At 35.9% G+C, this 112,895-nt stretch carries 138 protein-coding genes, 6 tRNA genes, 1 pseudogene and 1 riboswitch (2 of these 146 cut by a window edge); of the genes and pseudogenes, 28 read left to right on the forward strand and 117 right to left on the reverse strand.

Going from position 1 to position 112,895, the window contains the following annotated elements; all coding sequences use genetic code 11:
• Together NYE61_RS02325 and NYE61_RS02330 are read left to right on the forward strand one after the other, a co-directional pair.
• Positions 1–1,233: the 3' portion of a DNA ligase D gene (locus NYE61_RS02325; protein ID WP_118889627.1), read on the forward strand. 567 nt of this gene lie to the left of the window's left edge; only the last 1,233 of its 1,800 coding nucleotides appear in the window; its start codon lies off the left edge, out of view; its stop codon occupies positions 1,231–1,233.
• 103 nt (positions 1,234–1,336) lie between these two features.
• Complete coding sequence (locus NYE61_RS02330) at positions 1,337–1,771, forward strand: DUF2383 domain-containing protein (RefSeq protein ID WP_118889628.1); 435 nt, start codon at positions 1,337–1,339, stop codon at positions 1,769–1,771.
• Positions 1,772–1,822: 51 nt separating this feature from the next.
• Here NYE61_RS02330 and NYE61_RS02335 read toward each other — a convergent pair whose 3' ends face one another.
• The 11 genes from NYE61_RS02335 to NYE61_RS02385 all read right to left on the reverse strand — a co-directional run bounded on the left by NYE61_RS02335 (position 1,823) and on the right by NYE61_RS02385 (position 13,806).
• Positions 1,823–2,248: a YugN family protein gene (locus tag NYE61_RS02335; protein WP_095306930.1), complete on the reverse strand. Its 426-nt coding sequence runs from the start codon at positions 2,246–2,248 to the stop codon at positions 1,823–1,825.
• A 131-nt stretch (positions 2,249–2,379) separates the two neighbouring features.
• The gene (locus tag NYE61_RS02340; protein WP_095306931.1) at positions 2,380–2,535 is read right to left on the reverse strand and encodes a DUF1540 domain-containing protein; all 156 of its coding nucleotides are present in this window, start codon (positions 2,533–2,535) and stop codon (positions 2,380–2,382) included.
• 177 nt (positions 2,536–2,712) lie between these two features.
• Complete coding sequence (locus NYE61_RS02345; protein WP_095306932.1) at positions 2,713–3,705, reverse strand: aromatic acid exporter family protein; 993 nt, start codon at positions 3,703–3,705, stop codon at positions 2,713–2,715.
• 98 nt (positions 3,706–3,803) lie between these two features.
• Positions 3,804–4,235 carry a BrxA/BrxB family bacilliredoxin gene (locus NYE61_RS02350; protein WP_095306933.1) on the reverse strand — a complete coding sequence of 144 codons (432 nt, stop codon included), beginning with the start codon at positions 4,233–4,235 and terminating at the stop codon, positions 3,804–3,806.
• 264 nt (positions 4,236–4,499) lie between these two features.
• Positions 4,500–5,756, reverse strand: a complete 1,257-nt coding sequence (locus tag NYE61_RS02355) for a dihydrolipoamide acetyltransferase family protein (RefSeq protein WP_095306934.1) — start codon at positions 5,754–5,756, stop codon at positions 4,500–4,502.
• Positions 5,757–5,777: 21 nt separating this feature from the next.
• The gene (locus tag NYE61_RS02360; RefSeq protein WP_095306935.1) at positions 5,778–6,761 is read right to left on the reverse strand and encodes an alpha-ketoacid dehydrogenase subunit beta; all 984 of its coding nucleotides are present in this window, start codon (positions 6,759–6,761) and stop codon (positions 5,778–5,780) included.
• A gap of 18 nt (positions 6,762–6,779) precedes the next feature.
• Positions 6,780–7,775, reverse strand: a complete 996-nt coding sequence (locus tag NYE61_RS02365; RefSeq protein ID WP_303449286.1) for a thiamine pyrophosphate-dependent dehydrogenase E1 component subunit alpha — start codon at positions 7,773–7,775, stop codon at positions 6,780–6,782.
• A gap of 70 nt (positions 7,776–7,845) precedes the next feature.
• The gene (lpdA, locus tag NYE61_RS02370) at positions 7,846–9,267 is read right to left on the reverse strand and encodes a dihydrolipoyl dehydrogenase (RefSeq protein WP_118889631.1); all 1,422 of its coding nucleotides are present in this window, start codon (positions 9,265–9,267) and stop codon (positions 7,846–7,848) included.
• A gap of 15 nt (positions 9,268–9,282) precedes the next feature.
• Entirely contained in the window at positions 9,283–10,368 is a 1,086-nt protein-coding gene (gene buk, locus NYE61_RS02375; protein WP_303449288.1) for a butyrate kinase, read from the reverse strand.
• Positions 10,369–10,483: 115 nt separating this feature from the next.
• Entirely contained in the window at positions 10,484–11,578 is a 1,095-nt protein-coding gene (gene bcd / locus NYE61_RS02380; RefSeq protein ID WP_095306940.1) for a branched-chain amino acid dehydrogenase, read from the reverse strand.
• Positions 11,579–11,754: 176 nt separating this feature from the next.
• Positions 11,755–13,806, reverse strand: a complete 2,052-nt coding sequence (locus NYE61_RS02385; RefSeq protein ID WP_095306941.1) for a sigma-54-dependent Fis family transcriptional regulator — start codon at positions 13,804–13,806, stop codon at positions 11,755–11,757.
• 141 nt (positions 13,807–13,947) lie between these two features.
• Here NYE61_RS02385 and NYE61_RS02390 point away from each other — a divergent pair, with 141 nt between their 5' ends.
• Both NYE61_RS02390 and NYE61_RS02395 read left to right on the forward strand, forming a co-directional pair.
• A complete protein-coding gene (locus tag NYE61_RS02390) occupies positions 13,948–14,190 on the forward strand; it encodes a DUF2627 family protein (protein WP_118889632.1) in 243 nt (80 codons plus the stop codon).
• Between the two features lie 109 nt (positions 14,191–14,299).
• Positions 14,300–15,646, forward strand: a complete 1,347-nt coding sequence (locus tag NYE61_RS02395) for an aspartate kinase (RefSeq protein WP_095306944.1) — start codon at positions 14,300–14,302, stop codon at positions 15,644–15,646.
• Positions 15,647–15,778: 132 nt separating this feature from the next.
• Here the strand turns inward: NYE61_RS02395 and spo0A are convergent, their stop codons facing one another.
• From spo0A to NYE61_RS02515, 24 genes are all read right to left on the reverse strand, one after another.
• Entirely contained in the window at positions 15,779–16,558 is a 780-nt protein-coding gene (gene spo0A, locus NYE61_RS02400) for a sporulation transcription factor Spo0A (RefSeq protein WP_095306945.1), read from the reverse strand.
• Between the two features lie 239 nt (positions 16,559–16,797).
• Positions 16,798–18,054 carry a SpoIVB peptidase gene (gene spoIVB / locus NYE61_RS02405; protein WP_095306946.1) on the reverse strand — a complete coding sequence of 419 codons (1,257 nt, stop codon included), beginning with the start codon at positions 18,052–18,054 and terminating at the stop codon, positions 16,798–16,800.
• 218 nt (positions 18,055–18,272) lie between these two features.
• Positions 18,273–19,973, reverse strand: coding sequence for a DNA repair protein RecN (gene recN, locus NYE61_RS02410; RefSeq protein ID WP_095306948.1), 1,701 nt, complete (start codon positions 19,971–19,973; stop codon positions 18,273–18,275).
• Positions 19,974–20,040: 67 nt separating this feature from the next.
• Positions 20,041–20,490 (reverse strand): transcriptional regulator ArgR, encoded by a 450-nt coding sequence (gene argR / locus NYE61_RS02415; RefSeq protein ID WP_095306950.1) that lies wholly within the window; start codon positions 20,488–20,490, stop codon positions 20,041–20,043.
• Positions 20,491–20,583: 93 nt separating this feature from the next.
• Positions 20,584–21,405: a TlyA family RNA methyltransferase gene (locus tag NYE61_RS02420; protein WP_095306951.1), complete on the reverse strand. Its 822-nt coding sequence runs from the start codon at positions 21,403–21,405 to the stop codon at positions 20,584–20,586.
• A gap of 136 nt (positions 21,406–21,541) precedes the next feature.
• Positions 21,542–22,426, reverse strand: a complete 885-nt coding sequence (locus NYE61_RS02425) for a polyprenyl synthetase family protein (RefSeq protein ID WP_095306952.1) — start codon at positions 22,424–22,426, stop codon at positions 21,542–21,544.
• Between the two features lie 3 nt (positions 22,427–22,429).
• Complete coding sequence (locus NYE61_RS02430) at positions 22,430–22,660, reverse strand: exodeoxyribonuclease VII small subunit (RefSeq protein ID WP_095306953.1); 231 nt, start codon at positions 22,658–22,660, stop codon at positions 22,430–22,432.
• On the reverse strand, positions 22,650–24,005 hold the full coding sequence (xseA, locus tag NYE61_RS02435; RefSeq protein WP_095306954.1) for an exodeoxyribonuclease VII large subunit: 1,356 nt from the start codon (positions 24,003–24,005) through the stop codon (positions 22,650–22,652). Before xseA ends, NYE61_RS02430 begins: the two co-directional genes overlap by 11 nt.
• Positions 23,995–24,855: a bifunctional methylenetetrahydrofolate dehydrogenase/methenyltetrahydrofolate cyclohydrolase FolD gene (gene folD, locus NYE61_RS02440; protein ID WP_118889640.1), complete on the reverse strand. Its 861-nt coding sequence runs from the start codon at positions 24,853–24,855 to the stop codon at positions 23,995–23,997. The genes xseA and folD overlap by 11 nt, the downstream gene beginning before the upstream one ends.
• A 16-nt stretch (positions 24,856–24,871) precedes the next feature.
• The gene (gene nusB, locus NYE61_RS02445) at positions 24,872–25,252 is read right to left on the reverse strand and encodes a transcription antitermination factor NusB (protein ID WP_095306957.1); all 381 of its coding nucleotides are present in this window, start codon (positions 25,250–25,252) and stop codon (positions 24,872–24,874) included.
• A 255-nt stretch (positions 25,253–25,507) separates the two neighbouring features.
• The gene (locus NYE61_RS02450; protein ID WP_095306958.1) at positions 25,508–25,903 is read right to left on the reverse strand and encodes an Asp23/Gls24 family envelope stress response protein; all 396 of its coding nucleotides are present in this window, start codon (positions 25,901–25,903) and stop codon (positions 25,508–25,510) included.
• 27 nt (positions 25,904–25,930) lie between these two features.
• Positions 25,931–27,289 carry an acetyl-CoA carboxylase biotin carboxylase subunit gene (gene accC, locus NYE61_RS02455; protein ID WP_095306959.1) on the reverse strand — a complete coding sequence of 453 codons (1,359 nt, stop codon included), beginning with the start codon at positions 27,287–27,289 and terminating at the stop codon, positions 25,931–25,933.
• A gap of 13 nt (positions 27,290–27,302) precedes the next feature.
• The gene (gene accB, locus NYE61_RS02460; RefSeq protein WP_095306960.1) at positions 27,303–27,788 is read right to left on the reverse strand and encodes an acetyl-CoA carboxylase biotin carboxyl carrier protein; all 486 of its coding nucleotides are present in this window, start codon (positions 27,786–27,788) and stop codon (positions 27,303–27,305) included.
• A 378-nt stretch (positions 27,789–28,166) separates the two neighbouring features.
• Positions 28,167–28,733: a SpoIIIAH-like family protein gene (locus NYE61_RS02465; RefSeq protein WP_095306961.1), complete on the reverse strand. Its 567-nt coding sequence runs from the start codon at positions 28,731–28,733 to the stop codon at positions 28,167–28,169.
• A 12-nt stretch (positions 28,734–28,745) separates the two neighbouring features.
• Entirely contained in the window at positions 28,746–29,360 is a 615-nt protein-coding gene (spoIIIAG, locus tag NYE61_RS02470) for a stage III sporulation protein AG (protein ID WP_095306963.1), read from the reverse strand.
• Positions 29,357–29,986 (reverse strand): stage III sporulation protein AF, encoded by a 630-nt coding sequence (gene spoIIIAF, locus NYE61_RS02475; RefSeq protein ID WP_095306964.1) that lies wholly within the window; start codon positions 29,984–29,986, stop codon positions 29,357–29,359. Before spoIIIAF ends, spoIIIAG begins: the two co-directional genes overlap by 4 nt.
• A gap of 11 nt (positions 29,987–29,997) precedes the next feature.
• Complete coding sequence (gene spoIIIAE / locus NYE61_RS02480) at positions 29,998–31,176, reverse strand: stage III sporulation protein AE (protein ID WP_118889642.1); 1,179 nt, start codon at positions 31,174–31,176, stop codon at positions 29,998–30,000.
• Positions 31,177–31,212: 36 nt separating this feature from the next.
• On the reverse strand, positions 31,213–31,605 hold the full coding sequence (gene spoIIIAD / locus NYE61_RS02485; protein WP_095306966.1) for a stage III sporulation protein AD: 393 nt from the start codon (positions 31,603–31,605) through the stop codon (positions 31,213–31,215).
• Between the two features lie 12 nt (positions 31,606–31,617).
• Positions 31,618–31,818, reverse strand: a complete 201-nt coding sequence (gene spoIIIAC, locus NYE61_RS02490; protein ID WP_095306968.1) for a stage III sporulation protein AC — start codon at positions 31,816–31,818, stop codon at positions 31,618–31,620.
• Positions 31,819–31,840: 22 nt separating this feature from the next.
• Positions 31,841–32,353, reverse strand: a complete 513-nt coding sequence (gene spoIIIAB, locus NYE61_RS02495) for a stage III sporulation protein SpoIIIAB (RefSeq protein ID WP_095306969.1) — start codon at positions 32,351–32,353, stop codon at positions 31,841–31,843.
• On the reverse strand, positions 32,298–33,275 hold the full coding sequence (gene spoIIIAA / locus NYE61_RS02500; protein WP_095306970.1) for a stage III sporulation protein AA: 978 nt from the start codon (positions 33,273–33,275) through the stop codon (positions 32,298–32,300). The genes spoIIIAB and spoIIIAA overlap by 56 nt, the downstream gene beginning before the upstream one ends.
• A 218-nt stretch (positions 33,276–33,493) precedes the next feature.
• Positions 33,494–34,051 (reverse strand): elongation factor P, encoded by a 558-nt coding sequence (gene efp, locus NYE61_RS02505; protein ID WP_095306972.1) that lies wholly within the window; start codon positions 34,049–34,051, stop codon positions 33,494–33,496.
• A 23-nt stretch (positions 34,052–34,074) separates the two neighbouring features.
• The gene (locus NYE61_RS02510; protein ID WP_303447164.1) at positions 34,075–35,133 is read right to left on the reverse strand and encodes a Xaa-Pro peptidase family protein; all 1,059 of its coding nucleotides are present in this window, start codon (positions 35,131–35,133) and stop codon (positions 34,075–34,077) included.
• 383 nt (positions 35,134–35,516) lie between these two features.
• The gene (locus tag NYE61_RS02515) at positions 35,517–36,026 is read right to left on the reverse strand and encodes a YqhR family membrane protein (RefSeq protein WP_095306974.1); all 510 of its coding nucleotides are present in this window, start codon (positions 36,024–36,026) and stop codon (positions 35,517–35,519) included.
• A 277-nt stretch (positions 36,027–36,303) separates the two neighbouring features.
• Here NYE61_RS02515 and NYE61_RS02520 point away from each other — a divergent pair, with 277 nt between their 5' ends.
• Positions 36,304–36,681: an SA1362 family protein gene (locus NYE61_RS02520; protein WP_118889644.1), complete on the forward strand. Its 378-nt coding sequence runs from the start codon at positions 36,304–36,306 to the stop codon at positions 36,679–36,681.
• 96 nt (positions 36,682–36,777) lie between these two features.
• On the opposite strand, the gene NYE61_RS02525 is transcribed toward NYE61_RS02520, so the two are convergent.
• From NYE61_RS02525 to NYE61_RS02535, 3 genes and pseudogenes are all read right to left on the reverse strand, one after another.
• The gene (locus NYE61_RS02525; protein ID WP_095306977.1) at positions 36,778–37,671 is read right to left on the reverse strand and encodes a patatin-like phospholipase family protein; all 894 of its coding nucleotides are present in this window, start codon (positions 37,669–37,671) and stop codon (positions 36,778–36,780) included.
• A 248-nt stretch (positions 37,672–37,919) separates the two neighbouring features.
• Positions 37,920–38,342 carry a transcriptional regulator MntR gene (gene mntR, locus NYE61_RS02530; RefSeq protein ID WP_095306978.1) on the reverse strand — a complete coding sequence of 141 codons (423 nt, stop codon included), beginning with the start codon at positions 38,340–38,342 and terminating at the stop codon, positions 37,920–37,922.
• A gap of 149 nt (positions 38,343–38,491) precedes the next feature.
• A pseudogene (locus NYE61_RS02535) lies at positions 38,492–38,716 on the reverse strand (hypothetical protein); the annotation flags it as partial.
• A gap of 427 nt (positions 38,717–39,143) precedes the next feature.
• On the opposite strand from NYE61_RS02535, the gene NYE61_RS02540 reads away from it, so the two are divergent.
• On the forward strand, positions 39,144–39,518 hold the full coding sequence (locus tag NYE61_RS02540; protein ID WP_095306979.1) for a rhodanese-like domain-containing protein: 375 nt from the start codon (positions 39,144–39,146) through the stop codon (positions 39,516–39,518).
• A 46-nt stretch (positions 39,519–39,564) separates the two neighbouring features.
• Here NYE61_RS02540 and gcvPB read toward each other — a convergent pair whose 3' ends face one another.
• Genes gcvPB through gcvT form a run of 3 tightly spaced genes read right to left on the reverse strand, consistent with a single transcriptional unit; the run spans position 39,565 to position 43,491 of the window.
• Positions 39,565–41,022, reverse strand: coding sequence for an aminomethyl-transferring glycine dehydrogenase subunit GcvPB (gcvPB, locus tag NYE61_RS02545; RefSeq protein WP_118889646.1), 1,458 nt, complete (start codon positions 41,020–41,022; stop codon positions 39,565–39,567).
• On the reverse strand, positions 41,015–42,364 hold the full coding sequence (gene gcvPA / locus NYE61_RS02550; RefSeq protein WP_303447166.1) for an aminomethyl-transferring glycine dehydrogenase subunit GcvPA: 1,350 nt from the start codon (positions 42,362–42,364) through the stop codon (positions 41,015–41,017). The genes gcvPB and gcvPA overlap by 8 nt, the downstream gene beginning before the upstream one ends.
• 11 nt (positions 42,365–42,375) lie before the next feature.
• Positions 42,376–43,491 carry a glycine cleavage system aminomethyltransferase GcvT gene (gene gcvT, locus NYE61_RS02555; protein ID WP_303447167.1) on the reverse strand — a complete coding sequence of 372 codons (1,116 nt, stop codon included), beginning with the start codon at positions 43,489–43,491 and terminating at the stop codon, positions 42,376–42,378.
• 178 nt (positions 43,492–43,669) lie between these two features.
• A riboswitch (glycine riboswitch) is annotated at positions 43,670–43,757 on the reverse strand.
• Positions 43,758–43,894: 137 nt separating this feature from the next.
• Here gcvT and NYE61_RS02560 point away from each other — a divergent pair.
• Entirely contained in the window at positions 43,895–45,562 is a 1,668-nt protein-coding gene (locus tag NYE61_RS02560; RefSeq protein ID WP_095306984.1) for an SNF2-related protein, read from the forward strand.
• Positions 45,549–46,328, forward strand: coding sequence for a YqhG family protein (locus tag NYE61_RS02565; protein ID WP_095306985.1), 780 nt, complete (start codon positions 45,549–45,551; stop codon positions 46,326–46,328). The genes NYE61_RS02560 and NYE61_RS02565 overlap by 14 nt, the downstream gene beginning before the upstream one ends.
• A 122-nt stretch (positions 46,329–46,450) precedes the next feature.
• On the opposite strand, the gene NYE61_RS02570 is transcribed toward NYE61_RS02565, so the two are convergent.
• Positions 46,451–46,636, reverse strand: a complete 186-nt coding sequence (locus NYE61_RS02570; protein ID WP_095306986.1) for a YqzE family protein — start codon at positions 46,634–46,636, stop codon at positions 46,451–46,453.
• A 145-nt stretch (positions 46,637–46,781) separates the two neighbouring features.
• Between NYE61_RS02570 and comGA the strand changes: the two genes are divergently transcribed.
• The 9 genes from comGA to NYE61_RS02615 all read left to right on the forward strand — a co-directional run bounded on the left by comGA (position 46,782) and on the right by NYE61_RS02615 (position 51,734).
• A complete protein-coding gene (comGA, locus tag NYE61_RS02575) occupies positions 46,782–47,789 on the forward strand; it encodes a competence type IV pilus ATPase ComGA (protein WP_303447168.1) in 1,008 nt (335 codons plus the stop codon).
• Positions 47,755–48,804, forward strand: a complete 1,050-nt coding sequence (gene comGB / locus NYE61_RS02580) for a competence type IV pilus assembly protein ComGB (protein ID WP_118889651.1) — start codon at positions 47,755–47,757, stop codon at positions 48,802–48,804. Before comGA ends, comGB begins: the two co-directional genes overlap by 35 nt.
• A 15-nt stretch (positions 48,805–48,819) precedes the next feature.
• A complete protein-coding gene (gene comGC / locus NYE61_RS02585) occupies positions 48,820–49,131 on the forward strand; it encodes a competence type IV pilus major pilin ComGC (RefSeq protein WP_118889652.1) in 312 nt (103 codons plus the stop codon).
• Complete coding sequence (gene comGD, locus NYE61_RS02590; RefSeq protein WP_095306991.1) at positions 49,100–49,552, forward strand: competence type IV pilus minor pilin ComGD; 453 nt, start codon at positions 49,100–49,102, stop codon at positions 49,550–49,552. The genes comGC and comGD overlap by 32 nt, the downstream gene beginning before the upstream one ends.
• The gene (locus tag NYE61_RS02595; protein WP_158586265.1) at positions 49,539–49,883 is read left to right on the forward strand and encodes a type II secretion system protein; all 345 of its coding nucleotides are present in this window, start codon (positions 49,539–49,541) and stop codon (positions 49,881–49,883) included. The genes comGD and NYE61_RS02595 overlap by 14 nt, the downstream gene beginning before the upstream one ends.
• Positions 49,864–50,280, forward strand: coding sequence for a ComGF family competence protein (locus NYE61_RS02600; protein ID WP_158586266.1), 417 nt, complete (start codon positions 49,864–49,866; stop codon positions 50,278–50,280). Before NYE61_RS02595 ends, NYE61_RS02600 begins: the two co-directional genes overlap by 20 nt.
• On the forward strand, positions 50,255–50,623 hold the full coding sequence (locus NYE61_RS02605; protein WP_095306994.1) for a hypothetical protein: 369 nt from the start codon (positions 50,255–50,257) through the stop codon (positions 50,621–50,623). Before NYE61_RS02600 ends, NYE61_RS02605 begins: the two co-directional genes overlap by 26 nt.
• Positions 50,624–50,718: 95 nt before the next feature.
• Entirely contained in the window at positions 50,719–51,417 is a 699-nt protein-coding gene (locus NYE61_RS02610) for a helix-turn-helix domain-containing protein (protein ID WP_303447172.1), read from the forward strand.
• Positions 51,418–51,491: 74 nt separating this feature from the next.
• Complete coding sequence (locus tag NYE61_RS02615; RefSeq protein WP_095306996.1) at positions 51,492–51,734, forward strand: DUF2626 domain-containing protein; 243 nt, start codon at positions 51,492–51,494, stop codon at positions 51,732–51,734.
• Positions 51,735–51,812: 78 nt separating this feature from the next.
• On the opposite strand, the gene NYE61_RS02620 is transcribed toward NYE61_RS02615, so the two are convergent.
• Positions 51,813–52,436 carry an MBL fold metallo-hydrolase gene (locus NYE61_RS02620; protein ID WP_303447173.1) on the reverse strand — a complete coding sequence of 208 codons (624 nt, stop codon included), beginning with the start codon at positions 52,434–52,436 and terminating at the stop codon, positions 51,813–51,815.
• Positions 52,437–52,755: 319 nt separating this feature from the next.
• On the opposite strand from NYE61_RS02620, the gene NYE61_RS02625 reads away from it, so the two are divergent.
• Complete coding sequence (locus tag NYE61_RS02625) at positions 52,756–52,956, forward strand: DUF2759 family protein (protein ID WP_095306999.1); 201 nt, start codon at positions 52,756–52,758, stop codon at positions 52,954–52,956.
• Between the two features lie 175 nt (positions 52,957–53,131).
• On the opposite strand, the gene NYE61_RS02630 is transcribed toward NYE61_RS02625, so the two are convergent.
• The 3 genes from NYE61_RS02630 to NYE61_RS02640 all read right to left on the reverse strand — a co-directional run bounded on the left by NYE61_RS02630 (position 53,132) and on the right by NYE61_RS02640 (position 56,636).
• Complete coding sequence (locus NYE61_RS02630; RefSeq protein WP_303447174.1) at positions 53,132–55,069, reverse strand: LTA synthase family protein; 1,938 nt, start codon at positions 55,067–55,069, stop codon at positions 53,132–53,134.
• 385 nt (positions 55,070–55,454) lie between these two features.
• A complete protein-coding gene (locus NYE61_RS02635) occupies positions 55,455–56,426 on the reverse strand; it encodes an ROK family glucokinase (RefSeq protein ID WP_251658914.1) in 972 nt (323 codons plus the stop codon).
• 3 nt (positions 56,427–56,429) lie between these two features.
• Positions 56,430–56,636, reverse strand: a complete 207-nt coding sequence (locus NYE61_RS02640) for a YqgQ family protein (RefSeq protein ID WP_095307002.1) — start codon at positions 56,634–56,636, stop codon at positions 56,430–56,432.
• Positions 56,637–56,855: 219 nt separating this feature from the next.
• Between NYE61_RS02640 and NYE61_RS02645 the strand changes: the two genes are divergently transcribed.
• A complete protein-coding gene (locus NYE61_RS02645; protein ID WP_339316778.1) occupies positions 56,856–57,701 on the forward strand; it encodes a hypothetical protein in 846 nt (281 codons plus the stop codon).
• A gap of 28 nt (positions 57,702–57,729) precedes the next feature.
• Here the strand turns inward: NYE61_RS02645 and NYE61_RS02650 are convergent, their stop codons facing one another.
• The 5 genes from NYE61_RS02650 to NYE61_RS02670 form a co-directional block, all read right to left on the reverse strand.
• A complete protein-coding gene (locus NYE61_RS02650) occupies positions 57,730–59,277 on the reverse strand; it encodes a rhomboid family intramembrane serine protease (RefSeq protein WP_303447176.1) in 1,548 nt (515 codons plus the stop codon).
• Positions 59,278–59,441: 164 nt separating this feature from the next.
• Positions 59,442–59,741 (reverse strand): hypothetical protein, encoded by a 300-nt coding sequence (locus tag NYE61_RS02655; RefSeq protein WP_303447177.1) that lies wholly within the window; start codon positions 59,739–59,741, stop codon positions 59,442–59,444.
• Between the two features lie 34 nt (positions 59,742–59,775).
• On the reverse strand, positions 59,776–60,345 hold the full coding sequence (locus NYE61_RS02660) for a 5-formyltetrahydrofolate cyclo-ligase (protein ID WP_303447178.1): 570 nt from the start codon (positions 60,343–60,345) through the stop codon (positions 59,776–59,778).
• 70 nt (positions 60,346–60,415) lie between these two features.
• Positions 60,416–60,565 (reverse strand): 50S ribosomal protein L33, encoded by a 150-nt coding sequence (gene rpmG / locus NYE61_RS02665; protein ID WP_017797039.1) that lies wholly within the window; start codon positions 60,563–60,565, stop codon positions 60,416–60,418.
• 424 nt (positions 60,566–60,989) lie between these two features.
• Positions 60,990–61,166 (reverse strand): hypothetical protein, encoded by a 177-nt coding sequence (locus tag NYE61_RS02670; protein ID WP_303447179.1) that lies wholly within the window; start codon positions 61,164–61,166, stop codon positions 60,990–60,992.
• A gap of 116 nt (positions 61,167–61,282) precedes the next feature.
• Between NYE61_RS02670 and NYE61_RS02675 the strand changes: the two genes are divergently transcribed.
• The gene (locus NYE61_RS02675) at positions 61,283–61,462 is read left to right on the forward strand and encodes a hypothetical protein (RefSeq protein ID WP_303447180.1); all 180 of its coding nucleotides are present in this window, start codon (positions 61,283–61,285) and stop codon (positions 61,460–61,462) included.
• A gap of 801 nt (positions 61,463–62,263) precedes the next feature.
• Positions 62,264–63,178, forward strand: coding sequence for a hypothetical protein (locus tag NYE61_RS02680; protein ID WP_303447181.1), 915 nt, complete (start codon positions 62,264–62,266; stop codon positions 63,176–63,178).
• Here the strand turns inward: NYE61_RS02680 and NYE61_RS02685 are convergent.
• The 35 genes from NYE61_RS02685 to NYE61_RS02855 form a co-directional block, all read right to left on the reverse strand.
• Positions 63,165–63,365, reverse strand: a complete 201-nt coding sequence (locus NYE61_RS02685) for a hypothetical protein (protein WP_339316782.1) — start codon at positions 63,363–63,365, stop codon at positions 63,165–63,167. The genes NYE61_RS02680 and NYE61_RS02685 overlap by 14 nt on opposite strands.
• A 75-nt stretch (positions 63,366–63,440) precedes the next feature.
• Entirely contained in the window at positions 63,441–64,283 is an 843-nt protein-coding gene (locus NYE61_RS02690; protein ID WP_303447451.1) for an N-acetylmuramoyl-L-alanine amidase, read from the reverse strand.
• 55 nt (positions 64,284–64,338) lie between these two features.
• A complete protein-coding gene (locus NYE61_RS02695; protein WP_303447183.1) occupies positions 64,339–64,596 on the reverse strand; it encodes a holin in 258 nt (85 codons plus the stop codon).
• Between the two features lie 5 nt (positions 64,597–64,601).
• Complete coding sequence (locus tag NYE61_RS02700; RefSeq protein ID WP_303447184.1) at positions 64,602–64,922, reverse strand: hypothetical protein; 321 nt, start codon at positions 64,920–64,922, stop codon at positions 64,602–64,604.
• 45 nt (positions 64,923–64,967) lie between these two features.
• Positions 64,968–65,138: a hypothetical protein gene (locus NYE61_RS02705; protein ID WP_339316785.1), complete on the reverse strand. Its 171-nt coding sequence runs from the start codon at positions 65,136–65,138 to the stop codon at positions 64,968–64,970.
• Between the two features lie 212 nt (positions 65,139–65,350).
• The gene (locus NYE61_RS02710; RefSeq protein ID WP_303447185.1) at positions 65,351–66,064 is read right to left on the reverse strand and encodes a hypothetical protein; all 714 of its coding nucleotides are present in this window, start codon (positions 66,062–66,064) and stop codon (positions 65,351–65,353) included.
• 71 nt (positions 66,065–66,135) lie between these two features.
• Complete coding sequence (locus NYE61_RS02715) at positions 66,136–66,345, reverse strand: hypothetical protein (protein WP_303447186.1); 210 nt, start codon at positions 66,343–66,345, stop codon at positions 66,136–66,138.
• A gap of 102 nt (positions 66,346–66,447) precedes the next feature.
• Complete coding sequence (locus NYE61_RS02720; protein WP_303447188.1) at positions 66,448–66,915, reverse strand: hypothetical protein; 468 nt, start codon at positions 66,913–66,915, stop codon at positions 66,448–66,450.
• 58 nt (positions 66,916–66,973) lie between these two features.
• Entirely contained in the window at positions 66,974–67,192 is a 219-nt protein-coding gene (locus NYE61_RS02725) for a hypothetical protein (protein ID WP_303447189.1), read from the reverse strand.
• The gene (locus tag NYE61_RS02730; protein WP_303447190.1) at positions 67,189–67,572 is read right to left on the reverse strand and encodes a hypothetical protein; all 384 of its coding nucleotides are present in this window, start codon (positions 67,570–67,572) and stop codon (positions 67,189–67,191) included. Before NYE61_RS02730 ends, NYE61_RS02725 begins: the two co-directional genes overlap by 4 nt.
• Complete coding sequence (locus NYE61_RS02735; RefSeq protein ID WP_303447191.1) at positions 67,572–71,294, reverse strand: phage tail spike protein; 3,723 nt, start codon at positions 71,292–71,294, stop codon at positions 67,572–67,574. Before NYE61_RS02735 ends, NYE61_RS02730 begins: the two co-directional genes overlap by 1 nt.
• 38 nt (positions 71,295–71,332) lie before the next feature.
• Entirely contained in the window at positions 71,333–71,974 is a 642-nt protein-coding gene (locus NYE61_RS02740; RefSeq protein WP_303447192.1) for a hypothetical protein, read from the reverse strand.
• Positions 71,975–72,010: 36 nt separating this feature from the next.
• On the reverse strand, positions 72,011–72,727 hold the full coding sequence (locus NYE61_RS02745; protein WP_303447193.1) for a phage tail protein: 717 nt from the start codon (positions 72,725–72,727) through the stop codon (positions 72,011–72,013).
• Complete coding sequence (locus NYE61_RS02750; protein ID WP_303447194.1) at positions 72,714–76,580, reverse strand: phage tail tape measure protein; 3,867 nt, start codon at positions 76,578–76,580, stop codon at positions 72,714–72,716. Before NYE61_RS02750 ends, NYE61_RS02745 begins: the two co-directional genes overlap by 14 nt.
• A 19-nt stretch (positions 76,581–76,599) precedes the next feature.
• Positions 76,600–76,728, reverse strand: a complete 129-nt coding sequence (locus tag NYE61_RS02755) for a hypothetical protein (protein WP_285844487.1) — start codon at positions 76,726–76,728, stop codon at positions 76,600–76,602.
• Positions 76,729–76,766: 38 nt separating this feature from the next.
• Positions 76,767–77,144, reverse strand: coding sequence for a hypothetical protein (locus tag NYE61_RS02760; RefSeq protein WP_251658941.1), 378 nt, complete (start codon positions 77,142–77,144; stop codon positions 76,767–76,769).
• Between the two features lie 106 nt (positions 77,145–77,250).
• Entirely contained in the window at positions 77,251–77,847 is a 597-nt protein-coding gene (locus tag NYE61_RS02765) for a major tail protein (protein WP_251658943.1), read from the reverse strand.
• Positions 77,847–78,239, reverse strand: a complete 393-nt coding sequence (locus tag NYE61_RS02770) for a DUF3168 domain-containing protein (RefSeq protein WP_303447196.1) — start codon at positions 78,237–78,239, stop codon at positions 77,847–77,849. The genes NYE61_RS02765 and NYE61_RS02770 overlap by 1 nt, the downstream gene beginning before the upstream one ends.
• Entirely contained in the window at positions 78,236–78,616 is a 381-nt protein-coding gene (locus NYE61_RS02775; RefSeq protein ID WP_251658947.1) for an HK97-gp10 family putative phage morphogenesis protein, read from the reverse strand. Before NYE61_RS02775 ends, NYE61_RS02770 begins: the two co-directional genes overlap by 4 nt.
• Positions 78,617–79,021, reverse strand: a complete 405-nt coding sequence (locus NYE61_RS02780) for a phage head closure protein (RefSeq protein WP_251658949.1) — start codon at positions 79,019–79,021, stop codon at positions 78,617–78,619.
• The gene (locus NYE61_RS02785; protein ID WP_303447197.1) at positions 79,014–79,280 is read right to left on the reverse strand and encodes a head-tail connector protein; all 267 of its coding nucleotides are present in this window, start codon (positions 79,278–79,280) and stop codon (positions 79,014–79,016) included. Before NYE61_RS02785 ends, NYE61_RS02780 begins: the two co-directional genes overlap by 8 nt.
• A gap of 38 nt (positions 79,281–79,318) precedes the next feature.
• A complete protein-coding gene (locus NYE61_RS02790; protein ID WP_303447198.1) occupies positions 79,319–80,524 on the reverse strand; it encodes a phage major capsid protein in 1,206 nt (401 codons plus the stop codon).
• Positions 80,524–81,126, reverse strand: a complete 603-nt coding sequence (locus tag NYE61_RS02795; RefSeq protein WP_303447200.1) for an HK97 family phage prohead protease — start codon at positions 81,124–81,126, stop codon at positions 80,524–80,526. The genes NYE61_RS02790 and NYE61_RS02795 overlap by 1 nt, the downstream gene beginning before the upstream one ends.
• The gene (locus tag NYE61_RS02800) at positions 81,107–82,336 is read right to left on the reverse strand and encodes a phage portal protein (protein WP_303447202.1); all 1,230 of its coding nucleotides are present in this window, start codon (positions 82,334–82,336) and stop codon (positions 81,107–81,109) included. Before NYE61_RS02800 ends, NYE61_RS02795 begins: the two co-directional genes overlap by 20 nt.
• A gap of 7 nt (positions 82,337–82,343) precedes the next feature.
• Positions 82,344–82,568, reverse strand: a complete 225-nt coding sequence (locus NYE61_RS02805; RefSeq protein ID WP_303447203.1) for a hypothetical protein — start codon at positions 82,566–82,568, stop codon at positions 82,344–82,346.
• Positions 82,540–84,147 (reverse strand): terminase TerL endonuclease subunit, encoded by a 1,608-nt coding sequence (locus NYE61_RS02810; protein WP_303447204.1) that lies wholly within the window; start codon positions 84,145–84,147, stop codon positions 82,540–82,542. Before NYE61_RS02810 ends, NYE61_RS02805 begins: the two co-directional genes overlap by 29 nt.
• 17 nt (positions 84,148–84,164) lie before the next feature.
• Complete coding sequence (locus NYE61_RS02815; protein ID WP_303447206.1) at positions 84,165–84,569, reverse strand: phage terminase small subunit P27 family; 405 nt, start codon at positions 84,567–84,569, stop codon at positions 84,165–84,167.
• A gap of 50 nt (positions 84,570–84,619) precedes the next feature.
• Positions 84,620–85,231 carry a hypothetical protein gene (locus tag NYE61_RS02820; protein WP_303447207.1) on the reverse strand — a complete coding sequence of 204 codons (612 nt, stop codon included), beginning with the start codon at positions 85,229–85,231 and terminating at the stop codon, positions 84,620–84,622.
• A gap of 127 nt (positions 85,232–85,358) precedes the next feature.
• Positions 85,359–85,748 carry an HNH endonuclease gene (locus NYE61_RS02825; RefSeq protein ID WP_336623540.1) on the reverse strand — a complete coding sequence of 130 codons (390 nt, stop codon included), beginning with the start codon at positions 85,746–85,748 and terminating at the stop codon, positions 85,359–85,361.
• Entirely contained in the window at positions 85,735–86,007 is a 273-nt protein-coding gene (locus NYE61_RS02830) for a hypothetical protein (protein ID WP_303447209.1), read from the reverse strand. Before NYE61_RS02830 ends, NYE61_RS02825 begins: the two co-directional genes overlap by 14 nt.
• A gap of 41 nt (positions 86,008–86,048) precedes the next feature.
• A complete protein-coding gene (locus NYE61_RS02835) occupies positions 86,049–86,357 on the reverse strand; it encodes a hypothetical protein (RefSeq protein WP_339316800.1) in 309 nt (102 codons plus the stop codon).
• 4 nt (positions 86,358–86,361) lie between these two features.
• On the reverse strand, positions 86,362–86,853 hold the full coding sequence (locus tag NYE61_RS02840) for a hypothetical protein (protein WP_303447211.1): 492 nt from the start codon (positions 86,851–86,853) through the stop codon (positions 86,362–86,364).
• Positions 86,854–86,958: 105 nt separating this feature from the next.
• Positions 86,959–87,525 carry a DUF5067 domain-containing protein gene (locus NYE61_RS02845; protein WP_303447212.1) on the reverse strand — a complete coding sequence of 189 codons (567 nt, stop codon included), beginning with the start codon at positions 87,523–87,525 and terminating at the stop codon, positions 86,959–86,961.
• Between the two features lie 112 nt (positions 87,526–87,637).
• Positions 87,638–88,033, reverse strand: coding sequence for a hypothetical protein (locus NYE61_RS02850; protein ID WP_303447213.1), 396 nt, complete (start codon positions 88,031–88,033; stop codon positions 87,638–87,640).
• Positions 88,034–88,420: 387 nt separating this feature from the next.
• Positions 88,421–90,286, reverse strand: coding sequence for a DNA primase family protein (locus NYE61_RS02855; RefSeq protein ID WP_303447453.1), 1,866 nt, complete (start codon positions 90,284–90,286; stop codon positions 88,421–88,423).
• Between the two features lie 212 nt (positions 90,287–90,498).
• Between NYE61_RS02855 and NYE61_RS02860 the strand changes: the two genes are divergently transcribed.
• Positions 90,499–90,741 carry a hypothetical protein gene (locus NYE61_RS02860; protein ID WP_303447214.1) on the forward strand — a complete coding sequence of 81 codons (243 nt, stop codon included), beginning with the start codon at positions 90,499–90,501 and terminating at the stop codon, positions 90,739–90,741.
• On the opposite strand, the gene NYE61_RS02865 is transcribed toward NYE61_RS02860, so the two are convergent.
• The 3 genes from NYE61_RS02865 to NYE61_RS02875 are packed head-to-tail and all read right to left on the reverse strand — an operon-like array spanning position 90,727 to position 93,027.
• A complete protein-coding gene (locus NYE61_RS02865) occupies positions 90,727–92,424 on the reverse strand; it encodes a hypothetical protein (RefSeq protein ID WP_303447215.1) in 1,698 nt (565 codons plus the stop codon). The two genes, NYE61_RS02860 and NYE61_RS02865, sit on opposite strands and share 15 nt — an antisense overlap.
• A gap of 7 nt (positions 92,425–92,431) precedes the next feature.
• A complete protein-coding gene (locus NYE61_RS02870) occupies positions 92,432–92,710 on the reverse strand; it encodes a MazG-like family protein (RefSeq protein ID WP_303447216.1) in 279 nt (92 codons plus the stop codon).
• The gene (locus tag NYE61_RS02875) at positions 92,707–93,027 is read right to left on the reverse strand and encodes a hypothetical protein (RefSeq protein ID WP_303447217.1); all 321 of its coding nucleotides are present in this window, start codon (positions 93,025–93,027) and stop codon (positions 92,707–92,709) included. Before NYE61_RS02875 ends, NYE61_RS02870 begins: the two co-directional genes overlap by 4 nt.
• A 266-nt stretch (positions 93,028–93,293) precedes the next feature.
• On the opposite strand from NYE61_RS02875, the gene NYE61_RS02880 reads away from it, so the two are divergent.
• Positions 93,294–93,677, forward strand: a complete 384-nt coding sequence (locus NYE61_RS02880) for a hypothetical protein (RefSeq protein WP_303447218.1) — start codon at positions 93,294–93,296, stop codon at positions 93,675–93,677.
• A 112-nt stretch (positions 93,678–93,789) separates the two neighbouring features.
• Here the strand turns inward: NYE61_RS02880 and NYE61_RS02885 are convergent, their stop codons facing one another.
• The 16 genes from NYE61_RS02885 to NYE61_RS02960 form a co-directional block, all read right to left on the reverse strand.
• Entirely contained in the window at positions 93,790–94,278 is a 489-nt protein-coding gene (locus tag NYE61_RS02885) for a DUF669 domain-containing protein (RefSeq protein WP_303447219.1), read from the reverse strand.
• Positions 94,279–94,280: 2 nt separating this feature from the next.
• Entirely contained in the window at positions 94,281–94,472 is a 192-nt protein-coding gene (locus NYE61_RS02890; protein WP_303447220.1) for a hypothetical protein, read from the reverse strand.
• Positions 94,472–94,678 (reverse strand): hypothetical protein, encoded by a 207-nt coding sequence (locus tag NYE61_RS02895; RefSeq protein ID WP_303447221.1) that lies wholly within the window; start codon positions 94,676–94,678, stop codon positions 94,472–94,474. The genes NYE61_RS02890 and NYE61_RS02895 overlap by 1 nt, the downstream gene beginning before the upstream one ends.
• A gap of 28 nt (positions 94,679–94,706) precedes the next feature.
• The gene (locus NYE61_RS02900; protein ID WP_303447222.1) at positions 94,707–96,674 is read right to left on the reverse strand and encodes an AAA family ATPase; all 1,968 of its coding nucleotides are present in this window, start codon (positions 96,672–96,674) and stop codon (positions 94,707–94,709) included.
• On the reverse strand, positions 96,675–97,064 hold the full coding sequence (locus tag NYE61_RS02905; protein ID WP_303447223.1) for a zinc-finger-containing protein: 390 nt from the start codon (positions 97,062–97,064) through the stop codon (positions 96,675–96,677).
• Positions 97,061–97,345, reverse strand: coding sequence for a hypothetical protein (locus NYE61_RS02910; RefSeq protein ID WP_303447224.1), 285 nt, complete (start codon positions 97,343–97,345; stop codon positions 97,061–97,063). Before NYE61_RS02910 ends, NYE61_RS02905 begins: the two co-directional genes overlap by 4 nt.
• On the reverse strand, positions 97,345–97,623 hold the full coding sequence (locus NYE61_RS02915) for a VRR-NUC domain-containing protein (RefSeq protein WP_303447226.1): 279 nt from the start codon (positions 97,621–97,623) through the stop codon (positions 97,345–97,347). Before NYE61_RS02915 ends, NYE61_RS02910 begins: the two co-directional genes overlap by 1 nt.
• Entirely contained in the window at positions 97,620–97,796 is a 177-nt protein-coding gene (locus NYE61_RS02920; RefSeq protein WP_303447227.1) for a hypothetical protein, read from the reverse strand. The genes NYE61_RS02915 and NYE61_RS02920 overlap by 4 nt, the downstream gene beginning before the upstream one ends.
• The gene (locus NYE61_RS02925) at positions 97,793–98,635 is read right to left on the reverse strand and encodes a DUF1351 domain-containing protein (protein WP_303447229.1); all 843 of its coding nucleotides are present in this window, start codon (positions 98,633–98,635) and stop codon (positions 97,793–97,795) included. Before NYE61_RS02925 ends, NYE61_RS02920 begins: the two co-directional genes overlap by 4 nt.
• Positions 98,632–98,808, reverse strand: a complete 177-nt coding sequence (locus NYE61_RS02930) for a hypothetical protein (RefSeq protein WP_303447230.1) — start codon at positions 98,806–98,808, stop codon at positions 98,632–98,634. The genes NYE61_RS02925 and NYE61_RS02930 overlap by 4 nt, the downstream gene beginning before the upstream one ends.
• A 1-nt stretch (position 98,809) precedes the next feature.
• Positions 98,810–100,033, reverse strand: coding sequence for an SNF2-related protein (locus NYE61_RS02935; protein WP_303447455.1), 1,224 nt, complete (start codon positions 100,031–100,033; stop codon positions 98,810–98,812).
• Between the two features lie 74 nt (positions 100,034–100,107).
• Positions 100,108–100,272: a hypothetical protein gene (locus NYE61_RS02940; protein WP_303447231.1), complete on the reverse strand. Its 165-nt coding sequence runs from the start codon at positions 100,270–100,272 to the stop codon at positions 100,108–100,110.
• Positions 100,273–100,284: 12 nt separating this feature from the next.
• Complete coding sequence (locus tag NYE61_RS02945) at positions 100,285–100,524, reverse strand: hypothetical protein (RefSeq protein ID WP_303447232.1); 240 nt, start codon at positions 100,522–100,524, stop codon at positions 100,285–100,287.
• A 3-nt stretch (positions 100,525–100,527) separates the two neighbouring features.
• Positions 100,528–100,707, reverse strand: coding sequence for a hypothetical protein (locus NYE61_RS02950; RefSeq protein ID WP_303447233.1), 180 nt, complete (start codon positions 100,705–100,707; stop codon positions 100,528–100,530).
• Between the two features lie 46 nt (positions 100,708–100,753).
• Positions 100,754–101,023: a hypothetical protein gene (locus NYE61_RS02955; protein WP_303447234.1), complete on the reverse strand. Its 270-nt coding sequence runs from the start codon at positions 101,021–101,023 to the stop codon at positions 100,754–100,756.
• A 14-nt stretch (positions 101,024–101,037) separates the two neighbouring features.
• Complete coding sequence (locus NYE61_RS02960; RefSeq protein WP_303447235.1) at positions 101,038–101,220, reverse strand: helix-turn-helix domain-containing protein; 183 nt, start codon at positions 101,218–101,220, stop codon at positions 101,038–101,040.
• A 383-nt stretch (positions 101,221–101,603) separates the two neighbouring features.
• Between NYE61_RS02960 and NYE61_RS02965 the strand changes: the two genes are divergently transcribed.
• The 5 genes from NYE61_RS02965 (at position 101,604) to NYE61_RS02985 (ending at position 104,684) form a co-directional block, all read left to right on the forward strand.
• Entirely contained in the window at positions 101,604–102,023 is a 420-nt protein-coding gene (locus NYE61_RS02965) for a helix-turn-helix transcriptional regulator (RefSeq protein WP_303447236.1), read from the forward strand.
• 12 nt (positions 102,024–102,035) lie between these two features.
• Positions 102,036–102,452 (forward strand): ImmA/IrrE family metallo-endopeptidase, encoded by a 417-nt coding sequence (locus tag NYE61_RS02970; RefSeq protein ID WP_303447237.1) that lies wholly within the window; start codon positions 102,036–102,038, stop codon positions 102,450–102,452.
• A gap of 87 nt (positions 102,453–102,539) precedes the next feature.
• Positions 102,540–103,715, forward strand: a complete 1,176-nt coding sequence (locus NYE61_RS02975) for a tyrosine-type recombinase/integrase (RefSeq protein ID WP_339316811.1) — start codon at positions 102,540–102,542, stop codon at positions 103,713–103,715.
• 87 nt (positions 103,716–103,802) lie between these two features.
• On the forward strand, positions 103,803–104,039 hold the full coding sequence (locus NYE61_RS02980) for a hypothetical protein (RefSeq protein WP_095307008.1): 237 nt from the start codon (positions 103,803–103,805) through the stop codon (positions 104,037–104,039).
• 21 nt (positions 104,040–104,060) lie between these two features.
• Positions 104,061–104,684: a hypothetical protein gene (locus tag NYE61_RS02985; RefSeq protein ID WP_303447239.1), complete on the forward strand. Its 624-nt coding sequence runs from the start codon at positions 104,061–104,063 to the stop codon at positions 104,682–104,684.
• Between the two features lie 45 nt (positions 104,685–104,729).
• Here the strand turns inward: NYE61_RS02985 and phoU are convergent, their stop codons facing one another.
• From phoU to NYE61_RS03045, 12 genes are all read right to left on the reverse strand, one after another.
• The gene (gene phoU / locus NYE61_RS02990) at positions 104,730–105,383 is read right to left on the reverse strand and encodes a phosphate signaling complex protein PhoU (RefSeq protein ID WP_095307010.1); all 654 of its coding nucleotides are present in this window, start codon (positions 105,381–105,383) and stop codon (positions 104,730–104,732) included.
• 152 nt (positions 105,384–105,535) lie between these two features.
• Positions 105,536–107,662: a penicillin-binding protein 2 gene (locus NYE61_RS02995; protein ID WP_303447240.1), complete on the reverse strand. Its 2,127-nt coding sequence runs from the start codon at positions 107,660–107,662 to the stop codon at positions 105,536–105,538.
• Positions 107,663–107,806: 144 nt separating this feature from the next.
• Positions 107,807–109,078: an MFS transporter gene (locus NYE61_RS03000; protein ID WP_095307013.1), complete on the reverse strand. Its 1,272-nt coding sequence runs from the start codon at positions 109,076–109,078 to the stop codon at positions 107,807–107,809.
• 95 nt (positions 109,079–109,173) lie between these two features.
• The gene (sodA, locus tag NYE61_RS03005; RefSeq protein ID WP_095307014.1) at positions 109,174–109,785 is read right to left on the reverse strand and encodes a superoxide dismutase SodA; all 612 of its coding nucleotides are present in this window, start codon (positions 109,783–109,785) and stop codon (positions 109,174–109,176) included.
• A 188-nt stretch (positions 109,786–109,973) separates the two neighbouring features.
• A tRNA-Phe gene (locus NYE61_RS03010) sits at positions 109,974–110,046 on the reverse strand.
• A gap of 42 nt (positions 110,047–110,088) precedes the next feature.
• A tRNA-Ser gene (locus NYE61_RS03015) sits at positions 110,089–110,181 on the reverse strand.
• Positions 110,182–110,190: 9 nt separating this feature from the next.
• Positions 110,191–110,267, reverse strand: a tRNA-Ile gene (locus tag NYE61_RS03020).
• A gap of 18 nt (positions 110,268–110,285) precedes the next feature.
• A tRNA-His gene (locus NYE61_RS03025) sits at positions 110,286–110,361 on the reverse strand.
• Between the two features lie 21 nt (positions 110,362–110,382).
• Positions 110,383–110,459 (reverse strand) — tRNA-Met (locus NYE61_RS03030).
• Positions 110,460–110,462: 3 nt separating this feature from the next.
• Positions 110,463–110,537: transfer RNA gene (locus NYE61_RS03035), tRNA-Asn, on the reverse strand.
• Between the two features lie 310 nt (positions 110,538–110,847).
• Positions 110,848–112,473 carry a Na/Pi cotransporter family protein gene (locus NYE61_RS03040; RefSeq protein WP_095307015.1) on the reverse strand — a complete coding sequence of 542 codons (1,626 nt, stop codon included), beginning with the start codon at positions 112,471–112,473 and terminating at the stop codon, positions 110,848–110,850.
• 223 nt (positions 112,474–112,696) lie between these two features.
• On the reverse strand, positions 112,697–112,895 hold the end of the coding sequence (locus NYE61_RS03045; protein ID WP_095307016.1) for an NfeD family protein. Its footprint extends 431 nt past the window's final position; the window shows 199 of its 630 coding nt (coding positions 432–630); its start codon lies off the right edge, out of view — the gene reads right to left on this strand; it ends in the stop codon at positions 112,697–112,699.

The raw sequence follows: 112,895 nt of genomic DNA on the forward strand, positions 1-112,895 counted from the left end.
AAGCGACATCATGATTGGTACAAAATTAAAAATTGGAGGGAAATTCAAGGATTTTTAACAGCATATGATATGAGCAACGATTATTTTGATATTGGTGTTTTTCATCATGAACAAATACGAACGATTGGTAAATGTAAGCATGGACTTGACGGAGAATCGTTTCAAACGGTAAAGCAATTATTTATGGCAAATGGGAAAAAACAAGGAAAACGTTATCTATTGCCTCCAGTCATTTGTGCTTCTATCCATACACTTGATTTATATAAAGAAGAGTTACGGGAACCTGAATTTGCTGATCTATTACCACAACGCAAACCGGAAGAATGTACGTTCGCAAACCTGGAGCTAGATTTAGCAATGTTTCCTAAGACAATTGATTTAACTAACACGAAAAAAATGCTATGGCCAACTGCTAATTTTTCAAAGGGGGATCTTCTTTTGTTCATGCGGGAAATTTCTCCATACATGCTCCCCTTTCTTCAAAACCGGGAACTAACGGTTATTCGGTGTCCGGATGGTATCGAGAAAGAACATTTTTTTCAGAAGCATTTACCGGACTATGCCCCTGATTTTATCACTTCTGTACCTTCTGGAGATGAACGGACATTTGTTTGCGATCGTTTAGATGCATTGATCTGGTTTGCGAATCACGGCGCAGTGGAATATCATATCCCTTTTCAGCATGTCAGGAGCGCTGTACCAGCAGAAATCGCTTTTGATCTAGACCCACCTGACAGAGAACATTTTCATTTAGCTATTCGTGCAGCCAAACTTATAAAATCTTTATTAGATGATCTAGATCTTATCTCCTTTGTTAAAACATCTGGAAACAAGGGTTTACAGATTCATATTCCATTAAGACCCGGAAGTATGACGTACGAAGAAACCGCAACCTTCACGAAGGCAATCGCCGTTACAATTGAGAATACGTATCCTAAATACTTTACAACAGAGCGAATGAAGAAAAAAAGAAAAGGACGTTTATATATTGATTATGTTCAACATGGCAAAGATAAAACGTTGATTGCACCATATTCCCCTAGGATGACAACAGAAGGGACCGTCGCTACTCCGCTGTTTTGGGAAGAAGTTAACGAAGAACTTTATCCAACCTTATTTACAATTGACAATGTTATGGAGCGAGTGCAACAGTTAGGTTGTCCATTTGATAATTATTTTGAAACGGCCATGATACAGAAGCTGTATAAAGTCTTAAATTTAGTGAGAGATTAGGAACTCACTTCATAAATTCCAATTGTATATAATTATGTATCTTACTCAAAATAAGGCTGAAAACTATCTATTTGGCAACTATATTAAAGGAGATTACATCAAAATGAACGATAAGGATATTGTTAAGGAATTAAATGCGTATTTACAAGGAGAGTATATGGGCATCCACGCATATGAGCATTACATTAAACATACCAATGACCCAAAACTTAAAAATGAACTGCAGCGTATTCAGCAAGAGCATAAACAGCATGCTGCAAAGACTGCCGAACAAATCCAAAATCTGGGTGGTAAGGCCGTAGAAGATAACGGAATGAAGTTATCTGTGCAAGAATTGATGTTGCGTATGAAAGATTACCCTGACTATAATGAAGGTATTATTAAAGGTGTACTTAAAGGACAAGAAATGGGTATTCACCAGGTGGAGGAAATTATCCGAGGAGATATGGACTCGAAAAGTCTCGAAATTGTTAAGCATAATTTAGATGAAGACAGAGCCCATATAAAACAATTAAACCAATTAATGATGGATGAATAGCGTAAACAGAAAAAATCGACCCTTTATTGGAGAGGGGCCGATTTTTTCATGTTAGGAAATTTGCAAGTCATTGATGGAGCGATAAATACGATGTACGTGTTGTTCTCCAGCTTCTTCCCACCTACTTTTATCTATTATGTTTCCATCCTTATCAATCGGATTTTGAAACTGATTGAACCCGGTAGTCGTTAATAATGAACTTTCGTCCCAATCTAGTCCTGTATTGACAACATGTTTGATAACATATGGTTGTCCAAATTCAATATATGCACTGGGACGATCTAATTCACCTTTCAAGACATTAAAGGGAATTCTGATGTAAATTGTTTCACCTGCTTCTCGACATAACGCCATATCAAACTTTCCATGATCATAGTCAAAATTACTGCAAAAGGTAAATCCATTCGTTTTAAATATTTTATGTACATCACCAAAGTATGCTTTCATTCCTTCAATTTCGGTTTGTAATTTAAGCATTTTAATTCACTCCTTTGGTGACTAGTATTCACTTTTTCATAATTAAGATACCTACAGATGGACAATTTTCTAGCAAGTAACCGGTCATATCATAATTAAAGGGCAACCATTATATTGGTTACCCTTTAAAATTAAACTTTTGGGACAAATGTTTTGCAATCTGTTTCCTCGCTATTTGAAGCTTCTTTTCCTTTACGATTAACAATATAAATCGCATTGGCATGACATCTGTTCCCAGGTCCCCAGTACGTACAGCTATTTACTTCACACAATACATCCTTAGCCATCAAAACCCACCTCCCTTATTTGTTATCATGAACAAATTCGAGTTATTCATGCTATTATCGCATATGGAAAAAACTAACGCTTCATAACACGAGATTTGTGTCATGAAGCGTTAAACATTAGCTTTCACATTGCTTTTTTGCCTTTATAATAATGATTGAAGGCCTGCAGCTTGCATGTTAATTTTTTGTCTTTTTTTGATTTTTCAAACGTTTAAACACATTAACATCACTTTCTTTATATTTCAACTTGATGATTAAGTAATCTTCAATTTCATGTAATAATTGGAATAAATTTGCCCTAGCTTCAAAATCCTCTCTGGTCTTAGGGAGTTCTTCCTCATTAATTTGGGATCGTAGTTCTTTTAATTGATCAAGATAAATAATTGCAGTATTTCCTGGATGAACATTTTTGGAAAGCCCTTCAAAAAATTCAGCAATTTTTTCACCAATTGGGTCAGCATCTGGTAGTCTCGACACAAGCGGAAGCATTTTTTTCAATAACTCAAATTGCCTAGTTCGCATTCGGAAATAATCTCGATATGGATGTTTATTTCGTAGTAAATGATTTTCTCTATCACGTTCTACTAGCGTATTCGCTTCTAGTAAAATATCCTCTGATTCCGCAAGTTCGTCTCCTTTCCAAGTCGTATGCTTATATCGAATGTACTGAGAGTATTCATATAAAATAATCGTGAAATTCTGTTCCAATTTTTGTTGTTTTTCTTTTAACGGTTTATCCAGGCTCGGCATATACAAATTTAATAAGAGCCCAACGCCAATACCAACAACAATTAATAGAAATTGATCGAATAGAGATGCCAATGTTATGGAGGAAGCACTGTATAAGTTTAAAATAACAACCGAGCTCGTTGCTATACCAGGAGTTACCTTAAGAAAAACAGTTGTAGGTATGAAAACAATTAACATAATACCGAGGACAAGAGGATGATAAGCGATCCACTCGAAGAAAATGTAAGCATATAGTGTAGCAATGATACATGCTATAAACCTGTGCAAAGCGCTGTAGTAAGATCTCTTTCTAGAGGGCTGAATACACAAGATAGTTAGAATTCCAGCTGATACAAAGTTCGTCAAGCCTAATAGCTGAGCAATAGATATAGCTAAAGGTGTACCAATAGCTGTTTTAATCGTCCGATAGCCAATCTTCATTTTTCATACTCCTTGAAAAAATTAATCTGTTCAGCTGATTTCAAGTTATAAAAAAGAGACTGACTTACATGACAGTCTCTTTTTTATTCTAAAATCAATTAAAGTTCAGTACAATGCTCATCAAAAATTGTTTGTAATTTTGTAGTTACTTCCATAGGGCTATGACCCTCGATGTCATGACGTTCAATCATTGTTACAATCTTGCCATCCTTTAGTAAAGCAAATGAAGGTGAAGAAGGAGGATACCCTTCAAAGTATTCACGTGCTTTTTCAGTTGCTTCACGGTCTTGACCGGCGAAAACTGTTACAAGATTATCTGGACGTTTATCAAAATGAACTGAATGGGCAGCTGCCGGACGTGCAACTCCACCAGCACATCCACATGTTGAATTGATCATAACGAGTGTTGTTCCTTTTTCACTAAGTACAGCATCTACTTCCTCTGGAGTTTTTAACTCTTTATATCCTGCTTCGGTTATATCTTTTCGTGCAGCATCAACAACATCCTGCATGAATAAATTAAAATCCATTTAGCATCTCCATCCCTTTACGTTAATTTGTATAAGAGGTTATTCAAAAAGTCCGGTAAAAATGACACATCGAATTTCTTCGTTGGCTTGCTTTTTCGTTCCTCACGTATTAATTGCATACGCTCCGCTACTCAAAGCTAAGCCGCCTCGAACTTCTCGGTCCTTTTTATCCTCCTTTTTCAACACTCACTATAAGTATTCTTCTTTAGCTTATCAAGTCTAGGCCTATTTTTCAATTTATAAATCTGAAGAAAGTATAAAGCATTAATACAAATTGATCGTATGCTCATTCATACTCTCAAGTATTTCTTTTACCCTTGATAAAAATCTGCCGCATACAAGACCATCTAAGATACGGTGATCCAACGATAGGGAGAGATTTACAATATCACGTGCTGCAAACATGTCATTAATAATTACTGGGCGTTTAACGATTGATTCTACCTGTAAGATTGCAGCCTGTGGATAGTTAATAACCCCCATTGAGGAAATTGATCCAAATGAACCCGTATTATTAACAGTAAACGTTCCACCTTGCATATCCTGTGCAGTTAATTTGCCGTTTCGTGCTTTCATTGCAAGTTCATGGACATCTCGAGCAATTGCTTTAACTGTTTTTTCGTCTGCATGCTTAATAACTGGAACAAAAAGCTCGTTCTCTTTTGCCACAGCAATCGAAAGGTGAATATCCTTTTTCTGAATAATCTTATCGCCTGCCCACATGCTATTTAATTGAGGGTATTCTTTCAAGGCTTGTGCAACTGCTTTTACGAAAAAGGAAAAATAAGTTAAACTAAATCCTTCATCTTTTTTAAAAGCATTCTTGACTTTATTCCGATATGTTACAAGATCACTTACATCAACTTCAACAGTCATCCAAGCATGAGGGATTTCCTGTTTTGATTTGACCATATTTTCAGCTATTACTTTACGAACACCTTTGACAGGAATTTCAATATCACCGGCTTTCGTTTCTACAAATATGTCATTTTTTGTTTCATCTCTCGTGCTAGACGAACCTTGAATCGTTTCTTTCATTTCACCTGCAGTTATATCTGATGGAATTTCACCAGAAGCAATTATTTTTTCGATGTCTTTTCTTGTAATTCTTCCTCCACGACCTGAACCTGTTACGTGTTCTAAATTAATATCGTTTTCTTGTGCTAATCGAAGCACTGCAGGAGAATAGCGTTTTTTCATCGAATCATCTACATCTGTTGGTTTGGAAGGCTCTGCTTCTGCTAGTTTGCTTTCAGTAGATTCGGTACGATTACTCGGTTCCTCTGTATCGATATAGCAAATTAACTCACCGACAGCAACCGTATCACCCTCGTCTGCAGTAAGCTCTTTGATTATCCCTGTATAGGAGGATGGAACCTCTGCATTTACTTTATCTGTCATTACTTCAGCAATTGGGTCATATTTAGTTACTTGATCTCCAACTTTAACGAGCCATGTACTAATTGTTCCTTCCGTTACACTTTCGCCGAGCTGGGGCATTGTAATTTTTTCAGTAGCCACTTGCTTCTCCCTCCTTCGTAATTAATATTCTGCTAAATCGCGCATTGCCTTTTCTACTTTATCCGGATTCATCATAAAATACTTTTCCATGGTCGGTGCATATGGCATAGCAGGGACATCAGGTCCTGCTAATCGATTAATTGGTGCATCTAAATCAAAAAGACAATGTTCAGCAATAATTGCTGCAACCTCACCAATGATACTACCTTCCTTATTGTCCTCTGTTATAAGTAAAACCTTACCAGTTTTCTTTGCTGCTTCAATAATTGCTTCCTGATCAAGCGGATAGACCGTTCGTAAGTCCAGAATATGCGCATTGATTCCATCTTCTGCTAGCTTTTCGGCAGCCTGTAATGCAAAATGCACGCATAAACCATAGGTAATGACTGTAATATCTTCTCCTTCACGCTTTACATCCGCTTTGCCAATCGGAAGCACATAGTCATCTTCAGGAACTTCACCCTTTAGTAAACGATATGCTCGTTTATGTTCAAAAAATAGAACAGGATCGTTATCGCGAATAGCCGCTTTTAAAAGTCCTTTCACATCATAAGGAGTGGAAGGCATTACTATTTTAAGTCCTGGCTGATTCGCAAATATAGCTTCAACCGATTGCGAGTGATAGAGCGCTCCGTGGACACCTCCGCCGTAGGGAGCACGAATTGTCATTGGTACACTCCAGTCATTATTTGATCGATAGCGCATCTTTGCTGCTTCAGAAATAATTTGGTTTACAGCAGGCATAATAAAATCAGCGAATTGCATTTCTGCAACAGGTCGCATTCCATACATGGCCGCTCCAATCCCAACACCTGCAATAGCTGATTCTGCTAAAGGAGTATCTAAAACGCGAGCTTCACCGAATGTTTCATACAAACCGTCAGTTGCTCGAAAGACGCCTCCTTTTTTGCCGACATCCTCACCTAGAATAAAAACCTTCTCATCGCGCTGCATTTCTTCTCTTAATGCAGTTGTCACTGCCTGAATATAAGACATTACTGGCATATTTGGTTCCCCTCCCTACTACTTTTCTTCATAAACATATTTAAGTGTATCTTCTGCTTCTGCGTAAGCCGCATTTTCAGCAAAATCAGTAGCTTCATTTATGATTTTTGTGATCTCATCATTCAAACGTTGTTCAACCGAGTCTGTCAGTATCTCATTTTCTTTTAAGTAGCTTGCAAACGTAATAACAGAATCATTTTTCTTAGCCTCTTCCACTTCGCCTTTCTCACGATACGTGCGATCATCATCATCACTTGAATGTGCAGTTAGACGATAGCAGACAGCTTCAATTAATGAAGGACCTTCACCACGAGTTGCTCGATTTCGAGCTTCTTTTACCGCTTGATATACAGCTAATGGATCATTGCCATCAATGGTTACTCCAGGCATCCCATAGCCTTGTGCACGATCTGCAATATTATTACTTGCAACCTGGCGATCATATGGAATGGAAATGGCATATTTATTATTTTCGACCATGGTTATGACCGGTAATTTATGCACACCAGCAAAGTTCAATCCTTCATGGAAATCACCTTGGTTGGAGGAACCTTCTCCTAATGTAACGAAGCTGACAACATCTTTCTTTTCCATTTTTGCGGCAAGAGCGACTCCCACGGCATGTGGTACTTGTGTTGTAACTGGTGAAGAACCAGATAAAATCCGATTTTTCTTTTGACCAAAATGCCCTGGCATTTGTCTTCCGCCAGAGTTAGGGTCATCTGCTTTAGCAAATGCAGATAACATTAACTCCTTTGCAGTCATTCCAAATGCAAGGACAACACCCATGTCTCGATAATATGGTGCAATATAGTCTTCTTTCCTATTTAAAGCAAAAGCTGCGCCCACCTGTGCTGCTTCCTGTCCTTGGCAAGAAATAACAAATGGTATCTTTCCTGATCGATTCAATAACCACATGCGTTCATCAAGCTTTCTAGCTAAAAGCATCGTTTTATACATCTCTAAAACCTGTTCATCCGTTAAACCTAGTTCCTGATGTCGTTTTTTTGTCATACTTTTCCCTCCCTATTTTTTCCGAAATTTAATAAGTCACTTGCTTATTGAGCAAGAATTTGAATAGCTGTTACCCATGAATCTGTTCACCTTCTACAGCAAGTGCTGCTTCGCCAATAATCTCTGATAATGCTGGGTGAGGATGAATCGATTGTGATAATTCCCATGGTGTTGCATCTAGTACTTTAGCAAGACCGGCCTCAGATATTAAATCTGTAACATGGGGGCCAATCATATGAATTCCTAAAATATCATTTGTCTTTTTATCTGCAATAATTTTCACAAAACCGTCTGATTCTCCGAATACTAATGCCTTTCCTATTGCTTTAAAAGGAAATTTACCAACTTTAATATCATACCCTTTTTCTTTTGCTGCTTTTTCAGTTAAACCAACACTTGCAATTTCCGGGCTGGAATAGATACACGTCGGAACATTTTCGTAGTTAATTGGGTATGTTTCTTTTCCTGCCATATGCTCAATAGCGACAATTCCTTCACGGGAAGCAACATGTGCGAGTTGCATACCTCCAATAACATCGCCGATAGCATAAATATGCGATTCTTTTGTTTGGAAATAATCGTTCGTTTGAATATAGCCATTACTGAGAACAATATCTGTGTTTTCAATTCCTATGTTTACTGTATTGGCTTCCCTGCCAACTGAGACAAGCATCCTTTCAGCTTGGAGTGACTGTTTTTTATTATCTATTTCTACCTCAATGGAAATGCCTTGATCAGTATGTAAAGTCTCTGTTTGTATGTTTGCTCCTTTAATAAACGTAACCCCTTTTTTCTTAAGAAGTCGTTCAGCTTCTTTCGCAATTGCTTCGTCCTCTGTTGGCAGTATTTGATTCAGGTATTCAACAACTGTTACAGTTACGCCAAAATCTGTGAGCATGGACGCCCATTCAATTCCGATTACACCTGCGCCGACAATAAGAATTGAGTCTGGTAATTTTTCCATTTGCAGCGCCTCATCTGAACTCATTACGAAATGTCCATCTATTGGAAGTCCTGGTAAAGTCTTTGGCTTTGAACCTGTAGCAATTAACACATTTTTTGGAACGATCATTGTGTTTTCTTCACCATTCTCATGTTCAACAGAAATAGTACCTGGCATAGGTGAAAAAATACTTGGTCCAAGTATCCGCCCAAATCCATTAATTACATCGATTTTTCCTTTTTTCATTAAGCCTTGTACGCCTTGATGTAATGTGTTAATAATCGATTGCTTTCTTTCTTGTACTTTGCTAAAATTCAGAGCTATGCGTTCTGTTTCTACACCAAACAGACTTGCCTCACTTGTTTGTCTATATACTTCAGCGCTCCGCAATAATGCTTTGGATGGAATACAGCCCTGGTGAAGACATGTACCTCCAAGTTCACCCTTTTCAACAATCGCTACTTGCATCCCGAGCTGTGAAGCTCTTATTGCTGCAACATAGCCTCCTGTTCCACCACCTAAAACAACTAAATCATATTCTTTTGTCATCTTAAATTCACTCCTTTACTCGAGATTCGTATAGACCTTAAGCTGTTCTTCTCCTCGAAGCACACGTAACACACCTTCATTTAATGCCTGTAGTTCATTCTCGCCTGGGATTATAACCGTGTCTGCAATCCAATTGACTTGTTTGGTAATCGAACTGGTAAGACTTTCTCGATAAGCATGCTTTCCTGTGAAAATAATAGCATGAACATCACCACGCAAGACTGTACTCATTGCACCAATTTCTTTGGCAATCTGATATGCCATTGCTTCAAATACTTCTTTTGCTTTTATCTCACCTTGTTCAATTCTTTGTTCTACCTCACTTACATCATTTGTTTCAAGATGAGCCATCAGACCACCATGACCAACTATTTTTTTCTTCATTGCTTCATAGTTGTATGTTCCGGAAAAACAGAGTTCAACTAAGCCTCCAACTGGGGTGCTTCCTGCTCGATTCCAGGAAAATGGACCTTCTCCATCTAACCCATTGTTTACATCAATAACCATGCCCTTGCGATGTGCCCCTATTGTAATTCCTTCACCGATATGAGCAACAATCACATTGATATCCTCGTACTTCAAATCTAAGCTTGCAGCAGCTTTTCTTGCCGCTGCCTTATGATTCAATGCATGAAAAATACTTTTCCTTGGAATTTCGGGAATACCCGAGTATCGAGCAACAACATCAAGCTCGTCGACAACGACAGGGTCAACAATGTAGGCATCGATATTTAACCCCGATGCAATCTCAAATGCTATTATTCCCCCAAGATTTGATGGATGCTCACCGTTATAACCGGTTTTCAAGTCGTATAGCATGGCGGTATTTACTTGATACGTACCGCCTTCGATTGGTCTCAGTAATCCACCACGCCCACATACTGCATGAATTCTGGAAATATTAATTCCTACATACTTTAGCTGTTCAAGAATATCCTGCGTACGAAGTTTCGATTGTCCCATTACACGATAATGAGCTTCTAATTCTGCCTGCTGATGTACGATTGTTTTTTCTACGATGCATATTTCGTTATCGAAAACCCCTACTTTAGTTGACGTGGTTCCAGGATTTACAACTAATATTCGATACGTCTCTTGCAAAACCGGTCACCTCATTTAAAAACTTAGCGTTCGTTAATGGAATTCTTTAAAATATATTTTTTTCTAAGAATCCGTTATGTTGGATTACACTTCTTTTGCTAAATGATTAAAGCACTTATCTTCTACTTAATGTGTGATGTCCATTCCTTAAAAATTGACTTCTGGAATTTCGGAACGATTCGATTCTTTCTTCCGCCATACGATCAGCAGCCAAGTAGGTAGGAATATTATCACGCTTCGAAATTTCAAACACACGTTCAAGATTATCATAAATGGTTTCCACCTTTTTCATTGCACGTTCCGCATTAAAGCCCATTAATTCATCGGCTACATTAATTACGCCCCCGGCATTGATGACATAGTCTGGAGCATAGACAATCCCTTTTTCATGAATGAGGTCGCCATGTTCCGTGGATTTTAGTTGATTATTTGCAGAGCCTGCAATTACTTTCGCTTTTAATCTTGGAATCGTATTGTCATTGATTGTTGCTCCTAACGCACAAGGTGTGTAGATATCACATGCAACATCATAAATATCATTAGGATCTACAGCCTTAGCTCCAAAGGCCTCGACAGCCCGGTTTACTGCCTCTTTATTAATATCTGTTACAATAAGCTGTGCACCGTCTTTATGCAAATATTCACAGAGCGCATATGCAACATTTCCAATACCTTGAACTGCAATTGTTTTTCCTTCTAACGATTCATCGCCAAAGGCTTCTTTCGCTGATGCTTTAATTCCTTTATAGACACCATAAGCAGTAACAGGTGATGGGTTTCCTGAAGCCCCTGAATAGGATGAAGTTCCAGTTACAAAATCTGTTTCCAAATGAATGAGATCCATATCTTGTACAGTGGTTCCTACATCTTCAGCAGTTATATACCGTCCATTTAGTCCTTGTATATAGCGACCGAAGGCCCGGAACATTTCTGGATTTTTATCTGTTCGTGGATCACCGATAATAACCGTTTTTCCTCCTCCTAGATCAAGTCCCGCTGCAGCATTTTTATAGGTCATTCCTCTAGCCAGACGAAGAGCATCTTCAATCGCTTCATCTTCAGAATTATATTTCCACATTCTTGTTCCGCCCAATGCAGGGCCTAATGTCGTATCATGAATAGCAATAATAGCTTTCAAGCCTGAATTTTTATCTTGACAAAAAACCAATTGCTCATAATCGTATTCTTCTAAATAAGTAAAGATTTCCATATAAATTCCTCCTATATTACCTAATTAAGCACTAACTTCTTAATCGCATATATTATTCCATCAGTAGTATTTAGCAAAAACCATGCCAACTATAAAGCTATGCGGAAATGCCTTAAAACCCACAAATATAAGCCTGCAACTTTTTTAACCATGCAAAATATTGCATGCTTAATAATTCATTCGAGATTATATTTCTTCATCTTATAATATAAATTTCGAATCGATACATTTAAAGCTTTGGCTGTTTTTGTTTTATTGAATTCATTTTGTTCATATGTTTTGGAAATATACGCTTTTTCAAATTGATTAATCGCATCCTGTAACGTACTTTCTCCTTTAATTCTCTCATCAATAGATGATTTCGCCGGTAGAGACAAAGCTTGTAACGTTGGGATGTACTTCTTGTCAATTACCTCTTCATTCATGTCCATAAATATCATGGCACGACCAATAACATTTTCTAGCTCGCGTACATTCCCAGGCCAATGATATTGCTTTAATTTATTTAATGCCTCTTTTGATATCGTTTGTACATTACGACCATAGTCTTGATTGATTTTCTGAATAATATGCTGTATAAGATCTGGCAAATCATTAAGTCTTTCCTTAACTGAAGGAATGAAGATAGGAAGCCGATTTAGTCTATAATATAAATCTTCTCGAAATGTATTATTCATAATTGCCTTTTCAAGATTGACATTTGTTGCAGTGATTACTCGTACATCAATCGAAACCGGTTTTGTTCCGCCGACTCGAACAATTTCATTTTCTTGTAATACACGCAAGAGCTTGGCCTGCATGGATAACGATAATTCCCCGATTTCATCAAGAAAGATACTTCCATGATTTGCTTCCTCAAAGAGGCCCTTTTTCCCACCTTGCATTGCACCTGTAAAAGCCCCCTCTACATAACCAAATAATTCACTTTCTAGTAATGACTCTGCAATAGCTGCACAATTTACTCGGATAAACTTATTGTGTTTCCGATCACTCTCATTATGAATCGCATGGGCAAATAATTCTTTACCAGTGCCTGAATCGCCCCTTAATAGGACTATTGCAGGGGTTTTCGCTCCGACCTTCGCTTGCTCAAGAGCTAGTTTCATTTCCGATGAACTCCCAATAATATCATCAAACGTATAACGAGCTTCTAAGTTTCGAATGATTTGCCTTGCATGCTTTAATTCCTTTGTTAATGCTTGAATTTCTGATACATCATGCAATACACCTACACTGCCTTTAATAACTCCATTCACGATAATCGGTGCGACATTAACGAGGACTTCCTTTTTACCTGGTCCTACCTTCATACGCACACCTCGTACAGCTCTACGTGTTTGAAGTACTTTCAAATGCATACTTTCTCCCTCGGAAATATCAACGGTTGCAGGCTTTCCAATTACATCTTTTTCCTTCAACCCTGTAATTCGTGTATATGCAGGGTTAATAATAAGACCATTTCCATTCTCGTCAACGACACTAATTGCTTCATCAGACGATTTGATAATTGCTTCCAACATCGTTTTGATCTCGTTCAAGTCCGTATTTTCCTCGGCTAGCTTCATGACTTCTGTAATATCTTTAAATACTGCAAAAGCACCAATTAGTTCTCCTATTTCATTTATAATGGGAATCCGTGTTGTTATAATCTTTTTCCCATTTGGTAGTGTTAGCTTTTGATTTACTTCTTTTCGTTGTGTTTGTAAAACGTGAGGAAGTCTCGAATCTGTAATAAGCTCTTTTATATGTGTTCCTATATACTGCTTTCTTGATTTACCAATTATTTTTTCCGCACTTTTATTGATAAACTGGATATTTTCATTCTTATTCATGACAATCATACCGTCATGAATATGGTTTAGTATGAGCTCTTGATTTTTTGATTGGTATTTCACCTTATCCATCAACGCTTCTTTTTCAAAAAGCAGCTCTGATATGATATAAGCAACAGATCCTGGGATTACAACAGTTCTCCGCGGTCTTTTTTCAATTATCTGTTCTAGGATTTGATCATCACCAGTTGCTTCAATAATAATATCAATATCATTATGTACCCATGGCTCCCAGTCCACACTTACCGGAATCTTTGCTCGACGTGCTAATTTTAACCCGTTTGCATCTTCGTTAATATCAACAACTGCAGCTATTTCCATCGACTCTGTAGCTTGAAGAATATTGAAGAGTGCACTTCCCCCTTTACCAGCCCCAACAATCAACACACGTTTCATGCCATCCCACCTTGCATTATTTTGCATACATTTATCATACGTCAGCCTGCATATTTTGGCAAATCTAGAATGATTTCTATTTTGCTTCGCTTTTGTTATACTATTATTTGAATGTAATATAGAATTTAAAGGGGAACATACATGGGTCGATTTTTAGCATTACTATTACTTTTTATACCGGGCATAATTGCAGCAATTGGAATTAAATTAATGCGCGATACAATTTTTGACGATTTCTATGCCTATTTCTTCTATCCTGGAATCCAATTCACAATTGGACTTCTCCTCTTTATTTTGGGGCTGCTTTTTTTAGGAGGATTTATAATCTACCGAGATAGAAAAAGACAAAAGATTAAACAAAAAAGTGAAAATAAAGCGCTTTAGAAAAAAAGATGGAGAATTTCCGTCTTTTTTTTATATATTTACACGATTTTAAAGAATAAATATGGTATATTAGTAAGAAAATTAAGTTTCTGTTTAGGGGGATCCGATCATGAAAGTAGCAAAATTCGGCGGTAGCTCCGTTGCAAATGCCGAGCAATTACGTAAAGTTGGGAATATTATTAAAAGTGATCCCAAGCGAAAATTTATCGTCGTATCAGCACCAGGGAAAAGGTTTAAAAATGATACAAAAGTTACAGATTTGTTAATCCAACTTGGAAACGCCTATCATAATCAACAAAACTATGAGGTTTTTCTTGTAGCTATACTAGAACGATTCCAAGAAATTATTAATGATTTAGAAATCGACCTATCTTTACTAAGTGAAATTGAAAATAACATAAAGGTGGCCCTAAGGGTAGAGGGTAAGCCTGAAAGTAAAATGGATGCGATTAAAGCAATTGGTGAAGACAGTTCCGCCAAAATACTAAGCGCCTATTTAAATCAAAATAATATTTCAGCACAATATATGAATCCAAAGGATGCTGGTATATTTGTTAGCGAAGAACCAGGAAATGCGCAAATTTTACCGGAGAGCTTCGAGCTCCTCTATAAACTACGAGAAAAAGATCATATCCTAGTTATACCTGGTTTCTTCGGCTATTCAAAAACCGGGAAATTAGTAACCTTCTCGAGAGGTGGATCAGATATTACCGGTTCCATCGTTGCCGCAGGAGTAAAAGCTGAAATCTATGAAAATTTCACAGATGTTGATTCTGTCTATTCTGTTAATCCGAATATTGTCAATAATCCGAAGGAAATAACAACACTTACCTATAAAGAAATGCGTGAATTATCTTACGCTGGATTTTCTGTATTCCATGATGAGGCATTGATTCCTGCATTCCGTGAAAAAATTCCAGTATGTATTAAAAATACAAACAATCCAGATGCTCCTGGAACATTTATTATTGCTGAAAAAGAAGCCAGTGAAAAATGTGTCGTTGGTATTGCAAGTGATACAGGTTTCTGTAGTTTATATGTAAGTAAGTATTTAATGAACCGTGAAGTAGGTTTTGGACGTAGGTTGCTTAATATTTTTGAGGATGAAGGAATTTCCTTTGAGCATGCACCATCTGGAATCGATGACATGTCTGTTATATTTAGAGTAAATAATTTTACAAAAGATAAAGAGAAAATTGTTGTTGATCGTATTAAAGATGAATTAAAAGTAGATACAGTAAGTTTACATAGAGATTTAGCGGTAATCATGGTTGTTGGTGAGGGACTTGTAAATACTGTAGGAGTTGCCGGAAAAGCTGCTTCTGCATTCGCTAAAGCTAATGTGAATATTGAAATGATAAACCAAGGCTCATCCGAAGTGTCCATGATGTTCGGAATAAAAGATACTGATATAGACGCTGCAATCCGTTCACTCTATCAAACATTTTTTGAATAAAGTAAAGAAAGAATAATACCGCATAGACTGCAGTATTATTCTTTCTTTTTGTTATATTTGTTCATAATAGTCAAACACTACTGGTTTACAATAATTATATGTAGGAACCAGCTATTCATAATAACCAATCGTTTAGCTCACTTTATTCTCCAAACGTAAACGATCAGCTACCATTGCGATGAACTCCGAATTTGTGGGTTTGGCCTTAGATATATTAATAGTATAACCGAATAATGCCGAAATGGAATCGATATTGCCTCTGCTCCATGCGACTTCAATCGCATGGCGAATTGCCCGTTCAACACGTGATGCTGTCGTATTAAATTTCTTTGCGATATCAGGATATAATACTTTCGTGATTGAACCTAATAATTCTATATCATTATATACCATTGTAATTGCCTCTCTTAAGTACATGTAACCCTTAATATGGGCTGGCACACCAATTTCATGAATAATGTTTGTAATGTTAGCTTCCAGATCCTGTTTTTTTCGATCTTTCTTTGTCGGTTTATTTGTTGCAAGGCTTATTGGAGAATTTCCTTGAACTTGACGAATTTGATCTGCTAAATTATCCATATCAAAAGGCTTTAAAATAAAATAAGATGCTCCTAAATCAACTGCTTTTTTCATGACTTCTTCCTGTCCAAATGCTGTAAGCATAATAACATTTGGTCTATTTCCTAAATCCATTGTTCTTAATGTGTTTAGTACCGCTAATCCGTCGATATGTGGCATAATAATATCCAATATTAATACATCAGGTTCCAAACTCTCCATCATCGCGATACAATCTCTGCCATTATATGCAGTTCCAATAACTTCAATATCATCTTGTTCGTCAAAATAATCTTCCATCAACTGAATGAGCTCTCTGTTGTCATCAACTAAACACACTGAAATTTTATCCAAAGTAATGTTCCTCCTTATTTCTGTTATACTCTTTTACATATTCTACAAAAAGTTGAAATATCCTCTTTTTATTTGAAAAACTTTAATTTTTTTTGAATTAACTATATTTTTCTTCGATTTACTTCCATTTACGATAATTTTCGATTTTAAATGACATTTTATTCAGCATTTGTCGAAAAATATTAACTTTAGTATAATATAAAAAAGCTTGTAATGGAATCTTCCATCACAAGCTTTTTTTATGCTGCTTTTTCCTTTGATTGCGCTTCAATAATTCCTGCATCTTGTAACATCCATTCAATATGAACACCATATCCTGATGTTGGATCATTTACAAATACATGTGTTACAGCGCCAATTATTTTATCGTTTTGTATAATTGGGCTTCCACTCATACCTTGTACAATCCCACCGGTACTTTTCAATAGCTTAGGATCTGTAATTTGAATTACCATTCCTTTCGTTGCTGGAAACTTCTGAGGAACACTGCTTACAATTTCGATATCAAATTCCTCTATTTTTTCATCTTTCACAACGGTAAGAATTTTGGCTGGTCCTTCTTTAACTTCATTGGAAGAAGCTACTGGTAATGGTTTGTTATATTTTTCGTGTTTAATCATTTCATCCAATACCCCAAAAATACCGTACGGGGAATTTTTTGTAATTGTTCCGATTCGATCGTGTTCAGCTGAAAATCTAGCTTGTTTTTCTCCTGGAATCCCGTTATTACCTTTCTCAATGGAAGTAACGGATGAATTGACAATCGTCCCATTATCGATTTCAATCGGTTTTTTTGTGTCCATATCTGAAATAATGTGCCCTAGAGCGCCATATTTTTTCGATACTGGATCATAAAATGACATTGTTCCAATACCTGCAGCAGAGTCACGAATATACAAGCCAATTTTGTACGCATTATCCTGCTTATCTAAAACCGGCTGTAAAGAAGTATCTATCATTTCTTTACCACGTTTAAGTGTTATTTCAAGGCTTTTTTCGCTTTTCCCAGCATTTTCTACATATGATTTTATGTCACTCATTTCTTTGATCGGCTCTCCGTTAATTTTCAATATGACATCTCCGACATTTATTTTTGCATCCTCACCTGGCGATTTTGTCTCGCTATTTCCTTTAACGAGATGATGACCAACAACGAGCACTCCACGAGTTTGGAGCTTCACTCCAATCGATTGTCCACCAGGGTATACCTTAATATCTTCTAGAGCGGAATTACTTACACGCTTCGTTGAAACTGCCGCCGCTTTTAACAACTCTGTACGAATTGGAGAACTAGACATAAGGGAGTTTTTTTCTGTTTTAGAAAGTCCGATTGCTTCTTGTTGACTAAATGCTTCAATTGTGTTCAGCTCTTCTGCATTCTTTTGACTTGGACCAAAGAAAGAAAAAACAGTTAAGACAATCAAAAGAATACTGCTTAGCCAAAACTTTGTTTGATGATTTTTCAATCGTGCCACTCTCCTCCTCCCAACCCACATCAAATCTTGGTTCGTAATCCTAATTTGAGCTGTAAGTGTGCTTTTTAAACTGGTGAAACATAAGAGAAATGTGTATCATTACCTATTACTAAAAAAGGAAATCGTGTATAAGTGTATTTTAAAAGGGGATTTTTAAAAATCGGCTTACTATTATTGCAAAAAAAGGCAAAACAAAAAACCGGTTTCTTTTATTTTCCGGTTTTTCAAGAATTTTATCCTTATAAATTTGATTTAAATGCATTTGCAAGTTCAAGCATTTCCTTTGCGTGATCTTTCGCAGTTTCAGTCAATTTTGTTCCCGTAATCATACGACTTAATTCTTCTATTTGTTCTAATTCAGATAGTTCTTTTACACTTGTTGCGGTTCGGTTATCTTTTTCGTTTTTCTCAATAAATTTATGGGTGTCTGCCATAGCGGCCACTTGTGGAAGGTGTGTAATACATAGCACTTGAGAATCATTTGAGATTTGATAAATCTTTTCAGCAATTGCCTGTGCAACTCTTCCGCTAACCCCAGTGTCAACTTCATCAAATATAACGCTTGTCACGCCTTGATGCTTGGAAAAAATATTCTTTAATGCAAGCATAATTCGTGAAAGCTCTCCACCAGAGGCTACCTTCGTTAAATCCTTTAGCGGTTCGCCACGATTGGTTGAAATAAGAAAACGTACATGATCGAATCCGTTTTTGTGGAGATGAGCCTTCGTATTACTTTCATCATCAAAAGCAATTGCAAAAGTAGCTTTTTCTAAATAAAGTCCTTTCATCTCAGCATGTATATCTTCTGTTAGACAATCTGCAGCACTTTTTCTGAGTTCATGTAGGTGCTCAGCTTCAAGCATAGCGTCCTTTTCGGTTTCTTCAATCTGTTCAAGCAAAGCGTTTAGATGAGAATCCTTGTTCGTTATCTGCTCTATCTCTTCTTCTATCGTTGCCATATATTCAATAATATCATTTACCGTATTGCCGTATTTTCGTTTTAGCCTATTTATTTCATCTAATCTTGATTCAATTTCATTTAAACGTTCTGGATCAAATTGAAGTGTATCAATATGATTGCGCAGCTCATAGGTTAGCTCTTCCATTGCATAATAATGATTGGAAAACTCTTCTGATTTCGCTGCGATATAATCATCATACTTACTATTTTCCTGAAGGCTAAGCTGCGCCTGATTTAACCAATCCAATCCTCTTTGTTCTCCGTATAATGCATGATAGGCATCATGCAGGGCAGTGTGAATCCGCTCATAATTCGCGAGTGCTTTTCTCTCTTCTTCAAGCTGTGTATCCTCATCAGGACTAAGTTCTGCTTGTTCAAGCTCCTTCATTTGAAACTCTAATAAGTCTAAACGATGAGCTGTCTCTTGCTCATTATCATTTAGCTTTTTATATCTATTTTTTAAGCGAACCAACTTATCATAGTGCTCCAAGTATGCTTCTTTTGCTTTTGTTATTGATTGTGGTTCATACAAGTCTAAGAAATCCAAATGATTTTCTGCATCCATTAATGATTGTGTTTCATGCTGACTATGGATGTCGATTAGTGTCTTTCCAAATTCACGCAGTATTGCAAGTGTGACTAGCTTGCTATTTACACGACAAATGCTTTTTCCAGATCCTGTAATAACTCGTTGTAATACTACTTGATTATCAGAAATTTCTATTCCATATTGGCTTCCAACATCATATATTGGATGGGTTTTATTTTCTATTGTAAATAAACCTTCTATTTCAGCTTTTTTGGCTCGATGCCTTACATATTCTACAGAACCACGTCCTCCTGCTAATAACTGTATAGCATCTATTATAATCGATTTTCCTGCACCAGTTTCTCCAGTCAATACGGTAAGACCTTCATTAAATGTTATGGAAATCTGTTCGATGATTGCAAAATCACGAATAGACAGCTCTGTAAGCATGGTTCATTGTCCCCCCAATATAAGAAGATATTCTCTCTTTATAAATCACTAAAAAAAGAGAACTCAATCAAAGCATATCAATAAATCGGTCCTTTATTTCTTCTGCCTGCTCTGGAGTTCTACAAATAATTAAGCACGTGTCATCCCCGCAAATCGTTCCCATTATCTCTTCCCAATCTAAATTGTCAATAAGCACACCGACAGCATGTGCATTTCCTGGCAATGTACGGAGTACAATAAAATGACTAGCATGCTCAATTTTTACAAAAGCATCTATTATTAGACGCTTCAGCTTTTCCAGTGGGTTAAATCGTTGATCAGCAGGTAAACTGTATTTGTACCGATTGCTTGCTGTTGGAACTTTGACAAGATGAAGTTCCTTAATGTCTCTTGATACCGTTGCTTGTGTGACATTGTAACCTGCGGCTTTTAATTGTGCTACCAGTTCATCCTGTGTTTCTATTTCATTCTCCGTAATTAGTTCTCGAATTTTAATATGTCGTTGAACTTTACTCATCGTACAGCACCTCCTTTATAGGTCACTTGAGCTTCACTGAATAAATTTTTCAATTTATTGCTTCAATATTATCTAGAGACTTCGATCTTTTTATCAACTGTTAGGATACAGGATTTGATGTGCATTTTCCACTGTTTTATCAATTGAGATTGGTTTGTAATTCTCAACTTCCTTCTCTTTTTTCCAACCTAAATGGGCTAAGAATTCAATATTACCCTCTCCTCCAGTAATTGGGGAGTAGGTCAAGTTAAGTAATTGATAACCTTCATTCTCAGCAAAGTCGATAATTTGTGTTAAAACATCTTGATGGACAAGTGGATCACGAACAATCCCCTTGTTTCCTACTTGTTCTTTCTTAGCTTCAAATTGTGGTTTTATTAATGCAATCACATCACTATTTTCTGCTAATAATCCACTAAGAACAGGAAAAATTAACTTTAATGAAATAAATGAAACATCAATCGATGCCAGGTTTGGTACACCCTTTTTCAACATATCTGCTGTTACATGACGAAAGTTTGTTCGCTCCATAACAACAACACGTTTATCACTTCTTAGCTTCCAGTCAAGCTGATTATAACCAACATCAATAGCATAGCTTAATCTAGCTCCCTGCTGCAGCGCACAATCAGTAAAGCCGCCTGTAGAAGAGCCAACATCGATAAAAATACGATCTTTTGCGTCAATAGAAAAATAGCTTAATGCTTTCTCTAACTTGAGCCCGCCACGACCAACATAAGGCAACGTTTTCCCTTTTATCGTTAAAGGGCTATGGGGGTCAATCTTCATTCCTGGCTTGTCTAAACGATGCTGCTTTGAAAAAACTTGTCCAGCCATTATAACACGCTTAGCCTTGTCCAGGTTTTCGATTAGTTCCTTTTCGACTAACAATTCATCCAGTCTTTTTTTAGCCATTTTTAAAATCCTTTACTAGTAACAATTTTGTCTTCGTTTTTGAACAACCACTTTAAACATTACCCATTTTAACCATTATAGTGCGCATTAAATAGAGGACGACGAAAATAAATTCGTAGCGCCCTTCTAGGTTGATTTAATGATCTCTATTACTGAAATAATCCGTTAAATCCATTAAAACTGAATTTGCTGCCCCAGCTTTTTGCAGTGCTTCTTTTGCTTTTTCAACATAAGCTTCTTTTTGTTTCATTGCACCTTTAATACCAAGTAATTTAGGATACGTACTTTTTTGATTATCTTCATCACTGCCGACCGGCTTTCCGAGTTTTTCTTCGTCACCTGTCACATCTAGAATATCATCTTGTACTTGAAAAATGAGCCCTAAATAATAAGCAAATGTTGTTAAATGTTCCAGCTGTTCCTCCGTTGCCTTACCTAACATAGCTCCAGACAGAATTGCTGATCGAACAAGTTCTCCAGTTTTCAATGCATGGATGCGTTCCATTTCTTCTATAGAAATTGGCCTGTTTTCTGCTTCCATATCAAGTATTTGTCCACCAACCATTCCTGTTGGACCACTGCATGAAGCTAGCATTTGAATTAAGCTAACCTTTTCTTCAGCAGTAAGAAGAGGATCGTTTGCGATAAGCTCGAAGCTAAACGTCAATAGTGCATCTCCAGCTAAAATCGCTGTTGCCTCATCGAACATTTTATGATTCGTTGGTTTACCTCGTCTGTAATCATCATCATCCATAGCTGGAAGGTCATCGTGCACTAATGAATACGTATGTATCATTTCCAAAGCAGTAGCTGCAGAAAGAACCTTCTTTATTTGTTGACCATATGCCTCGTAACTAGCAATCATAAGAATTGGTCGTAATCTTTTACCGCCAGCTTCCAAGGAATAAAGCATGGATTCCTTTAATCGCGAATGCATGTTTAAATTACGTAGATAGCGATCAAATTCATTTTCAATCATAGCTTTATACTTCGTTATATATTCTGAAAGGTTTGCATTCACTTGTTATTCTTCCTCCTGTAGATCGAATGGCTCCAATTCACCTTGTTCATTCATAATTTGTGTCATTTTTTCTTGAACATGCTTTAGTTTATCTCCGCATATTTTCGATAGATTCATTCCATCCTGATAATAATTAATCGCTTTTTCTAAAGGGACGTCCCCTTCCTCTAGCTTAGAAACAATTGCTTCAAGCTTATCCATCGCTTCTTCAAAAGATATATCTTCATTTTTCATCTGTAGATCCCTCCTCTAGCGCTAAAACTTTGCAATTTAACTGGCCATCGTGCAGGCGAACCGTTATGTTATCATTCTTATCTACCCGCGTAACTGATTTAATCATTTCTCCTTCAGTTGAATATGGTAAAGCAAATCCGCGTTTCATAATCTCTAGTGGATTAACTAAAGTCAATTTGTCTATAGCATTGGCTAATTTTATTTCATGCTGCTTCATTATTTGAGTCATATAATAATGTTGCTGCCTTAACGCTTTAATTAAATTTGACTGTGCCTGCTCTACTTGTTTATTAGGATGCTGTGCTTGAAGGCGTTTAATCAGATAGCTAAATGTTTGTTCATGCTCGTTATTTTTCTTTCGCATACTACGTTGTAATTGCTCCAGTTGATTATCCAATTCCTGTTCCTTTTGTTTAATCAGTTGTTCTGGATAACGAAATGCATAAGACTGTTGAATTCTTGCAAGATATTGCTTATGATTAATTATTTCTCGCTCCATGTTTCTAATTAAAAATTTCCGAAGCGTATGAATTCGATTTGCTAATTCGACTTGTGATGGGACTGCAAGCTCTGCCGCACCTGTTGGTGTTGGCGCGCGTAAGTCTGAAACAAAATCACTTATCGTTGTATCTGTTTCATGTCCTACAGCAGAAATAACTGGAACTCTCGATGCAAAAATTGCACGTGCAACGATTTCTTCATTGAAGCTCCATAACTCCTCAATCGAGCCGCCACCCCGCCCAACAATCAATGTGTCAAAATGTCCTCTTTCGTTTGCTGTCTCAATCGCATTTTTTATGGAAGTTGCTGCGCTTGGACCTTGAACAAGTACTGGAAGCACAGTAATTGCGCAACTTGGGTAACGTCGCTTAATTGTCGTAATAATGTCTCTTATAGCAGCGCCAGTTGGCGATGTAATAACACCTATATGTTCTGGAAAGGTCGGTATGCCTTTTTTATGAATCGGATCAAAAAGGCCTTCTTTATGTAGTTTTTCTTTCAGTTGTTCGAAAGCTAAATAAAGAGCCCCAATACCATCAGGTTCCATTTGCTCAATATAAAGCTGATATTGCCCGTAAGCCTCATATACACTGATATCCCCTTTAATCAGTACATTCATGCCATTTTCTGGTTGGAATTTCATGTTCCGATTATTCCCAGCGAACATCACGGCCTGTATTTTTGCTTGATCATCCTTAATGGTCATATACATATGACCACGGCTATGATGCTTAAAATTTGAAATTTCACCCCGAAGCCAAACATTTCGCAGATGTGGGTCCATATCTATTTTACGCTTCATATATTTTGTCAGTGCAGTGACTGTCAAATATTTATCCTTCAATTTTGGACAATCCTTTTGCAGCTTTAATTGTGTTTTTCAATAACATTGTGATGGTCATTGGACCAACACCTCTTGGAACTGGTGTAATATAGGATGCTTTCTCCTTTGCGCTTTCAAAATCGACATCCCCAGTTAAAGATCCATTTTCTAAGCGATTGATCCCCACATCAATTACGACAGCCCCATCTTTAATATATTCTGCAGTAATTGCATGGGCTTTTCCAATAGCAGCGATTAAAATGTCAGCATTTGCTGCGAGTTCTTGAAGGTTCTTTGTACGCGAATGGCAATAAGTAACAGTTGCATTTTCATTAAGCAACAGTTGTCCTACCGGTTTGCCTACAATGTTGCTTCGACCAATAACAACTGCATGCTTACCTTCAATTTTAATGTTCTTTGATTTTAACATCGTAATGATGCCATATGGTGTGCACGGAAGAAAAGTATCTTCCCCAGTCATCATTTTTCCAATGTTAATTGGATGAAACCCATCGACATCCTTATCAGGATGTATTGCTTCAATTACTTTCTCTTCTCTGATTTGGTCTGGAAGTGGAAGCTGTACAAGTATACCATGGACAGTCGTATCATCATTTAGTTCCTGAATCAATTGCAACAATGCTGATTCTGTAGTCGATGCAGGCAATTCAATTAAAGATGATGAAATGCCAGTTTCTGCAGCAGCTTTTTCTTTTCCTTTTACATACGATTTAGAAGCAGGATTGTCTCCTACTAGAACAACTGTTAAATGTGGTGTAAGTCCGAATTCCTTTAGCTTTTCTACCTCTACTTTCATCTCTTCTTTTAAAGCTGTAGATAACTCTCTTCCGTTGATAACTTCTGCTGACATGCTCCCCCGTCCTTTCTTAGCCTACTATTTTTGATAAAACCCCATTAATAAATTTACCTGATTTATCATCACCATATGTATTACCCAACTCTACCGCTTCGTTGATCGAAACGTTATTTGGTATATCTTCCATATAACGTAATTCATATGTAGCGATTCGCAAAATCGTTCGCTCTACAGAAGCAACACGATTTAAAGTCCAGTTCTGAAGATTTTCTGAAATAATCGAATCAATTACAGATTTTTGAGTAATAACACCTTCCACTAATGCTTTTAAAAAAACATCAGGTTCTTCGTTCTCTAAAAATTCATGGATCAACTGTTGTGGATCACTGTCATTTATATCTAATTGAAACAGCAGTTGAAATGCTTTTTCTCTAGCGGTATGTCGTTTCATCGTTTATAACTCCTTTTTATGCATCCGCAAATTATTATATCTCTTTCAAATAATAACATGATTGATTAGTCAATGCTAGAATCTATCGCTGGTTAGCGATGCTCCCCCGTATTTTTCGAGGGCAGCTCGTCGAAGCTTTCCTGCGCAGAAGATAAAGGAAATACATATAGACAGCCTTCAAAATTTATAGTTTCTTGAGGAATGAATAAAGCACAGACCTCGTAGCCTCGGCCTGTGCATGTTTTATGCTTTCATCTATTCTTGCGCTTCTGCGTCTTCTCTACCATTCATTTGAACACCGACTACATGAACATTAACCTCTTTTAACTCTAGTGCCGTCATGTTTGTCAGCGTCTGTCTTATATTTGTTTGAAGTTGCTGGGCAACTTGTGGAATAGAGACGCCAAAGTTTAATATAACGTACACATCAATGGAAACTCCGTCATCTAAAAGCTCCACTTTGATGCCTTTATTATGCGCTTTTTTGCCAAACCGTTCCACAACACCAGTAGCGAAATTACCACGCATTGCATAAACGCCGTCTACTTCAGTAGCAGCAATCCCAGCAATCACTTCTATAACCTCAGGAGCAATCTCTACTTTCCCTAAAGCAGTATTGTCACTTACATTTAACAATGGTTGTTCACTCATGTTATCACTCCTATAATCTGGTAATAATTACTTTTCGTTTTTAAGTATTGGATGTTCTTCTAGGAAATTCGTATTGAAATCCCCATTAATAAACACGTCATTACTCATAATCAAACGATGGAACGGAATTGTTGTATGCACACCTTCGATAACAAATTCATCCAACGCACGTTTCATGCGCTTTATTGCTTCTTCCCTCGTAGGAGCATACGTAATTAATTTAGCAATCATGGAATCATAATATGGAGGTATTTTATAACCTGAATAAGCTGCAGAATCAATTCGAACACCTAGACCACCCGGTGGTAAATACATGTCAATCTCACCAGCAGAAGGCATGAAGTTTTTAAATGGATTTTCTGCATTTATACGACATTCAATCGACCAGCCATCAAATTCAATGTCTGCTTGCTCAAAGGATAGCTTCTCCCCGTTGGCAATTCGAATTTGTTCTTTAATCAAATCTATACCTGTAACCATCTCTGTAACAGGATGCTCCACTTGGATACGAGTGTTCATTTCCATAAAGTAAAATTCTTGGCTTTTGCGATCAAAAATGAATTCAATTGTACCGGCTCCAAAATAATTAACAGCTTTAGCTGCGTTTACAGAAGCCTCTCCCATTTTCCTGCGTATTTCTGGAGTCAGCGCTGGAGATGGGGTCTCTTCAACAAGTTTCTGTAGTCTTCTTTGAATCGAACAATCTCTTTCACCTAAGTGAACCGTATTGCCATACGTGTCGGCTAAAACCTGAATTTCCACATGGCGGAAATCTTCGATGAATTTCTCAATATATACGCCAGGATTGCCAAATGCAGTTTCTGCTTCTTTCTGGGTTACTTGGATTCCTTTAACAAGTTCTTCTTCTGTACGTGCAACCCGAATCCCCTTACCACCGCCACCTGCAGTAGCTTTAATAATAACCGGATATCCAATCTCCGCAGCAACTTCTTTTGCTTCTGCTTCATTTTCAACTATTCCGTCTGAACCAGGAACGATTGGCACATCAGCACGCTTCATCGTTTCTCTTGCAACATCTTTTATTCCCATTTTCTGAATTGCTTCCGGTGATGGGCCAACAAAGATAATGTTACATTCCCTGCAGATTTCAGCAAAATCAGCATTCTCAGCTAAAAATCCATAGCCAGGGTGGATCGCATCTACATTCGTCATGGTTGCGACACTAATAATATTCGTGAAGTTCAAATAGCTGTCTTTACTTAGTTTTGGTCCTACACAATAAGCCTCATCTGCTAATTGAACGTGTAATGATTCTTTATCTGCTTCAGAGTATATCGCAACCGTTTCAATATCGAGTTCTTTACAAGCTCGGATAATGCGAACTGCAATCTCTCCTCTGTTAGCAATTAAAACCTTCTTAATCAATTGCGACATCTCCTTACTTCTTCACTCTGAATAATGGCTGACCGTACTCAACTAGCTCACCATTTTCAACAAGTACTTCTACGATTTCACCCGAGATTTCCGCCTCAATCTCATTAAATAATTTCATTGCTTCTACAATACATACGACTGTATTTGTTTCTACAGAACTTCCTCTTGTAACAAATGGATCGTTTTCTGGGGAAGAAGCAGCATAAAATGTTCCAACCATTGGTGATACAATTTCATGATCATAATTTACCGCGTTTGCTGAAGCTGGTTGTTCTTCAGAATTAGCCGGTTGCTCATTTACTACTGCTGCTTGAGGTTTTTCTTGTGCAGGTTTAGCCTGTTGTACGCCAGCCTCTGAAACAATCGCTGCGTTTTCGTTACCTGCCTTCTTCAGTGATACACTTGCACCTTCTACTTCATAAGTAAATTCCGTAATGGAAGATTGATCGATTAGTTTAATAATCTCACGTAATTCTTGTACTTTTAACATGTCTCGCACTCCTCTTATTTTCAAGATCGTTTACTCATTATTTGTACAATATCAAGTATTTAATATTAGGTACTAATAATTCCTCCTAACATTTTACGATAAAACATTGTAAAACATCAAGCTTTGGTTAAATTTAAGTACAATTTAAAAGCTACTGCACTTTTAATTATAGCAGTATTGCTGGAGCAATGCGAATTGAAAGAAGTGTTAATAGCCGTGCTTTTGTTCTATTGTTGGAGACAAATACAGTGCTGATTATTTCCCGCTAAAAAATTCTAAAATCAAAATAAAGAAATCCAGACCCTTGGTTACGTCTGGATTTATAAGTTATGAAAGCATAATTGAATTGGTCTTTTATTATGAATTGCTAATTATTTTCTATTTACCTGTTGGTTGAAAGTTTACTTCCGTTTTTACATCCTCTCCAAATTCATCACGTACCATTTGCATGATGTTTACAACTTCTGTATTTGTTAACTCTTCGACTTTAACATGTACATGCACTTTTTCTGCTTCGGAGCGAACAAGTACATCTTCATAGCCAGTTGCACCAACAATTTGTTCTTCAAGAATCGCTTCTTTTGCATCTAGATTTTCTAATACATCGATTTCATTGAGTGCTTGTTCTTTTTCTTCTGCATTAGCGCTAGCGGATGCAACTACATCTGTAAGTCGACTTATTTTCTTGCTGCGGTCGTCTTGTACTTCCATACGAATTGTTGCAAATAATTCATCTTGGCCAAGGTTTGTAATGTCGTCAACTTCTGCATTTTCTGCATCTTCTGTATCTCCTGTTCCAGCTGTCGTAGAAGCTTTCTCGCTAGCTGGTTGTCCGTCCTCTATATATGCTAAATCATCACCATTTGGGGAAAGCATATAATAGACACTAAGCACAATCATTAAACTTAACATAGTCAATAGCCATACCGTTTGTTTTTTTAACATACTATCTTCCTCCTAGTTTTTTGGCATCACAGAAATTTTATGGGTTGGAACATCAAGAACACGCGAAACTGCTTCAACAATTTGATTTTTGACGGAGGGCTGATCAGCTCCTTTTGCTACTACAAACACCCCCCTAACCTCTGGTTGCTTTGTTTGAACTAATAACGGCATCTCTTGATCACCTTTTCGTATTGTTACCACTTGACTGTCTTCTGTATTATCTTCAATCTTCCTTGTACCACCATTCCGGTCAGATTCATCAGTAATTTGCTGACCTTTCGTGGTGTTCTTTTCGTAAACTTGCTCACTCGTTGCATTCAGATTAACCATAACCTCTGCTTCTGTTACACTTTGAATTTTATTAAGCATTCCAGCTAATTCTTGTCCTAAACTTTCTTCTACATGACTTATATCTGAAGAAGACATTTCTGCCCCATCATCGGCTTTTGCTATGTTCTGCGTTTCTCCTTGAGGCTGAAGGTTAAGTTCAGGCTCGTCCTCTGATGAAAAAATATTACTGACGATAATTAGAAATACCCCTGTCAATCCTAAGATGATAAGGTATCCGATTTTCTTCGATGGAGGCTTACCTCCCTCCGTTTTTTTTGGTCGAAAGAAATTTTTCATGATGTCCCTCCCTCCCAATAAATAGATACTTTCTTATCTGTTAACTCCCATTCATCCATTAGCAGTGTTGCTATTTCTGTTCCAACTTCTTCTTTTTCCCCTTCACTATCTTGATCGTTATGCTGAGAATCAATGACTATTTCTTCAACTGTATCCACCGCTCCCTCCTCGTTCTCTAATTCCTTTATATAAACAATGACTTCTACTAAATCCTCAAAGGACAGATTTTCCACTTCTTCAAATGTAAAATCGATGCTTGTAATCTCCACTTGGAATTCCTCCTTTAAGGGGTCCTCAGCTATATTTTTCAGTTGGACAGTCATCTGTTCTAAAATATATGCATGTTGACTGTTTTGTATCTCTTTTTTTTGAAATTCTATTTGATTTTCTATATTTTCATCTTGCGTATAAGCTTGATCTAGCTGGTCAATAGATGTTTCGACAGCTTGTTCAATATCTGCATCAAATAAGTAGAATACGGGCTTTAAAAGGATAAGAATTAATATGAGTCCTACTGCTAATTTGACATACTTTTTCATCGCGTCTACTGGAATCAGTAAATCGATAATTGCAGCAAGAATGACAAATAAAATAATCTGAGTTACCCATTGTATAATTACATCCATCGAACATCACCTTATCTCAGCAAAATAGTTATATTACTTGCAGAAACGATAATCACAATAGCCAATAAGAACATTAGAGATACTGCTAGTAAGCATGCAAGAATATATAAAATGTAATTACTAATCGTATTTAAAGCTGTAATAACTGGACCACCTCCAATTGGCTGTAGAGCAGCCGCAGCTATCTTATATATCAATGCAACCGCAGCTATTTTTAATGCGGGAAAGAGTACTATTAACAATATGACCAGCAGTCCGGCCATACCAACAGCATTTTTTAATACGAGTGAAGCACTTAATATTGTGTCAGCCGCATCTGTAAATGTTCTTCCAACAACAGGAATAAAATTACCCGTAACAAACTTAGCTGTTTTCATTGCTAAACCATCCTGAATAGCAGATGCTGTACCCTGAACAGAAATGACCCCTAAAAAAATGGTTAAAAATATGCCGAGGGCTCCAAGTCCAACTGTTTTAAATAGATTTGCCAGGTGTGTCACTTTATAATTTTCACTTAAGCTGCTAACTATTAAAAGCATTGCTGAAAGAAACAGTAATGGCAGAATGAACGTAGAAACTAAAATTCCACTGAAATTAATTAGGAAAATGATTATTGGATGAAAGAAAGAAACGGCTATCACATTCCCAAAACTCGCCATCATCCCTAACATAAGCGGGAGTAAAGCAATCATGAATCCCTTCATCATTTCAATTGCTTCTTGCGTATAAGATACAGCAACATAGAAGCTGTTCAGGGCAATAAAAATAAGTACAAGATAGATGACAAAATACGCAATTTTACTAACTGCGTTTCGTTCAAAAGCGCTGTGCATCGTTTGTAAAATAACAGAAAACAGGGTGAGCATTAATAAAGTTCCTAATAGCTTTCCGTTTGCAATTAGTTCATGGAATAAGTACTCGAGAAATGCAACGATCGTATTTTTTAGTGAAAAGGAATCTTGATTTTTAACAAATTCATAAATACTCGTTTTTTCAATCTCAGGTAAATAACCGCCATACTCCTCAACTAGTTGGTCCCAATAGCTTCCAACACCATCAAGGGAGATCTCTTGAAGGATGCTTTCATCAAAATGAATGTCATTATCTGTAGCAGCAGAAACAGTAGCCTGTCCACTAAAGAAAAAAATAATTGTGAGTAGAATTAGGATTATTAGGTTATATGATTTCATTCACCCCGTTTGCTCCCTTCAAGCAGTAATGAATAATTATACAGATGGTAAAAAGCTAATAATCGCTTCAATAACTGCGGTTATAATTGGTACTGCAAGCAATAAGATAAAAATCTTCCCGGAAAGCTCTATATAATGAGCAACAGAACCAAGCCCTGCGTCTTTAGTTAAATTCGCACCTAGCTCTGCAATATAAGCGATCCCAATAATTTTTAAGATTGTTTCCAAGTAAAGACCTTCGATATTTGCCTTCTGACCTAAAGTTTGAATTGTCTGGAAAATAACACTGATTTGATGAATGACTGCTAGAAAAATAATAATTCCTGTAATCAGAATAAGGAAAAAGGCAAAGGACTTATTAATATCTTTTAAAACGATATATAAAATGCTAGCCACTACTCCTAATATAGCAATCTGCAAGATATCCATGCCATTTAGCTCCTAAAACAAAAATACCGATTTAATTTGCTGAAACAAATCAGAAAGGCCATTGATTACAATAACAAGTACAATGATAAACCCAAGCAGCGTGGCAAATTGAGCAATCTCTTCTTTACCCATTTGCTTTAAAATCGTATGAATCAATGCTACGATTATTCCTATTCCAGCTATCTGGAAGAGAATGGATGCATCTGTGAACATAAAAATGCTCCTTCCTTTCATTTCAAATGAGTAACAACACAATAAAAGCCCCACTTAATATACCTAAGCTTTTTGCAACTTTTCCGTATTTGCGATCGTTATCAATGGCTTCCTCTAGTTCTCTATCTAAGTGAACTATGGTCAGTTGTATATGCTTTTGCTGTTGACTCATATCATGCTGACCAAGGGTTCGACCGAATTGCTTTAATATTTCTTTTTCCGTTTCATGCATACTTGACTTTTTAATTAAGACTTCAACTTGCCTTTCCCAAACTGTAAAGAAATCAACTGCTTCACCTTGCATTTCTTTCCCTAGAGAAGCAAAAAATCCTCGCAATGGATTTGGTATTTTTCTAGAAACGGATAAGAATGCATCAAACAAAGCCACTTGGCTATATATAATTTCAGCCTCGAGAATTTGTAATGCGCTTTTCAATTCGCGAATATGCTTTGGCCGTTTGGTCAACCTAGAGCTCCATTCAAATCCTGCCAAGGTGGCTGTTCCGATTAAAAGCAGTGCTCCAATCCACTTCATTTGTCACACCCCTTGTTTTTTGAAGCAAATTATTTTCATTATGGTCGAGCACAAGGCTAATACGACCAGGGCTTGTATCTCTTTTTAGCACAATATATCGATCGAAAATATGTTGATTGAAAATCGGTTCTAAAGAGGGGCGTCTTTTCAGTTCGCTGATACTTCTGCCGTGTATGGAGCAAATTACAGTAACCCCTGTATTAACCGCTTCCATCAACGCATCAATATCTTGTTGATTGCCAATTTCATCTACTACCATCACATCTGGTGACATGGAGCGAACGAGCATCATCATTCCATCAGCTTTTGGACATGCATCCATAACATCAGTACGAAGCCCTAAATTGTGCTGCGGAATTCCTTTAATTGAGGCACCTATTTCAGAGCGTTCATCAACAACGCCAACCTTCTTCGGATTAGTCTGTTTCGAGCCATTGGAAATCAACCGGGTTAAATCTCGAATTAATGTTGTTTTACCTGTCTGTGGAGGACCGATGATTAAAGTATTAAAATAGTCGCCATTGTATATATATGGGATAATAGGTAAGGCAACGCCGGGTTTTTCTTTAGCAATACGGATATTAAAGAACGTAATATTCTGTATTGCTTTTACACTGCTTCCCGTTGTTGTCACCTTTCCAGCGATTCCAATCCGATGCCCTCCTTCTATAGTGATATAACCCTCTCGCAACTCATCCTCTAACCGATATAATGAAAATTGACTAAGCTGATTGATTAAAAATGTTGCCTCTTTCGTCTGAGGGATAAGGTTTTTCACCCATTCTGTCGTGTCATCAAATATTAACTCAATAGGGCGGTTTAAACGAACACGGATTTCCTGTAGCATTTGCCACCTGTTTTGAACTTTAAATTGTATAGCTTGTCCCATGTCATTTGGAAACAAACGCATAATCTCGTCCATGATTATTCCTCGCTTTGTTTTGAAGCTGCTTTATAGTAAATGTATGTAGGAATAGATAATTTATGACCTTCGCTGCTCCATCGTACAAATAAAAAATTAGAAAATGTTGTAGTGTTAATGATCAAATATGCATTTCTATTTTCTAATAACGCAAAAAGCTGTGTTACAGAGAAAATTAATTTCCTCTGTAACACAGCTTTTATAGAATTATAATACAACTAAGCTCTTGATACATATTTCCCATCGGATGTATTAATAACTAAAACATCACCTTGGTTTATGAAAAATGGTACTTGAACCGAGTGACCAGTTTCTAACTTAGCTGGTTTTGAACCTCCGCTTGCAGTATCACCCTTAATTCCTGGTTCCGTTTCAATTACTTCCAACTCAACGTTGTTTGGAAGATCGACCCCAAGTACTTCACCTTCATAACTGATTACATGTACTTCCATGTTTTCTTTCATAAATTTTAATTGTTCTTCAATTTGACTTGTCTGCAGTTCAATTTGCTCATATGTGTTTGTGTCCATAAAGGCATGAGCATCACCAGATGCATATAAGTATTGCATTTTTTTATTTTCAATATGCGCCTTACCAACTTTTTCTCCACCACGGAATGTTTTTTCTTGAATATTCCCGTTTCTTAAATTACGTAGTTTAGAGCGTACAAATGCAGCACCTTTTCCTGGCTTTACGTGTTGAAACTCTAATACCTGCCAGATGCCATTGTCCACTTCAATTGTCAAACCTGTTTTAAAATCATTAACTGAAATCATTTCATTTCCTCCTTTATGTATCCCTACAGCTGTATCAATTCTTTTGAAGCAAAGGTTAGTCTTTCGTTTCCAGATTCTGTTAGTACAATATCGTCCTCGATTCTGCAGCCACCAAGTCCCGGCACATAAATTCCAGGTTCAACTGTAACTACCATACCTTTTTCCAAAACTTTATCCGAGCGATACGATAATCCTGGGCCCTCGTGAACTTCTAAACCTAGGCCATGTCCTGTAGAATGTCCAAAATTATCGCCATAGCCTTTTTCTGTAATGAAATCCCTCGTTAAGGCATCTGCTTCTTTACCTGTTATTCCCGGTTTAATCCCATTTACTCCACGAAGATTTGCCTCTAATACTATATCATATATTTCACGTAATTCGCTTGAAATTTCACCAACTGCAACAGTTCTCGTGATATCCGAGCAATAACCTTCATATAATGCACCGTAATCTAGTGTAACTAGTTCACCTGATTGAATCTCTTTACTCGATGCAACACCATGTGGCAGTGCTGAACGATATCCAGATGCAACAATTGTATCAAAACTTGATGTTGCACCAAGTTTGCGCATATAAAATTCGAGTTCATTTGAAATGTCGATTTCTTTAACACCCGGTTTAATAAATTTTTGGATATGAACAAACGCATCGTCTGCAATTTTAGCTGCCTTTTTCATCGTATTTAACTCTTCATTCGTTTTAATTAAACGCAGCTCTTCAACTAACCCACTAACCGGGATTAGTTCCACATCAAAGCTTTTCTGATAGTTTTCATATTTAGTGAATGTCACATAATCCTTTTCAAAACCAAGCCGTTTAATTTGCATTTGTTTTAATTGATCCGAAATTTCCCCTTCAATTAACTGTTTATGCTCAATTATGTTAAAGTGCTTAGCTTGTTCATTTGCTTGTTCTGTATAGCGAAAATCAGTTATGAATCTGGCGTCGTCACGTGATACCAACGCAATACCTGCTGTGCCAGTAAATCCGGTCACATATCTTCGGTTGATTGGACTAGAAATTAAAATTGCATCAAGCTTATTTTTTTCCAATGCTTCTCGCAGCTTATTCAGTTTTTCCATCAGTTTTTCCCCCTCAATCGTTAAAGAGGTTATTCAAAAAGTCCGGTGAAAATGACACAAATCGAGATCAGTAGACCTTCGACTAAGTACCGACACATCCTGTGTCGAACGTCGAAGTCAAGCACTACATCCTGTGGAAGCTCGTTGGCTTGCTTTTCCGCTGCTCACGTATTAACTGCATACGCTCCCGCTCCTTGGAAAAGAAAATCACTTTTCCTGCGTGCAAGATCGTCTGCTCAAAGCTACGCCGCCTCGACCTGCTCGGTCCTTTTCATCCTCCTTTTTGAACACGCACTTTAACGGATACAATTTGTTATTTTTGTACAATTAGTCTAACATAAATCAATTCATTTGAGTATTTTTACTGCTATATTAATATAGAGCTATTCTTCAGATCGTTTTCTTATTTGTACTCGCATATCATAATATTCATATGAAATGGAAAAACCTACAAAAGTTCCATAAAGGATAAATAAACTTGCGGTCGATAAGATTGTATCAAACGTAATATCCGTGATGTTTGGTACATTCGTAAAAATTGGCGGCATTAGGACAAAGATAAACCCCCACACAATGATTCCATATACAACTCCCATCCACATCGAATATATTTTTTTAAATATTCCATGATAAATCAAAGCTGTAACAATGGACAGCAGTCCAATTATTATAATTGTTAGAAGTGTTCCAAACCATGTGTCAACCCAATTTGCATTAGTCCATGACTTTAGAATAAAAGATTTAGGTGATATTTCACTAAAATTAAAATAATATAAGATGATCCACGCAAAACCTAAAGCTATACCTCCCACCAATCCGGTGAATAAGGACTTAGGCAATATTGAAAACTGTTCTTCAGAATTCGTGTTATGTGATTGTTTTTCTGTATTCATTGTTGTGACACCTCCAGATTTTATTATTACCAATCATTTGCAAACAAATCATTGTATTAAAACATTAGGCTAGTTGTTAACAGTATTTTCGGGTAAAATAGAATTAAGATAAACAAATCCTGTACTGAATATTTTTGTACAAATTAGGAAACAATTTCTAATAGAAAACTTATTTTTATTTAATTTACAAAAAACGGATATAAACTTGCGCTTTAGTGGTATATAACATAGTAAAAGACTATTATTATATTACAAGACTGTGGAAGGAGGAGTTTTTATGGGCCGTAGTAAATTTTCTATTGTTGTTTACATTATTATTGGCTTAGCAGTTATCGGTTTAATTTCACAGCTTTTCGGAAATACAATTAACTTTCTAACAAACATTTTAATTATGTTTGGTATTGGGGTGGCTGTTTTCGCTCTGCTATATTACTTTGTGCTGAAAAAGAGAACCCCTTCTAATTCCGATGATATGAAAAAGTATAAGAAGGCAGTAAAGCAATCTAAATCCAAATACAAGCAAACTTCATACAATGCCGCTCCTAAACAGACGAAGCCCGTTGTAGCACAAAAGAAAAAACGAACAAAACGTGCTACACATTTAAAAGTAATTGAAGGTAATAAAACAAAACGAAAAGACCGAGCTTCTTTATAGCCGGTCTTCTTTATTTTAGACGTTCTTTAATATTGAAAGGGATTTCTCCACTTTAGATTGAAGCTGACAAAAGGACTGCTTGACAATGAGCGATGTTTAAGTTGACCATCGTTTTAAAAATTGATCAGCATTCTCTTTCCCGCTTTGGATTAATTCTTGCTTCACTTCCTGTGAAATATGAAAGTTAACTGCTCCTGTATGTGCAACAGGAACAAATAGAATGTTCTTTTGATCATTTTTTGATATATACCTGGCATCATGTGCTTGCTTCATTGTAGAGAATAATGCTTGATACATATCCAGGGCATTTTTAATATCTCTTGGTCCAATCCCCTTTTCAGTTGCATCTGTCAATTTAATTCCTAATATTGGCCTCTTCTTTGTATTGTCTCCATTATCAAAGATCCATAATGGAAAGTTGCTTAAAAGTCCACCGTCCACCATTATGCTTTTCTTTTTGTACAATCCAGGCATCTTTTTTGGCATAAAGAAAAAGGGAAATCCTGCACTCATTCGAACAGCTTTTGCTACTGGGAAATAATTTGCTTCAATTCCGTACACGCGTTCCAAATCGTCGGGTATGACAATAAGCTTTCCTAAAGAAAGATCACTGACAACAACTTTAAAGTAACCTTCTTTTATATCGTGAAAGGTGCGAATATTCTTTCTTGCTAAAAGTTCTTCTAGCCAACTTTCCAGTTTGTTACCTTTATTAATCCCCAGCTGACTATACAAGAAAAACCACTTCGTAAATGGCAGCAGCCTTGTTAAAAGTGGTGGGTCGATAAATTCAGTTAGATCAAGTTCATGTATAAGCTCTTCAATTTCGTTTATTTCATAACCTGCAGCTACCAATGCCCCAACAATAGCCCCCGCAGAAGTTCCGGCCACTCGTACTACTTGAAGTTGATGTTCTTTCAGACTCTCTAGTACACCAATATAAGCAAATGCTTTAACTCCGCCACCAGAAAAAACTGCATCAATCTTCATCCACTCTCTCCCCCGCGCTCATTTTTCATGATGTGTGCTTAACTACCTTCGTAAGCGAAATGAAAGGGTAATCTCTTTATATATATAAGCAAAGCGCTAAGAATAGAACAATGTCGATAAAATTGTCGTGGAGCGTGAGAACTGTGAACATGTTAGAGCGAATCATAATCACCGAAGAATAAACTCGGCCAATCTTTTAATTCATGAAAAAACCATACAGATCCACGTGAGCTGTATGGTTTTTATGCTTATTCTTTTACACTCTCCGCTTGGACTTTTTTTAATTCTTCCTGTCTTGCAGAATCTGTTTTAAAATAGTTGACAAGATCGCCAATTCGATCGATTGAATTCCAGCTTAAATGATGCTCAATACCTTCTACATCATTGTAAATATTATCTTTCTCTACCCCGATGATTTCTAAAAACTCTTCCAGAAGCTCGTGTCTAAACACTAAACGCTTTCCAATTTTTTTTCCTTTTGCAGTCAGTACAAATCCTCTATATTTTTCATAGTTTAAGTATTCGTCTTTATCTAATTTTTGTACCATTTTTGTCACGGAAGATGGGTGCACTTCTAATGCTTCTGCAATATCGGATACACGGGCATATCCTTTTGTTTCAATTAAGTTATATATTTGTTCGATATAATCTTCCATACTTGGAGTAGGCATGTAGATCTCCTCGTTTCAAGAATATTTTTTGTTTAGGGCAAAACTGTTTCTCTACTTTGAGGATACAGGAAAAGACAAATTAACACAAGTTATATTATTTTAGACGGTAAAAAACAATAGAAGTGCTACGGGGACTCTTCTTCTTATAGTTAAAGACCACATTTCAGCTGTGCTCCACAGCTTGTACAAGTATTACAACCACCAATCTCCTCTACACTATCCGTTCGACAAACTGGACAGGTGTCACCAATTTCGGAACCAATCGTAACAATGATTCATTCTAGCTCTTGGATTGTATCCATTAACACAACTTTAGGTTTTTCGGTATCTGTGAACAACTCTGTTTGTTCACCAACGGTGTTTTCTTCTGCTTCTCTTCCATGCATTCTTCGCACGTACTTTTTTCTCTTGGAGTTTTGATTTATCCCTTTTTTATTTCACTCCTTTTTAGACCCTCAATCATTCGTTGTCTAGATGGATTATCGGAAGCCCATAATTCTTTCATATGTTCACCTATTATCTTCTAGGCACTATCACTATGCTTTAGGTTCTAATGCCCGCTGGGTTCCCCATAAGCTGCTTTATTGATAGTTGTATTCTTTGTCAAGCACGAAATAAAAAATCAGCTATAAAGCAATAATCCACAATATGCAATTTGTAACATTTTACGAATTATGTAATCATGGAAACTGCAAATCGTGAACTTTTCTTATAGGAAAGAGAAAAACTTTGAAATATACCGCGTCTACCCATATAATAAAATAGATAATGAACATTTTTTGGACAGACGGGGGAAGTAAAATGGAGTTTTTAATTATTGCCGTAGTTGTCTTGCTTGCTGTTGGTTTATTCCGCTATTATAGACAACGTAATTACTTGAAGGTATTAACGGAAGATCAATTCCGGGAAGGATATCGGAAAGCTCAATTAATAGATGTGCGAGAGCCTCAGGAATTTGAGAGAGGTCATATTCTTGGAGCAAGAAATATTCCTGTAAGTCAAATGCGTCAACGTTTAGTAGAAATGCGAAAAGATAAGCCTGTGTACCTTTATTGTCAAAGCGGTACACGTTCTGCTCGTGCGGCACAGCTACTACACAAAAAAGGCTATCAGGATATTTATCATTTAAAAGGCGGTTTCAAGAAATGGACCGGTAAAATTAAAACGAAAAATTAATAAAAATTTAGCCTTGAGGTTCAAAAGTTACCTCAAGGCTTATTTTTTATTTATAATATCGTAAAATAGGCTTTCTTGCTGCGGTAGTTTCATCCATTCGTTTCACAATTGTATTATGTGGTGCTTCCTGTACGACTTCAGGATTATTCTCTACTTCCTCAGCAATTCGAAGCATTGCATCGATAAAACCATCTAAAGTTTCCTTCGATTCAGTCTCTGTAGGCTCAATCATCAAGCCCTCCTCTACATTCAATGGGAAGTAAATGGTTGGTGGATGGTAATTAAAGTCTAATAGTCGCTTTGCAATATCAAGAGTACGTACCCCAAGCTTCTTTTGTCTGCTTCCTGACAATACAAATTCGTGCTTACAATGCTGGTTATATGGTAATTCATATGCCTTCTCCAATTTCCGCATCATATAATTCGCATTTAATACCGCATATTCACTTACTTTTTTCAAACCTTCTGCTCCCATTGTTCGGATATACGTATAAGCTCTGAGATTAATTCCAAAGTTTCCGTAGTATGGCTTAACACGACCGATTGATTGAGGTCTATCATATTCGAACACATATTCATTCTCTTTTTTCGTAATAATCGGTTTAGGAAGAAAAGGTTCGAGCTCTTTCGATACACCAACAGGTCCAGAACCTGGTCCGCCGCCGCCATGGGGACCTGTAAAGGTTTTATGAAGATTTAAATGCACTGCATCAAAGCCCATATCTCCTGGACGTGTATAACCCATAATTGCGTTTAAATTTGCGCCATCATAATATAATTTCCCGCCTGCAGCATGAACAATTTCTGCCATTTCCATAATTTCTGTTTCAAATAATCCTAGTGTATTTGGATTTGTCAGCATGAGTGCAGCGGTATCATTACCAACAACACGTTTTAAGTCTTCTAAATCTACAAGTCCTTTTTCATTTGTTTTTACGGTTACTGCTTCAAAACCAGCAACTGCTGCTGATGCCGGATTTGTGCCATGTGCAGAATCCGGCACAATCACTTTTGTTCTCCCAAAATCGCCATTTGCTTCATGAAACGCGCGAATCATCATTAATGCAGTCCATTCACCATGAGCACCTGCAGCGGATTGTAAAGAAACTTCATGCATCCCTGTAATTTCTTTTAAAGCCGTTTGCAAATCATAAAGCATTTCCATTGCACCTTGAACCGTTTTGGGATCTTGGTATGGATGGATATGGCTAAATCCTTCCAAGCGTGCAACATCTTCGTTGATTTTCGGATTATATTTCATCGTACAGGATCCTAGTGGATAGAATCCAGAGTCCACTCCATAATTTCGATTAGAAAGCCCAGTGTAATGGCGCATGATTTCCAGCTCACTTACCTCTGGTAACTCTGGTGGAGTCTTTCTTACGTATACGTCATCCAATTCAGCATTAAGATCAATTTCTGGAACATCTAAATTCGGCAGGCTATAGCTTGTTCTTCCTTCCTTGCTACGTTCAAATATTAATGGAAACTCTTGATTAGCCATTGATATCCCCCAATTCTTTTACAAACGTATCAATATCTTCTTTTGTACGAATTTCTGTTACAGCAATTAACATATGCCCTGTTAATTCAGGATAATTGCGTTCCAAATCGTATCCGCCAATAATTCCTTTTTCAAACAGCTTATCATTTATAGCTGGTACGGAATTAGAAAGCTTTACAACAAATTCATTAAAGCTTGGATGTTCATATACGATTTCTAAACCAGCTGCTTTACATTGTTCAATTGCATATCGTGTTTTTTGCATGTTCAAAGCTGCCATTTTCCGCAATCCATGTTTACCTATTGAGCTCATTGCAACTGAACTTGCAAGTGCATTTAATGCCTGATTTGAACAAATATTAGAAGTAGCCTTATCACGACGGATATGCTGTTCCCTTGCCTGTAATGTTAATACAAAGCCTCGTACACCATCTTCATCCTTTGTTTGTCCCACTAAACGCCCTGGAACTTTACGCATTAGTTTTTCAGTCGTTGCAAAATAACCACAGTGAGGTCCACCGAATTGTCCAGCAATCCCGAATACTTGCGTATCACCAACAACGATATCTGCACCGAATTCTCCGGGCGGTGTTAAGTATCCAAGAGCCAATGGATTACTGGAAACGATAAACATGGTTTTCTTTTGTTGCTTAATTAATTCCTCCACCTTTTGTAACGGTTCAATTTGACCGAAGAAGTTCGGGTATTGTATCACAACACCAGCAATCGTATCATCCAACTCTTGTTCTAAATGATCAAGGTCCGTTAAACCATTCTTTAATCCGATTTCCACGATTTCAACATTCTGTCCTCTTGCGTATGTCTCAATAACAGCACGTGACTCCGGGTGCACAGCTTGAGAAACAAGCACTTTTCTCCGTTTCGTTTGTGCTGCACTTAAATTAACCGCTTCTGCTAAAGAGGTTCCGCCATCATACATCGAAGAGTTGGCAACAGGCATTCCAGTTAATTCAGAAATCATCGTTTGAAACTCAAAAATTGCTTGCAGCTCACCTTGGGAGATTTCCGGTTGATATGGTGTATATGCTGTATAAAATTCCGATCTGGAAATAACATGGTCAACAACAGATGGAATAAAATGATCGTACACACCAGCTCCAAGGAACGAAGTATATTGTTTTAAACTAGCATTTTTATTTGCCATTTCAGTTAGTTCTTTTTTTAATTCGTATTCATTTGCTGGCTTTTTTAAGTTCAATTCTCCTTGAAAGCGTACACTACTTGGAATGTCTGAAAAAAGCTCATCTGTGGTTGAAACTCCGATTGTTTGCAGCATTTCTTCTTTATCGGTTTCAGTCATAGGTAAATAACGAAATTCCATTACGATGCCCCCTATTTATCTCGTTTATAAAATGGTGTCTTTACAATAATTGCTTTTAATTTGCGTTTTCGAACTTGGACTTCTAATTCTGTACCTTCATTTGCAAACTCGGAATCAATAAGTGCTAATCCAATATTTTTGTTAAAAGTTGGGGATTGTGTACCAGATGTTACAAACCCAATCACTTGATCATCCTTCAATACCGTATATCCATGCCGTGGAATGCCTTTATCGATCATTTCAATTCCAACTAATTTTCTTGTCGTTCCATTTTCCACTTGATCTTTTAGTACAGATTTCCCTATAAAATCTGCTTCTTTGTTCACTTTTACAGCAAACGAAAGCCCCGCTTCAATTGGGCTGATATCCTTTGATAATTCCTGACCATACAATGCAAGACCTGCTTCGAAACGAAGTGTATCACGCGCGCCAAGTCCAATTGGCTCGAGCCCTTTGTCTTTTCCTGCCTCAAGCAGCCGATTCCACAAAGCAGGACCTTCTGATTTGTCAATATAGATTTCAAATCCATCTTCACCAGTATAGCCAGTACGCGAAACAATTGCAGTATGTTCTGAATTTTCCAGCGGAACATTTGCATCGAAGCGGAAAAACTTGATCTCGGATAGATTGGTTTTTGCAAGCTGCTGCAATATCTCCTCTGAATTCGGTCCCTGTAATGCAAATTGAACATAATCAGCTGAGGTATTGGTAATCGTTACTTCCTTTTCGCTGTATGTGTTATGCTGGAGCAGCCACTCATAATCTTTTTCTGTATTCGCTGCATTCACCACTAACAAATAATCATTTTCTGCAAGCATATAAATAATTAGATCATCGACTGTTCCCCCGTTTTCATAGCACATAATCGTGTATTGTGCTCGGTTTGGCACGAGCTTGGTCACATCATTTGTCATAACGTATTGCAGAAATTCTAAGCTTTTAGGGCCCTTTACAGCAATTTCCCCCATATGTGACACATCAAATAGCCCTGCTTTTGTTCTGGTTGCTTCGTGTTCCTGTTTGATCCCAGTAAATTGTACTGGTAAATCCCAGCCCCCAAAATCAATTGTTTTCGCCCCGTATTTTCCATATTCCGAAAAAATAGGTGTTCGTTTCAACTCGCTCATACCATCCACTCCTCCTAATTTTGTTGAAAAAGTGCATAAAAATAGAGATTCCTTCCTTACCGAAGAAATCTCTGTCCTTAAACCAGAAAGTTGCATACTTATATGAACGTTGGATCACTGTATAAGTATTTGCTTCGTGGGTGGTTTACTAATTCTAAGTAAACACTCTCCAGAGTTGCGTCCTACAAGAGTCTTTTTGCCTGAGAGATTCGCTCTTAACTTGCTCCTTCGGCGTTACATAATGTAAGCTCTCCCCTTGTAATCATCCGCTAATGAAAAATTTATATTTGGTTATACTATGTATCAGAATGTAAGGAACTCTATTTCACTTTGAATTATAACATATCAAAAAGCAAAATTATAGTGAAATCCAAATTTTAATAATGGGATGTGTGTTCAACATATGGATTCTATTGAACTACAAAAAGATTCAGCCTTTATCAATGCTTTAGAAACAGCCATTAGCAAAGAGGGTCCTTTCTCCAATTGGGAACTCTTTTCGATGGCATTTCAAGCTGAGTTAACAACAAGTTCACCTTCTTTTAATGGGTTACGTGCATTAGAATATCTTCCACATGTTAACTTTTTAGATCACCAAACCGATGTTGCTGAACAAGCAATTGAAAAGATGAATGGTCGTGCAATATTAGCTGATGAGGTCGGATTAGGAAAAACAATTGAAGCAGGTCTTATTTTAAAAGAATACATGATTCGGGGATTAGTAAAAAATGCACTTATTCTCGTTCCTGCATCGCTTGTTAACCAATGGGTGAAGGAATTGAATGAAAAGTTTTATATACCAGCAGTTGCACATCGGAAGAATTATAGTTGGAAAGAAAATCCGATTATTATTTCCTCCCTTGATACAGCAAAACGTTCTCCTAACCGGGAAGAAATAATTGACACGGAATATGATTTTATTCTGATTGATGAAGCGCATAAGCTTAAAAATCATAAAACAAAAAACTATCAATTTGTACGTGCAATTAAAAAGAAGTACTGCTTGCTTTTAACAGCTACACCTGTACAAAACCGATTAATTGAGATATTTAATTTAATTACAATACTTCGACCTGGTCATCTAGGAAATTATGATTCCTTTATCGAAAAATATGGTAAGGATCGAAGTAAGCTGGAACAAGATCCTTATTTAAAACAATTGATTCAAAAAGTAATGATTCGAAATACGAGAAAAGCAACAAAACTCACTGAATCTAAACGGAAGATTGAGACCTTATGGATTGATTTTCCTGATAAAGCACGCGAAGTATATGACGATCTTGTCAATACTACAATCGCGTTCTCCACTTTTTCGAAAATTACGTACCTCCGTGAGATATGTTCATCACGAGAAGCTTGTTATATGTCATTATCTAAAATTAGTGAGCATGAAAATAATGCAGCTGTATTAAAACCGTTACTTAGCAAAATTGAGGAGCTGCCTCACCACATAAAAGCTGAAAAAGCAGTAGAGCTAATTAAATCAATAGGTGATGAAAAAGTTATTATTTTTACAGAGTATCGAGCAACACAATATTTCTTACAATGGTATTTACAGCAACATGGTATCTCATCGGTCCCCTTCCGAGGTGGATTTAAACGTGGTAAAAAGGACTGGATGAAACAACTGTTTAAAGATCATGCGCAGGTTTTGATTGCTACTGAGGCTGGAGGTGAAGGAATTAACCTTCAATTTTGCAGCCACCTAATTAATTACGATCTACCATGGAATCCAATGCGGCTTGAACAGAGGATTGGACGTATCCACCGTTTCGGACAGGAAAAGGATGTACACATCTATAATCTTGTTATTCGCAACACGATAGAAGAACATATTCTGACACTTTTATACGAAAAGATAAACCTATTTGAAAAGGTAATTGGCAACCTAGATGATATTTTAGCTGAGCTGAACATTTCAAGTATCGAGTCAGAGATGGAGTCTATCTATAATGAATCCACCTCCGCAGGGGAGGTACGAATTAAACTAAATAACCTTTCTTCCATTATTCAAGGTGCAAAAAATGATTCTACAGCGGAAACGGAGGAGAGACTTTATGGCAATTACTAATTTAAATGAATTTTTGAAAGATTACTTTACTGCTAAGGATTGCGAAATTATTTCCAATCATGATGGTGTGATACAAATACAATTAAATGAACAGATGGATCGTGAATTGATGAACCGACCATTTTACTGGCACTACATTAAAAAAATTGGTCGTACCGGCGATCCAATGCAACTTACGCTAATTACAAATCCAAAACAACGGGATGCAAAAGGAGACTGGATTCACTTTGGCAGTCCTCGCCTCCAGCAAATTATGAATCATTTAAAAGAAAAGGAAAAATTTACAAAGCTATTTCAATTAATTCATGCAACCGAAAAGACGCCCTTACATCCATGGCTAGTTGTAAACTTTAAAATTAGTTATCAAGGGCAGCATAAAAAGGATGAAATCATTTCTATCGGTTTACATTTAGTTAACGGCATGATGAAGTTAGATATGATGAATCTGTTAAGGAAGTTTTCATTACAAACAACAATTTCTGATTATTGCTTTACATTGTCTCCAATGATTAAAATAAAAAGTGGTTACTTACGAATGGAAACTGTTCTGTCAAACTATATTGAAGAGCAAGAACATACGTGGGCTAAGAAATCTTTAGAATTGTTACAGGAAGAAATTCAAACGTTACAGCATTTTTATCAGGACGACTTAGAAAGTGAACAGATGAAAAAAGAACAAGACGAATTAACAAAACGTTATCATCCAAAGGTAACATTGGACGTAATCAATGGAGGTATCGTGTATCTCGAACAACATGCATTATAATAGTAAAATCACTTGTGCAGGGTTAGAGGCTGAGATAAAAAAAGCCTTGTTCGGCACTATGCTAGTCCCAGCAGTTTCATACTTTTTGAACAACCTCCATAAATAAAGAATAGCAGGTAAATTTATCTGCTATTCTCCTTCTGGAACATTATTTTTAATGTGAATGGAAGCATACCAAACCATCTGGTGGTGTATAAGGAATTTTGTTTCCTTTGCGCTTCTTTTCGTTTCTTTCTTTCCTCAGATGGTAAGTCTATATATGAAACAACTTGTTCGGTCATAAACTTCAAATAATCATTTCCTGACATTACTACCACCTCGATTCCATGTCTCACACTTATCTTTTGCAAATCAAAAAAAATATATACAAAAATTTTTATAAAAAAGAAGGGTTTAATCAAAAAACGTCGAATAAAGTATACTGTTGCAAAATAAAAGGAGGTGAAAACAACCTTGAATCCCACTGCAACTTTATCAGATAACCTGCTCAACGCTTCGATTAAAGAGAACGCTTCAGACATTCACTTCTACCCTTTCCATGACTATACAGATATTTTTTTTCGAATCCATGGAAAACGACTAAAACATTGCCACATAAAACTTAAACAATATGAACAACTGCTCACCTACTACAAATTTATAGCTGGAATGGATATTGGTGAATCAAGAAAGCCGCAAAATGGCACCATTCAACATAAGACCACGTCCAATTTATTCTCATTGCGATTATCGACACTTCCTCTCCATCAAACAGAAAGTTTAGCAATTCGGATCCTTCCACAAGAAACAAAACTCACTCTTGAACAACTTTTTCTTTTTAAAAGCCAACTAAATAAAATGAAGGAATGGATGTCCAATCGTGCTGGCATCATCCTTCTGACCGGGCCAACCGGAAGTGGCAAGACCACAGCATTATATGCTTTACTGGAATCCATCTTAAAGGAAAAGTCGTATCAAACCATTACTTTAGAGGACCCAATTGAGAAAAACATGGACAATATTCTACAAGTGCAAGTCAATGAAAAAGCCGGAATTACGTATCAGACAGGCTTAAAAGCAGCGTTACGACATGACCCAGATATTATTATGGTTGGTGAAATCCGCGATAAGCACACAGCCAAATTTGCATTTGAAGCATCCTTAACAGGTCACCTGGTTCTGAGCACATTACATGCAAAAAATGCTATAGGAACAATTCATCGTTTAATCGATATGGGTATCAAACGAAGTGATATGAAACAATCACTTATCGCGGTTGCTGCGCTTCAATTACTTCCATTGCAGGTGAAAACCGAATTCGCAAGGAGAGCAGCGATTCTTGAACTGCTCGAAGGTACATTATTAGAGAATACCATTGAGGGGAACGAATTAACAGAACTTGATACATTTCATTCATTTGAGTATTTAAGAAAGAAGGCTTATGCATATGGCTTCATATCTGAAAGGGTTTATCAGTCGTAGAAAAATGCTGGCTAACCCTCTGCAGCTTCGATTCCTACAATTATTACATCGTTTATTAACGAATGGCTACCCATTGCTAGATGCAATTGAAACAGTAAAATGGAATAAAGAATTAGAAAAACCTGCAACCCGCATTTTAACGTGCCTTAAAGACGGTATGTCTATTGATGAAGCATTTGATCAAGCGAAATTTCATCCGCTGATTACTTCATATCTTTATTTTGTAAAAGGAAATGGAGATCTTGAGGGTAGCATCAAAAAATGTGCTGCAATGTATGAATATCGAATAAAAAATACAAATAAATTTCAACAAGCAGCCAGATACCCACTTATTCTATTGTTTATCTTCTCCTTGCTGCTATACTTTATAAAACAAAGTGTCCTCCCGTCTTTTCAAGATATTTTTCAAGCAAGTATGTCCGCTTCATCAACCGTCCAGGTCTCCATTATTTTAATTGAAATGCTTACCACCATTACTTTTGTGTTAATCTTTGTTTTGGGAATTTTACTTTTTGTATGGTTACTAACAAAGGGTAAGTTGCCAATTGAAAAGCAATTAAACGTCTATCGCACAATTCCACTTTACCGAAGCTTCCTAAAGCTACAGACGTCCTTTTACTTCGCTACACACTTCAGTTCACTGCTTAAAACCGGAATGTCTTTCAAAGAAATACTTGACCATATGACCCGACAGAAGAAACTACCTATTATCTCCTATTACGCCCAGCAAATGACTTCAGAATTATCAAGAGGTGTCCACATCGCCAGTTTACTTACTGTTTTTACTTTTCTAGAAGGACAATTGACAACTATATTCAGTAAAAATGCAGACGCACAAGCACTTGAAAAAGACTTAAGTATCTATGCAGAGCTATTAATGGAAGAAATCCAAAGAAAAATCGTGAAAATTATTACATTCGTTCAACCGGTATTTTTTACAATTTTAGCTGGCTTCATCATTTTTATTTATATAACGTTGATGTGGCCAATGTTCCAGCTAATTAAAACAATCTAAAAGGAGAGCTTTGCTATGTTTAACAATAACCGCGGCTTCACATTGATCGAAATGCTTATCGTTCTATTAATCATATCCGTCTTAATCATCCTTATCGTTCCAAATCTCGGTGACCGGAGCAGTGAGGTCCACAGCAAAGGATGTACAGCACTAGTATCCATCGTTCAGGGACAAGTAGATGTTTATTATATGGAAAATAATTCGTATCCGAATACTTTAAGTGCATTAGTTCCTGATTACTTAAACGAAGATCAACTCACCTGTCCTAATGAAGAGGCTTTAAACTATTCAGTAGATGGAAATAAAGGTATTGTATCAGCACCTTAAGTATAATCATGGTTTTACATTGCTGGAAGTCCTCTTTGTTCTTGCTGTCTTTTCAATTATTATGGTAATTTTCCCTCCCTTTCAATTTGAAAGCATTGAAAAACAAAAGGACAAACAATTTCTAGATACATTGAAAATCGATGTTTTATATGTTCAAAACATGTCCTATTTGACTACAGGTGAGGAGATATTTATTCGTTTCTACAAGGATAATTATAAAGTCTTTCAGGACAATGAAATAATTGCAGAGCAAGTCTATCCTGCTGGATGGACGGTTGATTATAGACAAAATAGTGATATTCGATTTAATGGGAAAGGTACATTTTTATACCCGCGAACGATTCATATAAAAACAACATATAGCGAATATCGAATTGTCTTCCAGTTCGGGAAAGGAAGGTTTTATATTGCAGAATCGTAATGGTTTTACATTAATAGAAGTATTAATTGCTTCCGGTATCATATTCACCGCAATTGCTACATTTATGCCAATTATCTCAACGCTTGATATAGAACAAAAAGTATTAAGCGATCGTCGAAAACTAGCTTACTTGCTCCACGACGAGTTACAACAATTTATTTGGAGTTCAAATACCTTACTCCCTGTGGCCTTCACAAAAACGGTCGATTCTTATATGGAGGTTCAATTTGATTTCCAGATTGAAAATGAGTTCATTAAAGGATGTGCTGAATGGAATAATGCGAAAAATACAGAAGAACAGCTCTGTTTTTATGGATTACAAGCAGCATGAGAAAGGATTTACATTTATAACTGTTTTGTGCAGTATTGTTATCCTTTCCGTCAGTTTACCGCTTTTGGGCTATTTGCTGCAAAGCATGAACTCGAAATCAACGTACAGTGAAATTTCAGTACAGCAATTTTTTCAATTTGTGCGAGATGACATCATTGATGCAACGAACATCTACGTAACAAATAGAAAACTTTATTTAGTTAAGCCGCATGAAAATAAAACAGCAACACTCGAATTGTATGGCACACTTGTTAGAAGACAAGTCAATGGAAAAGGACATGAAATCTATCTGAGGGATGTTGAAGGTATTTCCTTCACTCCCCTACCCTACGGGGTTCAAGTTACCGTTATTACTACTTCGGAGGAAAGATATGAAAAAAAGTTCGCTTATTATTAAGAATGAACATGGAGTAATACTACCGTATGTACTTTTTATAACGGCATTCATTTGCATGTTTATAATGACTGCAATTCATAGTTATCGACATGATACTGCGCTTACCCATAGACACATTCAACAAATAAAAATAGAGACGCTTTTTCAAATGGGATATGAAACAGTAAAATCGGAAATAATAGAACAAGAGCCTCCTCCTGTTGTACGCTATCATTTTCCTGATGGTGACGTTAAAATTTCTATAACACCTGCAGCAGATACAATGTATCAATTATCCTTTTCAATCAAAACAAACGAATATGATACAATTTATACGTTCACAAAAACACATATAGCAGAATAATAAGTTTGTACATTTTTTAACAAACTTTGTTTTTCTCACTAAATAGTCAAATTAAATACTATAATAAAGGTATTAAAGCTACTGGGGTGATTTATGTGGACAATACGTTAAAAGTTACAAATGTATTAAGTGATCCAACAAGGTACCATATTTATCAATATATACTAAAAAAACATAAAGATGTTAGTGTGATTGAGATTGCAAACCATTTTGACATCCATTCAAATGTAGCTAGACTGCATTTATCTAAGCTTGAAGAAATAAAGCTTATTACAACATATTTCAAGAGAAGCGGAAAAGGCGGAAGACCAAGCAAAATGTACCGACTATCGGAAAGTGTAATCGAATTAAGCTTCCCATCGAGGGATTATAAAACCCTTTCTTCAATTGCATTAGAAGCGCTGTTGGAACTCGGTGAAATTGGTGAGCAAGCATTGTATGCAACAGGGAAAAAGTATGGGCACCAATTTATAGACGATTTTAAAATACATCATTTCAATAAGCTGTCCATCAAGGAAAAACTTGATATACTTGAGAGGGCAACAGAAGAATTAGGACTCTTTCCTTCCTTTACGTATGATGAAGGAAATAATAACATTCATTTTCATGTGAATAACTGCCCATTTAAGGAATTAGTGATGAAAAACCAAACAGTAGTTTGTCATATGCATTATTTATTCCTAAAAGGTATATTCGATGTATTATTTGAAGGGTCGACTTTAACATTCGAAGAAAATATGTTTACAAACAATTGCGGAAATTGCACTTATCTAGCTAATCTCTCAATTGTTTAATGACATTCGTTTACAATACGCAATTCCTCATATATAATAACAATGAAAAGGCTACCTAAAAGGAGGGGGAAGACATGGATCGAATGTTTCGTGTTCTTGCCTTTTGGACAGGTATTTTTACAGTAATGTTTTATATCGGTGATATGACGAATACAGCACTACTATTCCTGGCTCAAACGGCATTTTTCCTTACAGTAAGTTATTTAAAGTTATCTGAACGCATGTACATGTATTTATTTGGAGCGTATTGTACCGTTTTCATGATTGGTTTTACATGGTATTCCGAATTTATTCTTGTACCTGGTTTCGGACATTAAAAAAGCTGAAAACCCCTGCAACCTAAAATATTGCAGGGGTTTTTCCATCTTCAAATTAACTAAATCCAGCTAATACTTTCATGCACGAACAAAAGGGTTGTTCTGCTTTTCTTCACCAATTGTTGTATGTGGTCCATGCCCAGGATAAACAGTGAGGGATTCCTTCAATTGATATAGTTTATTTTGGATTGTAGCTTCAATCTCTGCCATATTTCCACCTGGAAGGTCAGTTCTGCCAATACCATGATAAAACAAAACATCACCACTAATAATGAATTCATTTTGATCAAATAGAAAACTGACACTGCCAGGCGAATGACCAGGCGTGTGAATAACTTCAAAGAGAAAGTCCCCTATTTCCATTGGACCCATTTTAAAAGTGAATTCAGCTGGCTTCATAACGATTTCATTTCCTATTAGCTTACTGGAACCATTCATTTGTGGATCTGACAACCAAGAAAGCTCATTTTCATGTATATATACATCTGTATCTCCAGTCTCTCGTATTTCATCTAGTGCAGCGATATGATCAAAGTGAGCATGTGTCAATAAGATTGCTTGAACTTTTAGTCCCTCTCTTTCTAAAAACTCGGCAATTTTATCAGGCTCTGCACCTGGGTCGATTAATAACGCTTTTCCTTTATCATAAACAATATAGCAATTTGTTCCGATTGGACCTAATGCCATCCCCTTTACATTCATTAAAAAACCTCCAATTCAATTCTGAATGAAATCACTTTTTCATTTAGTGGGGCTCGCTTCACCCCCAACTAAATGTTAGTACTGATAAGGAGCCCTGCTGGACCTTAAGAGAATCAGGAATTTACGGGCTTTGCCTCCCCACCACACATGTTTTCGTCCCCGCACACATAGAAGAGGGTGTATTACACCCTGTTGTGTAAGAAAACGTTTTACAATTACTCGACAAAAACAATTTAATGTTTTAGAATAAATAATATAATGTCTTAGTTACATAATAATATAAAACCAATTCCTAATTCAAATTGTAACTTTAGGAACAATGAAGCTTCAAAGGAGGATAATAGTTGTGGGACATCTTATTTTAGCAATCGTATTATTATTCGTCGCATTACTTGCAGTAGTTTCAGTTATTCGTCAACTGAAATATAAAAATCTATTTGCATTAGCATTTTCAGCTTTGACAGCATTAGCATTTGGATTCTTCTCCATTGCAACGATTATATCAGAAATCGCTGGATAACTTAATCAAACATCCATAGAAGCAAAAAGTTAACTTTTCGGAGTTAACTTTTTTATTTTGAACAACTAGAAATACCTTTAAATTAGAAATACATAACTAGAGCTTGCACCTAAACACATTTAAAATAGCCGTCAACAGTAATTAATACTGTTGACGGCTATAGACTTTTTAACTTTTAGTTACTTGCTGCTTCCTTATCACCAAAATCAATAAAGCGGAACAGGTCACCATAAATCAAGTTATCAGAATAGGACAACTCTGTTTCAACTTTTTCAGTAATTGGACTACATGCATTTTCAGTACTTGACTTTGCCTTTTCTTCACCAGTTGCATCCAATTCTTCACTGTCTTCCTCTATCGGCTCACCAGTTTCACGATCATAGCACATACCATAGGTAGAAATATAATCATCACTGATAAAATCGCCATTTCTTAACGCAATATATCCTTTTCGTTCATCAGCGAACACATCGTTTCCAAAGTAAAGATCATCTTCAGCCTCAATACCTAACAGACTAAGAATTGTTGGTTTCATATCAATTTGACCAGTTACTTCAGACATTACTTTACCATTTCCATCACCAGGAATATGAATAAACATTGGCACTCGCTGCAATTGCACTTGATCATAAGGCGTTATTTCTTCTTTATCCAGGTACATACTCATTGCACGATTGTGATTCGCACTAATTCCAATATGATCTCCCATGATTATAATGATGGAATCTTCATATATACCAGCTTCTTTCAATTGATCAAAGAAGTCTTCTAGTGCTTCATCCATATACCTTACAGCTGGGAAATAGTTATTCAGCGTATTTGAATTTGAATCATATGGCTCAATTGACGTATCATCTTCTTCTAGCTCAAATGGAAAATGATTGGTTAGGGTAATAAATTTCGTATAGAAAGGTTGTTCCATTGATTGTAAATATTTAATAGATTGTTCAAAGAATGGCTTATCCTTTAAACCCCAGCCAACTGTGTTCTCATTCGTAATTTCATAAGCTGCTTCATCATAAAAATGGTCGATTTCTAAGCTCTTATACATGCCATCGCGGTTCCAAAAACTTTTGTTGTTTGCATGGAGAACGGATGATGTATAACCTTCTTCTTTAATTATCTCTGGAAGTGCATGATACTCATTACCGCCATGGGTAAAGAATACTGCCCCTCTAGATAGTGGGTAAAGCGAGTTTTCTATTAAAAACTCAGAGTCAGAAGTGTTTCCCTGACCTGTCTGTTCATAAAAATTCTCAAAATAATACGTATCTTCATCTTCGGTCAAGCTATTTAAGAACGGTGTTACCTCTTCCCCATTTACCTCATTATTAATTACGAATTGTTGTAGTGATTCAGCATTAATAAAGATTACATTCTTACCTTCGGCTGCCCCGAACATATCTGAATTCCCAGTGATCTTCACATTTTCATCGATATACTCTTGAATTTCCGGAATCTCGTTTCCGTCTGCAAAAACACGCTGTGATTCCGTTTTTGAATGAACAACTAAATCGTAAACATGATAGTTTAACAAACCAATATTTTTCACTAAATATTCACGATCAAAAGCTCGAGTAAATAGCTGCGGTCTTTCCATTTCTGCCAAGAAGAAGTTACCCGCAAGAAGTGCTAGTGACATTGCTAATGCAAATACCTTCCCGCTTTTCGGATATGCTACCGATAGCTTCGTTTCTTGTTTTTTACTTAAATACCAAATTAGAGCTGCATCAGCAAAAAACAGAATATCATAAGGCTTAATCAAGGTTAAAATACTCGAACCTAAATCTGCCATGTTACTTCCCATGAACAGCTGCGGAATTGTGATAAAATCGGTAAATTGGCGATAGAATACGAGATTTGCGAAAATGACAAATGAACCTATAAAGGCTGTGTACCTTAGAAATTTCATTTGACGAGAACGTTTGTTAAACCATACGCTAATCGCAAAAACAAGAAATGCCGATACAAACGGGTTAATTAATAATATTAACTCCTGCATTGAATTATCCAATTCAATATCAAACATAAATCGATAAACAAAGTAAGTTTTTAGCCCAAATAATAATGCTGCCATTATATATAAGGGGATGGTAGGTCTTTTAAACTTCATCTTGCTTCCTCCTAAAATAGTAAAACTCATTCCTATTGTATGTTTTAACCGTGGAATGTTTTTGCTGTTCTGTAACTATTCCATTAAGGATGTGTAACATCGTTACAGAAGAGACTTTTTCCATTTATTTTTCTAATCTAACACTTGCAATGCATATGAACTTGTTCAATTCCGAGGTTTTTAGTAAAAAATATCTTTTCACGTCTAGCTTAATAGATGAAACATCACTTGCACCCTATTTCCCTTTATGATGGAACTGTAAACATTTGTTTACAAAGTTAGTACTATATAAGACGTCTAGGACTTATAAAAGGTTTCAACTATTTTACATTTAATTTATATTTAGTAGCTTATTATTCTAATAGAAATCGAAAAAAAATCAAGTCTAACTATTGTCGTTATTCAACTTTTCCAATACTAAAGAAGCCCCTCCGATAATTCCTGCATCATTTCCAAGTTGTGCGATTTTAATTTCGCAGGCATCGGATACTCTTGGTAAAGCATATTTTCTAAAAGCGATTCGAATCTCATTAACAAGCAAGTCGCCAGCTTTTGAAACGCCGCCACCAATTAGAACTTTGGAAGGATTAATAATAACGCCCAGGTTAGCTATCACTTGACCTAGTACATCTGCAGTCCTTTTTACAATGCTAATTGCAATAGCGTCTCCATCCTTGGCCAAATCAAAGATGTCTTTTGCTGTAATTGCTTGATATTTTTTATAAATTTCTGCAGGCTTACTATCAGGATAACTCGCTATTTTATCCATAGCTTGACGTACAATGCCTGTTGCTGATGCTATTGTTTCAAGGCATCCATTATTTCCGCAATTGCATGGATAGCCATCTTTTTCAATGGTTAAATGACCAAGCTCACCAGCCATTCCATTTATTCCATTAAGTATGGAGCCATTAACAATAATACCTCCACCTACTCCGGTTCCAAGTGTCAAAGCAACCAAATTCTTTGCTTGATTACCTGCACCTGTCCAGTTCTCTCCTAGGACAGCAATATTAGCATCATTGGCAACAAACACAGGTAAGCTTGATTTTTCTTTTAATTGATCTGCTAAAGGGAAATCCTTCCATCCGATATTCACCGCTTCAGATACTATCCCTGAATCCATATCAATAAATCCTGGAGCTCCAACCCCTACACCTAAAAAAGAACTTATACTTAGATGTAATATGCTCAATTTACGCTCAATAGAAGCCCAAATCTCATCGACTATTGTAATACCGGCATTTAATTTATTTGTTGGTACCTCCCATTTTTCTAGAATTTCACCCTGTTGATTGATGATACCAATTTTTACAGATGTTCCCCCAATATCTATCCCCAATAGTAATTTTTCCATAACTTACTCGCCCCTTTTGTCCATAATGAGCCGTTTTTCTTTTTTTAATACCATTTTTGCATTTTGATATTCCGAGATTTGCACAAATTTCATCTGATACAATTCATCCAATTCCATCTCCATTAATTCCAGATCGCCTAAACGATCACCCGTATAGATGAACGAACCATAACGTTTCAATAATTGTTGTATATCATAAACATTTTTCATTAGAACCACCATTTCTCATTATACCAAAGAATTGAGAATTGAGGAATCATAAATCCATATAATGTAATTTATGATTTCCTGCGAATCAATTATTTAAATAACGGACTGTGCTAACTAAGATAATCAGGAAACTTAAACATAAATCCTCTCCATTGCTCATATTTTTTATAGACAAGTCATGAATAAAAGGAATGACAGATGATGAGAAAGTGGAAAATAATGCTGATATTTTTTACAATCCTAACTATTGGAGGTTTATTCATACTGAGAGCAAACACAGTTCCTACAATAAGTTTTTTTCCGTTAGATGAGAAAAGTTTTATAGATGAGGCAAATACTTCGTTAACATTAGAGTCTGTAACGGGATCAGACTCATATAACATTGGATGGAGTATAAATTCAACAAGCGATAAGAGTATGTATCTCAGACAAGATGTTTCACTGCTATTTGATAATGGTATTCTTCGTGGTGTACGTAGTAAGTGGGTTCAAAACACAGACCAAATTCATATGGATGAAACTGTTGCGAGTGAGGACTCCAGTCATTTTCAAAGTATTTCCTTCCACCATGGCGAAAATCACTATGGTGGAGAAGACATTAAAAGTGTACAAGCAATGACATATGATGAATTATATGTTATTGACTCTCCCACAACACCTATTAAAGCTTTTAAACAACCTGTTACACCGTTTGAATCCGAATGGAAAGAATTGCTTGACCGTTCTTCCAAGCAGCAATTACTTTTTCAATGGCATTTATTGATCCAGTATTTTCAAATCAACCCAGAAAATTATCGAGCAATTCCGTTGGTGGATTTATATAAATACAACAATAAACCACTCACAAATATGTCACAACAAGAAACAGACGTATTAATTGGAAGGCTTTGGGAGGGGATATATAAAAATTATGTTATTCCGGCTTCTGAGTCATCAGAAAATCAACTTGAAAGCTACATACCTTTAATTTTAATCGATAAACAAAATACACATTTATACGTTCTTTTCGAATTAAATGGTGGACGTGAGCAACTAATTCAACGCATCCCTGAAATAAAGAATTAATAAAATAAAAGCGCCTTAATTGGCGCTTTTATTCAGGTGATTCTCCTGTGATTTTTTTATAAACCTCTGCAAATGATTCTTCATCCGGATTCAATTCATAGGCTTTCGTTATCATTTCTTTTGCTTCTTCTATTTGACCGTTACTGTCGTACAATAATGCTAGATTATAATACGCTTCAGGCAGCACTGGCTCATGTAATATACTCTGCTCTAAGTCCTCGACCGCTAAATTTAGCTCATTTAATTCAATATATGCATAGGAACGTTGAAATAAAATTGGACCCTGCATATCACCCTGAAGGTCTAGTGCTTCCGTTGCCACTTCTACAACTTCTTCAAATTGATTATCCAATAATAATTGCTCTATTTGCATTAAATAATTTGATTGATTATTCATATTACTATTCAATCCAAAGATGACAAGCCCTGTTATAAGCATAACATAAGCAATAAATCCAATTAATTGGATTCGTACATTTTTCTTGTTAGGTAGGTGCATCATCGCTGATGCAAGAAACCCTGCTAGTAGTCCACCAATATGTGCTCCCATGTCAATCTGCTCAACGGAAAATCCTAGAACAATATTAATGAGAAGTATAATTAGTATATTGCTCCCCATCGTCTGAAAGAAAATCCGCTTATAAATAATACCAAAAAACAGCAATGCACCAAACAATCCAAAAATTGCTCCTGATGCTCCAGCAGACACGTTTGTTGTAAATGCAAAGCTTGCTAAGCCACCACCAATTCCAGCTAGGAAATAAATAAAAAGAAATCGGGTTCTCCCAAAAATCCGTTCCGTTGCTGTTCCTAAATAATAGATTGCGAGCATGTTCATTAATAGATGAAGGTAACCAATATGAAGAAACATCGAGCTTGCAATTCGCCACCATTCCCCTTCAATTATACTCGGGTTATATTTTGCACCCATTTCGATAAGAGTATTAATCGAAGTGCTGCCTCCATTCAACTCAAGCAAAATAAACAAAACAAGATTAATTGCAATTAATAAATATGTAAAATATGGCTTACCAAATGAGAAAACCTTTTCAACTTCCTTATGTTTGTTCTCAAGTACTTCTGTTAAATACCTCTTTTTATTTTGAATATCCTGCTCTTGTTGCTCTTCATCAACATTTTCTGGAATTGTCCTGAGCTGTACATCTAAATCAGTCTGAAGTCTGTCGAATTCTTCAATAGAACCTTCATTATCTAAATAATATACTTTCATTTTTATTGGATTCTTCTCTTTTAGCTGCATCGGTTTCTTTAAGCTTTCCCAGTCATCTACTGGTGCGTGTGAGGATATGTAAACATTGTATAATTCTATATGTTTACCTGCTAATAATTTTTTCATTGCCTTTGCTTTCTGGAACACAATTGCAATATCTCGTTTCAAATGATTCTTCCAATCAAAGCCCTTCTGTATAAGACGTATTACGTTAGATCTTTTATTTACATATTTTTCGAGCCATATCTCATTCGTATTATGGTCGATATGCAGAATATCAAATTGCTGATTGGCTACTAGTTCGTATGCCATATGATAAAGCTTATATTGATCATCAAGATACATATAGTCACCTTCCTCTTCATTATCATAGCAGAACAACAGCCGTTTTCACAGAACGATGCATAAAAGCCAATTACAGCAGTTAGATAAGCTATATCTAAACTGTATTGGTGGTTCTTAGAAAACTTGGCGTTCGTCAAACTTTTAGGAGCATGCCCTAGTTGCACTTATGCAAGAAGGAAAGTTTTTATACTTTCTTTCTTGCCAATAAAAAAGAAGCTGCAATTACGCTGCCTCTTTTCATACATCACACCTCTGAAACCGAAAACATATTCTGTAACATTTTCGATCGTAGACTTGGGATCTTCATAGACAATACTACCGCTTTTTTCCTGATGAACCCAATGTTCAATAAAGCATCTAATATTTTGTACCTCGATCGATAGAAAAACATAGTTGATATCAACAGCAGAACTAAGACTATTCCTGTTCGCAATGAACCCACCTTCCTTCCAAATGGTATTCATAGTTTTTTTCCGAACAAGTAATATTATACGTTGATCAAGATTCTTGCGTATGTATGATTTTATTAGCTGTAATAACATATTGGACTGGAAGATCATGCTTTTCCTTTGGAATATGATCGACTAGCTGTTCATCGCTACATAAAGAAACCGTTTTTTGATTAAAATCGACTAAAAATCGATCATAATAACCTCCACCAAAACCGATTCGGTAACCGTGCATATCGAATAATATTCCTGGAACAATTAGAAGGTCAATATCTTTTTTTGCAACGAATCGCTTTCTATCTGGAATTGGTTCAAGCAAATCGAAGTATACGGATTCAAGCTGATTAAAGGTATTAATTGCATAAAAATGCAGCTGTTTATCAACGGGAATACATTTTGGTACAACTATTCTTTTGTTTTGTTTCCAGCCAGCTTCGATAATTGAACCGGTTGCCCATTCAAAATCCTGAGCTATTGTCATCCCGATTGTATTTGCATTTTTCCATAGTTCTGATGAAAGCAATCTTTCCTTTAATTGGTCTTCAATTTGTTTTTTTTCATGCATTGCTATTTTTTTTAAACGATCGATTGCTTCCTTTCTTAACTTAGTTTTGTCCAAAGATTTCCCTCCTTCACATATAAAAAACTCTTATCATATATATGATAAGAGTTTTTTCATTTAATTTCATTTATTTTGTTTCACGGTGCAAAGTGTGTTTTTTAAGACGTGGTGAATATTTCATAAGCTCAATACGTTCAGGGTTCGTACGTTTGTTCTTTGTAGAAATATAGTTACGATCTCCTGTTTCAGTACAAGCTAAAGTAATGTTTACGCGCATGATCTTCCCTCCAAACTTTAACAACTTGCTTTTTTATCATACATATTATTACGTACAGACTTTAATTATAATAGCAGAGTTTTTTAAACTTAGCAAGAATGTAACTAAAAAAATTATGGTTTTCTCATGTGATAAACTATGATATAACTATTATTTTTTTTATATTGCAAAGCGTTACATCAAACCCCTTATAAACCTTTCCGTATCAAGGTTTACTAGTTTTCGCTTATTTTCAAGAACGCAGGATAAAGCAAGTAAATGAATCTAATTGGGGGTACATTTGGGGGAGAATTGGGGAAGAATTGAGACCAAATAAAAAATATACGTGGGTAGAGGTTAAATGAGAGAGGATACGAACCTCTCTCTTCTTATTTATATATGGTAATATTAACTCCCCTGCTTTTCATTCTTATTAAGTTATAACCTAATCGATATATTTATTCGCTATGTAACCAAACTTACCACGATCTAATGTGATTTCTTTTGTTAAGTGAAAACACCTAACGTGGGCAACTGTATAAAACTCGCCAATGATAACAGCTTCATTAAAATTTATTATTTGTTGGCAACCACCACAGTGAAGCCTACCGATTACAGTCATGTTATCCCTCCTGATTAATTTGATTCTACAAAAATATTAATTATCCTTTTTTAAAAAAAATAACACCCCCTCTTTCCAACTTCCTTCGATTGTAATTGTAAAGGGAGGTGTAGACGATGAGCGTAAAGGAAAAATATCTAGATAATATTTATACATGGGAGAAAGAACAGGAGCAACATGAGTATTACATCAAGGATTTAGAAAATCATGATGAGCTGAGTGATTCATTGGTCGATACTCGAGTTAATGAAGTATATGACTTTGACTTGGCACAGGAAGTTTGGCGCGATTTATAATTTAGAGGGCGATTAAGCCCTCTTTTTGTTCGACGGGCAGTTGCACAAAAGCCCCCATAAACGTGAGTGCTTATTTTTTATTTAGTAGTGATATTTAATATTAACGTTTAAAAATATCTTTTCCTAAGCCGATATATATTTAGAAAGAAGGTGAAAGTAATTGAAAATACATCTAATAATATATAAATTTATCGACGACCATTTTAACATCAATATTAACTTAAAATCTTTAACTTATATTACCACTTTGCTATTTTTTTCTTACTTTGTATTAACATTCTTTTTTCTTATTATAGGAATCGACGCAAATAATACTCTTTTAATGTTGGCTGGAATGAATATAATGTCCATGTTAATTTTAAAAACGTATAACTATTTCCAAAATAATTACTTAAATCCACCCCTGTTATTGCTTTTATCTATAACAGTACAAATATTTACAGGAATTATATTATCACTACTTACAATTCTACTTATTACAAATAATAACATGCATTTTGAGCGTTTTATTTCAATAATAGGATTTCTTTTAACAATATTAAGTTTTATGTTTGCTATAATTTCAAGTAATTTTTCAACTCTCAAAAAGTATGACATTAAGGATTTAAACAAACGATGGCATATAATACGTTATAAAAGTAAAATGTATAAATCTAATGTCAAATCATCATCAAAAACTAAAAGGAATAGAAGATTTATTTATAAAAAATAAGCCCCGACATAATTGTGGTGGCTTTTAAAAAGAAATTTTGTTTATTTATGTCGAATTAGTTATCATAAGAGACAGGAAGGGGTTTTTAAATGAATAATGAAAACAGAGCTATTAAAACACTTGCAGAATTAGTGATTCAGGAATACCAAAAGATTGTTGATAAGTTGTATATTAATCTTCTAAAAATCAACCCTGAAGCTTTAAGGTTATATAAACCTGAAAACATTAAAGTATACCGGGTTATTTTTAATCAAGATTATTTCCAATGGAACGATTGTATGTTTTTTACATATAAGAGAGGTGGTAATTTAGAAATCGATGAATTAGATCTAACAGATGAAAAATATTACAAACATGACACTCTTATTTTCGATAAAACTATGGAACAAATTCTTGCTTTTCGTCTTGAAGAATTAAATGTTAACGACATTATCTATAAACACACAGTTTTCCAAGGGCAACTTGACCAGATAATTGAAGGCAGAGAATTAACCTGGCGAGGCACTCTAAGGGCTGACATTGATGGTTTGTTAAGAAAGGAAACGCGAGAATTCCACTCGCATAACAATAATCCTCAAGGTTACTACGCAAAGAACGCTGCAAAGTTTGCATATTCTGAACTTGATTTGGAGCCTATATTAGCACATGTTAATGATAAAGATTTTTCATATCAACTGGATCAGGCTATAGCTGCTTACGATAATTCTTTATACTTACCTGCCTGCGCTACATTAGGAGTATGTCTTGAAACTGTTTGTAAATTACTACTAAAGAATAATGGAATCAAAGTAAAAGATAGTGATTCAACAATGTTAGACCAACTGAGTAATAAATTAAAAGAAAATCACTTAATTAATTATAAGTTAAAAGGGAGAATAGATGTTTGTTATAAGGTTCGTAATTTAGCGTCTCACACGAGTCCAGGTAAAATTGTAAAAAGCGATTGTCATTTTATATTAAATACAATTTCAGAGATTGTTGAAACTCATTTCAATCTTCAATGATATTATTTGAAACGTACATAGATGAAGTAACGTACTGGTTTTTTTCTTTAATTTTTTCAAGTACATTGCGGGTAGTCTCGCCAATTTTACTATCTTCATACAATATATCTCTGAAAGCTCCCATATGGCTAACTGCCTCATAAACTATAGCAAGTTCATCATCTGTAAAATTCATTTTATTACACATGGTCATGGCTCCTTATATAGTGATTTTACTATTATTATGTAACAGCCCCCACAAGCGTGAGGGCTTCTTCTTTATTTACTTAACTCTTAATCTTTGCCCTGGCTGAATAGCATCGCCAGTTAAACCGTTCAGACTCTTGATAGCATTAACAGTTGTATTATACTGTTGGGCAATACCCCAAAGAGTCTCACCACTTTTTACAGTGTGATATACTGCTCCGCCACCACTGACAATTAAAACTTGTCCAGGGTAAATCGTATCATTCGTTAATCCATTTAGATCTTTAAGCTGCTGCACAGTCAGTCCGTGTGCTTGAGCGATGCTCCATAACGTATCACCAGATTTTACGGTATAGGTACCAGTGCCACCGTCAGACTTTCTTCTTAATCCTAACGCTTGCGCAATGCCATCTGCATGGCCAAGAGCAATACGATCTAAATATGCATTAGATTTAAGCTTAGCTGCATCACTAGCATTATCGATAAATCCATTTTCAGTTAATACCGCAGGCATGCGGGATTCCCTTAACACATGGAAGTTAGCACGTTTTTTACCTCGATTAGTAAAGTCCACTTGCTTCATGATTTCCGCATGTAATTTATCTCGATAAGCTACTGTATTATTGGACACACTACCGTTATAAATAAAATCTTCGTAACCAGTACCGCCGCCAGCGTTAATATGAATTGATACAAAATAATTAGCGCCCCAACTATTAGCATCGTTAGTACGTTGAGCAAGGCTTCTTGTTGTGTCAATTGTACGACTCATACGGATAGAGTGACCTTCATAGTCTCTGTTTAAGATGTCGCGCACTTTAAGAGCGATTGTTAAATTAACATTTTTCTCTTGTAGTCCATTACCAATTGCGCCTGGGTCTGTACCACCGTGTCCTGGATCTAAATAAAGTTTCATAATATATTCCTCCTAATATAATTTTTGGGTAATAAAAAAGACACCTCTTTGAGATGCCTTATTTCGTAGTTCCTTCACGCTGCTTAACTAATTCAAATAACCCTGTTCCCGCCAAACCAGCAAAGCCGCCAGCCCATAACCTCAATACAAGATCCATCTCAGTAAATGGATAAGCTGCAGATCCTATAGCTAGTCCAATTATAAGGCTGATAATTGGTATAACGTTTACTGGCATACTGATTGATTTCTTAATTCCTTCCACCAACGCTGTAACAATTGGTAATAAAACAGTTGCAAATATTAATACCTGTTCCAAAACTCTCACCTCCTTTCAAGTATAGAAATTCTTTTATCATGATCAATGAGTTGTTCTTCGTGTTCTTCCAGTTCTTCATGAATTGCCTCTCTGTCTCTTTTACTTTCATTCAAATTTTCATTGAGAGACTTAATTTGAAATGTTAAAGGCATCAAAGTCTTTTCTAAGTGATCAGCCTGTTTCTTTTGGGCTTCGATTAGCGCTTTTGTTGTTTCTTCTTGATTTTTTTGGTCTGGTCTTTGCACCAGCATTTTATATAGCCAAATTAAAAAGGAGCCTGCAGCTCCTAGTACAGCTATCATGCTCCCAACTTCATTCCATTCCATACTCGACCCCCTAACTACTGTTTTCCTGCATGAAAAAAGCACCCCTTATTGAGATGCTTCTAACTTACTTATTCCGTCATAAATTGCTCGTTGATAGTTATCACCTTCACCAACAGCTTTTCTTCCTTTGCTGTCACCCACTATTTCTACTACCGCGTAGCTTCTTTCATTATTATCATATGAATGACATAAATAGTGTATATCGTTACTTACCACAGCTCGTGATATTACTGGATACATTTATACTCCCCACCTTTCTACCTATTGTATCGGACATTAAGTGGGGTATCTTTAACCATTAATAATAAGAGCCATATGAGCACATAATAAAAAGCACCTCGGGTGAGATGCTAAAGATTCGTTTTTAACTATTCCATCTTTAGTAATAAAATATAAAACTTCCAACTATTTTCTTACGGAAATTTTACTCAATCACTCTTATTTGGTTCCGCAATAAATGGTTTATTAATTTTAATAAGACTTAAATCATTGTTAGACTCTTCCAAAATATCTATTGGTAAAATTTTAAATTCTGGGGAAATTGTATTACTTTCCGAATCAAATTTCGCTGCTATTATCTTATCATTACTAAATGTTATTATTAGATAGTCCTTATAACTATCAATAATAAAGAAATCAGTCTGATTTTTTGCATTTGTTACACCTAAAATATAAGGTAGCATTAAAAAAACAATAACGATGGTTACAAAGGCGGCCTTTAGGTACTTTTTTAAATAAAAATATAACAAACAAAAAAATAAACCTATATATAAATAACAAATTACAAACTGAGCATTTGATTCTTTTCTCGCCATTACTACAACAGTGATTAAGCCGACCAAACATAATAATTGAAAGAAATAGTTAGACTTTGGACCTAACATATTTACTGTAACTTTATTAAACAACCAATTAATATCAGTTTTGTCTAGAAAATAAATAAAAAAGACTAGCAATGTCGATATTCCTATTCCTAGCAAAGATATACTTTTCGTAATATTAAAGATAGAAAAGTCAATAAAGTGAATGGGGATAGAAAAATAATTATTATAGCCCCAACCATATGAAAAGGTAACGAAATAACCTAATCCAGTGAGAATAAAAATATACAATGCTACATCAATTGTTTTAACTTTCTTCACAAATCACCCTCCTTTCGCCTACTCTATTCATCGAAACTAAAGGATAACCTTCTTTTTACCTATAAATAAATTTACATAAAAGTAATTTGAATCCATACATAAAATGCTCCTAGCCCCGCTAATCCAAGAAGAAAGTTTACTATATCTCGATGGATTCTAATAGTTTTTTGAACCATCCTTAATATGATTGCTGTTACTACCATGAAAACAATTATTAATATCCCAAGGTAAACTAGCTGCATAGCTATATCATTAAGTGGGTTTTCTATACCTTCAAACACCTTAATCCCCTCCTAAATACCTATATCGGACATCAGGAGGGAATGTTTAGTAAAAAGGGCACTTATTAAAAAGCACCTCGGTGAGATGCTTTAAAAATATTGTTAGTTATTTTCCTCCATTGTAATTGGCATATCGTGATAATCTTTTATAAATTTATATTGTCTCCCTCGCTCTAACAATAATCCTTTATGGTTAGTTGCTTTAATAATTTTCCAATCGCGACCGCTATCTAATGTAATCTTAAAAGTGTACTTCCTATTTTTAAGTATAAAGAATAAATCTACTCCCAATAGCACAATAACATAGACAATAACTGAGAAAATGAATAAACTAATAAAACTTATAAACAAGCCAAGCTCTAGTTTATCACCTTCAAATACAATAATAAAAGTTGAAACTACGATCGCACTTACAAAAGACAAAGATAACGGATATCTAACTTTTTGAAAATTAGACATTAACTTCCTTTCAACTACTGTAGTATTAAAGTTATTGATAATATAAATAATACAATTACCAACCAATCCCAAACTAGTGATTATTAAACCAATAGTTGATAGATCATTCAATTACATCACCTCCCAAATACCTATATCGGTTAAAGGAGGGAAATATTTAGCCAAAGATTTATTCAGCCTGCAAATCAGCAATAACAGTCTGTTTAATCAACGCTCTCAACTCATCATTACTTGCAGAAGATGCTTGATAATCTTCCTTGGATACTGTAATAGGACCATTAAATGAATAAGATTTTCCTGCTGTGATGAAGTTTAACTCAACACCTGTATACTCTTTATCAAACCCATTGTCATATTTGAACTGGATACCTGTAATTGTTATTCTCATTGTTCTTCACCTCCTAGATTAAATGCATCGTACAAAACAGAAAGAGCGTAAGCATCGTCCCCTGAGAACTCCTGCTCACACTCTTCATTCGATAACTCTTTAATTTTTGCTTTGACTACATTCAATGGCTTTAGCATATTGCTTCCTTCTACAGTTACCGTTTCATCAAAGTATGACTTTAATTCTTGCTCTAGCCATTGGATTGGTTTATCCTCCCCATCCTTTCTTATTGTTTTTTCGCCCTCAACAACAACCTCTAATTGCTCCCTTAAATAATTAGTAAGCTTAGAGCGATTGACACTCTTTAAACCTTTAAAGTTTTCCTTCTCCAAGAAGCTAATCACTTTGCTTAAATCAATATTTCTAATCTCTAATTTCATTATGCTGCTACCTCCAATTTGTGTATTCTTTCTTCTAGTTTTGCTACTTTTAAAACCAGTTCTTCCTTTTCTTTCCTTACTCTACTGATTTCATCATCTATAACACTTTGCAGTCTAGTAAAGCCTTCATCAACCTTTAAATCCAACTCTTGTAATCCTTTAATAGTTGGAGGAATTAATTGGCTATACTGTACTCCATAGTAACCATCTGCGCTCCTGCTCAATATATTCGTACTCTCAATATCAACACCATGATTAATAAGAGTATCTCGTAATTGTTGCGCTATAATTCCATATTGGATTGGCTCTACTGCTAAATTAGGATTCTTATTTATTAGCTGGAATGATTTAGTCTCAATATCCTTAATGAAAGCTAGCCCTAGATCATTGTCTCGAATGTTTTCTTTCATTCGCTCGTCAGATCTAACATCTGGTTGATAAACAGTATAGAGGTAACTAAATCTATTAGAATTTGAGCCTAAATTATAGTATTTAGGATTGGTAAACCAGTCACTAGCATTTAAACCGTAAAACGCCATTTGAGGATTACCTTCATAAGATGTTTGCATAGCCCAACCTTGGTTTAAATCGAATTTATTTCTATAATTAATCCGATCAACAGCGTACACAACCGCGCTTCCATCAAGATATAATCGTCTAAATCCACCACTATTAGTCCCCAGATTATAAGCGTAAGTACTTGTATTCATTGGATGAATGTCAATTTCGTTTGACGTAAGGTCGAACATTAATCCTTTATTAAAAGACACAGCTTCATCTCTAATGTGGAAAATGTGACCAACTACAGAGTTACCAATACCATCTGTTTGTTGTCTTTGTCTCGTATTAGCAATAAAACCAGTAAAATTCTCTTCATCCCGTGGGTTAGGTTTTGTCGTATTAGTTGTACCTAAAAAGACATAAGGAAAACGATCATTAATTGATGTTCCAACTCCAAAACCTGCTGACCTAGTGATACCGCCTACACCATCAAATCGCTGGAAGTACATCCGATTACCAGCACTTGTGAAATGTATGTCTGCTCCGCCACCTAACGTAAAGTTCGTATTGTTCATTGATAGACTTCCATTATTCAGGTTAAACGTAGTATTACTATTTTGCGACTGAAGGATACCACCCGTAATACTATTTGCACTCAAATTAATGACACTAACTCGGCCAGCATCTAATATGCCTGTTGTCATCTTGCTGGCATCCACAGAAGTAATATTTGCACTATCAACTCTAAACGTACCTCTTACGGTCGTGTCACCATCCAAGATTAGTTTCTTACCAGAGATTAAAATACTCTCAGTAGAGACATTAATCTGGTTGATAATATCATCTTTCATAACTCTTAAATTGATATTGTCTGAGAGCTGGGTGAATTGTGACTGGGTTGCTAGGTCTTCGGGTGCTGGTGACCAGTCGGTAGCTTTAGTCCCTTTCTCTATTTGAAAATCCCATATTTCAATAACATAGTTTGGTCCATAATTTGGCCTATTAGGTTGGATATACCAATAAGGTGCTGAATCAGCTGGGAAACTTTTTGGTGTTTTAAAGTGTACTTCATAAGAATGTGTGTTTGTGTCATCAGGATAATCCTGATCACCTGAAGACCAACTTCTATCTGAATAAACTTTTACTCTATCTCTGTAGATATCTCCATTTCCTGCACCAAATGATACATTGTGTCCAGCCATTCCATTTACCGTACCACTAATCTTTTTAACTTTGAACGTTGCAACATAATTTGAATCTGGCTCAAAATAATTTTTTGATACTCTTAAATAAGGATTACTAGCACCTGTTTTAGTAAGTCTATAAACATAACCATTCTTTGTAGCAAGACTCATTGTAAGGCTATTATTAGATACAATATTCCTTCCACCAATCTCCAATCCATCCAAATCATCCCGAACGCTCTTAATCGTACTATCCAAACTAGAAGCCGTTTGTGTAAGTGTATTAATATTACCTTCTGCATCACGTAAATCAGTCTGCAACGTATTAGCCAATTGTGTAACAGATGAAATGTCACCCTCCGCACTAGCTACACGATTTTGTAACCCTTGAGCAGTTTGTGTAAGACTGCTTATGTTACCCTCTGCATTTTCAATACGAGTAGCAAAGCTAGATGATGTCTGTTGTAAGGTACTTATATTTCCTTCTGCACTGGATACTCTTGTTTGTAAGCCTTGGGCTATTTGCTTAATGGAACTTATTTCTCCTGTCTGATCATCGACAATAGTACTTAATGCATCTGCTTTATTAAATGCACTATCAGCCCTGGTCATAGCAGATTGTGCTTCGTCAAACGCTCCCTGAGCTTCACTTATTGCCTCCAAGGCATTACTAGTTGCTAAGTTAGCATTTGCAACAGCTTGGTCAGCTTGGTTACGTGCATCATTGGCTATGTTTTCAATGTCTTTTACATCAGCACTAACAACACGTTTCCATTGGATACCGTCATAACGATACGTACGAGTATATTCGCCATCAACTACCCTAAACCATAGATCACCTTCATTTAAATTTCCTGATGGTTCATCTGGTCCGTAATAAATCCTGTTTTTCCCGTTCGCTGCGGTAATTGCTTGATTAGCATTCTGTTCTATCTCTGTAACTTTATTAACAACATCAGAGGCTTTATTTACTTTATCCGTAAATTTAGCTTTTACATTACCAACATCTACAGCCAGATTCTTTTCAACGATAACGTCATATTCAATACGGTTAACAATAGCAGCACCTTCTACGCTTAGCTTACTATGCTTTACTGTTATGGTGTCACCCATACCAACTAATTCTAGCGCTGCAACATCTTTGTATTCTTCAGTTTCCCAAAGGTGTTCAAATTGGACTTCCATTTCCACCTTTGGCTTATCCCTGCCTGTTTCTTTAAACCAGTTACTTGCTACAGCTAATAGATCCTGGCTAGTTTCTACACCTTCCTCATTGGAAAAATCCACTGGTAGAATATAAGGCATTTCGTAATCATTGATATGTGGACTATCAATATATTTACCTGGAACAGTGATTAACTCTTCTGGTTCATCGTCAGTAGCTTCTTTAAAGATAAATGGATAAATACGTGTAACTAAATTGGATATATCAAACTTTGCAGTTAGACCTGTTAAGTTTTTCTTATAAGTTACAAGCACACCATCATCACTACCACGACGATCGTGCATAACAAGATTAAAGTTATCACGCTCAATTTGGCCGCCCCAAAACTGTAAAACAGAGCCATCCATACCAGCTATCATCTGTAATGGATTCGTGCGATATAAGCTAGTACTTGATTGGGTAGTCGAGTTTGAGCTAGTTACATTAAATGCATGTGGATAGGCTGTACTAGAGCCAATTAACTCCATAACTTGACGTTTGGTAAGGTTTCTAGCTTCTAATTTTTCCACAAAGTTATTGGCCAGGTCATTTGTAATGTGTACTGCATCGATAATTAAATTGTCGTTTTCATGGTTCTTGGTAATTGAATAAATTCGAAACAGCTGCTCATCTTGCTTATCGTTAGCTTTAGCTTTGATAATCATTTCTTCATCAATTACATCAGCCAAGAAACCGTCATTGTCATACTGCATGTTCAGCTCGAACATACCGTTTAATTCCTCTATGGCTACAGCTGTTACTGTTCCAGTTAATAAACCTAATCCATTATGCACAAAGTCTGTTTCGTCTGACTTATATAAAACTGGATACAATAGGTTTCCTCCTTTCTTGCAAAATAAAAAGACACCGTTTATTTGGTGTCCTCTTTGTCTATAGGTTCAAATTTGAAACCTTTTTCGAATGGGTGCCGTATTCTATCCATTTCTCTTTTTAGCCTACCAGGACTTGTGTTTCCTTGTTTAGCTGCTATTTTTAGTTTCATTAAATAAACCCAATATTTAAAACCAAATTTACTCATTCTCTTCGGCAACTTATCAAATGTTTCTAGATGGGTGTTCCATCCTTTCTTTCTTTTAGCTTTTACTGCATAAAGATTCCCTAAAGTATCTTGATAAATTACTTCCAGTTTAGCTTTTTCAAAATGCCCTTTTTCAAGCTCTTCATCTCTCAGTTCTAACAGAAGCTCTCTTTCCTCGTCTGGATGTAATTCTGCGATAGGTCTTGATAAATAATGAAGTTTGACCATATTTAGTTTCTTTTGCCTAACAGATAACAAAATAAAAGCTTTAACAATGTAGCCTTTTCCAACATTTTTCACTGCAACTTTCCAATAAATTGGATAATATCTCTTTCTGTTATAACCATCTACGTATCTTCTAACAATAACTTGAGATGAATACTCCATATGAAGCGTCTTATTAGCATATGCGACAGTACCTATGGTGACTATTAATAATAAAATATTAATAATAACTGATAACCAATCAATCACAAAAACACCCCTATTACTTATAATAATAAGAGTATATCACACCCACCTCCATCTAGGATTAACCTCTAATTTTGTAATAGCTCCATCAAAATCAATCACGTTGGATCCATGCTTAAAAACAGGAAAATCACCAATCATATGGTTGTTTAGATTGGTGATAATTCCGCTACTGTTTCCATATGCATTCATTAATTCTGAATCGATAATGATTGTTCCGTTAATGTTCTGTATGGTGATTGGAATATTATTAATATAAAGCTTACCTACACCAGAGCAGTGTACAGTAATGATTGGCTCTGATTCATAGCCATGGTTGGTTAATGTGGTTCGGTCAGTTATTGTTTTGGTTGGATTGGTTTCATATTGAAATGGATCCAGGCGAAATACCACTGTGAATTCTCCCAGTTCCAAAACATCGTTCAAGGCATCGTTAATAGACACTGATTTTATTTTATAATAAACAAAATCATCGTCATTTAACATTAACGTCGTGGCATTAAAAAACTTAATCTTTGCATGTCTGAACGCTACTTTAAATGAAGCCTTCTCGTAAAAATAGAAATCTATTGGTAACTCAATATCCTTGAATCCGTTCTTTTTTGTTAACGAACCGTGACGACCTTTTATTTCAATGTGCTCATTATCTTCTTCAGGAGTAGGTATTACAACTCTTTCCCTTTGGTATATATTAAATTCTCTTGTATCTACGTTATCTAAAAAGGTTGCAATTGATGATTGTCTAATCTCTACCACCCCCAAATGCAGCTTGTCTTCTGTTAGATAAGTTATTAAGCATGTTATCGATCTTGTTAATATCGTCGTCATTTCTGACGTAGTTATTTATAACGATAGGTTGTTCTTTTCGTTCACTATTATCTTCTTTCTTACCCATAGCAGTAATCAACTTTTCTAATACTCCTTCTAAGGATGCTATTTTATTTTCAAGACCACTGTTATTAATTTCATGTTGAACTTTTAATGTCTGCTTGTTACCTTCCACAGCTAATGCAATAGCGCCAAATGATTGTTTAAAGCCTGAAACTTCTTTATTTAATGCTTCAACAGATTCTCTACCAACCATGGCGGCCGCTCTTGCAGATTCCTTTTTGCCTTTATCAATGGACAGTGCAAAACCATCAATAAAGTTTTCACCTTCTTTTTCAGTCTCCTTAGATGGAGAATGGGAATTAATTGACCTTTTTAATGCGCTTAAAGCAGATTTACCTAAGCTCCATGCAGCACTCCAAACGGATCCACCACCGCTATTAATCGAACCTCTAAATCCGGCTACAAATCCTGAACCTGCACCAGCTGTGCTAACAGATCGTAGTCCTCTTTCTCCACTGCTCGCAACACTTCTACCGCCAGTGTTAACCCTACCTGCCCAACTGACAAGACCTTGTCGAAATAGAGAACCTGCTCTGCTACCTCCACCGCCATCTGTAGTTGAACGCAACTCTTTAGTAACATCGAGTGAAAGTACACGACTTGTTTTTCTATTGCTACCACGAGTGCTTTCAAGACCTTCTTTATGAGCAGTACCTTTATCTTTACCATGTTGCTTTGAAGTCCCGTCACCAGTACCTAAGCCTTGATTGCTGGCATTAGAAAAATCTTCTGCAGCATTTCTAGCAGATGCAGTTGTACTATCAAGACCCATAATGTAGTGTTTACCGGAAGCCTTACCTAGTGATTCTGTTTCAGCTTGGCTTTTTTCAAGTTCAACATTATGCGCATCAATGATTTCTTTAGCTGTTTTTTGTGAACCTGGTACAGCATCGCTCAATCCCATGATGTAATGGTCACCTTTAGCTTTTCCAGCTTCCATTGCTTCTTCAGCGTTATTTGATAATGCATCAGTAGTATCTCTATTAAATTCATCCATAAGGATTAATGCTTCGTCATACGTATATCCTAGAGATTGCAAGAACTCTATTTGCTGTTCGTTTGCTACCTTGTTAGTTTCATTAGCGAATTTCTCAGTATTAGCTAGATAACCCTCTTGCTTTTCTAGCCACCTCTGGTAATACTCTTCATCAGTTTCCGCTCGTTTGATATTAACCAATCCATGCGCGGTAGCAACACCTTCCTCTATTTCCTGCCTTTCTAAAATTTTCCCGGTTTCAAAATCTAGCAATTCACCACGTTTGTCAACATGACCAGCTAGTTCCTGTAATGCTTCATTTCTCTTTTTCCCTGCGTCAGCATACATGCCTGTGGTTTGTTGTTCGAGACCCTTCATTAATTCGGAATGCTCTGCATATGAAATTTTTTCTTGCGCAAGCCCCTGATCTAATACATCTCTTCTTTCATTGTAATGATCTCGAATTGCATCAAGTGAACTACCATAAGTGTCATTAATTCGGTTTATGAATTCTTGGGCTTGTTGATTTTGAATAGCTCCGCCTTGATCTATTATGCGCTCTTGAATTGCTTGCATTTCTTTTTGAGTACCAGCAAACACTGCAGCTCCCTGGTCCATAATCGCATAAGCTTCATTGTAGGCTTGTTGAATTTTTGGTGGATAATCAGCCCAATTTGAACCATATTCTTCTACAATTTCGTTGATCGTATCTCTAGCTTTTCTATATTCAGCAATGTCTTTATCAAATAATTCCAGGACTTTATCTGTCACCTGTTCTGCTGTAGCAGCTCCTGCTTCACCCACTGTTCCATAAATTTCATTTATGACTCGGGTTAATTCATCACGCTGAACTTCTAATTCAGCTATAACAACATCGGCCATTTCTGAAAAAGCTTTCTGTATTTCTTTAACAGTCTTAGCAGCTTCATCACCAGACATGGTCCGTAATTCAACCATTTTAATTTTGGCGTTTTCGTATAAATCCGTGTAAGCTTTAACTCCGGTTTTTGTTCCTTCAGATAAATTAGCACCATAATTTAAAGCATCTTGTCTAGCCTCTCGCTGCTGTTTCTGAAGATTTTCCGTATGCGTTTTGGCTGCATACAAACCTATACCCAATGCACCTAATATAGTTGTTGTTCCAACTATAGCTAAACCTAATGGTCCCGCAAACATCATTAAAGCACCAATAGCTGCAGTGGCTAAACCAATTGCAGATACTACCCCTAGCACACCAGCTGTGACTAAAGCAGTACTAGCTATCGTATCAACGGTTGCATCATCCATTTCCAAAAACTTTTGAGTAAGTTCAGTTAACCAATCTGCTCCTTCTCGTACAATGGGGATTATTTTTTCACCGAACATAATTTGAAGACCTTCAAGACCTGATTCGAGTTCATATAACGATCCTTGAAGGTTATCCTGCATCGTGTCAGCCATTTCCCTAGCCGCACCTTCTGAGTTCTTCAAATCCACTGTATAATCAGCTAAAGCAACTGAACCTTTTGCCAACAAAGAAGACCATCCGGCCGTACTTTCTGAACCAAATAATAACGCTAATGCTGCAGTTTCAGCCTGGGAAGTCATTCCTCCCATACCTTTCTGGAGCTCAGCAACAACTTTATCTAGTGACTTCATGTTGCCGTCTGCATCAAATACATTGATTCCTAATTCTTCTATCAAATCTCCAGCTTCACCTGTTGGCTTTGATAATCGAATCAATCCTTGTCTAAGCATACGGCCTGCCTCTGAACCTTGAATACCCGCATCGGACATAACCATAGTTCCAGCAGCCATATCCTCTAGAGACATTCCAAGAGTTGATGCAATTGGGGCCACTACTTTCATTGAGTCACCCATCTGTTCAACGTTGGTATTCGCATTAGATGATGCTCTAGCCAAAACATCCGATACCTTACCAGACTTTGAAGCTTCCATACCAAAACCACTAAGAATATTAGAAGTAATGTCTGCTGCTCTACCTAAATCCATTTGCGCCGATGCAGCTAAGTCTAACAGTCCGGGAGTAGCATCAATTATCTCATTAACTTCAAAACCTGCCATTCCTAGGAAAGACATTGCTTCCGCTGCAGTCTGAGCACTAAACATGGTAGTGTCCCCAAGATGTTTAGCCATGTCCTTAAGTTCTTCAAACTCGTCTGTATTCGCTCTGGTTAAAGCTTGAACCTTACTCATTTCAGTTTCAAAGTCTTTAGTAATGTTAATCGCATCTTTACCAACTTTTACCAATCCAGCAAACATGGCACCGGAAGCTATACCTACCGCTGTACCCCATTTTTGCATTGATTCTCCGACATCGCGAAACTGTCTATCGAATTCTTCAAAAGTCTTCTTAGCTGCTTTTCCTTCTGCGTTTAACTGCTTAAGCTGTCCTTCATACTTTTTCATTTCGCTTTCGGTATTATTTAAACGACGAGCCAATTCTTGTTGCTTTTGTGCATGCTGTTCTTCTGTAACGTTTCCTTTTTCGAGTTCCCTAGTCCAATGTGCTTGCTCCGTCTTAATAGCTTTTACACGATTTGTATACTGTTGAATAACACCAGTGAGCTGTTTTTTCTTAGCACTGGTGGAATCAAGTTTATTCCCATACTGATCCGTTTCAGCGGCAGCGTTTTTAAACTCAGAGTTAAGTAGTTTAATCTGATTACTAGACTCTGCCATAGCCGACTTAAATTGGGATGTATTAGCAATCAAATTAACTCTTAAATTCTTTCCGCTCATTTATTCACCGCCTTCCCGTTTATATTCCTAGGTCATCAATATAAAGGACATCGTCCTCATTGGTTTCCTTTTCTTGCTTCCGTCTACCAAGTAATTGCAGATGATAGAGTATATCCATCTCATCAATATCGTTTTGTGTATAACCCAAATCTATTAATTGGTTATAAGCGTCTTGAACAACTTCAGTTAAGTTTTTTTTTCATTTATTTCTTGAACTACATCTGAAATGTCAATATCTTTTGTTAGCATTTCAGCTGCTAAGGACACCTGACCCATAACAAATAAAGTAGTAGAATAAATAGTTTTAATTAAATCTCGCGAATCAATGCCGTTTTCAAATTCATCTAGCGTGAATTGATTACCGAATACATCACATACAAATTGCATATGTGAATCCAAATCTGCAATGACCATTTGCCCAGATTCCAACTCTTCACCAACCATTGCTGCTTGTCGCCATAAAACTCCAGGTATTTTTTTAGGAGTAACAAACCGCTTGTCTTTATCATCTATTTCAAGCAATATAGAAAATGCTTTTCGTTCTTCCTGACCATTCTTACTCAATAAAATCACTCCTTAACGAAATAAAAGGAGTGAGCATTAGCCCACTCCTTCTTCACCTTCAGTTATTTCTTCTTCGCCCTCGCCTTCTTCAGGTTCTTCGGGCTCATTAGGGTGTCGCTGTTGGTAATACTTCAGCTGTTTCCTCATCATAAACAACATCTGCAAACCAATCTTCTGTACTAACAATCTCTGAACTTAAACGCGCTCTCCATTCACCGTTATACATTAACGGTCTAAAACTGATAGACAGGTTCGCATCTTGCGCTGTGATCGTTCCTTCATCAGTTGCATGTTCGATCCCCATAATTGCTGGTGTTCCTTTTAACAGCCAGTAAAAACGTTTCCCGCCACCACGCAATTTCGCTTCAAACCCTAATGCGATTTCTTTCTTAATATCATCTTTATTAGAAAACGTAACTCCATTCACGACTTTTTCACCAAACATATCAGCTTGCATTTCTTCCGGGATATCTACAGCAGCCATTTCAACATCAAAACTCTCAAAGTTATCTAACTGTGCAAAGATACCGTTATCCGCATACTTTGGTGTGGACTCTTCGTTTGGTGTACCTGATACACTAACTGCACCCTCTATGTGCTCAATAGTTCCGTATTCAACGCCTGTAGAATCGTCTTTATTCAGAACAGCCATGTGAAAATTGGAAAGACCGTGAATTAACCTTGCTTTTTTCTTTTCTGCCATTATTCATTACCTCCATAAAAGTTTTTTTCATACCTTAAAGGTTTGTGATATAATCCTGTATCAGTTTCAAATAAGTTTTCTGAATCGTATTTCCCGTATTCCAATGACTTCATAATTCTGTCGATAGCTTTAGTCATTGTTTTTTCATGCATAACGGTTTGTGAATCTGTAAAAATACTAACTTGGAAATTAACAGTTGCTCTTGATTCCTCATTATCTGCATGACCTGATGGCACGTTATTTATTTCTGAATAAACTACCCTAGGAAATGGTGAGTCTTGTTCAGCTACTAAATTGTGAAATCCGCCAATTGCTAAACTAGCTAACTCTTCATCAGTTCTTAAAGCCTGGAATAACTCCGATTGTGCATCATAATTTCCTAAATCGCTCATCTGATCACTCTTTCCAATACGTTCATCATTGCGTTAGTTGCTGCGCCTTCGCTCTGCTGACTAGATCGTTCAACAGGTGCTTGGGGCGGTTGTCTACTTGTTCCATATTCAACAAATTTAGCCCTCCATCTTAAAGACATTTTCGGACCAACTGAAACACCGGTACCTTCCTCTGTATCAAATGCCTTACCGATAGTAACACCATCCTTGATATGCTCACCATCTGCACCAGATCTGTTCCAATTAGCGATTTGATTTCTCTTTACAATTTCAGCACCTGCTTTTACAGCATCGCTTTCTAAGTTACTTAATTCATCACTTGCCATGTTTTCAAATTCTGCTATTAATTCCTCAGCACCAGAAACATCCAACTTCATTTATCTCACCTCATTGACAATGAACTCAAATTCAATATTCTTTTCTTCGAGGTTATTCAAATAGGTGATTTCAAAAATTCGTTCTTTATTAGTTTTTGGATGAACATATTTCATGCGTAACTTTTCACCCAAGTTATAATATTTTTCTTCGACATCTTGACGATAACGAGTGTTTATTCTAGCCGAAACTTTAACTTGCTCAGCACCAGCCATAATAAATTCATTACCGCGGATGTTACGAATTTGTGCATACGTTGTTCTTAAATCACTTTCAACCCATCCTTCAATCCAATGACCATCATCATTTTGATATTTTCCCATTTCTTCAAACTGAACAATCTTATTGTATTTAGCCGGGTTAGTTAATTTATTTGTCGTACTTTGAAGTGATTTATTACTAAACATCACCAATCAACCCCGCTTGTAAAAGCATGCTCGTAAGTGTACGATCCAGCTCCTGGGAAATTTGAGTATTTCTATTCTCGTACCAGCTAGTGACTAGCAAAATAACAATCTGCTTGTGTATATTTATTTCTTCATTAAATTCTTGGCCAGTTGCATTTTTTAGATATTCTTTTGCTGTCTCAATTAGATGATTCAGTAACTCGTCTTCATATTTATAATGATCATCTAACCTTAGAAATTGCTTTACGAGTGAAAGCATTTAATCACTCCAATCAAAAAGAGCGCAAGAAATTAATCTTACGCTCCTTCAGGTACTTCTGGCTCAGCAGGCTCAGTTGGAATGTTAACTGTTACCTTGTAGATGTTAACTTTTGTTTTTTCATCTTCAACCTTTCCAACATCGTTACGAATCGCAACACCCAAGCACTCACCAAAGTGAAGGTAATTTGTCCATTGGACACGAACTTGAGAACGATCAAAGTACACGATTTCTTTCAAGTCGCCAACAAACATTGTTGTTTTGTTAGGGAAATATTCATCATCAAGCACGACAATATCCTTATTTAGTATCTTGTAACCAGTAGCTGCAGAAATTGATTCTTGAAGTAAGTAACGACCATTTTTGTCTTTTATACGGTCAAAATTATCAAAGACAGATTGGCTCATTAAGAACTTGATTCGGTCTTTCTTTCCAGACTTAAAACCTGTATTTACAAGAGTTTTTAATTCATCAACAGATGCAACCGTTTTTGCACGAACTGTACTTAATGCAGTTAAAATATCGTCATTTTCAGTGTTAACTACAACTTCACCGATGAACTGTTTCAAATCACCAACAAGGTTAATTCCATCTTGCTTGTATTCTTCTGAATAAGGGATATAGCCACGTTTAGTCTCTACTTTATAGTCAACCTCAGTGAATGGTGTTACCCCAATTGCTGGACTTTCGGCTAATTCTGCAACTGTTTTTAATGTTGCTTTTGCTGTAGTTCTAACTGGTTGTGTACCACTGCCAGTTGAAACAGGTTTAACAGTTACAAACTGTTTTAGACTAACAATGTCATCAGCTAATTCAATTATTTCTTTTTTATCTTCTTCTGGAACAACCACATAACCTTCATCCAATTTCAAGCCATCTTCTGTAATATCACGTGTTTCAAGATACTTATCAAAAGATTCGCGTTCTTCATCCTCTGGAGGTTTTTCATCTCCACCCAATTTGCGGAATTGAGATGGATCAAAATCACGCTTTTCTTCCTTCTGCTCTTTTTCTTCTGATTTTGTACCATCAAGCACTCTTTGACGAGCTTCTATTTCTTCTTTTTCCTCATTCAATTCACGCACTTCTTTTTCTAAATCCTTAAATGAAGTATCTCCACGCTTTTCATCATCTTCAAGCATTCCACGGATTTCCGTCAAACGTGCTTCGATTTCTTCCAGTCGCTTATTTTTACCACCGTTAAAAAACTGTAATTGCATTTTTAATTTATTTTGTTTTTTCATTATTCAATTCCTCCTAAATGTATTAAAGTTTTTATTTTTGCAGCCTGTTCTTCTCGATATTCTTTTAATTCATTGCTATATTCTTTCATACGGTCAAATCCTCTAGCTGAAACTTCACTATCGGGATAGGCAGGGAATGCAACTGCTGACACTTCGATTAAATCCGCTGTTTTAATGGTTCTTAACGGAATATCGTCGTCAAATTCTTCTATATGGTCATCTGGATTACGAAAACCAAACGAAACACCATCCACATCTCCACGCTTAATAGATTCGTATGTGTCATTTCCGAGTGTTGTTTTAGGTAAATCTAGTTCAAAATGTAATCCAGTATCATCTTCTTTAAGCCTCAAGGTACTATTTTTAATGCGACCAAGAACTTTTCCTGCTTCATGCGACCATAAAAAACGCTGATCCCCATCTTTTATTGAATCAGCAAATGCACCTTTTTTAAATTGTTCACGAAACTTATAATAGTAACCTAATACATGTGATTTCTTTTCCCATTTGACCGCATAGCCAGACAATGTCCGATTGCCATCATCATCTTCACGGATTTCGATATCACCAGTTATTAGTTCCCTAGTCTCCGTTTTGTCCATCGCCCTCACCACCTTTCATATATTGTTGGCCAGCCATTGTAACTGGAATCATATTTCCATTGAAATAGAGCTTATCCCCACCAGGTTCAGGAGGCAGGTTTTCTTTCCCTCTTGCTTCATCAGGTTTGAGCATCCCGCCTTGTATTCCAATGTTATAAGCTTCATAACGAGTTTTAATATCTGAACGCAACATTGCATCAACATTAAAGCGAATAAAAAAGCCCTCATCGATTTCTTTTTCGGTGAGAAGCTTGTAAGACATTTCTTGTTCATATGCAGTTAAAATAGGCTGTAATGTGTCCATATAAAACTCTTTTTGCTGATGTTCAATGTTTGAGTGTGTTGAACGATCTAAACTGTTCAATTGATGCATTTTAACTCCAAAAGCACTAGCAATCTGTCTTTCACTTAATGCTTGCAACTCAACAAACTGCGAATCTGCTAATGATGTACTAATAGATTGATAATCAAAGCCAATCGGCAACGGTAATAACTGCCCCGCTTTTTCAATCCCACCAGAAACACGTGTCATTCTTTCTTGCAATTTCGTTTGACTAGCTTCATCCAAGTCACCAATGTATTTGACGACACCACGCGCATGTAATCCGTTTTTTAAATAAACATTAGTGAATCGTTGTGATTCACTTGCATTCTCTATTAATGTTTGAAGCTGTTCACGAATTGGCATTGGGTCCAGTCCATCTTTTGTCATTCCTAAGAAATAAAGGACATCTTCATAAAAGAATTGATATTCATTACCGTTTTGCTGATAAGTGAAAAACATAGGAACATCCTTATTTTCTAACAAACCTACATCATCAACATAAACGGTTACGTCATCCATTTTTAATGGAATTAAAGAAGTTGCTCTACCATTTCTATCTCTTCCAATGGCAACAACTGAATAACCGTACCAATTACGCTGGTATTCAATCGTTCGCCATAATGTAGATGCTGACATTAGCTTATTTGGTCTTAACTTCAACATTTTATTGAGAAGATGATTTTCCGCTGTATCATTGCCTTCATGTACTTTAAGCGGGAGCTTACTTACTCCGTCTGATAAGATGCGTAAGGAAGTGATTAAAGTTGTTTCCTTGTAATCTTTTTTATCCATATTCACACCAAACATAGATTTAAAAACAGGACTACCTAATAATTTATCTACATCAATATCTTCTTTTTTTATTTCTCTTCCAAATAGCTTCACAAATTAATCACTCCCTTCTAGTGAGTGCTAAGAACACACCAAATAAAACAAGGACTGCTCCTAACAAATACATAGCAGCAATCGTATTAATTACATACGTTGCATAGGCAATTAAAGAGAGTCCAGACAAAATGAAAAGCTCATTGATGATACTTCTAATGAACTGTGTAGTCTTTCTTATTAATTTTTTAATATAAATCACCTCAACTGTTTGCAGCTGCCCATTCTTCAATAGCTTTATTCGGATCGTATTCTTCTGTTTTATTATTAGCAATTGCCCTGGTCAATCCCATGAGCATAGCAACAATACCGTCAATCTTTCCTTGCTCTTTATCAAACATAATCTTACCAGTACTGTTTTCTTTTGCTCGTGTATTTTCAGCCATCCAAGTCATAACAGGGTTACCATCGTGTCTTAATAAATCATCAAATAGCAAATCGTAAAAATCGGATATAGTAGGACTGAAACCAAAACCTTGTATATGATCCACCATAATAAATCCATCATTTTGTAAATCTGAAGCTATACCAGATGATGAAAACTTATCAAAGACAATTTCTTTAATATCGTATATCCTTGCTAGCTCACCAATTTTTTGTCTTACATGCCTATGATTAACAAAATCACCTTTTGTAGCTTCGATATATCCTTGTTTTGCATAAGCTGGATAAGGGAATTCATCCGTTTTCGCATCATCAACAAGCGTGTCAGCTGGTTTAAATAAATATGGAATGACATAATACTTATCATCAACTGGAAATACCAAAACAAAAGCTGTGAAGTCTTTCAAAATAGATAAGTCCATTCCTGCATAACAAGCTCGTCCTTTAAGGAAAGATAAATCCTCTTTAGCAGCACTATCATTCCAATACTCCATATTTATTGCACGCTCATTTATTAATACAACGTGTTGATTTAAATAGTAACGTCTGAAATTGGGTTCTTTTATTGGATTAAGTACAGCCTGTTTAGCAAGCCTTGCAATTTCTTCTGATTTCCTGAATCCACCTGGTAATAAATCAATACCAGGATTGGCTTTAATCCACTGCTTCTCATCAAGCAAATCGCAATCGTCATCAGCTCGATAAATAGCGCTATAAAATGCATCATCTTTAATTTCACCAGATTCTACTTTTCTAGCATACTGATATTTTTCGTATTCAAGATTATGCTTGTCTTGACCGTCGGAAGCTGTAGTAACAGAGAATATTAACGGTTCATCCCACTGTCCCATACCAGTTTGAAGCTTGGTGAAAGATTCACCTCTTGTTGTATCCTCATGCGTTTCATCTACTAAGGCTATATACGGTTTAAAGGAATCCAGTCTACCTGCGTCTGATGACATTACTTTGATATAGGAACCATTGTGACGAATAATCTCACGTCTACTAGCTACTATGCGGCAATGCTTCATCAAAGTAGAATTATTTTCGACCATAAACTTGATCATATCGAATACGTTAGCTGCTTGATCACGACTGTTGGCAACAATAATATTCTGTTGACCACGTTGTTTATCTGTAAAGAAGATATAAAGCATAATTAGAGCCACCAAGAAGGATTTAGCGTTTTTCCTAGGCATTGTTATGAACACTTCTCGAAAACGTCTAGAATGGTCTCTTTTTCGCTTTATAGCCAATATTTCAATGGCAATAATAAGCTGGAACGTCAATAATTTAATAAAACCAAAATTGTTATCATCAGGAAGTTTTAATTTCTCCGCAAAACGTTTAAATTTGCTCGCTTCTTCTTTATCAAAATAATATTCATCTGTTAAATGGTCTTGATTGACTAACTCTTTTAATGACATACCCCCTCAATCCTTTTCTAACTTATCATGTTTTCCATCTCTGGATCTGTTCTATTTCCATTTTTCGCACCACCTCCACTACCTCCTGAACCTTCACCTTTGTTTTTATCCATTCGGATACGTGATGCAGGAGTAAATCCTAATTCTTTAGCGATCGAATGCATGTCACTTAAAGCGTTATTCGAAATGGAGACTTCAGGCCTTTGTTGAACATATCCTTTTGGCGTTTCAAATGTATACCCCTCTTTCATGAGGGTCATTTCACATCTCTTCCACTTCGCATATGCCTGGCAATAGGCTTCAAGTGCTTTCAAATCCATTTCTGTGAAAGAGCTAAGATCTATTATTTCTCGTACTCTTTTCCATTCTGTTTTAGCCATATTATCTAACCAAGATGGAACTCTGAACATATCTTTTGTCACATACCATCACCTACTTTGAAAATAATAAAACTAGAGTTTATACTCTAGTTTTATTTTAAACTTATTAATTGTTTACCTTTTTTAATTCCGCTCATATAGGCCTCAAGCTCCGATTGCTTAAACTTGTAATTTCTCTTCGTAATATGTGCTAGCCATAAATTTATTAATGTAAAGAAAAGCATAATGAAAAATTCTCTTTTAAATATACTTAGTAGAAGTGACACTAAATTAAACCCACCAAACCCATAAAGTACTAATGAGCTATAGAACTCCGATAAAAAGTAGATAATGTAGATTATAAATCCACTAATAATAAATGTTACTTTAAGGACACCTATTTCATGAATCCCCCTTAACATATGAGCGTATCTTCCGTTGACATATTCCCTATCTTCATGAGCAACAGATTTATAAACAAACACATTCCAATCAGGAGTCTCATTTTTATTCTTTTTATGAGTAGTTAAAAAGTAAATTTGATAAAGGATATACCCGATTGGCACACCTATTACTGTTATTACGACAGAGAACAACACATCACTCGATATTCCTGAAATTTTTACTATATCAATCCCAATAATTTTACTAATTACAAATAAACTAAAAACAAAATACCAACCTGGAATTCCATATCTAACCAGCAATTTAGATTCTACGTTCATAACCGACCCCCTTTATAGTACTATTTTACGGTAAGTGAAATTAAACTCAACCCCCCCACCCCTAAAAAGTCAAAAAGTTGCACGCTTGAGGGGGTGTGGGTTCTCCAGCGATTTCAAAATGAAATTTTCACCTACCCCTCCCATATTTTCTTTTGTCCTCTGCCGTTTTCTTGTTGTGACAATCATGACATAGTGGTTGACAATTGTTTATGTCTAATCTTAATGACCAATCAACCTTAACTGGTATGATATGGTCCACCTCTTCAGCTGTAGTCATGGGACACTTTACACACAAGTAATTGTTTATCATCATTACGTAATCACGTAGTGCTATCCATTCTTTACTGTTGTAGAACTTCTTAAGGATAGGATCACGTTGCCTGTTGTAATGTCTGTGTCGCTTAAGTTCTTTCTCCAATTGAATGTGTTTATGTTCTTCACAATAAGAATCTTTCGTTAAGTTGTTGCAGCTGAACTCTCTGCATATCTTGAATGGCTTAGTGCTAATCGAATGCATACTTGCCTCTAGCTAGACCATAGCCTTTACGAACCACTTCTCCATTCACTGGCTCAACATAATCAACGTTATATTTAACTCCACCGGAACCCGATTCTTCAGTCTCTGTTTCCCAATCAAACGAGACTCTGATCTTACCTGTAATCTCTTTACCTTCGTAAAATACTTTCGGTACTGCTAATTCATTATCCAGTTTGATGACAAGCAGTGGTTCATTAGTTTCTTCTACGTTTGGTGGAATCCAATCTGGTTGTTTCATTACTTCATCTCCTTTTATGCATAATAAAAAGACACCTACAATTAAGTAAGTGCCTTAGTCATTTTATCTTTCAAAGCATCCTTATCTTTATTAAGAAGCTTATCATTCATTTTAATTTCAGCGAGCAGTCTTCTTGATTCTTCAACTGTATTTGTCTGGGCATACTGTTTACGTTTCTTCATGTTCCGTTTAATATCACGTCGCATCTTCGCATCAGTATAGTAGGAAACATATTTGTGATTGCAATCCGGACAAGTGAAGTAATGTTTATGGATTTGATTCTTCATTACCTTTTGTTTAAGATCGATTACTTCAAAGACTGCAAAGCAATCATTACATTCTAGCTGCATTTAATCACTCCTTGAATACAGAAACAGAAACCGAATTTATATCAGTCGCTGTTATATTAATCTCCAAACCATTTAGTAAAACATCATCCGTATAAAAAGTATCGTTCATTAAATCAGAATGAAATTCTTCAACATACTCTCCAAGTGCATTTCCTTCTGTTAAATCATTCAATGTATACAATAGAATCATTGATTCGCTCATTGATCCATTTATCATTGCAATAGTTTCTTCTTTAACTGCTAACTGAGTTCCTTCTCCAGTTCCAATACTTTCTCTAAACTTATTTGTGTAAACCTCTTCGAATTCATTTATATCAAATGGTAATGTTTCGCGATCTGCAAATGCTTCTGAATCTTCTTGTTGATCTTCCGTTTCTTCATCTGCAGCATCAGTTACTTGCTCTGTTTCATTCTGTTCCTCTTCATCATTAGAATCATTTGAGCATCCGACAATAAATATCAACGCTGCTATTGATAAAAATAATACCTTTCTCAAACTAATCGCCCCCACTTGTTTATATGAGTTAATTATGATTGGTTTGGAAAGATTATGCAATGCAAAAAAACACCTCTTTATGAGATGTCTTTTTATAAATGTAATTTATTTAATTTCGTATTCAACTCTACCTAACTCTTCACCGACAAGCCCTTGAGTTGCAACCAAGGTTACAGGAGTTTCTAGGTCATCTAATTCATATGCGATAGAATTTTCAACTGTACCATCTTTTTTAATAGTTTCTAACTGTGAGTCTAAATGGTTTTCATCTGGTAAAGATCCAACTTCTAACTCATTTATTGCATTAGGATCATTATCTTGTATTGCTGTAAATACTGCAAACCATGCTGTACTTGGGTCTATATCTTTATCGGTAAGATTTGTTGTTTCATACCAAATAGCAAATACTGGTTTCTCTCCATATTCATTACCTGGTTCTCCTGCTGGTATAACTTTAGTTTCTGTAATCTTGATCTTTAAATCATTAATCTTAGCCTCATTGTCTTTGAAGTAAACATCATCAGTATTAGAGTTTTCTTCTTCTGTTGACTCTACGGTTTCTTCACTAATAGATTCATTGTTAGACTCATTTTGAGAATCATTACTATCAGTAGAATCACCACATGCAGTTAAAATCAATGATACAAATAAAATAAATAAAAACTTCTTCATCTTTTACAACTCCCCTTTAATATTAGTTCTATTATCCTAGAGTTGGAAAGATTATGCAATTGTTTATGCTATTACTATAATACGAAATTACAATAGTTTCTATCGCTTCATTTTAACTTAAGTTAATCTTATATGCGAAATCGATCCGTTTCATTATCTCGGCATGCTTATTATAAATATGTCCTGGACTATATCCTAACTCAATTGCAACATCATTTAATGTTTTTCCTTTTACATATTTATAAAATAAAATCTGATTTTCTAGCCCTTTAAACGTTTTTATTAACCTTTCAGCATTTAGTAATTCATTCATCTTATGAGCAAGTTCATATTCGATATTAAATATAGTATCTTCTAGTCCTGAAGCAATAGAATTCTCATTTAACTTTACATTATATAAATCACCTGAAGACCATCTCTTCAATTCTCTTTTTTCGCGTTCGAGTTTATATTCTAGATAATCTATTTCATTTGATAATTTTTGATAATCTAGCAACCATTCGTACAAATTGCTTCACCTACCTTATTTTGAGTAAAATGCGTTACAATCTGTTACATCTGTTACACCCTTTAAAGCCTTGGCGCACATGTGATTGAAGCACTTCAAATTACAAAGTGTAACGCATTTACCCCTATATTTCTTATATATATATTCTTTTTTTATTTTTTACTATATATTTATTAAGAAAGTGATTTTATCTGTTACACCTGTTACACACCCTTTAAAGCCTTGATATGACTGACTATTATTTGTAACAGTTATCTGTTACGTGTAACGCATTTAACTGTTACAAGGGCGATTTTTACCAGTTTTTAGGTGTAATTTATACAATTTTGTGACCAAAAATGGTCAAATACCCCCTGTTTTTGACCGAAAATGGTCAAGCTCTAAAAATTATTCTTCTTTAATAAATAATCTTTTATTTTGACCATCAATCCGTTGTTGCTTTGATACATAACCAAATAATTGACGAATTTGTTTACTAAAACTGATATTACTTACCGATTGATATCCATTATCTGAACAATATAATCGATACATATCATAAACATCTTTAATGACGGCTCTCTCTAATTCCACTTCCTCATTGTTTATGAAACTAATAATCGGATTGTTTTCTTCTTCATATTTTTCCATTTCGGATTCAATAGCTTTCGACTGTGTGAATTTATTATTTTTAAGCAATCTCTTAAGAGCGTTAAGTGCTACATTTAAAATGTACTGCATGCTTTCATCAGAGAGTAGCTTATCAGTGATAAACGGATCGTAATCTGCATCATTAGGTGAAAATTTAGCTTTAAACGGTACAATCTGCAGCCTCCGGCCTAATCCATCACTGTAATCATTAATACGCGGCATTTCGTTAGCACTAAATATTAACTTTGCATAGCTTGTCATATCGAATGGATCCATGCCTTTTCTTTCTACGTTCAGAGTCTCACCAGTTGATAGTTTTTTAAATACGGATGATTCTTTGATGTATCCTTTTGAAATATCATCACCAATATTAACTAACTTTCCAAACAGTTCAGCTGTTTTAAATCGCTGATCCAGCTCACGTAAATCTAATGAAGCAGTATTTTCAGGACCAACTAATTTACGGATGATTTTTAAATAGGATGATTTACCATTAGAACCATCACCGGTGAGAATAAAAGTTGCTGCAAACTCATTACGACGGAATAAAATGTAACCAAGTATTTCTTCCAGGATGGCCCGTATTTTTTTATCATTTATGGCAAGCTTAGATAATGTTTTATCAGTCACTTCATAGTAAGCATTCGGTACATATGCAACCGGTACTTTATTACGAGTTATAATGGCTGGATCAAAGTCTTGCAGCTCCCAAGTCTCTAAATTGAATACTCCGTTTTTTACCGGCACATATTTGGTAGGTGCGAAATTTTTCTCTTTAGCATTTAATTGTATATAAGCAAGTGTTTCTTGCCTTCTTGCACGTGTTAAAGAGGAAATATGCTTTACCATCATTCGCTCAATGTCTTCTTCACGGTCTGAATAAACACCATCTTGGTAAATGTGCAGTACGTTTGCTATCTTGCAGATATGGTGCTCATTGATAAGGAAATCACCAAACTTATCATGGTGGAAAACACCTTTAATGAAGAAAGATTCTTTCATAAATGCATCATCACGTAAGATAATATTTAACTCATTATTAGAAACGGGTTCTTCCATTATGTATTTATTAATAATGGAGATCGTTTCTTTTATATCTTTCTTGGCCATGCCCTGGGATTGCATTTTTAGAATATAGGTAAATAACTTATCGTTCCGGCCGTCTCCTTCAGCTAATTTATTAAGATTAGGATTTTTCTTTGAATAAGGATATAACCAGGCTGGTAATGGTTCATGTTGATTTGCCTTACGGATCCACTTACGAGAATGACCATCTATTTTAAGTGGATCAGCAGTGTTCTTAATACCTAACTTATAGTCAGCTTTTAAGCCAATATTGGAATACCACTTAATTTTATTAGCTGTTATGTCGTACCCTTTAAAGTAAAAATGCATTCCGTTCGTTGTTTCGAGGACAGAACATTGAATGTCCTTGTCCTCAACAATTTCAAATAATATTTCAGCTTCATCGATATCATCAATATCTACCATGATATATTCGTCATCTAATATCCCAACAAATGAATCATGCTTCCGTACAGTATGATAGGATAATAGTTTTTCACCATTCTTAAATGATGTTGCAGCATGTTTTCCGTATCCTTTTAAATATCCTTTATAGATTCTAATCACCTACTTTCTTACTAAAAATATATTAATTATGAAACTTTAAACTTAGTAAATACGTACTGAATATAAAAGAGGTGGTAAAAATCAGAAAGACATTACTAGTAATTGTAGGAATCATTTTAATATTAATAGGTTTTTCGATACATCAAAGTTATAATGACACAAAAAACGCTGGGTACGAATTACTGCAATTTCCAATTTCACTTATGAATCAAACACTTGAAGATATTGAAAATCCCACATCGGCCTCCACATTTGACCCAAACGAATTAACTTCTGAAGTATCTGAAAAAGGGAGGTCATTTTTAATTAGCATAATCAATTTTGAACGAGATATAATTGGTGCATTAACCTGTTATGTTTCAGGATTCATGTCGATAATATTTGCAACAAGAGAAGAAATAAACACGTTCTACAAAGACGTTTTAAGTTTTTTATTCGGACCCTAAAAAATCATTTATTCGTTTATTTGCTAAATCGAGATACCACCAGTAGTCTAATTTTGACGGTACTTTCATATCTCTTACATCATCATTCACAATAAAGCATCTATCTGGTGTGTATCCGATTTTGCTTGCTGATCCATCCCGTACCTTTAATAATTCTGCATCGTTTTTATCAATGGAAGCAAAAACACGGAATACATTTTCACTCATGCGTCGGGTTCCGTACCTGGCGTATTCATATTTGCTACTAATTTTTACTACCTTTTGGAATTTAAGTAATTCCGTACAGTTGAAAATAGTCTCTTCAGGTTCAACTCCATCGATAAAATATTTAACAACAGCTTCATTTACTATTGGTAAATCATTGTCCAATGGATTTAATTTTTTCACATAAGCACCTTTTGAATAGTATTTCCCATCTTCGGCCACCAAAATATAATTATTAACGTCCTTCTGAATGACTTTAACGTACTCTTCAAATTCCAATTCCATTTTGGTGCGCTCTTCCCACTCATAACAAATATCATCAATTAAATAATAATCATCAGGATGATTCAATTTAACCAAGACACCATCTGTATTACTCTGAATTAATGTGCAGTGTGGCTCTATTTTTTCTATCAAATCTAGCAAAAGAGTCATTCCACCGATACACACATTGTTTGCTTGGAGCGGATCATAAAGACCATTGTACTTATCCTTCATTGCTCCATAAGTTCCATTAATTACAATCTTCAATGGTGCTTGGCGTTTATCTTTGGCAAGTTTATATTTTATTCTGGTATCACGAATTTCCTCAAACTTTGACGGATCCTTTACGTTACGAGATAAATAATCATATTCGATCATCAATGCTGGATAATATGAAGCTACGTCAATTAATAAATAATGACCTTCACCATAATAATTTTGTCTAGCTCCATGGATGCCGCCCCAAGCAAAGATATGTGGTACACCAGCTATATCAATTTCATGAATTAATGAATATGGATCAATATGATCTTTAGCACTTTTATAGAAATCAAGTACTTCAGTATATTTATTGACCTGCAGCGTATCTGGTAATGTGTAATTAAATTCGTCGGTACGTGGAATGTTGGGCTGCTTTGCATCAAGAATGAAAGCTGACAGCTGTGCTTTCGTTTTACTTATATGTCTCAATGGTAAATCGAACATTTTCAGTAATTCCATTTGTGAAGTAAATTCATCAATGTTTTCAGCGAAAATGTGCATTGTTTCCTGAACATCGTGGCGACAATACTTAATTACCTCATGGATCTCTTCATCTGTTAATTCTCGCATTGTTTCAAATGATACGGATGTTTCCCGAATATCGTGGCCCATGAAACCTTCAAGCTGTTTAAGTGAGCGAAACTTATTCGTCATAATATCGAAATTGAAAAGCTGTATCTTCCAAAAGTCCTTAAAGAACTTCCAACCTTGTTCACGCTTAACAATAATCCAATGATTAATTTCTTGTGGACTAAACCCACAAATGATAGCTTTTAAGATATATTGGTCATAGTGACGAGAATTGTAACCTACCCAAATATAGTTACGATGTTCATTATAAAAATCTATTAATCCTTGTTCATCATTGATAAAGGTATATTCTTGTTTGGCAGCTGCATCAATTATGACAACTAACCAGTCATCATAAAATACTTCAAAGTCATAGAAAAGCATTACTTATTCACTCCTCTAGTATTTGTTCTGCCATTGCTGTGGCTACTGCAGCTACTTGGATAAGTTCTTTATATAAGTTATCCGCATCAGTACTTTTATGGGCAACACTGCCCTTTTGAATAGCCTGACCAACTTCTCCAAATTCTTCTCCTAAAATCGCGTACCAATATGAGTAATCGTGTACTTGCTTACCCCATTTTAAATTTTGTCGATTCCGTTCATTGTTAATGTCATTTATTATTTTGGTACGATTGTTTAATGTATCAACAGGCTTAATTAGGTTCATTCCGATTCTCCTTTCGATTCCCCCAATGCTTTCTCAGCTTTTCTTCCGCCATCTAACATAACAGCTGGAGGTAAAATTCCTTTTGAATAACTCAGTGGATTTGCATAAAACTCCAAAGCCCTTCTATACTGACCGGCTTTATCTCTCAATTGTTTAAAAACAGATAGTAATTGCTTTTTATCCTGCACCAATTCATCCACGCATTCTGCTTGTTGAAGAAACCGTTCGTAATCTTTTTTGCTCTTAAACCTAACATAATGCTTGCCGTTTGGGGTTGTATGTTCATATTCGGCAATCTCTGCTAATCGTTCACTCATTTAGCAATCCTCCATCCATTCCTTAACCACGCTTTAATTTCATGCTTCTGCAAACGTTCATACACCCAAACTTTATGCTCTCCTTCACGCCTGAACAACAGATAAAATCCTGCTCATAGTTTCATAGTAATCTCCTATTTAGTTTGGATTTTATTCGGACTGTGAACTTTTTTGATTAATAATGCATACTCGTGTTTCTTATCTCTTCAAGTATGTTATTGCTTATCCCCTCTTCATCAACTATTCTTATAAAGAGGTGATTAATAATGTTTTCTACTAAAGAAATTGAACATTTGTACTACAATGAAAAACTATCAACTCAGAAGGTTTCCGAGAAATTAAACTGTCCTCGATCCTTAGTACAGGGTCGTTTAAAAGCTAATCGTGGTTTGCGTTCGGTATCTGAAGCCCTCACATTACGTTCAACACCTGCTTACAGCGAAAAAATAAGGGCAACAAAAGTTGGTAACAAAAACCCTCAAGCAAAACTTAATGAAAATCAAGTGTTAAAAATACGTGATGAATATAATTTCGCCCTTGAAGAAGGTTTGCCAAAAACTGTTACGCAGAACTTCCTAGCTAAAAAATATAATATTAAACGATCTACAATAAGCGACATCGTTTTGAGAAGGACTTGGAAGCATATCTAGTTTAGATTTTCTATCAAATTATGACTAATCCATCTAACTTATTGATTGTTTGATTAAATAATCTAAATAAACTCCAATTTTAAAGGGAAGCCTTTCGACTCCCCTTATTCAATTATTCAACTTCGTAAACTTCAACGATTTTTAATTGATCAAATCCTTTTTTATCAACGGACTTTTCAATGAGATATTCCATCTGACCGTCAATGTCTTCATGAACATCAAGGACCGTATCGGCATAATCTGCGAATCCAGTAAACTTAACATCGTCATATTCACAATCCCAAAGAGCACGAAGCATTTCATTATTACGGTGTACCTGGAAGCCAAATGCATTATCATTTTGTGGCTGCATAACCCCGTTATAAAAGATTTTCTGACCTTCATAATCACCTTCAAGGATGGAGAACCAAATTGTAAGCATTGGATCGCCCTTTTTCGATTCTTTCATTTCCATTTTTTCTACAGCAACTTCATACTGACCTTCGGGAACTTCTTTGAAGTCCCCACCGCCATTTTCTTCAACTTCCTTTACATCATCCTGTAAAGCTTCAATATCTACTTGTTTATCAAACTTGCTCCAATCAAATTGTTGTTCTGCCATTATTACTCACTCTCACTTTCATTTATTGTTAATTCTTCTCTTGTAAATGCTTCTAAATTACCATTGTTCAAATGAACAGTGATTGGATATATTGAATCATCATCAATGTGGAGAATTTCCCCTTTAACTCCCACCAATTTACCGTTGGTAGTCTCATGTTTATCCGTTACGGTAACATGGTCACCCACACGCATTATACTTCTACCTCCATGATTTCTTTTGGTGTATTAAATACGAACTGTAAATCTACTACAAAGTACTGACCATACTTATTATGCTTTTCACTGATTTTCCAAGAAGTAAGGTGCATGTCTACCTTTGCTTCAGCTACAATGTCCTCTGCTTCCTTCCGAGTACCTGCGTAATGTTGCTCCTTCGTGTTCAAATCTCTTTTAGCCATAATTAATCATCCTCCAAATATTTTTATATTAGTTATTTACACGAGTTCTACGTTTACGAGTACGGGCTGGTTTTTCCTCTTCAGCAGGTGCATCCTCTGAAGAATCTTCTCCCGGTGGAGTATCATCAACAGCTTTACGCTGACGACGTTGACGCTTAGGCTTTTCTTCTTCCGTAGATTCTTCAGTATCTTTTTCCTCAACAAGTGCTTCTTCTTTTATAGTACGTGATTTTCTTTCTCGCTTCGGTTTCTCTTTAGCAGGGGGTTCTTCTTGTTTAGCAATACCTTCTTCATACTCTTCTTTAGAAACTGGATCGCAATGTCCAAAATCAATGTCATTTGGTACTTCGTCACCTTTTTTAAACATCACATAAGAATCACTTTCAGCATGGAAGAAATAACTATCTTTATCGAATACATCTGGCTCCGGATCACGTTTCTTACGCTCACGTTTTGGCTTATCTTCTTTTACTGGTGAAGATTTTTTCTTAGTTGAAGAAACTAGGTTTTTATTAGCTTCATCATAAACTTCAATTAATTCATCCATATCAAGGGTGATTTCTGATACTGGTAAATTTGGTAATCTCCCACCACTAAAAACATAACTTTTGGACTTAAATTCAATCTTTCTTTCGTCATCATCTACGACTACTCTACCAACAATATCAACCATACCTGCAACTTTTAAAGCAGCCTTGTCTTGTAAATTAGGTTTGATGGCTGTAATTTTATCTCCTGTTTTCTTAGTAACATCTTTTGTCATATCTTCATGAGATATTAGAATGATGTTTTCATAATCTAGATGAACGATTCTTTTAATAGTACTTAAATATTCAGTACGAACCATATCCCAAGCTTTAAAGCTGTTATCAGCTTCATGCTCAATTCCTAGCTTGTCATACATATAAATACGGCAAGCTTCATAAGTGTCTTCCAGAAGGTCCACAATAATTGTTTTAAAGTCATTATCCTTCTTTTCCAGTTCACTGATCGTGTCTTTAAAAATATCCCAAGCCAAAGTTGTAATCGTACGTCTACCTTCAGTAGTGACTTTGTTTGCAATACTGATATATGGGGCATCTACAAATCTGATATTTCCATCCGTATTAAGCATTAATGGGTTGGGAAACTCATTGGCAAAGGTTGTCTTCCCAGTAAATGGGGCACCGTATAACCAAAAGACCCTCTTAGTAACTTTTTCAATGTTTCTTCTTTGAGCACTAGGTAATGTCATAATCTCTTCTCCTTTATAATTAGTAATTACTTCTAAATAATCTGGTTCAAAACGTGGGTTACAAGCAAAACAATTACCACTTACATTCTTTGGATATGACTTAGCAGACTCTATTTTCTCGATGCTATTTTGGAAATAAAGTACATTCATTTCGTCATACTCAATAGGAACGAAAGAAACTTTGCTTGCTTTAACTGTTTCAACCAACCTTTTACGAAATTGCATCAGGTCTTCTGTCTTTTTTTGCTTAATACCGGTTTTCGGAACAAATAAATATCCCATCTTTTTAACGTCAAACCCATCTTGCTCCAGGTAATGCTTGTAAATATGAAGCTGACCACTATCTAAATAGTTTTTGATATGGTTTGAATACTTGAAATCAATAACCATACTCTCACCATTTGGAGCTACTAGGATTAAATCCACATAACCTCTGTAATTTGGCTTGTCGATAAAATACTCATGAATTAACTCAAATCCTACGAAATTTTGCGCTAAAAAATCTTTCGCTTTTGGTATTAAGATTTCTAGTTTCATAGACTCTTCAATGATTTTATCCGTCAAAACAGGGAAGCTGTTAAAATACTCATTTAAAGCCGTCTCAACGTTTGTTTCAATTCCCTTATGAAGTGCTGAACCAATGATTAACGGATTATCTGCATCTAACTTTGGTAGTTCTGTAAGCTTGTCAATGTATCTCAGCTTAAAATGATATGGACAATCTTCGAATAGTGAAACACGACTGTATGAGTATTGAGTCATCTAATCACCTGCCTTCCACCAGTTAGGCTTGGACATTAATTCAATTGCTTGTAACAATCTAGTTGTCTCAAAATGCCCAAAATGGCAATCTTTGATTTCTATTTCTAATCTCGTTGCTAGTGACCTGTAAAGGTTAATTCTGCTAATTCTCTTTGATTTCCAGATGGGATCAAATAAATCATGACAACATTTCTTTAATACTTTCATTTCATGTGTTGCCAATATTCCAAGTGGTGTCTTACCCTTTTTACCGCTGTGAACACCAACACTTGCTTTACATTTCCTACATAAATAACATCTGCCGTTACCATATTCTCGACCATATAATTCCTTGTTACTTGTTAGGACTACCTCATGATTACAGTACGGACAAATCTTTGGTGGCTTCATTCCTCCATCACTTCCATTAACCTAACGTTCGATTGTTCCACATGTTTGATAAATCCCTTCAAATCATTGACTGAACCCCTGTCAATCAATAATTCCTTACGCTGTATCATCAATAATGCTGACAAGATGCCCCGAGAATAGCCTTTAAATACCCATTTCTTGACGGTTTGTTTGTCCTTAGGTATAAAAACATCCTCATACCTTTCAACGGTCACATTCATACTATCGTATTCCTTGATTCGTACATTATCGATGGTAAGAATAACTCTTTTTTCAGCCATCAAAACCACCTCTCTTTCCAGGCTTCAAAATCCTTCGGCCGTAATATATAAGCCTGTCCTCCGGAATCTTTTATCTTACGAATGTTATAGAGTTGCAGCTTGGAAGCTACACCAACATCAGTTTTCAATTCAATTCCGTGGAAAGTTCCATCAATACAAGCTAGTATGTCTGGAACACCTTGTTTAGTGTATTGGGATCCTGCCCAATACTTAATGTGCCAGGCGTTATTATCTTTTAGAAACTCAATGACTTTCTTCTGAAATGCAGATTCTTTCATTTCTTCACCACCAATAACGGTTCGGGATAAATTTGTGTTACATTTTGACCTTTATTAATATGAAAAGGATGTTTTTTATTAGTAGGATATTTCTTCAGCAACTCCCTGTAACAATCCTGAATGTGTCCCTCTGCATAAACCTTACCTGTTTCTTGACCAATGAGTTTAATCATTCTTCAATTACTTTCCACTCAATATTCTCTTGGTTCATGAACTCTTCCAGTGCTTCTAGCTGTGATTCAGTAGCTGCAACCCAATATCGTTCGACAAACATTTCATCATCTTTGCTAACTGATGCAGGTGCAGAACTAAGTGGTACTTGCTCAAATTTCGGTTCATCTTTCTCAAGATCTACCTTTGCAGCAGTTTCAATTTGTGCTTTAATATCTGCAACCTCTTTATGATCTAGTAAACTTAGAAAAGGTGATTCTGGTAAATTTAGATTTTCTTTGGCATTAATTAACTGAACATGACTTTTAATTACTTCTTGGTCAGCTTCGAATTTATCTTGTGCTATCCCTAAATGTTCGGCCTTTACGGTTAAATCTTCTCTGATAGATTTCAAAGATTTACTTTTATTAAGATGTGATTCCAAAATCATCAATCTTGCAGCATACTTTTCATTAAGTCCTTCAACATGAACTAAGTGATCAATAAATCCCTCGATTTCCAAACGTTTAATTGCCTTCCGATTTTCTTCAAATTCATCTTGCTGCTCTTTTAATGGATTAATGACAGAATCAAACTTAGCAGCCAACTCTTTACACTTGTTCTCAAACTCTGTTACCGAAACGGTAAGTTCTTTCTTGGTTTTCAAACGGTAGTCATTTAAAGCTTTCTTTCCTTTGTTTAATTCAGTAATGGTTTTCTTACATGAAGCTGCATCTTTTTCTGTAAACTCTAAACCTTCATATTTGGATAGTTGTTGATCAAGTACCTCTGATAATTCATCAAAGTTAAATTCGACAACTGCAGGTGTAAGTTCAATTGTTTTAACCTGTAACTGATTCATTTAACTGACACCTCTATTTTCTTTTTAACAAGTTCAAGATATTCACTGTTAACTTCATTTTTTAGAACATAATCAGCAATGAACAACTTTGCTTTTTCTTCTGAATCAAACAGTCCTTTAATTGATTCAGAGCCTGCTTCAAGTTCAAAATCAATTACTGCCCAAACTTTCATTCTACATTTCCTCCTCTTCAAATAGTTCATCCGTATAGTCTTTAAGCATTTCCAGTACATCTTTTATGCGCCACTCAATGCTTCCAGCTGTAAGCAAGTACCAATAAAATACAGGCCTTTCCTGCCCTATCCTATGGATCCGTTTCTTGCTTTGCTCGAATAGCTCCGATTTATCGGTTAGCGTGAAGTAAACTAGCTTGTTAGCCTTTTGCAAATTAAGACCCATTGCACCTGCCTGGTACTGAATAAGTGTCACACTGTTTTCATGCTCTTCATAAGCAGTTAAATCCTTTAAGTCACCATTAACGGTACTAATCGGTTTATCAATCATTTCAACCAGTGCAGCATACTCTTTTTTAAAGTTGTAAAATATAATGATTCGGTCATTGGTGCTATCAATCAGGTCTTTGACATATGCCAATTTATTTTGGTTATAAACACCTGCCAGCTGTCGCAAATATAATTTCTTAGCAGTTGAAGTATCACCGACTAACTCTTCACCATCAATTTCAACAATGGAATGCTTAGAAAACTCGTTGTACTCTTTGGTACCTGTTATTTTTACGATATTATGATTATCTTTTGGAAGGTCAAAGACCTCTTCCGTTTTCATGAATACAGCACCATGCTGCCTTAATTTTTTCTTTAGGCGATCCACATTTTTATAACCGACAATTTTATATTGCTGATTTAATTCATCCCATTCTTGCTCCACAAACTGCTTCATAAAAAGCTTCTTACTAATCTTCCAACCTAGTAAATGAAGCTGTGACCATAACTCTTCATATTTACCACCTGTTGGTGTGCCAGATAATAAAATGACATTTTCTGCAGCAAGGTTAATAATGAATTTACTCTGCTTAGACTTTTCATTTTTAATCTTGGATGACTCGTCCAACATCATGGAAAAGTTCCTTAGTTTGAGTAGTTCCGGTCTTCTCCAAACTCTTTCATAGTTGATGATTAATACACTGTCTTCTGGAATTTTTTCTATTGGTTGCTTATCATAGATAATTACTTGATAGTCATAAAACTCTTTAAAGTGCTCTGCCCAATCATCAATTTTCGACTTTTGACAGATTACTAGATTGTAAGGAGTGTTCAGCTCCCACATTTTTTCTGAACCTACAAATGTCTTACCTAATCCCATATCAAGGTAGTAAGCAACACGGTTAAAATCATAGGTATCATTTAAAACATTGTCCTGATGTGGAAATAATTTAATTTACATCACTTCATTTCGTGCTATACTGATTTTGTAAAATACTTTTTAAAGGGCCACTTTGCCGAGTGGTCTTTTTAATCTTGTGCGCGATAACATTGAACTTGCTGATTTTCAATAAGATAAGTTTTAAGATTTATATCATTTACAACATCATTACCGAATATCCAATACACATCCCCTGGATAAATCTCTAAACCGTAAGTATCTTCAATCGGATTATCTTCTATTTCCTTAGGCAACTACCTCATCTCCTAAAAGTAATTTCTTCGGATAAGTTCACGAGCACCATTATCAATATCTTGATTTATCTTCCTGCGATTCAGAGCCTGCAAGATTTCCAACGACCTATTAATATCTGCCAGGATTTCATTTTTAGTATTGAAATCAGCTTTCTCAGCCATTTCAACTGCCTTCATGCTTGCGTTGAATAAATTTACTATTTGATCAACCATTTCTGGATAATCTTCAATTAAGTAGTGATCCTTAAGCAATTACTACACCTCCATCTCGTCCATAACTGCCAAGTACATTTGTCTAGCATGAAAATCATTTGGACCATGTGCTAACACTAAATCGTTTAGCATATTATCTAACCTTTGATACTTGAACATTTGAGCAGCACCTCGAATCTGATTAAAACGCTCTGTCCAAGACCTCATTTCACCAAAAGTCATTTTAGTTGCTCCTTTTCAACGTCTACCCACGTTTTTTATTTTTTTATTACCATTCATTAATAATGTTTTTGATAGCTTCCACTGTTGGATCATACAGCCACCAACGTTTTCTATTTTTCCTTCGCTCATGAAGCTTCACTCTTGGATCGTGTAGTATTTCATCTTCCAGATATCGAACTGACATGCAAGTTATTTCAGCGAGTTTATTGATATCCACTAAAAGTAATTGCTGCTTAATTTGCTTGCTTAATTCTTGTTCGATATATTCTTTAATTAGTTTTCGGTCAATCTCCACTTGGATTTGTGAAGGAATCATATTTATCACCTCGTTTAGATTCCCAATATCTTACGAATGTGTTTTACATGCTCTTGTGCTTTTTTCCCTGTTCTTTTTCCGTTGATAATGTCACTCACATACGGACTGGAAACACCCAATAATTCAGCTAATTTTTTTTGAGTAACACCCTGTTTGTACATTTCAGATTTAACCAAAGCCGCTAAATCACTTTGCATCTTCTGTCCTCCTTCCATATTTACTAACGTCGTAACCGTTATGGTTATGCTATAAGAATGAATAAGTTATACCGTCATTGGCTCGGTATCACAGCGCATAAGTTAATTTATAAGCTAAATTATTAGCTAAAAGTATTGACTTTAAGTATCCAATAAGATACTATTTAAACATAGCTAAATAAGACTTAATAAAGCCTGTAATAATACATTTTATCTGCTCCCCAGCGTCAAAAATTGTATTTCGTAGGTCGTATTTTTTATTGTCTTTTTCGCTAATAAAGTAGCTTATGTGAATATAATAATACAATTGGATACATACGTCAACAAATTATTATCCAATTGTATAAATTATTTTCCTGTAAGTAGTCAGAAAGGTTGATATCATGCTATTCGACAGGGTTAAAAAATTATCTGAAGAACGAGGGGAAAGTTTAAAATCAGTAGCTATAAAAGTAGGCTTTAGTGAAAATGCTTTATATAAATGGAAAACTCAAAGCCCAAAAGCAGAGGCTTTAGAAAAAGTTGCTGAATACTTCGATGTATCTGTTGATTATCTTTTAGGACGTACCGACAAAAAACGCTACTATGATCTAACAGAAAAAGATGAAAAAGAAGTAGACAAGGAACTAGAACGTATTCTTAGTAATGCAGAGAGCACTTTTGGATTTGCTGCATTTGATGGGAAAACCCCCAGCGAAACAGATAAAGAAGACTACGAAATGTATGTAGCAGCGATGAGAGATGCTATACGATTACACAAGAGATTAGCTAAGAAGAAATTCACCCCTAAGAAATATAGATAAGGGAATGATTCCGTGACAATAAAAAAGAAGGTCAATCAGTTATTTAAGAAGTATGGCACAACAGATCCATTCGAGATAGCTAAAGCAAAGGGCATACCGATCGTTTACAGACCTCTAGGTAGTTCTTATGGGTTTTTCACTAATTACTATAGGACTTTTACAATCCAAGTAAATGAAGATATACCATATAAAAAGCAACTTTATACAATCATGCATGAACTCGGTCATATTTCATTACACCCTGAGATAAATTCTGCTTTTTTGAAGGCTAATACATACTACATGACTGATAGATATGAAACAGAGGCTCATGAATTTGCCATAGAGATGTTCTACAATCAAGATGAATTGAAAAATGTAACCATTAAAGAAGCTACAGAAGAATACGGAATCCCTGAGCAGCTTCTAAATAAAAATTTTTACCCTTAGAACAGAACATTTATTCTTATTTTAAGGAGGTGATGTAAATAGTTGTCCCCGAAAACGTCTACCCACGTAATGAAAGGGATAATAGAAATGAAATTAAACAAATCGAAAAAGGATCCAGAAGTATATTATTATCACAATACGAAGAAGGAAAAACTATGGTGTTTCAGGCACCGTTACTATGATTCACTTGGAAAACGTCGAGAGAAGTCCAAACAAGGGTTTAAAACCGAAAATGAAGCTTACAGGGCTCTTTTATCAATTAGGACAACTATCCTTAATGGAGATACTAAACAAGTAGAAAACTCTAATTTAACAGTATCTGAATGGCTAGATATCTGGTATGAAACACATCAAAATGATTGGGAGATTTCTACCCTAGCTCATAGAAAACGCACCATAAATCTTCACATGAAACCACTACTTGGTAAATATAAGCTAGCTACTTTAGATAAAGCTACTTATATACGCGTATTTATCAATGCACTTTTAGAAAAATTGAGTCCTAGTACTGTGCAGCTCTACCATCAATTATTTAAAATAGCGATTAATTCAGCTGTAGACTCTGAAATACTACCGAGGAATAGATTTACTAAAGTGACAATTCCTAAGAAAAGAGAGCAAACAAAAAACTTTTTAACAGCAGAGGAATTAAGCTCATTCCTTTTAGCAGCTAAAGAGTCAGAAAGTATTACTATCTATACATTACTCATGTTACTAGCTTTCACAGGATTTCGAAAAGGTGAAGCACATGGCTTAAAATGGAAAGATGTCAATTTCAAGTTCAAAACAATAACTGTAGAACGTACTAGAGATATTGACGGAATTAGAACCCCAAAAACTAAAAAAAGTTATCGAACTATTTTAGTTGATGACGACTTGATTAACCAGTTAAAAAACTATCGTAAATGGTGTAAAGAAGTAAAATTGTCATGCGGCATCCAATATAACGAAGATGATCTGGTGTTTATTAATAAGAGTAATGCTACACCGATCTTCACAAATTCGATAAATGGCCGAATAAAAAAAATATGTGATGCTCTTGAGATTAATGAAATCTCTCCGCACGGATTGAGACATACACACGCCACAATTTCGATAGGTAATAAAACACCAGTAAATGTGATTGCTGATAGATTAGGTAATACTCCACAAATGATCTATAACGTTTATGGCCATTCATTTGAGGAATTAGAACAAGAATCTGTGGCAGCATTTAGTGAAAGTTTAAGGGCAACTGGGGGAGGTTTTGGGGGTGGTTTTTAATTCCCCCCTCCAAAACCTATATTTTACCGTGGTTTATACGGTTAATCTATGATATAACTATTAATGTATGCAAAAGGAGGGAATGCCATGTTAGTTGCAATAATTTCCATTATAATTGTTGCAGTTGTTCTATTTGTTTTATCCTACTTCATGCGTGACAAATTCGAAGAGCTGGAAACACAGCTTGAACAACTTTCGATTACGTCGATGCAGGATACATATCAAATGAAGAAACAAATAAAGATCTTAGAAGAAGAGCTTATGCCTGCAGATTTAACCCAGGATGTACATTCAAATGATGAAAAAAACAGTGTATCAAATTAACAAGTATAGAAGGAGAAAATTATGAAACATACTGTACGTGCTTTTTCAGTTGGATTATTGACGAGCGCTGTTATCCTTTTCATCATTTTTTATTTTGTCGAAGACTCTGTAAAAAGTGTGGAGGAAATCGATGTTGAGGAAATGATTGAACACGTGGAAAGTGAAGGATATGCCGTCCTTGATCAACAAGAATATATTTCATATAGCGTTCAGAAAAAACAAGAAGCAGAAAATGCAGAAACAGAAAAATCGGATTCACCTAAAAACGACACGAAGGATAATTCCTCGAAAGAAACAAAAGCTGAATCAAAACAAGAATCACAAGATAAATCAAAGAAAGAAACGTCTGATGAATCTGATGACTCAAACGAAGATTCAGATGATGAAATCAAAGAAGAAGATAATAAAGAAAATGTAGAGAAAGAACCTGAAAATAACGTTGTTCAGTACACGTTAACAATTAGCCCAGGAATGGCTTCCTCTGATATTAGTGCACTTCTAGCTGAACAAAATATTATTGACAATGCTTCAGAATTTAACAGTTATTTGGACGAGCATGAGTATAGTCTTCACGTCCAGATTGGAACATTTGAAGTATCGAATGATATGAGTTTTTACGAAATTGCAGAACGAATTGCACGATAAATAAAAATGCTGGCAGCAGGAAGTGATTCCCGTTGCCAGCATTTTTTAATTTAAGTTATAGTTTTCGCCTTTAACCAAATAAAGAATATTTTCTCCAATATTCGTTATATGATCAGCAAATCGCTCTAAATACCTTGCACAGAATGCAACTTGCATAACGTATTGAATTCTATCAGGATTTACTGCCGTTTCTCCTAATAATTCACTAACAATTGTTTTATACAAGTGATCAACCTCATCGTCCATCACCGCTAACTTTCTTGCAACTGTAATATCTTCATATTTGTAAGCTTGTATAGCAGTGTACATCATATCTTTTGTCATGTTATACATTTTTCTTATATCATTCGGAATGATCGATGCATTTTCTCCTAAATGAATCGTGGCAGTTGCAATGTTTTTAGCATTATCAGCCATTCGTTCAATATCCGTTAAAATTTTTAACGCTGTAATTACCCTTCTTAAATCGGTCGCTACTGGTTGTTGCTTTGCAATCAATAAAATCGTTTTATCGTTCATTTCAAGTTCTTTGCGATCGATTTTTTTGTCATTGGCAATTACCTGCCTCGCAAGCTCTATATCCTGACTGTATAACGCATCAACCGCATCATCTAAAGCTTGGCCTGCTGCGTTGGCCAGTTTAATAATGTCTTCATTCAATGCGTTAAGTTCACTTTGAAACTGTTCACGAGTTGTCATCCATATCCCCCATTTTTTATATTGCATTCTGCACGAATAGTGGAATGTCGTAGTCTTATTATATAGCAATAGTATTAAGATAATGTTAACCTTTTGTAATTTATATTATAAAAAAGCCTAAAATCTCACGTTATGAAATTTTAGGCAAATATTTATTCTTGTTCCTCTTCTTCTGTCTCTTCTTGTTCAGAATCCTCATCACTAGCTCTATCTCGTTCTTCTTTTAGGTCAAAGTAAGTTTCCAGTATTTGTTTACCAATTTGTTGTGGTATATTGTGATTATTCTCTGTTCCAGTAAATGGTGTAAGAATTGCAAATGCGATTTCAGGCTCGTCGAACGGTGCATAACCAATTAATGCCAAGTTTCGTGTGTCAGCAAGTTTTTGTCCATCTCTATATACAGCCGTTTCAGCAGTACCAGTTTTCCCTGCTGGATTGTATGGGGAATTACCAAAATTACTATACGCTGTTCCGTTAGGTGTCTGAAATACCTGACGGAAGCCATCTTGTACACGTTGAATATTATCATCACTCATTTGAATTCGATTTAGCACTTCTGTATTCACCGAACTGTATAATGGGCCTAATTCATCCTGGGAAGCGATTGGATCATGAACCTCTTTCAGAAAATGTGGCCGTACACGATAGCCATCGTTTGCAATCGTTGCTGTATATTGTGCTAATTGCATGGTTGTAAACGTATCGAACTGGCCAATCGCATTATACATCAACTGACCCGGCGTAACAATATTCCCTTCTAAACCGGTCGATTCATGTGGAAAATCAATGCCTGTGCTTGAGCCTAATCCAAATTGTCTATAGTAGTTACGCATTTCCTGAAAGCCCTGTCGCCAGTTATCATTAAGTGAAGGTGGAGCATTTTCCGGATACGGGTAACGGTTTTCTCCCATCATTTTTAATGCAATATACCCCATATACACGTTTGAGGACTTCTGTAATGCCGTTATATCATTAACCGTTCCGAGTCCCGTTGACCACGATCTCAGAGCTGGTGTCGCCGCAATCTTAATCGGACTATCATAAAAGCTCTGCCCTGGTGTAATTACTCCGGATTGTAAACCAGCCAACACAGTTGCTCCCTTAACAACCGACCCTGGTTCATGTGCATCTGACAAGGTTTTAAATGCAGCATCTTCGTATTCACCATTTTTCCGATCATAGTGAATTCCTGAAACAGCTAGAAGATCGCCTGTCTGAGGATCTATCACTACTGCAAGAGCATCCTCCAAATAACGATTCGTATGTGGATACTTTGTGATCGCTGTCTGCAATTCTTTTTGGACGATTTTGTCCACTTCTTCTTGGAACTCCATATCAATGGTTAGAACAAGGTCTTTTCCGCGTTCACCTTCAACAATTGTTTCCGAGCCAATAAGCGTTCCGTTTTTTGTCGTCGTGTATTGAATTTGTTCCTTCCTGCCGCGTAATAGATCCTCATATTGTTGTTCTAAACCACTTCTACCAACTCGATCATTTCTGCTGTAGCCTTTACTTAAATAATTTGCTTCTTCTTCAGCTGGTATTCCTTGCTCTTGTGTCGTTATGCTACCAAGCAGACTCGTTAATGAAGAACCATATGGATATTTTCGGTTCCAGTCTGTTGTAGCATTTATTCCTGGTAGTTTATCTAAATTCTCTGCAATTCTTGCATATTCCTCTGCAGTTACATTTTCATTTTTAACAATCTGAGGTGTTAAAGAATAAGCCTTATCCAATTCCTTCTTAATTGCTATTACTTCTAGCTCTTGTTTTGAAAAATCCTTGATTTCATCCTCGGTTATTCGTTCGAGTGTAGCTTGATATACTTCTGCATTAGACATGTCTTCTTTTTCTTCAGCTGAAAGTCGTTCATCTGCCTCCTCTTTATTTAACAAATACCAGTATTCTTTACGATTTCTTTCGGTAATCCCTTTAAGCGTCTTTTCATCATCCATCTTAATGTATTCCGCTAACGTCTCTGCAAGCTCTAGACGATCTTCTGCTTGTACTCCTTTTGGCGGTGTGTACGTTATCGAATATAATGCTTCATTATCAACGATAACATCACCATTTCGATCATATATTTTACCCCTGGGTACAGGGATTTTGGTTGTATCCAAGTTCGTCCGTTCGATTTCCTGCTGGAAGTCCTCCCCATTTAAAATCTGAACAACTCCTAGTTGCAGAATCAATACGGAAAACAATAAAAACACAACAAAAAACAACATATTAATCCGAAAGGGCAGCTGTGCTCTCTTCTTTTTTTTCTTCTTACTCATTTATTTTCCCCCAGTGAAAATAATAATTTTCTCATTAGTAAATTTGGCGATTTTAAGCCTTTAGGTAAATGTCCTGGTTGATCAAATAAGAAATTTTTATGCTATCTTATCTGATCAACAACCTTATCACTAATTTTACCATATTTAACGATTTTTTTCGTCTGTAATTTGCTCTTTTAATAAAATCTCTTTCTTTTTTGGGCTACCTAAATAAATCTTACGTACTGCAAAGTAAATCATAAAATGACCTGCACCGAAAATCGCAAGTAAAACGGGAATAACCTCCTCCGCCCGAAAGAAATATACGCCTGCAAGAAAAACGATTATTGATAGAACTCGTCCACTATTTAGAAACAATTCACGAACAACCATATATTCTACACGCATTTCTCCAGCTTTCCAAGCCTTACCGATTACATCAAAGGTAAGTGATACATACGGTACATTTATTACCGGGTACGCTATTCCAATTACAATTGCATAAATCATGAGTAAGAGATAGTTTATCTCGATAATGATAATAAAGAGGGAAAAGTAAAGAAGTATTGCTCCAACGAGTATCGCCTTTTTACGCATGGAAGGTTTAATAAATTTCGTAGCAATTAAATAAAAAACTGCAGATAGACCCGATAGAAACATGTTAAATGTTCCAAGCGCGAATTCACTTTTTGTTACTAAGAAAACCCAGATTGAAATAACAAAAGCAAAAATTCCTTCTCTTAACCCCTGAAAAAAATGTGCATGAAGAATTCTGTTCCAATTTTTATTACGATGCCTTTCCCCTAAAATTCGCTTAAAGCGAAAAACTCCTTCTGCACCTCGGCGTTTCAATAGAAAACTAATTCCAACGGCACAGGCAAATAAAGCGAAGGAAATCCCAAATATAACCGTATAACCAATATTATTGGTCATTTTAGCGATAATTGCCCCAGCTAAAAGCGGACCTGTCATTCCACCTAAAGACTGCAAAATTCCAAGAAATCCATTGAAAAAATCTCTCGTATCAGGTTCTGTTATTTCGAAGGTTAATACATTATAAGCTAGCCAATAAAAACCATAACCAATTCCCAATAAGCTACCGAGTAAGAAGTTATATTTTGAAGCTTGATCACCAATAAGAAGAACACTTAAGAAAAATACGCATAGAAAAATAACGCCCAATCTCAATACAATAATCCGATCTACCTTTTTGGCGAGCTTTCCTGCAAGTATAAAAGTAATTGGCTGAAATAGACAAATCGCTAAATTATAATTAGCAATTGTAATGTAATCCCCTGATTGTTTCCATAAGTATATATTTACAAACGTATTGGATAGAAAAATTCCCAGTGAATAGAGACCACCAATGAGCAGTAAAATCAATAAGTCACGATTGCTTTCCATTTTATTTTGAAAAAACAGGATCACCTTTTGCATAGTCGATTACTCCTTTTGCGTCTCTCTTAGTGTGAACGAAGGAGTAACAGATATACCAAAAAAACACGCGGAATTAACCGCGTGTTTTTCTTCATTTATTTTGCTTCGTTATAGTTTTTTGCTACTTCATCCCAGTTAACAACATTCCAGAATGCTGAAATGTAATCTGGACGTCTGTTTTGGTAGTTTAGATAGTATGCATGCTCCCAAACGTCTAAGCCCAATAATGGTGTTTTTCCTTCCATTAATGGAGAATCTTGGTTTGGAGTGCTAGTGATTTCTAATTCACCATTATTTAATACGAGCCATGCCCAGCCTGAACCAAAACGTCCTGCTGCAGCTGCTGCAAATTGTTCTTTAAATGCATCTAGCCCACCAAATTTAGCGTTGATTTTATCTGCAAGCTCGCCAGTTGGCTCGCCCCCGCCATTTGATGAAAGAAGCTTCCAGAACAAGCTATGGTTAGCATGTCCTCCACCATTATTACGTACTGCAGTACGAATGTTCTCAGGAACTGCATTTAAATCACTGATAAGTGCTTCAACTGATTTTCCTTGAAGATCTGTTTGTCCTTCTAGTGCTTCATTTAATTTGGTAACATACGTGTTGTGGTGCTTCGTATGATGAATATTCATTGTCTCTTTGTCGATAGTTGGTTCCAATGCATCGTATGCATAAGGTAACTCAGGTAGTTCAAATTTTGCCATAATTTTTTCCTCCTTAAATGAATCCAAGTTATTAAGGTTTGTCGAACCTTTAATTAAAAGGTTATCAGAGCTTTGCTATTCATGCAAATTTTTTGCCTTATAAAATACAAGAATCTTATCATTTTTTGGTAGATTAAATTATTTAATTTATGCAAAAGAAAAAACAAGCAATATGCTTGTTTGGAAAGTGGCTCGGGACGGAATCGAACCGCCGACACACGGATTTTCAGTCCGTTGCTCTACCGACTGAGCTACCGAGCCGTTATGTAATTATAAAATCTAGTCTGCTTATAAAATACTAAATGGAGGAGGTAGAGGGATTCGAACCCCCGCGCGGTTTGACCCGCCTGTCGGTTTTCAAGACCGATCCCTTCAGCCGGACTTGGGTATACCTCCGTATTTTTTTGGTGGACCCTGCAGGACTCGAACCTGCGACCGATCGGTTATGAGCCGATAGCTCTAACCAACTGAGCTAAGGGTCCTGGAAATTTGTTAAATAATGGGGCGACCGGTGGGGATTGAACCCACGTATGCCGGAGCCACAATCCGGTGCGTTAACCACTTCGCCACGACCGCCATTATGTAATTAATTATGTATGGTAGCGGCGGAGGGGATCGAACCCACGACCTCACGGGTATGAACCGTACGCTCTCGCCAGCTGAGCTACGCCGCCACTTGGCTCCACAGGTAGGATTCGAACCTACGACCGATCGGTTAACAGCCGATAGCTCTACCACTGAGCTACTGTGGAATAGTTAGAAAACATGTCTGAAATTTTTATTTCTATTTGTAATTTTAACTTTTTAGTAATTATTACTTCTTATAGGTTATTAGCGACAAAATATAATTTACCATGTTTTAGATTTGCTGTCAATACTTTTTTGCACAACACAAAACTTTATAATCAAACGCAAAATTTTTATGTACTTGTCTTTTCTGCGACTGCGAGATTTATAATATCACGTTCTAAAATTTATTTCAACACATAAATGGATAAATTGTTGTTTTTTGTAGAAAATTTTAATTTTATATAATAAAAAAGGAGGTCTCCCCCCTTTTATTTACTCACCTAAAACTTCTTCGGCAATATTAACTGCATGATCACCAATTCGTTCCAAGTTACTGATAATATCTACAAAAACGATACCAGCTGACCCACTGCATAATCCTTCATTCATACGAATGATATGCTTTTTGCGGAATTGGCGTTCCATTTTGTCGATTTTATCTTCTTTTTGGATAACTTCTAATGCCGCTTCACGATCCATTTTATCAAGTGATTCTACTGCTTGCTTAACCGTTAAGAGTGTTAAATCAAACATCGTATTTAAATCTTCCAGTGCTTGCTCTGTTAAGTTAACCTTATTCGATATTTTATAATCAATTAACTCAATAATATTCTCATAATGATCGCCAATTCTTTCAATATCACGAACTGAATTCATTAATGAAGTGTGCTTTACACTTTCCGCATCAGATAATGATCCAGCTGCAATATTAACGAGATAATCCGTTATTTTACGGTCTAAGTTATTTAGTGCGCCTTCAACCTGCATCGCCATTTCCGAATGTTTTTGGTTTTGTGTGGTAACGTACAGATTCGTTTCCTCTAAGCCTTGATGTGCATATTCACCCATCCGAATAATTTCTGCTTTTGCTTGATCCAATGCTAGTGTTGATGACTGTTGAATAAAAATAGGATCTAGGTGTTTTGGATTATATTCGATAATTGTATCCTCACCTGGAATAATTTTTGTTACAATCCATGCTAAGGCACCTATAAACCAAACTTGAATCAACGTATTAATAATATTAAAACTACCGTGCGCAAAGGCGATAGTCATTTCAGGATTTAAATTTAAGCTCGCCTGTAAATAGCCGACATAACTTGTAAATAATCCTAGGAATATAAGGAAAATGATTGTTCCTACAAGATTAAAAATAACATGTGTTAATGCAGCTCTTTTAGCTGTAATACTTGTACCTATTGCGGCCAAGACTGCTGTTATTGTTGTACCAATATTATCTCCGAATAATACTGGAATAGCTGCTTCTAATGCTATCGCACCTTCTGAGAATAGTCCCTGAAGGATACCAATCGTTGCGCTTGAACTCTGTACAATTAATGTAAATACTGTACCAACAACTACTCCTAATACTGGGCTTGCAGCCATACTTACTGTTAATTCATGAAATGCCTCAAGAGAACGCAATGGAGACATTCCACTACTCATTAATTCTAAACCGAAAAATAATGCTCCGAAACCAAAAATAGTTTGTCCAACTGCGGTAACCTTTTGATTTTTAAAGAAGAATAAAATTAATGCACCAATTGCAAGAATTGGTAAAGCGTATTCGCCAATATCAAGCCCGATAACAAACGCGGTTATTGTCGTACCAATATTAGCACCCATAATAACTCCAATTGCTTGTCTTAGCGTCATAAATCCAGCATTAACTAAACCAACCGTGAGTACAGTTGTTCCTGAACTACTCTGAATCAAACATGTTACGATAATCCCTGCTAAAACGCCTAGAAATGGGTTGGTGGTAAACCGGTCTAATATATTGCGCAGACGGTCGCCTGCTGACTTTTGAAGCCCGTCTCCCATAAATTTTATACCGAGTAAGAATATTCCTAAACCACCAATAAACTCGAATAATAACGTTTGTAAATCGATATCCACTATTGCTTTCATCCCTTCATTCTATGTTGAATCTTGTCGCTTGCGCCTCTCCCATTATTAATGATTTGTTAACCATTTGTAAAGGTTTAAGTTGAATAATTTACATTAAATTTACATAAAGATTTTTCTTCTATTTAGTAACTACCCTTAACATAGGTTTTTCATTCTTTTTTTCTCAAAAAAAGACAATTTCCTAGTACTAGGAAATTGTCTTTTAGAACATCTATGATATTTTTTCAACTAATATTTTTGTCCCATCTACTTGTGTAACCTTTACTTTACTATTCTTCGGAATCCATTGTCCGTCAGATACCGCACTATAATCTTTTTTGTTTATTTTTACAGTTCCAACAGGTCTCAGATCGTTTAACGTAATTCCTTCTTTACCAACTAACTGCTCATATTCCATATTCATAGAGTTA

Source organism: Oceanobacillus sp. FSL W7-1304, from assembly GCF_037969805.1.
Taxonomy (GTDB): domain Bacteria; phylum Bacillota; class Bacilli; order Bacillales; family Amphibacillaceae; genus Oceanobacillus; species Oceanobacillus profundus.

What these genes read in the sequence shown, in the direction of transcription:
- spoIVB (WP_095306946.1), bottom strand. Translation starts at nt 18,054, where the DNA reads ATGTGGGTTGGGAGGAGGAGAGTGGCACGATTGAAAAATCATCAAACA.
- NYE61_RS02465 (WP_095306961.1), bottom strand. Translation starts at nt 28,733, where the DNA reads ATGTTAAAAAAACAAACGGTATGGCTATTGACTATGTTAAGTTTAATG.
- NYE61_RS02975 (WP_339316811.1), top strand. Translation starts at nt 102,540, where the DNA reads ATGAAATTAAACAAATCGAAAAAGGATCCAGAAGTATATTATTATCAC.
- comGC (WP_118889652.1), top strand. Translation starts at nt 48,820, where the DNA reads ATGTTTAACAATAACCGCGGCTTCACATTGATCGAAATGCTTATCGTT.
- spoIIIAB (WP_095306969.1), bottom strand. Translation starts at nt 32,353, where the DNA reads ATGAAGTGGATTGGAGCACTGCTTTTAATCGGAACAGCCACCTTGGCA.
- NYE61_RS02960 (WP_303447235.1), bottom strand. Translation starts at nt 101,220, where the DNA reads ATGCAAAGTGATTTAGCGGCTTTGGTTAAATCTGAAATGTACAAACAG.
- NYE61_RS02525 (WP_095306977.1), bottom strand. Translation starts at nt 37,671, where the DNA reads ATGAAGATTGATGCAGTTTTTTCTGGTGGCGGAGTTAAAGCATTTGCT.
- NYE61_RS02350 (WP_095306933.1), bottom strand. Translation starts at nt 4,235, where the DNA reads ATGGATTTTAATTTATTCATGCAGGATGTTGTTGATGCTGCACGAAAA.
- NYE61_RS02360 (WP_095306935.1), bottom strand. Translation starts at nt 6,761, where the DNA reads ATGCCAGTAATGTCTTATATTCAGGCAGTGACAACTGCATTAAGAGAA.
- NYE61_RS02830 (WP_303447209.1), bottom strand. Translation starts at nt 86,007, where the DNA reads ATGAAACAACCAGATTGGATTCCACCAAACGTAGAAGAAACTAATGAA.
- NYE61_RS02965 (WP_303447236.1), top strand. Translation starts at nt 101,604, where the DNA reads ATGCTATTCGACAGGGTTAAAAAATTATCTGAAGAACGAGGGGAAAGT.
- NYE61_RS02725 (WP_303447189.1), bottom strand. Translation starts at nt 67,192, where the DNA reads ATGAGAATAACAATTACAGGTATCCAGTTCAAATATGACAATGGGTTT.
- NYE61_RS02565 (WP_095306985.1), top strand. Translation starts at nt 45,549, where the DNA reads ATGGCAATTACTAATTTAAATGAATTTTTGAAAGATTACTTTACTGCT.
- NYE61_RS02560 (WP_095306984.1), top strand. Translation starts at nt 43,895, where the DNA reads ATGGATTCTATTGAACTACAAAAAGATTCAGCCTTTATCAATGCTTTA.
- NYE61_RS02675 (WP_303447180.1), top strand. Translation starts at nt 61,283, where the DNA reads ATGAGCGTAAAGGAAAAATATCTAGATAATATTTATACATGGGAGAAA.
- NYE61_RS02865 (WP_303447215.1), bottom strand. Translation starts at nt 92,424, where the DNA reads ATGCTTTTCTATGACTTTGAAGTATTTTATGATGACTGGTTAGTTGTC.
- NYE61_RS02880 (WP_303447218.1), top strand. Translation starts at nt 93,294, where the DNA reads ATGTTTTCTACTAAAGAAATTGAACATTTGTACTACAATGAAAAACTA.
- NYE61_RS02985 (WP_303447239.1), top strand. Translation starts at nt 104,061, where the DNA reads ATGAAACATACTGTACGTGCTTTTTCAGTTGGATTATTGACGAGCGCT.
- NYE61_RS02450 (WP_095306958.1), bottom strand. Translation starts at nt 25,903, where the DNA reads ATGAGTGAACAACCATTGTTAAATGTAAGTGACAATACTGCTTTAGGG.
- NYE61_RS02635 (WP_251658914.1), bottom strand. Translation starts at nt 56,426, where the DNA reads ATGGAAAAATTACTATTGGGGATAGATATTGGGGGAACATCTGTAAAA.
- NYE61_RS02870 (WP_303447216.1), bottom strand. Translation starts at nt 92,710, where the DNA reads ATGAACCTAATTAAGCCTGTTGATACATTAAACAATCGTACCAAAATA.
- NYE61_RS02835 (WP_339316800.1), bottom strand. Translation starts at nt 86,357, where the DNA reads ATGCAGCTAGAATGTAATGATTGCTTTGCAGTCTTTGAAGTAATCGAT.
- bcd (WP_095306940.1), bottom strand. Translation starts at nt 11,578, where the DNA reads ATGGAAATCTTTACTTATTTAGAAGAATACGATTATGAGCAATTGGTT.
- argR (WP_095306950.1), bottom strand. Translation starts at nt 20,490, where the DNA reads ATGAGTAAAGTTCAACGACATATTAAAATTCGAGAACTAATTACGGAG.
- NYE61_RS02430 (WP_095306953.1), bottom strand. Translation starts at nt 22,660, where the DNA reads ATGAAAAATGAAGATATATCTTTTGAAGAAGCGATGGATAAGCTTGAA.
- NYE61_RS02910 (WP_303447224.1), bottom strand. Translation starts at nt 97,345, where the DNA reads ATGGCTGAAAAAAGAGTTATTCTTACCATCGATAATGTACGAATCAAG.
- NYE61_RS02955 (WP_303447234.1), bottom strand. Translation starts at nt 101,023, where the DNA reads ATGATTCCTTCACAAATCCAAGTGGAGATTGACCGAAAACTAATTAAA.
- NYE61_RS02645 (WP_339316778.1), top strand. Translation starts at nt 56,856, where the DNA reads ATGCTGATATTTTTTACAATCCTAACTATTGGAGGTTTATTCATACTG.
- NYE61_RS02780 (WP_251658949.1), bottom strand. Translation starts at nt 79,021, where the DNA reads ATGTTTAGTAATAAATCACTTCAAAGTACGACAAATAAATTAACTAAC.
- NYE61_RS02640 (WP_095307002.1), bottom strand. Translation starts at nt 56,636, where the DNA reads ATGAAAAATGTTTATGATATACAACAATTATTGAAACGTTATGGTTCG.
- NYE61_RS02680 (WP_303447181.1), top strand. Translation starts at nt 62,264, where the DNA reads ATGAATAATGAAAACAGAGCTATTAAAACACTTGCAGAATTAGTGATT.
- NYE61_RS02820 (WP_303447207.1), bottom strand. Translation starts at nt 85,231, where the DNA reads ATGAACGTAGAATCTAAATTGCTGGTTAGATATGGAATTCCAGGTTGG.
- NYE61_RS02920 (WP_303447227.1), bottom strand. Translation starts at nt 97,796, where the DNA reads ATGATTAAACTCATTGGTCAAGAAACAGGTAAGGTTTATGCAGAGGGA.
- NYE61_RS02795 (WP_303447200.1), bottom strand. Translation starts at nt 81,126, where the DNA reads ATGGACAAAACGGAGACTAGGGAACTAATAACTGGTGATATCGAAATC.
- NYE61_RS02345 (WP_095306932.1), bottom strand. Translation starts at nt 3,705, where the DNA reads ATGAAGATTGGCTATCGGACGATTAAAACAGCTATTGGTACACCTTTA.
- rpmG (WP_017797039.1), bottom strand. Translation starts at nt 60,565, where the DNA reads ATGCGCGTAAACATTACTTTAGCTTGTACTGAAACAGGAGATCGTAAC.
- NYE61_RS02925 (WP_303447229.1), bottom strand. Translation starts at nt 98,635, where the DNA reads ATGAATCAGTTACAGGTTAAAACAATTGAACTTACACCTGCAGTTGTC.
- gcvPB (WP_118889646.1), bottom strand. Translation starts at nt 41,022, where the DNA reads ATGGCTAATCAAGAGTTTCCATTAATATTTGAACGTAGCAAGGAAGGA.
- NYE61_RS02615 (WP_095306996.1), top strand. Translation starts at nt 51,492, where the DNA reads ATGGATCGAATGTTTCGTGTTCTTGCCTTTTGGACAGGTATTTTTACA.
- NYE61_RS02900 (WP_303447222.1), bottom strand. Translation starts at nt 96,674, where the DNA reads ATGACTCAATACTCATACAGTCGTGTTTCACTATTCGAAGATTGTCCA.
- NYE61_RS02365 (WP_303449286.1), bottom strand. Translation starts at nt 7,775, where the DNA reads ATGACAAAAAAACGACATCAGGAACTAGGTTTAACGGATGAACAGGTT.
- NYE61_RS02420 (WP_095306951.1), bottom strand. Translation starts at nt 21,405, where the DNA reads ATGGCTAAAAAAAGACTGGATGAATTGTTAGTCGAAAAGGAACTAATC.
- recN (WP_095306948.1), bottom strand. Translation starts at nt 19,973, where the DNA reads ATGCTTACAGAGCTGTCTATTCGTGATTTTGCAATCATCGAACAGATT.
- mntR (WP_095306978.1), bottom strand. Translation starts at nt 38,342, where the DNA reads ATGCCTACTCCAAGTATGGAAGATTATATCGAACAAATATATAACTTA.
- NYE61_RS02570 (WP_095306986.1), bottom strand. Translation starts at nt 46,636, where the DNA reads ATGTCAGGAAATGATTATTTGAAGTTTATGACCGAACAAGTTGTTTCA.
- NYE61_RS02825 (WP_336623540.1), bottom strand. Translation starts at nt 85,748, where the DNA reads ATGCATTCGATTAGCACTAAGCCATTCAAGATATGCAGAGAGTTCAGC.
- NYE61_RS02995 (WP_303447240.1), bottom strand. Translation starts at nt 107,662, where the DNA reads ATGAGTAAGAAGAAAAAAAAGAAGAGAGCACAGCTGCCCTTTCGGATT.
- NYE61_RS02885 (WP_303447219.1), bottom strand. Translation starts at nt 94,278, where the DNA reads ATGGCAGAACAACAATTTGATTGGAGCAAGTTTGATAAACAAGTAGAT.
- NYE61_RS02655 (WP_303447177.1), bottom strand. Translation starts at nt 59,741, where the DNA reads ATGAATACCATTTGGAAGGAAGGTGGGTTCATTGCGAACAGGAATAGT.
- NYE61_RS03000 (WP_095307013.1), bottom strand. Translation starts at nt 109,078, where the DNA reads ATGCAAAAGGTGATCCTGTTTTTTCAAAATAAAATGGAAAGCAATCGT.
- phoU (WP_095307010.1), bottom strand. Translation starts at nt 105,383, where the DNA reads ATGACAACTCGTGAACAGTTTCAAAGTGAACTTAACGCATTGAATGAA.
- spoIIIAE (WP_118889642.1), bottom strand. Translation starts at nt 31,176, where the DNA reads ATGAAATCATATAACCTAATAATCCTAATTCTACTCACAATTATTTTT.
- efp (WP_095306972.1), bottom strand. Translation starts at nt 34,051, where the DNA reads ATGATTTCAGTTAATGATTTTAAAACAGGTTTGACAATTGAAGTGGAC.
- nusB (WP_095306957.1), bottom strand. Translation starts at nt 25,252, where the DNA reads ATGAAACGACATACCGCTAGAGAAAAAGCATTTCAACTGCTGTTTCAA.
- NYE61_RS02810 (WP_303447204.1), bottom strand. Translation starts at nt 84,147, where the DNA reads ATGTCATTAAAAGAGTTAGTCAATCAAGACCATTTAACAGATGAATAT.
- NYE61_RS02950 (WP_303447233.1), bottom strand. Translation starts at nt 100,707, where the DNA reads ATGACTTTTGGTGAAATGAGGTCTTGGACAGAGCGTTTTAATCAGATT.
- NYE61_RS02605 (WP_095306994.1), top strand. Translation starts at nt 50,255, where the DNA reads ATGAAAAAAAGTTCGCTTATTATTAAGAATGAACATGGAGTAATACTA.
- NYE61_RS02775 (WP_251658947.1), bottom strand. Translation starts at nt 78,616, where the DNA reads ATGAAGTTGGATGTTTCTGGTGCTGAGGAATTAATAGCAGAATTTGAA.
- NYE61_RS02875 (WP_303447217.1), bottom strand. Translation starts at nt 93,027, where the DNA reads ATGAGTGAACGATTAGCAGAGATTGCCGAATATGAACATACAACCCCA.
- spoIIIAA (WP_095306970.1), bottom strand. Translation starts at nt 33,275, where the DNA reads ATGGACGAGATTATGCGTTTGTTTCCAAATGACATGGGACAAGCTATA.
- NYE61_RS02625 (WP_095306999.1), top strand. Translation starts at nt 52,756, where the DNA reads ATGAAGCTTCAAAGGAGGATAATAGTTGTGGGACATCTTATTTTAGCA.
- sodA (WP_095307014.1), bottom strand. Translation starts at nt 109,785, where the DNA reads ATGGCAAAATTTGAACTACCTGAGTTACCTTATGCATACGATGCATTG.
- spoIIIAF (WP_095306964.1), bottom strand. Translation starts at nt 29,986, where the DNA reads ATGGATGTAATTATACAATGGGTAACTCAGATTATTTTATTTGTCATT.
- NYE61_RS02510 (WP_303447164.1), bottom strand. Translation starts at nt 35,133, where the DNA reads ATGGAAAAACTGAATAAGCTGCGAGAAGCATTGGAAAAAAATAAGCTT.
- NYE61_RS02750 (WP_303447194.1), bottom strand. Translation starts at nt 76,580, where the DNA reads ATGAGCGGAAAGAATTTAAGAGTTAATTTGATTGCTAATACATCCCAA.
- gcvPA (WP_303447166.1), bottom strand. Translation starts at nt 42,364, where the DNA reads ATGGAATTTCGTTATTTACCTATGACTGAAACCGATAAAGAAGAAATG.
- comGD (WP_095306991.1), top strand. Translation starts at nt 49,100, where the DNA reads ATGGAAATAAAGGTATTGTATCAGCACCTTAAGTATAATCATGGTTTT.
- NYE61_RS02335 (WP_095306930.1), bottom strand. Translation starts at nt 2,248, where the DNA reads ATGCTTAAATTACAAACCGAAATTGAAGGAATGAAAGCATACTTTGGT.
- NYE61_RS02845 (WP_303447212.1), bottom strand. Translation starts at nt 87,525, where the DNA reads ATGAAGAAGTTTTTATTTATTTTATTTGTATCATTGATTTTAACTGCA.
- NYE61_RS02340 (WP_095306931.1), bottom strand. Translation starts at nt 2,535, where the DNA reads ATGGCTAAGGATGTATTGTGTGAAGTAAATAGCTGTACGTACTGGGGA.
- NYE61_RS02395 (WP_095306944.1), top strand. Translation starts at nt 14,300, where the DNA reads ATGAAAGTAGCAAAATTCGGCGGTAGCTCCGTTGCAAATGCCGAGCAA.
- NYE61_RS02540 (WP_095306979.1), top strand. Translation starts at nt 39,144, where the DNA reads ATGGAGTTTTTAATTATTGCCGTAGTTGTCTTGCTTGCTGTTGGTTTA.
- NYE61_RS02670 (WP_303447179.1), bottom strand. Translation starts at nt 61,166, where the DNA reads ATGACTGTAATCGGTAGGCTTCACTGTGGTGGTTGCCAACAAATAATA.
- NYE61_RS02620 (WP_303447173.1), bottom strand. Translation starts at nt 52,436, where the DNA reads ATGAATGTAAAGGGGATGGCATTAGGTCCAATCGGAACAAATTGCTAT.
- NYE61_RS02390 (WP_118889632.1), top strand. Translation starts at nt 13,948, where the DNA reads ATGGGTCGATTTTTAGCATTACTATTACTTTTTATACCGGGCATAATT.
- NYE61_RS02790 (WP_303447198.1), bottom strand. Translation starts at nt 80,524, where the DNA reads ATGAAAAAACAAAATAAATTAAAAATGCAATTACAGTTTTTTAACGGT.
- NYE61_RS02330 (WP_118889628.1), top strand. Translation starts at nt 1,337, where the DNA reads ATGAACGATAAGGATATTGTTAAGGAATTAAATGCGTATTTACAAGGA.
- NYE61_RS02650 (WP_303447176.1), bottom strand. Translation starts at nt 59,277, where the DNA reads ATGTATCTTGATGATCAATATAAGCTTTATCATATGGCATACGAACTA.
- NYE61_RS02700 (WP_303447184.1), bottom strand. Translation starts at nt 64,922, where the DNA reads ATGGAATGGAATGAAGTTGGGAGCATGATAGCTGTACTAGGAGCTGCA.
- NYE61_RS02520 (WP_118889644.1), top strand. Translation starts at nt 36,304, where the DNA reads ATGGGCCGTAGTAAATTTTCTATTGTTGTTTACATTATTATTGGCTTA.
- NYE61_RS02515 (WP_095306974.1), bottom strand. Translation starts at nt 36,026, where the DNA reads ATGAATACAGAAAAACAATCACATAACACGAATTCTGAAGAACAGTTT.
- NYE61_RS02765 (WP_251658943.1), bottom strand. Translation starts at nt 77,847, where the DNA reads ATGGCAGAAAAGAAAAAAGCAAGGTTAATTCACGGTCTTTCCAATTTT.
- spoIIIAD (WP_095306966.1), bottom strand. Translation starts at nt 31,605, where the DNA reads ATGGATATCTTGCAGATTGCTATATTAGGAGTAGTGGCTAGCATTTTA.
- gcvT (WP_303447167.1), bottom strand. Translation starts at nt 43,491, where the DNA reads ATGAGCGAGTTGAAACGAACACCTATTTTTTCGGAATATGGAAAATAC.
- NYE61_RS02930 (WP_303447230.1), bottom strand. Translation starts at nt 98,808, where the DNA reads ATGAAAGTTTGGGCAGTAATTGATTTTGAACTTGAAGCAGGCTCTGAA.
- comGB (WP_118889651.1), top strand. Translation starts at nt 47,755, where the DNA reads ATGGCTTCATATCTGAAAGGGTTTATCAGTCGTAGAAAAATGCTGGCT.
- NYE61_RS02905 (WP_303447223.1), bottom strand. Translation starts at nt 97,064, where the DNA reads ATGAAGCCACCAAAGATTTGTCCGTACTGTAATCATGAGGTAGTCCTA.
- NYE61_RS02630 (WP_303447174.1), bottom strand. Translation starts at nt 55,069, where the DNA reads ATGAAGTTTAAAAGACCTACCATCCCCTTATATATAATGGCAGCATTA.
- NYE61_RS02980 (WP_095307008.1), top strand. Translation starts at nt 103,803, where the DNA reads ATGTTAGTTGCAATAATTTCCATTATAATTGTTGCAGTTGTTCTATTT.
- spoIIIAC (WP_095306968.1), bottom strand. Translation starts at nt 31,818, where the DNA reads ATGTTCACAGATGCATCCATTCTCTTCCAGATAGCTGGAATAGGAATA.
- spoIIIAG (WP_095306963.1), bottom strand. Translation starts at nt 29,360, where the DNA reads ATGAAAAATTTCTTTCGACCAAAAAAAACGGAGGGAGGTAAGCCTCCA.
- NYE61_RS02685 (WP_339316782.1), bottom strand. Translation starts at nt 63,365, where the DNA reads ATGTGTAATAAAATGAATTTTACAGATGATGAACTTGCTATAGTTTAT.
- NYE61_RS02385 (WP_095306941.1), bottom strand. Translation starts at nt 13,806, where the DNA reads ATGAAACGTGTGTTGATTGTTGGGGCTGGTAAAGGGGGAAGTGCACTC.
- NYE61_RS02895 (WP_303447221.1), bottom strand. Translation starts at nt 94,678, where the DNA reads ATGGCTAAAAGAGATTTGAACACGAAGGAGCAACATTACGCAGGTACT.
- NYE61_RS02860 (WP_303447214.1), top strand. Translation starts at nt 90,499, where the DNA reads ATGAATCAAACACTTGAAGATATTGAAAATCCCACATCGGCCTCCACA.
- folD (WP_118889640.1), bottom strand. Translation starts at nt 24,855, where the DNA reads ATGTCAGCAGAAGTTATCAACGGAAGAGAGTTATCTACAGCTTTAAAA.
- NYE61_RS02890 (WP_303447220.1), bottom strand. Translation starts at nt 94,472, where the DNA reads ATGCGTGTGGGTGACCATGTTACCGTAACGGATAAACATGAGACTACC.
- NYE61_RS02915 (WP_303447226.1), bottom strand. Translation starts at nt 97,623, where the DNA reads ATGAAAGAATCTGCATTTCAGAAGAAAGTCATTGAGTTTCTAAAAGAT.
- NYE61_RS02600 (WP_158586266.1), top strand. Translation starts at nt 49,864, where the DNA reads ATGGATTACAAGCAGCATGAGAAAGGATTTACATTTATAACTGTTTTG.
- NYE61_RS02785 (WP_303447197.1), bottom strand. Translation starts at nt 79,280, where the DNA reads ATGCTTTCACTCGTAAAGCAATTTCTAAGGTTAGATGATCATTATAAA.
- NYE61_RS02730 (WP_303447190.1), bottom strand. Translation starts at nt 67,572, where the DNA reads ATGAAATTAGAGATTAGAAATATTGATTTAAGCAAAGTGATTAGCTTC.
- lpdA (WP_118889631.1), bottom strand. Translation starts at nt 9,267, where the DNA reads ATGACAAAAGAATATGATTTAGTTGTTTTAGGTGGTGGAACAGGAGGC.
- NYE61_RS02770 (WP_303447196.1), bottom strand. Translation starts at nt 78,239, where the DNA reads ATGAGCGATTTAGGAAATTATGATGCACAATCGGAGTTATTCCAGGCT.
- accB (WP_095306960.1), bottom strand. Translation starts at nt 27,788, where the DNA reads ATGTTAAAAGTACAAGAATTACGTGAGATTATTAAACTAATCGATCAA.